The organism is Burkholderia lata (genome assembly GCF_902499025.1).
GTDB classification, from domain to species: domain Bacteria; phylum Pseudomonadota; class Gammaproteobacteria; order Burkholderiales; family Burkholderiaceae; genus Burkholderia; species Burkholderia lata_C.
Genome location: NZ_CABVPW010000010.1, coordinates 1 through 113,944, shown reverse-complemented (window position 1 = coordinate 113,944; position 113,944 = coordinate 1). Strand labels below are relative to the sequence as shown.

General features: G+C 66.7%; 102 protein-coding genes and 1 pseudogene. 40 read left to right on the top strand and 63 right to left on the bottom strand.

What is annotated here, in order from left to right; translation table 11 throughout:
- Positions 1-28: 28 nt before the first annotated feature.
- The 3 genes from BDI24065_RS12400 to BDI24065_RS12390 all read right to left on the bottom strand — a co-directional run bounded on the left by BDI24065_RS12400 (position 29) and on the right by BDI24065_RS12390 (position 2,837).
- Positions 29-394: a 5-carboxymethyl-2-hydroxymuconate Delta-isomerase gene (locus tag BDI24065_RS12400; protein WP_175031505.1), complete on the bottom strand. Its 366-nt coding sequence runs from the start codon at positions 392-394 to the stop codon at positions 29-31.
- Positions 395-468: 74 nt separating this feature from the next.
- Positions 469-2,064 (bottom strand): thioredoxin family protein, encoded by a 1,596-nt coding sequence (locus tag BDI24065_RS12395; RefSeq protein ID WP_175031504.1) that lies wholly within the window; start codon positions 2,062-2,064, stop codon positions 469-471.
- A 272-nt stretch (positions 2,065-2,336) separates the two neighbouring features.
- Positions 2,337-2,837, bottom strand: a complete 501-nt coding sequence (locus BDI24065_RS12390) for a GNAT family N-acetyltransferase (RefSeq protein WP_175031503.1) — start codon at positions 2,835-2,837, stop codon at positions 2,337-2,339.
- 582 nt (positions 2,838-3,419) lie between these two features.
- Between BDI24065_RS12390 and BDI24065_RS12385 the strand changes: the two genes are divergently transcribed.
- From BDI24065_RS12385 to BDI24065_RS12375, 3 genes are all read left to right on the top strand, one after another.
- Positions 3,420-5,771, top strand: coding sequence for a phosphocholine-specific phospholipase C (locus BDI24065_RS12385; RefSeq protein ID WP_175031502.1), 2,352 nt, complete (start codon positions 3,420-3,422; stop codon positions 5,769-5,771).
- A gap of 269 nt (positions 5,772-6,040) precedes the next feature.
- Positions 6,041-6,310 carry a hypothetical protein gene (locus BDI24065_RS12380; RefSeq protein WP_011353737.1) on the top strand — a complete coding sequence of 90 codons (270 nt, stop codon included), beginning with the start codon at positions 6,041-6,043 and terminating at the stop codon, positions 6,308-6,310.
- A gap of 154 nt (positions 6,311-6,464) precedes the next feature.
- Positions 6,465-7,460 carry a DedA family protein/thiosulfate sulfurtransferase GlpE gene (locus BDI24065_RS12375; protein WP_175031501.1) on the top strand — a complete coding sequence of 332 codons (996 nt, stop codon included), beginning with the start codon at positions 6,465-6,467 and terminating at the stop codon, positions 7,458-7,460.
- 54 nt (positions 7,461-7,514) lie between these two features.
- Here BDI24065_RS12375 and BDI24065_RS12370 read toward each other — a convergent pair whose 3' ends face one another.
- The 7 genes from BDI24065_RS12370 to BDI24065_RS12340 form a co-directional block, all read right to left on the bottom strand.
- On the bottom strand, positions 7,515-8,975 hold the full coding sequence (locus BDI24065_RS12370; RefSeq protein WP_175031500.1) for an OprD family porin: 1,461 nt from the start codon (positions 8,973-8,975) through the stop codon (positions 7,515-7,517).
- 165 nt (positions 8,976-9,140) lie between these two features.
- Entirely contained in the window at positions 9,141-10,160 is a 1,020-nt protein-coding gene (locus BDI24065_RS12365; RefSeq protein WP_175031499.1) for an ABC transporter ATP-binding protein, read from the bottom strand.
- The gene (locus BDI24065_RS12360; protein ID WP_175031498.1) at positions 10,157-11,149 is read right to left on the bottom strand and encodes an ABC transporter ATP-binding protein; all 993 of its coding nucleotides are present in this window, start codon (positions 11,147-11,149) and stop codon (positions 10,157-10,159) included. The genes BDI24065_RS12365 and BDI24065_RS12360 overlap by 4 nt, the downstream gene beginning before the upstream one ends.
- A gap of 1 nt (position 11,150) precedes the next feature.
- On the bottom strand, positions 11,151-12,053 hold the full coding sequence (locus BDI24065_RS12355; RefSeq protein ID WP_174940656.1) for an ABC transporter permease: 903 nt from the start codon (positions 12,051-12,053) through the stop codon (positions 11,151-11,153).
- 13 nt (positions 12,054-12,066) lie between these two features.
- Positions 12,067-13,005 (bottom strand): ABC transporter permease subunit, encoded by a 939-nt coding sequence (locus tag BDI24065_RS12350; protein ID WP_175016155.1) that lies wholly within the window; start codon positions 13,003-13,005, stop codon positions 12,067-12,069.
- Positions 13,006-13,016: 11 nt separating this feature from the next.
- Positions 13,017-14,627, bottom strand: a complete 1,611-nt coding sequence (locus BDI24065_RS12345) for a peptide ABC transporter substrate-binding protein (protein ID WP_175031497.1) — start codon at positions 14,625-14,627, stop codon at positions 13,017-13,019.
- A 179-nt stretch (positions 14,628-14,806) separates the two neighbouring features.
- Entirely contained in the window at positions 14,807-15,388 is a 582-nt protein-coding gene (locus BDI24065_RS12340; protein WP_011353729.1) for a cupin domain-containing protein, read from the bottom strand.
- Positions 15,389-15,888: 500 nt separating this feature from the next.
- On the opposite strand from BDI24065_RS12340, the gene BDI24065_RS12335 reads away from it, so the two are divergent.
- Together BDI24065_RS12335 and BDI24065_RS12330 are read left to right on the top strand one after the other, a co-directional pair.
- Positions 15,889-17,409: a peptide MFS transporter gene (locus BDI24065_RS12335; RefSeq protein WP_175031496.1), complete on the top strand. Its 1,521-nt coding sequence runs from the start codon at positions 15,889-15,891 to the stop codon at positions 17,407-17,409.
- Positions 17,410-17,525: 116 nt separating this feature from the next.
- A complete protein-coding gene (locus BDI24065_RS12330; RefSeq protein WP_175031495.1) occupies positions 17,526-17,732 on the top strand; it encodes a hypothetical protein in 207 nt (68 codons plus the stop codon).
- Between the two features lie 46 nt (positions 17,733-17,778).
- On the opposite strand, the gene BDI24065_RS12325 is transcribed toward BDI24065_RS12330, so the two are convergent.
- The 3 genes from BDI24065_RS12325 to BDI24065_RS12315 all read right to left on the bottom strand — a co-directional run bounded on the left by BDI24065_RS12325 (position 17,779) and on the right by BDI24065_RS12315 (position 20,509).
- The gene (locus BDI24065_RS12325; RefSeq protein WP_175031494.1) at positions 17,779-18,900 is read right to left on the bottom strand and encodes an OpgC domain-containing protein; all 1,122 of its coding nucleotides are present in this window, start codon (positions 18,898-18,900) and stop codon (positions 17,779-17,781) included.
- A 396-nt stretch (positions 18,901-19,296) separates the two neighbouring features.
- Positions 19,297-20,196: an EamA family transporter RarD gene (gene rarD / locus BDI24065_RS12320; RefSeq protein ID WP_175031493.1), complete on the bottom strand. Its 900-nt coding sequence runs from the start codon at positions 20,194-20,196 to the stop codon at positions 19,297-19,299.
- A 16-nt stretch (positions 20,197-20,212) separates the two neighbouring features.
- Positions 20,213-20,509, bottom strand: coding sequence for an acylphosphatase (locus BDI24065_RS12315; protein WP_174971501.1), 297 nt, complete (start codon positions 20,507-20,509; stop codon positions 20,213-20,215).
- Positions 20,510-20,685: 176 nt separating this feature from the next.
- Between BDI24065_RS12315 and hpnA the strand changes: the two genes are divergently transcribed.
- From hpnA to BDI24065_RS12300, 3 genes are all read left to right on the top strand, one after another.
- Positions 20,686-21,693, top strand: coding sequence for a hopanoid-associated sugar epimerase (gene hpnA, locus BDI24065_RS12310; protein WP_011353724.1), 1,008 nt, complete (start codon positions 20,686-20,688; stop codon positions 21,691-21,693).
- A gap of 108 nt (positions 21,694-21,801) precedes the next feature.
- A complete protein-coding gene (locus tag BDI24065_RS12305; protein WP_175031492.1) occupies positions 21,802-23,262 on the top strand; it encodes a phage tail protein in 1,461 nt (486 codons plus the stop codon).
- A gap of 390 nt (positions 23,263-23,652) precedes the next feature.
- Positions 23,653-24,714, top strand: coding sequence for a T6SS immunity protein Tli4 family protein (locus BDI24065_RS12300; protein ID WP_217481811.1), 1,062 nt, complete (start codon positions 23,653-23,655; stop codon positions 24,712-24,714).
- Between the two features lie 223 nt (positions 24,715-24,937).
- On the opposite strand, the gene BDI24065_RS12295 is transcribed toward BDI24065_RS12300, so the two are convergent.
- The gene (locus tag BDI24065_RS12295) at positions 24,938-26,125 is read right to left on the bottom strand and encodes a glycosyltransferase (protein WP_175031490.1); all 1,188 of its coding nucleotides are present in this window, start codon (positions 26,123-26,125) and stop codon (positions 24,938-24,940) included.
- 402 nt (positions 26,126-26,527) lie between these two features.
- On the opposite strand from BDI24065_RS12295, the gene ispH reads away from it, so the two are divergent.
- Together ispH and hpnH are read left to right on the top strand one after the other, a co-directional pair.
- Complete coding sequence (gene ispH / locus BDI24065_RS12290) at positions 26,528-27,469, top strand: 4-hydroxy-3-methylbut-2-enyl diphosphate reductase (protein WP_175031489.1); 942 nt, start codon at positions 26,528-26,530, stop codon at positions 27,467-27,469.
- Between the two features lie 12 nt (positions 27,470-27,481).
- The gene (gene hpnH, locus BDI24065_RS12285) at positions 27,482-28,642 is read left to right on the top strand and encodes an adenosyl-hopene transferase HpnH (RefSeq protein ID WP_175031488.1); all 1,161 of its coding nucleotides are present in this window, start codon (positions 27,482-27,484) and stop codon (positions 28,640-28,642) included.
- 230 nt (positions 28,643-28,872) lie between these two features.
- Here hpnH and BDI24065_RS12280 read toward each other — a convergent pair whose 3' ends face one another.
- Entirely contained in the window at positions 28,873-29,361 is a 489-nt protein-coding gene (locus tag BDI24065_RS12280) for a hypothetical protein (protein ID WP_175031487.1), read from the bottom strand.
- 223 nt (positions 29,362-29,584) lie between these two features.
- Positions 29,585-29,962: a hypothetical protein gene (locus BDI24065_RS12275; RefSeq protein ID WP_175031486.1), complete on the bottom strand. Its 378-nt coding sequence runs from the start codon at positions 29,960-29,962 to the stop codon at positions 29,585-29,587.
- Positions 29,963-30,023: 61 nt separating this feature from the next.
- Between BDI24065_RS12275 and BDI24065_RS12270 the strand changes: the two genes are divergently transcribed.
- The 4 genes from BDI24065_RS12270 (at position 30,024) to BDI24065_RS12255 (ending at position 32,763) form a co-directional block, all read left to right on the top strand.
- Positions 30,024-30,269 (top strand): hypothetical protein, encoded by a 246-nt coding sequence (locus BDI24065_RS12270; RefSeq protein ID WP_175031485.1) that lies wholly within the window; start codon positions 30,024-30,026, stop codon positions 30,267-30,269.
- A gap of 185 nt (positions 30,270-30,454) precedes the next feature.
- Positions 30,455-30,808 (top strand): DOPA 4,5-dioxygenase family protein, encoded by a 354-nt coding sequence (locus tag BDI24065_RS12265; protein ID WP_175031484.1) that lies wholly within the window; start codon positions 30,455-30,457, stop codon positions 30,806-30,808.
- A 117-nt stretch (positions 30,809-30,925) separates the two neighbouring features.
- Positions 30,926-31,357, top strand: a complete 432-nt coding sequence (locus BDI24065_RS12260) for a nuclear transport factor 2 family protein (protein WP_175031483.1) — start codon at positions 30,926-30,928, stop codon at positions 31,355-31,357.
- The gene (locus BDI24065_RS12255; RefSeq protein WP_175031482.1) at positions 31,354-32,763 is read left to right on the top strand and encodes an MFS transporter; all 1,410 of its coding nucleotides are present in this window, start codon (positions 31,354-31,356) and stop codon (positions 32,761-32,763) included. Before BDI24065_RS12260 ends, BDI24065_RS12255 begins: the two co-directional genes overlap by 4 nt.
- 68 nt (positions 32,764-32,831) lie before the next feature.
- Here the strand turns inward: BDI24065_RS12255 and trhA are convergent, their stop codons facing one another.
- From trhA to BDI24065_RS12240, 3 genes are all read right to left on the bottom strand, one after another.
- Positions 32,832-33,452 (bottom strand): PAQR family membrane homeostasis protein TrhA, encoded by a 621-nt coding sequence (gene trhA / locus BDI24065_RS12250; RefSeq protein WP_175031481.1) that lies wholly within the window; start codon positions 33,450-33,452, stop codon positions 32,832-32,834.
- A gap of 181 nt (positions 33,453-33,633) precedes the next feature.
- Complete coding sequence (locus BDI24065_RS12245; RefSeq protein ID WP_011353713.1) at positions 33,634-33,840, bottom strand: YbdD/YjiX family protein; 207 nt, start codon at positions 33,838-33,840, stop codon at positions 33,634-33,636.
- Between the two features lie 12 nt (positions 33,841-33,852).
- The gene (locus BDI24065_RS12240) at positions 33,853-35,931 is read right to left on the bottom strand and encodes a carbon starvation CstA family protein (protein WP_043181239.1); all 2,079 of its coding nucleotides are present in this window, start codon (positions 35,929-35,931) and stop codon (positions 33,853-33,855) included.
- A 271-nt stretch (positions 35,932-36,202) separates the two neighbouring features.
- Between BDI24065_RS12240 and dapF the strand changes: the two genes are divergently transcribed.
- Entirely contained in the window at positions 36,203-37,021 is an 819-nt protein-coding gene (dapF, locus tag BDI24065_RS12235; RefSeq protein ID WP_175031480.1) for a diaminopimelate epimerase, read from the top strand.
- A gap of 92 nt (positions 37,022-37,113) precedes the next feature.
- Here the strand turns inward: dapF and BDI24065_RS12230 are convergent, their stop codons facing one another.
- Entirely contained in the window at positions 37,114-37,542 is a 429-nt protein-coding gene (locus BDI24065_RS12230) for a PRC-barrel domain-containing protein (protein WP_175031479.1), read from the bottom strand.
- 305 nt (positions 37,543-37,847) lie between these two features.
- Positions 37,848-38,564 (bottom strand): cable pilus system response regulator transcription factor CblR, encoded by a 717-nt coding sequence (gene cblR, locus BDI24065_RS12225; protein ID WP_175031478.1) that lies wholly within the window; start codon positions 38,562-38,564, stop codon positions 37,848-37,850.
- A gap of 436 nt (positions 38,565-39,000) precedes the next feature.
- Between cblR and BDI24065_RS12220 the strand changes: the two genes are divergently transcribed.
- Entirely contained in the window at positions 39,001-41,397 is a 2,397-nt protein-coding gene (locus BDI24065_RS12220; protein ID WP_175031587.1) for an ATP-binding protein, read from the top strand.
- A 129-nt stretch (positions 41,398-41,526) separates the two neighbouring features.
- On the opposite strand, the gene BDI24065_RS12215 is transcribed toward BDI24065_RS12220, so the two are convergent.
- From BDI24065_RS12215 to cblB, 5 genes are all read right to left on the bottom strand, one after another.
- The gene (locus BDI24065_RS12215; RefSeq protein WP_175031477.1) at positions 41,527-43,686 is read right to left on the bottom strand and encodes an ATP-binding protein; all 2,160 of its coding nucleotides are present in this window, start codon (positions 43,684-43,686) and stop codon (positions 41,527-41,529) included.
- A 7-nt stretch (positions 43,687-43,693) separates the two neighbouring features.
- Positions 43,694-44,863 (bottom strand): CfaE/CblD family pilus tip adhesin, encoded by a 1,170-nt coding sequence (locus BDI24065_RS12210; protein WP_175031476.1) that lies wholly within the window; start codon positions 44,861-44,863, stop codon positions 43,694-43,696.
- A gap of 75 nt (positions 44,864-44,938) precedes the next feature.
- Positions 44,939-47,641 (bottom strand): cable pilus usher protein CblC, encoded by a 2,703-nt coding sequence (gene cblC, locus BDI24065_RS12205; RefSeq protein WP_175031475.1) that lies wholly within the window; start codon positions 47,639-47,641, stop codon positions 44,939-44,941.
- A gap of 83 nt (positions 47,642-47,724) precedes the next feature.
- Positions 47,725-48,225, bottom strand: a complete 501-nt coding sequence (gene cblA / locus BDI24065_RS12200) for a cable pilus major pilin CblA (protein WP_174957894.1) — start codon at positions 48,223-48,225, stop codon at positions 47,725-47,727.
- 3 nt (positions 48,226-48,228) lie between these two features.
- Positions 48,229-49,050, bottom strand: a complete 822-nt coding sequence (cblB, locus tag BDI24065_RS12195) for a cable pilus chaperone CblB (protein WP_175031474.1) — start codon at positions 49,048-49,050, stop codon at positions 48,229-48,231.
- Positions 49,051-49,128: 78 nt separating this feature from the next.
- On the opposite strand from cblB, the gene BDI24065_RS41370 reads away from it, so the two are divergent.
- Positions 49,129-49,254: a hypothetical protein gene (locus BDI24065_RS41370; RefSeq protein ID WP_302479458.1), complete on the top strand. Its 126-nt coding sequence runs from the start codon at positions 49,129-49,131 to the stop codon at positions 49,252-49,254.
- A gap of 367 nt (positions 49,255-49,621) precedes the next feature.
- On the opposite strand, the gene BDI24065_RS12190 is transcribed toward BDI24065_RS41370, so the two are convergent.
- Positions 49,622-50,752 carry a 3-deoxy-7-phosphoheptulonate synthase gene (locus BDI24065_RS12190; RefSeq protein ID WP_254609742.1) on the bottom strand — a complete coding sequence of 377 codons (1,131 nt, stop codon included), beginning with the start codon at positions 50,750-50,752 and terminating at the stop codon, positions 49,622-49,624.
- Between the two features lie 194 nt (positions 50,753-50,946).
- Complete coding sequence (locus tag BDI24065_RS12185; protein ID WP_175031473.1) at positions 50,947-52,263, bottom strand: lipase family protein; 1,317 nt, start codon at positions 52,261-52,263, stop codon at positions 50,947-50,949.
- A 403-nt stretch (positions 52,264-52,666) separates the two neighbouring features.
- Between BDI24065_RS12185 and BDI24065_RS12180 the strand changes: the two genes are divergently transcribed.
- From BDI24065_RS12180 to BDI24065_RS12170, 3 genes are read left to right on the top strand one after another with little or no spacing between them, the layout of a single operon-like run.
- The gene (locus BDI24065_RS12180; protein WP_175031472.1) at positions 52,667-53,221 is read left to right on the top strand and encodes a hypothetical protein; all 555 of its coding nucleotides are present in this window, start codon (positions 52,667-52,669) and stop codon (positions 53,219-53,221) included.
- Entirely contained in the window at positions 53,221-53,673 is a 453-nt protein-coding gene (locus tag BDI24065_RS12175) for a hypothetical protein (protein ID WP_254609741.1), read from the top strand. Before BDI24065_RS12180 ends, BDI24065_RS12175 begins: the two co-directional genes overlap by 1 nt.
- Positions 53,673-54,938, top strand: coding sequence for a hypothetical protein (locus tag BDI24065_RS12170; protein ID WP_175031471.1), 1,266 nt, complete (start codon positions 53,673-53,675; stop codon positions 54,936-54,938). The genes BDI24065_RS12175 and BDI24065_RS12170 overlap by 1 nt, the downstream gene beginning before the upstream one ends.
- A 90-nt stretch (positions 54,939-55,028) precedes the next feature.
- Here BDI24065_RS12170 and BDI24065_RS12165 read toward each other — a convergent pair whose 3' ends face one another.
- A complete protein-coding gene (locus tag BDI24065_RS12165; RefSeq protein ID WP_175031470.1) occupies positions 55,029-55,736 on the bottom strand; it encodes a YceH family protein in 708 nt (235 codons plus the stop codon).
- A gap of 382 nt (positions 55,737-56,118) precedes the next feature.
- Here BDI24065_RS12165 and BDI24065_RS12160 point away from each other — a divergent pair, with 382 nt between their 5' ends.
- Positions 56,119-56,883, top strand: a complete 765-nt coding sequence (locus BDI24065_RS12160; protein WP_175031469.1) for an SDR family oxidoreductase — start codon at positions 56,119-56,121, stop codon at positions 56,881-56,883.
- 29 nt (positions 56,884-56,912) lie between these two features.
- Here the strand turns inward: BDI24065_RS12160 and BDI24065_RS12155 are convergent, their stop codons facing one another.
- Genes BDI24065_RS12155 through BDI24065_RS12145 form a run of 3 tightly spaced genes read right to left on the bottom strand, consistent with a single transcriptional unit; the run spans position 56,913 to position 59,346 of the window.
- A complete protein-coding gene (locus BDI24065_RS12155) occupies positions 56,913-57,620 on the bottom strand; it encodes an MOSC domain-containing protein (protein ID WP_175031468.1) in 708 nt (235 codons plus the stop codon).
- A complete protein-coding gene (locus tag BDI24065_RS12150) occupies positions 57,617-58,513 on the bottom strand; it encodes a dihydrodipicolinate synthase family protein (RefSeq protein ID WP_175031467.1) in 897 nt (298 codons plus the stop codon). The genes BDI24065_RS12155 and BDI24065_RS12150 overlap by 4 nt, the downstream gene beginning before the upstream one ends.
- A gap of 50 nt (positions 58,514-58,563) precedes the next feature.
- Positions 58,564-59,346, bottom strand: coding sequence for an aldolase (locus BDI24065_RS12145; RefSeq protein WP_175031466.1), 783 nt, complete (start codon positions 59,344-59,346; stop codon positions 58,564-58,566).
- 134 nt (positions 59,347-59,480) lie between these two features.
- Between BDI24065_RS12145 and BDI24065_RS12140 the strand changes: the two genes are divergently transcribed.
- Together BDI24065_RS12140 and hutC are read left to right on the top strand one after the other, a co-directional pair.
- Entirely contained in the window at positions 59,481-60,023 is a 543-nt protein-coding gene (locus tag BDI24065_RS12140; RefSeq protein WP_175031465.1) for a helix-turn-helix domain-containing protein, read from the top strand.
- A 30-nt stretch (positions 60,024-60,053) separates the two neighbouring features.
- Complete coding sequence (gene hutC, locus BDI24065_RS12135) at positions 60,054-60,791, top strand: histidine utilization repressor (RefSeq protein WP_175031464.1); 738 nt, start codon at positions 60,054-60,056, stop codon at positions 60,789-60,791.
- An 82-nt stretch (positions 60,792-60,873) separates the two neighbouring features.
- Here hutC and BDI24065_RS12130 read toward each other — a convergent pair whose 3' ends face one another.
- Complete coding sequence (locus BDI24065_RS12130; protein WP_175031463.1) at positions 60,874-61,722, bottom strand: phytanoyl-CoA dioxygenase family protein; 849 nt, start codon at positions 61,720-61,722, stop codon at positions 60,874-60,876.
- A gap of 31 nt (positions 61,723-61,753) precedes the next feature.
- Positions 61,754-62,557 carry an ABC transporter substrate-binding protein gene (locus BDI24065_RS12125; RefSeq protein WP_122948314.1) on the bottom strand — a complete coding sequence of 268 codons (804 nt, stop codon included), beginning with the start codon at positions 62,555-62,557 and terminating at the stop codon, positions 61,754-61,756.
- Between the two features lie 463 nt (positions 62,558-63,020).
- On the opposite strand from BDI24065_RS12125, the gene BDI24065_RS12120 reads away from it, so the two are divergent.
- Together BDI24065_RS12120 and BDI24065_RS12115 are read left to right on the top strand one after the other, a co-directional pair.
- A complete protein-coding gene (locus BDI24065_RS12120) occupies positions 63,021-63,500 on the top strand; it encodes a helix-turn-helix domain-containing protein (RefSeq protein ID WP_175031462.1) in 480 nt (159 codons plus the stop codon).
- Positions 63,497-64,186 carry a nucleotidyl transferase AbiEii/AbiGii toxin family protein gene (locus BDI24065_RS12115; protein WP_175031461.1) on the top strand — a complete coding sequence of 230 codons (690 nt, stop codon included), beginning with the start codon at positions 63,497-63,499 and terminating at the stop codon, positions 64,184-64,186. The genes BDI24065_RS12120 and BDI24065_RS12115 overlap by 4 nt, the downstream gene beginning before the upstream one ends.
- 3 nt (positions 64,187-64,189) lie before the next feature.
- On the opposite strand, the gene BDI24065_RS12110 is transcribed toward BDI24065_RS12115, so the two are convergent.
- On the bottom strand, positions 64,190-64,861 hold the full coding sequence (locus BDI24065_RS12110) for an ankyrin repeat domain-containing protein (RefSeq protein WP_175031460.1): 672 nt from the start codon (positions 64,859-64,861) through the stop codon (positions 64,190-64,192).
- 185 nt (positions 64,862-65,046) lie between these two features.
- Here BDI24065_RS12110 and BDI24065_RS12105 point away from each other — a divergent pair, with 185 nt between their 5' ends.
- Positions 65,047-65,907: a LysR family transcriptional regulator gene (locus tag BDI24065_RS12105; protein ID WP_175014858.1), complete on the top strand. Its 861-nt coding sequence runs from the start codon at positions 65,047-65,049 to the stop codon at positions 65,905-65,907.
- Between the two features lie 107 nt (positions 65,908-66,014).
- Here the strand turns inward: BDI24065_RS12105 and BDI24065_RS12100 are convergent, their stop codons facing one another.
- The 3 genes from BDI24065_RS12100 to BDI24065_RS12090 form a co-directional block, all read right to left on the bottom strand.
- Entirely contained in the window at positions 66,015-66,488 is a 474-nt protein-coding gene (locus BDI24065_RS12100) for a nuclear transport factor 2 family protein (protein ID WP_175031459.1), read from the bottom strand.
- A gap of 67 nt (positions 66,489-66,555) precedes the next feature.
- Entirely contained in the window at positions 66,556-67,740 is a 1,185-nt protein-coding gene (locus BDI24065_RS12095) for an amidohydrolase family protein (protein ID WP_175031458.1), read from the bottom strand.
- Between the two features lie 85 nt (positions 67,741-67,825).
- The gene (locus BDI24065_RS12090) at positions 67,826-69,025 is read right to left on the bottom strand and encodes an amidohydrolase family protein (RefSeq protein WP_175031457.1); all 1,200 of its coding nucleotides are present in this window, start codon (positions 69,023-69,025) and stop codon (positions 67,826-67,828) included.
- 463 nt (positions 69,026-69,488) lie between these two features.
- Here BDI24065_RS12090 and BDI24065_RS12085 point away from each other — a divergent pair, with 463 nt between their 5' ends.
- Positions 69,489-70,136, top strand: a complete 648-nt coding sequence (locus tag BDI24065_RS12085) for a glycine zipper 2TM domain-containing protein (protein WP_046548769.1) — start codon at positions 69,489-69,491, stop codon at positions 70,134-70,136.
- 226 nt (positions 70,137-70,362) lie between these two features.
- On the opposite strand, the gene BDI24065_RS12080 is transcribed toward BDI24065_RS12085, so the two are convergent.
- The 3 genes from BDI24065_RS12080 to BDI24065_RS12070 form a co-directional block, all read right to left on the bottom strand.
- Entirely contained in the window at positions 70,363-71,754 is a 1,392-nt protein-coding gene (locus BDI24065_RS12080) for an amino acid permease (protein WP_175031456.1), read from the bottom strand.
- Positions 71,755-71,860: 106 nt separating this feature from the next.
- On the bottom strand, positions 71,861-73,111 hold the full coding sequence (locus BDI24065_RS12075) for an NAD(P)/FAD-dependent oxidoreductase (RefSeq protein ID WP_175031455.1): 1,251 nt from the start codon (positions 73,109-73,111) through the stop codon (positions 71,861-71,863).
- A gap of 30 nt (positions 73,112-73,141) precedes the next feature.
- Entirely contained in the window at positions 73,142-73,495 is a 354-nt protein-coding gene (locus tag BDI24065_RS12070) for a RidA family protein (RefSeq protein ID WP_011353678.1), read from the bottom strand.
- A 286-nt stretch (positions 73,496-73,781) separates the two neighbouring features.
- On the opposite strand from BDI24065_RS12070, the gene BDI24065_RS12065 reads away from it, so the two are divergent.
- The 4 genes from BDI24065_RS12065 (at position 73,782) to BDI24065_RS12050 (ending at position 79,131) form a co-directional block, all read left to right on the top strand.
- Complete coding sequence (locus BDI24065_RS12065) at positions 73,782-74,417, top strand: helix-turn-helix domain-containing protein (protein ID WP_175031454.1); 636 nt, start codon at positions 73,782-73,784, stop codon at positions 74,415-74,417.
- Positions 74,418-74,556: 139 nt separating this feature from the next.
- A complete protein-coding gene (locus BDI24065_RS12060; protein ID WP_175031453.1) occupies positions 74,557-75,066 on the top strand; it encodes a GNAT family N-acetyltransferase in 510 nt (169 codons plus the stop codon).
- 295 nt (positions 75,067-75,361) lie between these two features.
- Positions 75,362-76,720 (top strand): aspartate aminotransferase family protein, encoded by a 1,359-nt coding sequence (locus tag BDI24065_RS12055; RefSeq protein ID WP_175031452.1) that lies wholly within the window; start codon positions 75,362-75,364, stop codon positions 76,718-76,720.
- Between the two features lie 566 nt (positions 76,721-77,286).
- Positions 77,287-79,131: an amidohydrolase gene (locus BDI24065_RS12050; RefSeq protein WP_175031451.1), complete on the top strand. Its 1,845-nt coding sequence runs from the start codon at positions 77,287-77,289 to the stop codon at positions 79,129-79,131.
- A gap of 80 nt (positions 79,132-79,211) precedes the next feature.
- Here the strand turns inward: BDI24065_RS12050 and BDI24065_RS12045 are convergent, their stop codons facing one another.
- Both BDI24065_RS12045 and BDI24065_RS12040 read right to left on the bottom strand, forming a co-directional pair.
- On the bottom strand, positions 79,212-80,399 hold the full coding sequence (locus BDI24065_RS12045) for a M20 aminoacylase family protein (protein WP_175031450.1): 1,188 nt from the start codon (positions 80,397-80,399) through the stop codon (positions 79,212-79,214).
- 49 nt (positions 80,400-80,448) lie between these two features.
- Positions 80,449-81,681, bottom strand: coding sequence for a diaminopropionate ammonia-lyase (locus BDI24065_RS12040; protein WP_175031449.1), 1,233 nt, complete (start codon positions 81,679-81,681; stop codon positions 80,449-80,451).
- 163 nt (positions 81,682-81,844) lie between these two features.
- Here BDI24065_RS12040 and BDI24065_RS12035 point away from each other — a divergent pair, with 163 nt between their 5' ends.
- The gene (locus BDI24065_RS12035) at positions 81,845-82,321 is read left to right on the top strand and encodes an Lrp/AsnC family transcriptional regulator (protein ID WP_175031448.1); all 477 of its coding nucleotides are present in this window, start codon (positions 81,845-81,847) and stop codon (positions 82,319-82,321) included.
- Positions 82,322-82,392: 71 nt separating this feature from the next.
- Here BDI24065_RS12035 and BDI24065_RS12030 read toward each other — a convergent pair whose 3' ends face one another.
- The 14 genes from BDI24065_RS12030 to BDI24065_RS11965 form a co-directional block, all read right to left on the bottom strand.
- Positions 82,393-84,054: a tannase/feruloyl esterase family alpha/beta hydrolase gene (locus BDI24065_RS12030; protein WP_175031584.1), complete on the bottom strand. Its 1,662-nt coding sequence runs from the start codon at positions 84,052-84,054 to the stop codon at positions 82,393-82,395.
- A gap of 76 nt (positions 84,055-84,130) precedes the next feature.
- Entirely contained in the window at positions 84,131-85,279 is a 1,149-nt protein-coding gene (locus BDI24065_RS12025) for a porin (RefSeq protein ID WP_175031447.1), read from the bottom strand.
- A gap of 64 nt (positions 85,280-85,343) precedes the next feature.
- The gene (mhpT, locus tag BDI24065_RS12020; RefSeq protein WP_175031446.1) at positions 85,344-86,549 is read right to left on the bottom strand and encodes a 3-(3-hydroxy-phenyl)propionate transporter MhpT; all 1,206 of its coding nucleotides are present in this window, start codon (positions 86,547-86,549) and stop codon (positions 85,344-85,346) included.
- A 201-nt stretch (positions 86,550-86,750) separates the two neighbouring features.
- The gene (locus BDI24065_RS12015) at positions 86,751-88,652 is read right to left on the bottom strand and encodes a feruloyl-CoA synthase (protein ID WP_175031445.1); all 1,902 of its coding nucleotides are present in this window, start codon (positions 88,650-88,652) and stop codon (positions 86,751-86,753) included.
- The gene (locus tag BDI24065_RS12010) at positions 88,649-90,097 is read right to left on the bottom strand and encodes an aldehyde dehydrogenase (protein WP_175031444.1); all 1,449 of its coding nucleotides are present in this window, start codon (positions 90,095-90,097) and stop codon (positions 88,649-88,651) included. The genes BDI24065_RS12015 and BDI24065_RS12010 overlap by 4 nt, the downstream gene beginning before the upstream one ends.
- Positions 90,098-90,133: 36 nt before the next feature.
- A complete protein-coding gene (locus tag BDI24065_RS12005) occupies positions 90,134-90,964 on the bottom strand; it encodes a p-hydroxycinnamoyl CoA hydratase/lyase (RefSeq protein ID WP_174957923.1) in 831 nt (276 codons plus the stop codon).
- Between the two features lie 221 nt (positions 90,965-91,185).
- Positions 91,186-91,689, bottom strand: coding sequence for a MarR family winged helix-turn-helix transcriptional regulator (locus BDI24065_RS12000; RefSeq protein WP_175031443.1), 504 nt, complete (start codon positions 91,687-91,689; stop codon positions 91,186-91,188).
- 158 nt (positions 91,690-91,847) lie between these two features.
- On the bottom strand, positions 91,848-92,750 hold the full coding sequence (locus tag BDI24065_RS11995) for an SMP-30/gluconolactonase/LRE family protein (RefSeq protein WP_175031442.1): 903 nt from the start codon (positions 92,748-92,750) through the stop codon (positions 91,848-91,850).
- 45 nt (positions 92,751-92,795) lie between these two features.
- Positions 92,796-93,815 carry an L-arabinose ABC transporter permease AraH gene (gene araH / locus BDI24065_RS11990; protein WP_175031441.1) on the bottom strand — a complete coding sequence of 340 codons (1,020 nt, stop codon included), beginning with the start codon at positions 93,813-93,815 and terminating at the stop codon, positions 92,796-92,798.
- A 32-nt stretch (positions 93,816-93,847) separates the two neighbouring features.
- Complete coding sequence (araG, locus tag BDI24065_RS11985) at positions 93,848-95,410, bottom strand: L-arabinose ABC transporter ATP-binding protein AraG (protein ID WP_175031440.1); 1,563 nt, start codon at positions 95,408-95,410, stop codon at positions 93,848-93,850.
- A gap of 20 nt (positions 95,411-95,430) precedes the next feature.
- Complete coding sequence (locus tag BDI24065_RS11980) at positions 95,431-96,444, bottom strand: arabinose ABC transporter substrate-binding protein (protein WP_175031439.1); 1,014 nt, start codon at positions 96,442-96,444, stop codon at positions 95,431-95,433.
- A gap of 74 nt (positions 96,445-96,518) precedes the next feature.
- Complete coding sequence (locus BDI24065_RS11975) at positions 96,519-97,448, bottom strand: Gfo/Idh/MocA family protein (RefSeq protein WP_175031438.1); 930 nt, start codon at positions 97,446-97,448, stop codon at positions 96,519-96,521.
- Positions 97,449-97,484: 36 nt separating this feature from the next.
- Complete coding sequence (locus tag BDI24065_RS11970; protein WP_175031437.1) at positions 97,485-98,414, bottom strand: dihydrodipicolinate synthase family protein; 930 nt, start codon at positions 98,412-98,414, stop codon at positions 97,485-97,487.
- A gap of 103 nt (positions 98,415-98,517) precedes the next feature.
- A complete protein-coding gene (locus tag BDI24065_RS11965; RefSeq protein WP_175031436.1) occupies positions 98,518-100,269 on the bottom strand; it encodes an IlvD/Edd family dehydratase in 1,752 nt (583 codons plus the stop codon).
- Between the two features lie 114 nt (positions 100,270-100,383).
- Between BDI24065_RS11965 and BDI24065_RS11960 the strand changes: the two genes are divergently transcribed.
- The gene (locus BDI24065_RS11960) at positions 100,384-101,334 is read left to right on the top strand and encodes a LysR family transcriptional regulator (RefSeq protein WP_175031435.1); all 951 of its coding nucleotides are present in this window, start codon (positions 100,384-100,386) and stop codon (positions 101,332-101,334) included.
- Positions 101,335-101,437: 103 nt separating this feature from the next.
- Here BDI24065_RS11960 and BDI24065_RS11955 read toward each other — a convergent pair whose 3' ends face one another.
- Together BDI24065_RS11955 and BDI24065_RS11950 are read right to left on the bottom strand one after the other, a co-directional pair.
- A complete protein-coding gene (locus BDI24065_RS11955; protein ID WP_254609740.1) occupies positions 101,438-102,082 on the bottom strand; it encodes a glutathione S-transferase family protein in 645 nt (214 codons plus the stop codon).
- Between the two features lie 28 nt (positions 102,083-102,110).
- Entirely contained in the window at positions 102,111-102,587 is a 477-nt protein-coding gene (locus BDI24065_RS11950) for an OsmC family protein (RefSeq protein WP_175031433.1), read from the bottom strand.
- Between the two features lie 130 nt (positions 102,588-102,717).
- Between BDI24065_RS11950 and BDI24065_RS11945 the strand changes: the two genes are divergently transcribed.
- Positions 102,718-103,359: a GntR family transcriptional regulator gene (locus tag BDI24065_RS11945; protein ID WP_175031432.1), complete on the top strand. Its 642-nt coding sequence runs from the start codon at positions 102,718-102,720 to the stop codon at positions 103,357-103,359.
- A 126-nt stretch (positions 103,360-103,485) separates the two neighbouring features.
- Here BDI24065_RS11945 and BDI24065_RS11940 read toward each other — a convergent pair whose 3' ends face one another.
- Positions 103,486-104,526: a LacI family DNA-binding transcriptional regulator gene (locus tag BDI24065_RS11940; protein ID WP_175031431.1), complete on the bottom strand. Its 1,041-nt coding sequence runs from the start codon at positions 104,524-104,526 to the stop codon at positions 103,486-103,488.
- A gap of 189 nt (positions 104,527-104,715) precedes the next feature.
- Between BDI24065_RS11940 and BDI24065_RS11935 the strand changes: the two genes are divergently transcribed.
- The 6 genes from BDI24065_RS11935 to BDI24065_RS11910 all read left to right on the top strand — a co-directional run bounded on the left by BDI24065_RS11935 (position 104,716) and on the right by BDI24065_RS11910 (position 112,047).
- Positions 104,716-105,864, top strand: coding sequence for an ABC transporter ATP-binding protein (locus tag BDI24065_RS11935; protein ID WP_175031430.1), 1,149 nt, complete (start codon positions 104,716-104,718; stop codon positions 105,862-105,864).
- A 9-nt stretch (positions 105,865-105,873) separates the two neighbouring features.
- Entirely contained in the window at positions 105,874-107,859 is a 1,986-nt protein-coding gene (locus BDI24065_RS11930) for a beta-galactosidase (protein ID WP_175031429.1), read from the top strand.
- 63 nt (positions 107,860-107,922) lie between these two features.
- Positions 107,923-109,200: an ABC transporter substrate-binding protein gene (locus tag BDI24065_RS11925; RefSeq protein WP_175031428.1), complete on the top strand. Its 1,278-nt coding sequence runs from the start codon at positions 107,923-107,925 to the stop codon at positions 109,198-109,200.
- A gap of 54 nt (positions 109,201-109,254) precedes the next feature.
- Positions 109,255-110,208: a carbohydrate ABC transporter permease gene (locus tag BDI24065_RS11920; RefSeq protein ID WP_175031427.1), complete on the top strand. Its 954-nt coding sequence runs from the start codon at positions 109,255-109,257 to the stop codon at positions 110,206-110,208.
- A gap of 17 nt (positions 110,209-110,225) precedes the next feature.
- On the top strand, positions 110,226-111,077 hold the full coding sequence (locus BDI24065_RS11915) for a carbohydrate ABC transporter permease (RefSeq protein WP_046548796.1): 852 nt from the start codon (positions 110,226-110,228) through the stop codon (positions 111,075-111,077).
- 328 nt (positions 111,078-111,405) lie between these two features.
- Positions 111,406-112,047 (top strand): HNH endonuclease, encoded by a 642-nt coding sequence (locus tag BDI24065_RS11910; protein WP_175031426.1) that lies wholly within the window; start codon positions 111,406-111,408, stop codon positions 112,045-112,047.
- A gap of 36 nt (positions 112,048-112,083) precedes the next feature.
- Here BDI24065_RS11910 and BDI24065_RS11905 read toward each other — a convergent pair whose 3' ends face one another.
- The 3 genes and pseudogenes from BDI24065_RS11905 to BDI24065_RS11895 form a co-directional block, all read right to left on the bottom strand.
- Positions 112,084-112,464 (bottom strand): nucleotide pyrophosphohydrolase, encoded by a 381-nt coding sequence (locus BDI24065_RS11905; RefSeq protein ID WP_175031425.1) that lies wholly within the window; start codon positions 112,462-112,464, stop codon positions 112,084-112,086.
- A 341-nt stretch (positions 112,465-112,805) separates the two neighbouring features.
- A pseudogene (locus BDI24065_RS11900) lies at positions 112,806-113,285 on the bottom strand (DUF6306 domain-containing protein); the annotation flags it as partial.
- A gap of 243 nt (positions 113,286-113,528) precedes the next feature.
- Positions 113,529-113,944 (bottom strand): FCD domain-containing protein (locus BDI24065_RS11895; protein ID WP_254609739.1); only part of this gene is annotated, 416 nt, incomplete at its 5' end.

Below are 113,944 nucleotides of genomic sequence, written 5' to 3'. Positions count from 1 at the left end.
CCCGCACAGCACGCACGGCACCGCCCGGTCAGCGCGGCTCGATGCTCGCTTTCGCGTAGGACTCGCGTTCCAGTTCGAGTATTTCCGCGCACAGCTGCAGGTGCGTGCCGGGCGGCGCGACGACGTGCCGCTTCAGTTCCGCCAGCACCTGCTCCGAGAGTTCGCGCTTGACATCGATCGTCCGGCCGCTCAGCACGGCGAGCTTCGCGTGGACGAACGCGCGCGGCGACGGCGACGTGCCGACCGCGAACGTATCGAACCGCAGCGCGCGGCTCTTGATGTCGAGCTCGTCGAATTGGCCGGACGCGGCAAGCGCGGCGTTGAGCGCGCGCAGGGTCGCGCCGGCGTCGAACCCGTCGAGGTTCGCGGAATATTCGAGCGTCAGGTGGGGCATGGTGTCGGTGGTCTCGTGGGTATCGGGAAAAGCGCCGGCCGGCATCCCGAAAGCCCGCGCAGCGCCACCGGATGCTATGCCTTGACCGGCTGGATCAGGCGCGTGCAGGCGCTTGCCTGCGGATCGCCGGCGGGCAGTTTCCCACAGATGCCATCGAACTGCTTCACGACCGACCTGACCGATGCATCGTGTGCACCGCCGCCGCGCCAGCGGTTCAGCTGCGTCACGACCTTGGTCAGCGCGCGCAGGTTCGCGCCGTAGAACGCGTCGCGCGTCTTGTCGGCCTGTGCGAGCACGCTCGCGGCGATCCCTTCGATGCGCGCCGAATCGTCCGGCGCCAGTTCGACCGCATTCGCAAAATAAGTCGCGCCCCAGCGCAGCTTCGTCGCCGGCCCGCTCGCCGCGTCGTACGCCTTGCGGTACCAGTCGAGCGCCGCGGCCTTGTCACCGCGCGCCTTCGCATTCGCGGCCAGCCCGGACATGAAGTAGTACGGTGTGGACGAACGCGGCAACTCGGCCTTCAGCAACGCATCGGACTCGTCGTACAGACCCGCGTCGGTCAGCGTATCCGCGCCTTCACTGACGAGCGCCTGCCGCTCGTAGGCATTCGCGGCGCCCTGCACCGATGCGGCGATCTGTTTGCGCGCGGTATCGGCCAGCGCCGGCGCGGCAAGCGGCGCGCCCTTGCGCGCATCGCCGCGCGCGAGCAGCACGCGACCATGCAGCGCCATCAACCGGTCGATCGACGACAGCGTGGTATCGGTCGACAGGCGCGCCAGCGCCGCGTCATACGCGCCGCGCAATTTCGTGCGCTGCGCGTCGTCGCCGCCGAGATATGCGACCACACGTGCGGGCGCGGCGACCAGCACGTCCGAATCGGCACGCGACAACGCAGGATCCTGCAGCACCGTGCGCAGCGCATCGGCAAGCGCCGCCTTGTCGAGCGTGCCGGCCTGCGCCGGATCGTCGGACGCGGCGACCACGGCCGACTTCAGCGCAAAGCGCGCCGATTCAGCCTTCGCACCGGCCGCCCGCGCGCGTTGCGCGAGCGACTGCAGCGTCTCGGCGACGCGATCGGCCGCCACCGGCAGCGCACCGTCGGTATCCCACGAATAGTCGGCCAGCAGGCGCCATTCGTCCGGCGTCAACGATGCACCGTTCTTCAGCGCGGTCGCGAGCGTCTGCCGCACCGGATGCGCGGCCGTCATCCCGAGCGACAGCGCCTGCATGTAGCGATCGAGATCGGCCTCGCCCGGCAGCCGCGTCACTTCGGTGCCGTCGGGACGGAACAGGATCATCGTCGGATAGCCGTGCACCTTGAAACGCTCGCCGAGCTTCTGCGCGCTTTCGGTATCGCCGTCGAGATACACGGGCACGAAGAACGACGAGCGGGTCTTGAATGCCTGCTGGCTGAAGATCGTCGACTTCACCTGGTTGCACGACGGGCACCACACCGCGCCCCAGTAGAGCAGCAGCGGCTTGCCGGTGCGCTTCGCCAACGCGAACGCAGCGTCGACATCACCGTGCTGCCACGCGATGCCGGGCGGCAGGTGTGCGCCGTCGGGCGATGCGCTTGCCACCGGGGCGCCCGTGGGCGTGGCAGCGGCAAACGCCGCACCCGCGGCGGCGAGCAGGCAGGCGGCGGTCAGATTCCGGAGAGCGGTTTTCATCGAAGCGGGTCCGTTGAAAGAGACGGTTGCGGGAAGGTGCGGCGCGCGAAGCGATGGCTGTGAAGCGACAGCCATGAAGCGATGACGATGAAACCTGCCGACGTGCAACGCCGCGCATGATCGTTACGGAGAAGTGCACGCCGGCCGAGGCGACCGGCAAATCCTTCAACGATACGACGAGCACAGCCGGGTGAAAACGAACGAATTCTCGAATGAATATGACGCGCGGCATCGCGGCCGTGCGTGCTGCCGGAAACGCGTCGGCCGAGCCTTCACTGCCGTGCCTTGATCCGCGCCATGTGATACACGGACTCGTGCACGCCGTCGCGCAACGCATAGCCCGGCGATTCGCCCTCGATCCGGAAGCCGTGCTTCTCGTAGAGCGCGATCGCCGCGCGGTTGTCGGTGAACACGGTCAGCTCGAGACGCGTGACGTTCAGCCAGTTTTCCGCGAGATCGATCGCGGCCGCGAGCAACCGGCTGCCGACGCCGTGCCCGTGATGCGCCGCGTCGACCATCATGCCGAGCCCTGCCGCATGACGCCGCCGCGGATTCTGTTCGGGATGCAGGCCGAGGTGGCCGACCACCACGCCGTCGATTTCGGCGACGAGGCTCACGCCGCGCTCGGCCACGCCATCGAGCCGCTTCTGCCATTTCTCGAGCGACGGAAACGGATGCTGCAACGTATTCGCGTACACCGCGGGATGCGCGGCGATCTGCCGGATCGCGTCGACGTCGTGCGTCTCGCTGTGCCGGATCGTGATGTCGGTCATGGGTGGGCCGGTTCCGAAAATTTGCGCTGAAGGCGCGGACTGCGCGTACGCGCAGCAATGTGTCGAGCTTATCCGATTTCACGCATTTGAAACATGGTCGTCACGTCGTCGCACGTCATGTTGCATCCGCAACGAACTTCGCCACGCGATTCGAACGGAATCCGGAAAAATCTGACCGGTCACGCATGCGGCGACCGGTAATTCCTGACCTTTTTCAACCGCGCATTGCGCCTGAACGAATCGTTGCGCACGCAACGTCACACACGCGACATGCGATGTCATGCGTTCATCACGTCGACGTCACGCCGTCTCCCTAGACTGGGCGCCGCCCGACCCGGCATGCGCCGGGCCGGTGTGTGCCGACGTCCCGGCCCGCGCATCACGAGCGCGCGTCGCGCAGGGTCGCGGCGACGGCCAGCGTATCCGCGCGACACCATGCATCGCGCGCGATGCGCACCTCCGCCCCGCGCGGCCGACGCACTCGAATGCACACGCCGCGCGAATCGTCCCAAGGGGGGGGCGACGCATGGGCACCGCCAGACGAAGTCACGAACGCTCCCATCATCACAGGACCCGAACGCCATGACGTCACGCCGCAAATTCCTCCAGCAGACCGCCACTTCCGGCCTCGCCGCCGCCGCGCTGTCCGCGTTTCCGCCGAGCATCCGCCGCGCGCTCGCGATTCCCGCGTTTCACGAGACGGGGACCATCAAGGACGTGAAGCACGTCGTGCTGCTGATGATGGAGAACCGCGCATTCGACAGCTACTTCGGCACGTTCAAGGGCGTGCGCGGCTACGGCGACCGCTTTGCGGTGCCGTCGCCGAACGGCCGCAACGTGTTCTACCAGACGTACACGAAACCGACGCCCGCCACCACCGTCACGCCGTATCACCTCGACGCGAGCCAGGGCAACGCGCAGCGCGCGGGCGGCACGCCGCACACGTGGGCCGATGCGCAAGCCGCGTGGGACCACGGCCGGATGAACCGCTGGCCCGACGCGAAGACGCCGCTGTCGATGGGCTACTACGACGCGGCGGAAGTGCCGTTCCAGCGCGCGCTCGCCGATGCGTTCACGCTGTGCGACCACTACCACTGCGGGATGCACACGGGCACGATCGCGAACCGCCTGTTCTACTGGAGCGGCACCAACGGGCCGAACGGCATCAGCCCGGCCGACGGCAGCCGCGTGAAGATCGCCGCGCTGAACAACCAGTTCAACGGCGGCAACGACATCGGCCCGTCGAGCCAGGGCTGGACCTGGACCACCTACGCCGACCGGCTGCAGCAGGCCGGCGTGAACTGGAAGGTCTACCAGAGCCTGATCGACAACTTCGGCTGCAACGAGATGATGAGCTTCCGCCACTGGCGCGCGGCGATCGAGCAGATGCCGCCCGCGCGCCGGCCGGCGTACGTCGCGTCGACGGACATCACGCAGCCCGTGACGGCGGCCGGCGCGTTCTACGACCCGGCGATCGACGATCCGCTGAGCCCGCTCGCGAAGGGGTTCGGCAACACGATGCCGTACGGTTTCCTCGAATCGTTGCGCGACGACATCCGCAACGGCACGCTGCCCGAGGTGTCGTGGATCATCCCGCCGTCCGTGTACAGCGAACACCCGGGGCCGTCGAGCCCCGCACAGGGCGGCTGGTACGTGCAGGCCGTGCTCGATGCGCTGACGGCGAACCCGGAGGTATGGAGCAAGACCGTGCTGCTGGTCAACTACGACGAGAACGACGGCTTCTTCGACCACCTGCCGTCGCCGGCCGTGCCGTCGCGCAACGCCGACGGCACGCTCGCGGGCGGCCATACGCTGCCGGATGCCGACGTCGCCGCCGAGTACCACGACTTCACGCCGGCCACGTCGAGCCAGCCGGCAATCGACGGCCGTCCGTACGGCCCGGGCCCGCGCGTACCGATGTGGGTCGTGTCGCCGTGGAGCCGCGGCGGCTGGGTCAACTCGCAGGTGTTCGACCATACGTCGACGCTGCTCTTTCTCGAAAAGCGCTTCGGCGTCGCGGAGCCGCAGATCAGCGCGTACCGCCGCGCGGTGTGCGGCGACCTGACGAGCGCGTTCAACTTCCGCTCGCCGAACAACGAACCGCTGCCGACGCTCGCGGGCCACACGACGAAAAGCCAGGTCGACGCGCTGAGCGCCGCGCAGCAGGCCGCGCCGAAGATCGTGCCGCCGGCCGCGCCGTCGCTGCCCGCACAGGCCACCGGCGTGCGCCCGTCGCGCGCGCTGCCTTACGAACTGCATGCGAGCGCGCGTGCCGATGCCGGCAACGGCACGGTCACGCTGAAGTTCGCGAACACGGGCCGCGCCGCCGCCGTGTTTCACGTCTATGACAAGTTGCACCTCGACCGCCTGCCGCAGCGCTACGTCGTCGAACCGGGCAAGACGCTGCACGGCGACTGGGCCGCGCGCGCCGACAACGGCGGTAAATATGACCTGTGGGTGCTGGGCCCGAACGGTTATCACCGCCGCTTCACCGGCGACCTGAGCCGCCTGGCCGGCGCACGCGCACCCCATCCGGAAGTTCGCGTCGGCTATGCGGGGGCGAGCGGCAACCTCCACCTGAAGCTGCGCAACCACGGCGGCGGCACGGTGCGCTTCACCGTGAAGTCGAACCAGGTCTACGGGCCGCTGTCCGGCCGCGGCGCACACGACGATCGCGGTCGTGGCCAGGGCAACGAGGACGGCAACAGCCAGGGTCGCGGCCACGAGCACGGGACCGGTACCACGTGGACGGTCACGGTGCGCGCCGGCGACCAGGCCGAACTGCACTGGACGCTCGACTCGACCGGCCACTGGTACGACTTCATCGTCACCGCGGACAGCGACGCGAGTTTCTCGCGCCGCGTCGCCGGCCGCGTCGAAACCGGTCGCCACTCGGTCAGCGACCCGGCAATGGGGCTCGCCGACCGCTTCTGATGCCGCCGCGGCGACACGCGTTGCACCACGTGTCGCCGCTCGCGCGGGCCCGGCCGCGAACGGCGGTCAGGCGCCGGCCGCGGCCGCGCGCGATCCGGCTGAAACGCCCGCCCCGCGCGGCTCAAACATCAGAAGGATCGGTGGTTCATCCCTCATTTCACCCCACGAAAATGCTCCGAATTGCGGCCCGTTCGCGTTAAACTGCGTCAAGCTGTATTCAACAAAGACATCTTCGCCACTACGGCATCCACGATACGAGGATAGGTTCGATGCGCACTACCGGCTCATCCGGGGCAATGACCCTGCTCACCGAACACGACCCGGCCGACGGCCGCGAACTGCGCTCGCTCCGGCTCGAAGCAACCGGCGACGGCAAGAGCGTGCTGCTGATCGAGATCGACGAACGCAAGCCCGGCATCCATCGCGAAGTCCGCTACGAGATCACGCCGGCCGAACTGATCGCGGCGATCCGCTCGCACGGCGCCGAGCTCCCCGGCGAAAACCACGGCGCCGCGTCGCTCGCCCGCACCTCCTCCTGATTCCGAACAGTGAGCCGCGCGCAGCGCGCCGGCTCACCTACATCCCCCTGCCGCCGTCAGGCGCTTTGCGCAATTCCCTCCGCTGACTTGAAAAAGGCCGATAATCGGCCCATCTGCGTGCTTTCCGCACGCGTTTCCTTTTCGGTCAGCCGTCATGCTCCTCCGTGACCTCGTCGCCCAATACGGGCCGCTTCTCGTCTTCGCCAACGTGCTCGCGGCGGCCATCGGGCTGCCGGTACCCGCGATGCCGACGCTCGTGCTGTTCGGCGCGATGTCCGCGATGCATCCGGCGATGATCGGCTCGCAACTGGTCACGGTGGTCGCGCTGTCGGTGCTCGGCGCACTGATCGGCGACACCGTGTGGTACCTCGCCGGCCGGCGCTTCGGCGGCACGACGCTGAAGACGATCTGCCGGCTGTCGCTGTCGCGTGACAGCTGCGTGAAGAAAACCGAACGCTTCTTCGGCCGCTACGGCGTGCGCGTGCTCGCCGTCGCGCGCTTCATTCCGGGACTGTCGCTCGTGTCGGTGCCGATGGCCGGCGCGTTCGGCACGCGCTATCGCACGTTCGTCGGCTACGATGCGCTCGGCGCCGCGCTGTGGACGATCGTCGGGCTGATGGTCGGGCTGATGTTCGCTCGCCAGATCGACTGGCTGTTCGCCGGCGCGGGCCAGCTCGGCCGCGTGGCGCTGCTGGTGGCCGTCGCGGTGCTGGCGGTGTACGCGGCGATCCGCTGGATGCGCCGCCGCGCGCTGATCCGCCAGCTCGCGAGCGCGCGGATCGGCGTCGACGAGCTCGACGCGATGCTGCGCGATACGTCCGCGCCGGTGGTCCTCGACGTGCGCTCGCCCGAGCATCGCAAGCTCGACCCGTTCACGATTCCCGGCGCGCAGTTCGCGGACGAACGCCAGATCGGCGACATCCTCGCGCGCTATCCGTTCTCGCAGAAGTTCGTCGTGTACTGCTCGTGCCCGAACGAGTTCACGGCCGCGTTGATGGCGAAGCGCCTGCTCGACGCAGGCTTCACCGATGCGCTCGCGCTGCGCGGCGGCCTCGATGCATGGCGCGATACGGGCCGCCAGCTCACGTCGCTCGTGGAAGACATGCCCGCTGCGAACGATCCGGTCGCGGGGCTGCACAAGCCGGCCTGATCGTTTCGATCGAAGGCCGGCCGTGCGAGGCGGGGGCGCATGCGCCCCCTTCGATCAGAACGCGTGCAGCGGCAGGTTCACGACCAGACGGTACTCGGTGTTCGTCGCGTCCGAGTAGTGTGCCGAACCGGCGTGCCACATCGCGATGAACGTGACCTTCGTGTCCTTCAGCTTGCCGCTCTGGAACGTGTACGACGGGATGAAGCCGAACTCGTGGTGACGGCCCTGCACCGGCGCGCCGTTGCTCCAGTAGATGCTCGACTTGCTCGGGTCGTTCGCCGCACCCGCGCTGCCGTCCGCACCCCAGCCCGTCACGCCCCAGACCATCGCCTTGAAGCCAGGCAGGCCCGCTTCCTTGCCGTAGAACGTGTAACGCAGCTGCAGCGACTTTTCGTGCGGCGCGTTGTAGTCGACGTCCATCGAGTTGGTCAGGAAGATGCCGTTCGTTTCGTTCAGGTAATCGAAGAACTGGTCGCCGAGCACCTGCTGGAAGCCGAGCAGCAGCTCGTGCGGGCCATGCTGTGCGGCCAGCGACAGGCTGTATGCGTTGTTGTCGATCTTGCCTTGCAGTGCATCGCCCGTGTCATGCGTCGAGTAGACGTTGCCGAAGCCCGTCCACTTGATCGTCTGCGGGCTGCCGATGCTGTGCTTCACCGACGCGTAGTACTGGTGCCACACGTCATCGGCCTGGTTCGCGTACAGCGCGACTTCACCGTTCGGCGAGTAGTCCCACGTGCCGCCGACATACGACAGGCGATTGATGCGCGTGCCGCCGTACTGCGTCGTCAGGTTGGTGAGCGTCGTGTGACCGCGCGCGTCGGTCTTCGTGAAGCTGCCGGCCTCGAGCATCACGTTCTTGAATTCATTGCTGACGATCGTCGCGCCGAGGAACGTCGGCGGCAGCGCACGGTTGTCGTGCTGCTCCATGAACGGGTTGTCGACGGCCTGCAGACCGTACTTGACCACCGTGTTCGAGATGCGTGCCTTGATGTCGTAGATGCCCGGGTACGCCCACGCGAGCTGGTTGCCGCCACCGCCGCCCTTCGCGATGTGCACCATGCTGCCGGCGCCCTGGCCGCCGTCGAGCTTCAGCGCCGCATACAGCGATGCGTCGAAACCGATACCGATCAGGCCCGTCGTATAGCCCGACTCGAAGTTCGCCATCGCGCCCTGGACCCACGCGTGGCGATGCGGCCCGCCCTTGGCGTCAAGCACGTCCGCATAGTTACGGAACAGGAAGTTGAGGTGGCTGTCGGCAATGAAGCCCTTCGACTGCGACTGGGCCGACGGCTCGTCGGGCGGCGTGACGGCCTGGGTCGCTTCGGCGTTGACAATGGCGTTCGGGGTCGTTGCCTGCGCAACGGTTGCGCCCGGTGCGGCCTGGGCGACCGTCAGCGGTGCGGGGGCCGCGTCGTCGGCGTGCGCGACGCCCGTCAGCGAGACACCGGCGAGTGCCGGCAGCCCCCATGCGAGCAGCATTTTCGATGCCGTCCCGATCGTCTTCTGTTTTTTCATCGTAATTCTCGTCTTGTGTTGATATCGTCCACGCCGGTTGCGATCCGCTCCCGGCCCCCCGGCGCGCCCGGTTAAGGACGCGCCTGTACCCGCGGCGCGAAGATCGTTCGCGCCGCACCTACCCCTGTTGACCTGCCTTGGTTATGTTTGCTGCGTCACTTCAGCTCACGCCACACCCGCGCGGATGCACGCGACACGCGCGGCCGACCCCTGCCGAACTTCCGGCAGCGGCACGTCCTGCGCGCACGCTTCGATCGCAACCGGGCAGCGCGTGCGGAACGCGCAGCCGGACGGCGGGTTGAGCGGCGAGGGCATCTCGCCCGCCAGCAGCATCGGTCGGCGAGCACGCTCGCGCGCCGGCTCCGGCGTCGGCGCCGCATCGAGCAGCGCCTTCGTGTACGGGTGTTGGGGCACGCCGTACACGTCATGCCGCGTGCCGAACTCCATCACGCGGCCGAGATACATCACGAGCACACGCTGGCTGATGGCCTTCACCACCGCCAGATCGTGTGCAACGAACAGATAGGACAACGACAGTTCGCGTTGAAGGTCGCGCAGCAGGTTCACGATCTGCGCCTGGATCGACACGTCGAGCGCCGATACGGGTTCATCGCAGATCACGAGCTTCGGCTCGCCGATCAGTGCGCGTGCAATGCCGACACGCTGGCACTGCCCGCCGGAAAATTCGTGCGGATAGCGCAGCAGGTGATGCGCGTTCAGGCCGACGCGTTCGAGCATCGTGACCACGCGGCGGCGCACCTCGGTGCGGCCGAGGCCGCCCTGGTGCGTAACGAGCGGCTCCGCGACGACCTGTTCGATCGTCATGCGCGGATCGAGCGACGCGAGCGGATCCTGGAAGATCATCTGCACTTCGCGCCGCATCGTGGTGCCGCGCAGGTGATCGGGCGCCACGGCTTCGCCGCGCCATTTCACCGTGCCGGCCGTCATCGGCACGAGGCCGATCAGCGCGCGCGCGAGCGTCGACTTCCCGCAGCCCGATTCGCCGACGAGCCCGACCGTCTCGCCGCGCTTCACGTCGAACGACACGCCGTCGACAGCGCGCAGCGTCCCCTTCGGCGACCACGGATAGCCGCCGAGCGGCACGCGGAAATGCACTTTCAGACCGTCGACGGACAGCAGCGTGTCGTCCGTCGCGCCGGCATGGCGGCGTTCATTGACGCTCATCGCAGACCTCCCGTCAGATCGGCCACGGGACGGTGGCACGCGCGCACCGCGCCCACGGCGCCATAGGTTTCGAGCGCAGGGCGCGCCGCGCCGCAGCGTTCTTCCGCATACGTGCAGCGCTTCGCGAACGCGCAGCCGGCCGGCGCGGTGCCGGGCATCGGCGGATTGCCGGGAATCGCGACGAGCGGCGCATCGTCCGCGTCGGTCAGGCGCGGCAGCGCGTTGAGCAGGCCGATCGTGTACGGATGCGACGGCGCCGCGAAGATCGATTCGGCCGGCGCGTATTCGACGGTGCGGCCCGCATACATGACCATCACGTCGTCCGCGAGGCCCGCGACCACGCCCATGTCGTGCGTGATCAGCACGATCGCCGTGCCGCGCTCGCGATTCAGCTCGCGCAGCAGGTCGATGATCTGTGCCTGCACGGTCACGTCGAGCGCGGTGGTCGGTTCGTCGGCGATCAGGACTTCCGGCTCGGACAGCAGCGCCATCGCGATCATCACGCGCTGGCGCATGCCGCCCGAGAACTCGTGCGGATACATGCGGATGCGGCGTGCCGCGTCCGGAATGCGCACCGACTCGAGCGCCTCGATCGCGCGCTTCGTGGCTTCCTTGCGCGACAGCTTGCGATGCAGCTGCAGCGTCTCGGTCATCTGCCGCTCGATCGTCAGGAACGGATTGAGCGACGTCATCGGATCCTGGAAGATCATCGCGATGCGGTCGCCGCGCACCTTGTTCAGCGCGCGCGAATCCATCTCGAGCAGGTTGTCGCCGCGATAGCGCGCGGCGCCGCTCGTCGTGCCGTTGCCGGCCAGCAGGCCGAGCAGCGCCATCACGGTCTGGCTCTTGCCCGAGCCCGATTCGCCGACGATGCCGAGCGTCTTGCCGGCTTCGAGCGAGAACGACACGCCGCTCACGGCGTCGACCGGCGGCGCATCCTTGCGCGTGAAGCGCACGCCGAGGTTGTCTACTTCTAGCAGTGCACCCATTTCAGCGATCCTTCGGGTCGAGCGCGTCACGCAGGCCATCGCCGACGAAGTTCACGCAGTAGAGCGTCACGCACAGCATGACGGCCGGGGCCAGCAGCAGCCACGGCATCGATTCCAGTTTCTGCGCGCCGTCCTGGATCAGCACGCCCCAGCTCGTCATCGGTTCCTGCACGCCGAGGCCGAGGAACGACAGCACCGATTCGGTCAGCACGATGCCCGGCACCGAGACCGTCGCGTACACGACGACCACGCCGAGCAGGTTCGGCACGATGTGGCGGAGCACGATCGATGCCGGCGACACGCCGATCGCCCGTGCCGCATCGACGAACTCGCGGTTGCGCAGCGACAGCGTCTGGCCGCGCACCACACGCGCCATGTCGATCCACGAGAACGCGCTGATGGTCAGCACGACCAGCATGAACGAGCGGCCGAACAGGGTCATCATCAGGATCGCGATCAGCAGGTACGGGATCGCGTACATCATGTCGACGATGCGCATCATCACGGAGTCGACGCGGCCGCCCGCGAAGCCCGCGGTGGCGCCCCATGCGACGCCGAACAGGCCCGACACGAGCGTGCCGAGCAGGCCGACCTCGATCGATACGCGGCCGCCGATCAGCGTGCGCACCAGCAGGTCGCGGCCGAGCTCGTCGGTGCCGAACCAGTGCTGGTTCGCCCAGGTCGGCGGCAGGCTGATCGAGCCCCAGTCGCTCGCGGCGGGATCGGCCGCGAGCAGCCACGGGCCGACGAAACACGTGAGCGTGATCAGCACGAGCAGCACGAGGCTGAACACGGCTGCACGGTTGTGAAGGAAGCGCGCCATCGCAAGCGCGAGCGGCGAGCGCGAACGCGGCGGCGAGTCGGTCTGCACGGGCAGGCCGACGACAGGAGTAGTCGGAGTCATCGCTGTGCCTCGATCAATAACGGATGCGCGGATCGAGCCACGCGTACGCGAGGTCGACCAGCAGGTTGAACAGCACCGCGCAGACGGTCGTCAGCACGACGAGGCCGAGCACCAGCGTGTAGTCGCGGTTGATGGCGCCGTTCACGACGAGCTGCCCGAGCCCCGGCAGCGCGAACACCGATTCGGTGACGACGGCAGCCGTGATCGACGAGATGCAGACCGTGCCGAACAGCGACACGACCGGCATCAGCGCGGGCTTCAGCGCGTGGCGCAGCACGATCGTCGAGCCCGGCAGGCCCTTCGCCCGCGCGGTGCGGATGTAGTTGCTCGACAGCGTCTCGATCATCGAGCCGCGCATCACGCGCGCGAGCAGCGACATGTTGATGAAGGTCAGCAGCACGATCGGCAGCAGCCGGTACTGCCAGCCGCCGTCGCCCCAGCCGCCCGCCGGCAGCCAGCCGTTGCCGGACGACGTCTTCAGCAGGATCGCGAAGATCCACACGAGCACGGGGCCGAGCACGAACGGCGGGATGACGTTGCCGAAGTTGCCGATCAGCATCACGAAGCGGTCGATGAAGCTGTCGCGGCGCACGGCCGCGATGGTGCCGAGCAACACGCCGAACCCGATCGAGATCGGGATCGACACGCCGCCCACGCCGAGGCTCACGGGCAGCGCCTTCTTCACGAGATCGTTCACGGACCAGTCGACGTAGCGGAACGACGGGCCGAGATCGCCGTGCAGCAGCGCGTTCAGGTACATCAGGTACTGCTTCCACAGCGGCTCGTCGAGGTGATACTTCGCGTTCAGGTTCGCGAGCGTTGCCGCGGACAGCTGCTTCTCCGTATCGAACGGGCCGCCGGGCGTGAAGTGCAGGAGCAGGTAGCAGACGGTGACGACCGCGAGGATCGTCGGCACCGCCCACAACGTGCGCCTCAGTGCGTAGGCCAGCATGATCGCTCCGCTCAGTGCTTGATCAGGTACATGTCCTGCGAAGCACGCATGTCGATCACGTTCTTCAGCGAGTAGCCGCCCACATAGGGCTTCACGAGACGGTCGGCCGAGTACTGGAACAGCGGCACCATCGGCGTGTCGTTCATCGCCGTGTCGTGCGCCTGCGTGAGCAGCGCGGCGCGCGCCTTGTCGTCGAGCTTCTGGTTGCCGTCCTCGACGTACGTGTCGACCTGCTTGTTGCAGTAGCCGACGGTGTTCTGCGAGCTGCCGCAGCGGATCAGGTCGAAGAAGGTCATCGCGTCGTTGTAGTCGGCGAACCAGCCGTCGCGCGCGATCTGCACCTTGCCGTCATGCCGCTCCTTCATCAGCACCTTGAACTCGACGTTCTCGAGCTTGGTGTTGATGCCGAGCTTCGTGCGCCATTCCGACGCGGTAAACAGCGCGACCTTCTTGTGCAGGTCGTTGGTGTTGTACGTCAGCGTGAACGACAGCGGCTTCGCGTCCGAGTAGCCGGCCTGCTTGAGCAGGTTCTTCGCGGTATCGACGCGCTTGGCCATCGGCCACGACGCCCATTCCGGCGTGAACGGCTGCACGCCCTTCGTGCCGTTCGGCATCAGGCCGTACATCGGCTTCTCGCCGGCCTGCGTGAGCTTCGACGTCAGCACGTCGCGATCGATCACCATCGACAGCGCCTGGCGCACGCGCTTGTCCTTCAGTGCCGGGTCGCTGTTGTTCAGGTAGTAGTAGTAGGTCGCGAGCTGCAGGCCCGGGCGCAGTTCGCCGCCGAACTGCTTGCTGACCTGCTGGAAGATGCCCGACGGGATCGAGTAGCTGTAGTCGATCTGGCCGGCCTGGTACATGCGCATCGCGGTCTCGTCGCTTTCGATCGGCAGGAACGTGACCTTGTTGATCACGACCTTCGACGCGTTCCAGTACTTCGCGTCCTTCGTCACGACGATGCGGTTGTTCGGCTGCCAGTCGACGAGCTGGTATGCACCGTTGCTGACGATATTGCCCGGGCGCGTCCATGCGTCGCCGAACTTCGCGACGACGTCCTTGTTCACCGGCACGAGCGGCGCCATGGCGGTCAGCTCGGGGAAGAACGCGACGGGTACGTCGGTCGTCACCTCGAGCGTGTACGGATCGACGGCGCGCACGCCGAGCGTCGACGGCGCGGCCTTGCCCGCGATGATGTCCTTCGAGTTCTTCACGAACTCGACGAGGATCGTGTATTTCGAGCCGGTCTTCGGATCGACGAGGCGCTGCCACGAATAGACGAAATCGGCGGCCGTCACGGGCTGGCCGTTGCTCCACTTCGCGTCATGGCGAAGCTTGAAGACCCACGTCGTCGGCGTCTTGTGTTCCCACGACAGCGCGACACCCGGCACGACCTGGCCGGCTGCATCGATGCGGGCCAGCCCTTCGAACAGGTCGAGGCCGATCGTGTTGCCGGTCCACGACTCGATGTGCGCCGGGTCGAGCGACTCGACCTCGGCGGGCACCTGTCGCGTCAGGTCCTGTTGAGGAGCGAGCGCGACGTTCGACGGAACGGTAACGGCGTGGGCGACAGGCGTCAGGGCGAGCGCGGCCAGCACGGCCGACATGGCATGCAAGGATTTCATCGTGGCAGTCTTGAGAAGGGTTGTTCGGTGAGCGTCGCGCGGCGGATGCCGCGGATTACGCGTGAGACGCTGACGGGTGCAGCGATTGAGGAGGCCCGTGATTCTCGTATTGCATTTTAGTATTCCTTACGTTTCTTTCGACAGGTATTCCGTCTTCGAAACGAAGGAATACCTGTGCGTTAGAACAGCCTCGGTGTACCGACCCAGACCACCACCGACTCGATCTTCGCGGTGTTGACCCAGCTGTGCGGGACCGTCGACTGATAGTGCGAGCTGTCACCGGCCTGCAGGACGAACGTCTTGCCTTCCAGCGTCAGCGACACTTCCCCTTCAATCACATACAGGAACTCCTCTCCTGCATGTGTCGTCACCTCCGACCGCTTCTGCCCCGGCGGCATCCTCACGAGGATCGCCTCCAGCTGGCGCCCTTCGGACACGTTCGTCAGCCTCGCGAACAGGTTCGCCGAATCGGCAAACCCGAAGAAGCGCAGCTGCTCGCCTCGGCAAACCGAGCGTTCTTCGCTCGGCGTATCCACAAAGTACTGCACCGTCACACCGAGCGCGTGCGCGATACCGGCCAACGATGTCAGCGACGGCGACGCGAGCCCGCGTTCGACTTGAGACAGAAACGGCTTCGAAATCCCCGCGGCGGTAGCGGTGTCGTCGAGCGTGCGCTTGAGTCGTTGGCGCAACGCGCGAATCTTGCTGCCCAGTGCGGCGGTAGCGTTTGCAGACCGCGAGTTTTCAGTGGGGGGAACCATAGCAGGCCGAAAAGTGATCGTCAAAAAATGTTTGATGGAAAATAACTAAGTTAGAACGATATAGCTTAGTCTTCGGGTTCGCACACGTCTTCGGTGTTGAGCCCGGTGCACTAAACGGGACACGAAGCGAGCGAAATGACGCGCTATCTTGCCAGACTCGCCGGCTTCACAGGCAAGCTGCAAGCGGCTCTCCGGGAATATTCGGAGGGCCGGCACGAAAGCTTACAAATAGATGATGAGACGAATGTTCCTGAAAGCTACTGCCACATTGGGAGTTTCCCTAGGTGGCAGGACCCTGACGCACCGGACCGGCACCCGCTACCATGCGCGCGCCGGTCGGGGCCCCTCCCCGCCACACCCGGCGGAGTCAGACCCCGGCCCGGGCTAACCCGCCCGACTGCTCCATCGCCAGCACGAAGCCTACCCGGCCCATTGTGCACCGGCGCCAGTTCGACCCCTAGACGACGCGCGATCCGTGCCGTCCGTTTCAAACGAGATTGATGATGCAACCACCCGTTTCACAAACCCGATCGTTCACGACGGTCTTCCTCATCGAAATGTGGGAGCGCTTCGGCTACTACGGCATGGCCGCGCTCCTGGTCCTCTTCATGGTCGACCGGCTCGGTTTCACCGACAGCCATGCGAACCTGACCTGGGGTGCGTTCACCGCACTCGTCTATGCGGCACCGTCGATCGGCGGCTGGATCGGCGACAAGGTGCTCGGCGCCCGTCGCACGATGATCATCGGCGCGTCCGTGCTGTGCGCCGGCTACCTGATGCTGTCGGTACCGAACGATCACCTGACGTACATGTACGCGTCGCTCGGCGTGATCGTCGTCGGCAACGGCCTGTTCAAGGCCAACGCGGCCAACCTCGTGCGCCGCATCTATGAAGGCGACGACGCGCGCATCGACAGCGCGTTCACGATCTACTACATGGCGGTCAACATCGGCTCGACGGTGTCGATGCTCGCGACGCCGTGGATCAAGGATCACTGGGGCTGGCACGCCGCGTTCGCGGTCTGCTGCGGCGGCATGCTGCTCGCGATCCTCAACTTCATGCTGATGCATCGCACGCTCGCGCACGTCGGCTCGAAGCCGGACGACGAACCGATCCGCTGGAAGCGCCTCGGCGCGGTCGCACTGGGCGGCGTCGGACTCGCGCTGATCACGCTGTACGTGCTGCAGCACAAGCAGCTCGCCGTCGCCAGCGTGTGGACGGCAGCGTTCGCGATCCTCGCGATCTTCGCGTACATGATCGCGAAGTCGGAGCGCTCGGAGCGCGCGGGCCTGATCGCGGCGCTCGTGCTGATCGGCCAGGTGATCCTGTTCTTCATCTTCTACGTGCAGATGTCGACGTCGCTGACGCTGTTCGCGCTGCGCAACGTCGATCCGCGCTTCATGCTGTTCGGCACGACGCTGTTCACGTGGAGCGCCGCGCAGTTCCAGGCACTGAACCCGATCTGGATCATGCTGCTGAGCCCGGTGCTCGTGTGGGTCTACAACGCCGTCGCGAAGGGTGGCCGTGACCTGCCGGTCGCCGCGAAGTACGCGCTCGGCTTCGGCGCGGTGGCCGCCGGCTACCTGGTGTTCACGATCAGCGGCCGCTACGCGGTCGACGGCCGCGTGTCGTCGTGGTTCATGGTGTGGGGCTATGGCCTCTACTCGCTCGGCGAACTGCTGGTGAGCGGCCTCGGCCTCGCGATGATCGCCCGCTACGTGCCGGCGCGCATGAGCGGCTTCATGATGGGTGCGTACTTCGTCGCGACGGGTGTGTCGCAGTATCTGGGCAGCGTCGTCGCGAACTTCGCGCAGATGCCGTCGCACGAACTGCCGGCCACCGAATCGCTGCCGCTCTACCTGTCGCTGTTCGAGAAGCTCGGCTGGCTCGCCGCAATCGGCATGCTGCTCGCGCTGCTGCTGCTGCCGCTGATGAACCGCCTGTCGCGCCAGCACCAGCGCTGCACGGAAGAGCGTCGCGAAGAAGCGCTGCAGGCGCAGGCCGCCGCAGCGGCCCAGTAAGGGCTATCCCTCGGCGTGCGGCTAGCACGCCACATTCTCCCGCCGGTTGCGCGATTGCGTCCTACACTGGTTGCAAGCAGTGCATCCGCCGAGATGCGCACTGGCGGGAGAAGACCATGAAAAGCAAAACGACGCGGCTGCTGAGGATACTGTCGGACATCCGGCACGCTCAGCGCTGCACCGCGATACGCGCCGCGCGCGCCGCGGCCGAAGCCGACGCGGTACTCGCGGAGCGCGACGATCCGGCGCCCGACGAACGCGACGACGCCGAATCCGACGACGCCACCGTCGTCCCCCGCTCCCGTATCGGCTCACCTCACTGACGCCGCGCAGCACGCTCCGTGCCGCACGCGTCGTCTCCCGCGCCGCTCACGCGGCCGCGCCGCGCCACCGCGCGATCCACGTTCCCGAACCGGCCACGGCCATCATCAGCCCGAGCGCGCACGCGTCGGCCGCGAGCCCCACGCCGACATGCCGCAGATCCGCGCTGCGCACGACCGGATGCAGCAGCGAGTCGATGACGAGCGAAATCGCCGCGCCCGCGACGAAGCAGATCAGCCCGCGCTGGCCCACGGCCACGACGGGCCGCACGCCCTGCGCGATCCGCGCGATCCAGCCGAAACGCACGCAATCGGCCATCAGCCACGCAATGGCTGCGAAGCTCACGACGCGCGGCAGCGCGAGATCGCGCTTGAACACGCCTTCCGGCAGCGGCAGCCCCGAGAACAGCTTGTAGCTCGCGCAGCCGAGCACGACCGCGCACGCGACGCCCGTCGCCGCGGCGCTCCAGCGCCCGAGCGCGATGTGCCGGTAGAACGGCTGGCAGCGCGCGAGCACGCCGGCGACGAACATCAGTTGCCACGCGAACGGATTGAAACTCCAGCGGAATCCGTCGGTATCCAGCAGCTCGGGGCCGAGCCAGCCCGCCGTCAGCCACGACGCGATGCTGAGCGCGACCAGCAGCCACGGATGCCGGCGCGCGAACGGCACGAGTACCGGCGACGCGAGCGCGAACAGCACGTACATCGGCAGCACCGACGCGAGATAGGGCTGGCGCTGGAACGTCAGCAGTTCGGCGAGCCCCGTGAGCGGCGACGCGAGCATCACGCTGACGTCGTCGAGCGCGAGGTTCGGCGCATCGATCCCGTAGTGGTCGAGCACGACCGACACGACGAGCATCAGCGTCGAGGTCGCGAGAAACGCGCGGTAGATCTGCATCGCGCGGCGCACGAACCGCTTTTGCGCAGCGCGCGCGCCGTGCCGTTCGGCGATCGCGCCATAGGCGCTCGCGGTCGCGAAGCCGCCGAGAAAGACGAAAACTTCGGCCGCATCGCACAGCGCGAACGCGTGCAGCGTGACGCGCGACAGCACGCTCGCGCCGATGTGATCGACGACGATCATCAACAGCACGATGCCGCGGAAGAAATCGACTTCGATCAGGCGGCCGCTGCGCGACGGCGCAAACGTGGCGGCAGGCGGGCTCAACGACATGCGCGCACCTGCACGATGGCGGTGCAGCACGCACCAGGAAGTGAATCGGGAAGGAGAAGGCGAGCAGAATCAGCCGCGATACGCGTATGCTCGCATCGCGCCAACCCGGCCGGCCAGGCACGGAGATGACCGTTCATTGAAAGGCTGCATACGAAGGGAAGTCGGTGAGGCCAGTCTAATGGCCGATCCGGGGAGACCCTAAGTAACAAAGTGCAACCGAATCTTCTGTTCGATTACAGGCGCGAGCCGTGTCGTGCGAAGCGGGCAGCGTCGACAGACTCGCGTCAGCGCGACGCCAGCCCGCGGTCAGCATCGATGTGTTCGACCGCTGCGGTGTAGCTGTTTTCGATACACGACGCGGCACGCTGCATGCAGCCGCCGCATCGCGTTCGACGTTTATCCGCGCGTGGGCAGGCGCCGCATCAGCATCGCGCTGTGCCACGCGGTCAGCGCAACGGCGACCCAGATCGGCCCGTATGTCGCGAGCTTCGCGACGCTCAGCGTCTCGCCGAGCAGCAGCAGCGACACCGCGACGAGCAGCACGGGCTCGACGTAGCCGAGAATCCCGAACAGCGCCATCGGCAGCATCCGGCTCGCCTTCAGGTAGCTGGCGAGCGCGAGCGTGCTGAGCACGCCGAGGCCCGGCAGCAGTGCGGCCCACAGCACCGGATGGTCGGCCACCTGCGTCGCACTGGTCACGACCATCGCGAACGCGATCGGGCACAGCAGCGCGATCTCGACTGCGAATGCGGCGAGCGAATCGGCGTTGATCCGCCGGCGCAACACGAAATACGGCGGATAGCCGAGCGCGACGACGAGCGTCGGCCACGCGAACGCGCGCGTCGCCCACACTTCGTGCGCGACGCCGAGCGCGGCGCACGCGACCGCCGCCCATTGCAGCGGATCGAGCCGTTCGTGATAGTAGAAGCGGCCGACGAGCACCATCGTCAGCGGCAGCAGGAAATAGCCGAGCGACACTTCGAGCATGCGGCCGTGCAGCGGCGCCCACAGGAACAGCCACAACTGCACGCCGAGCAGCGCGGCGCTCACGGGCAGCGCAATCAGCAAGCGCCAGTCGCGCACGCTGCGCCGAAGGAGTTCGACGAGCGCGGGCAAGCGGCCGCGCAGCGCGATCAGCGCGAGCGCGCCCGGCGCGGTCCACAACACGCGCCACGCAAAGATGTCGAGCCCCGTGAGCGGCGCGAGCAGTTTCGCGTAGGCGGACATCAGCGCGAACAGCGTCGACGCCATCACCGACAGCATGAGGCCGCGCCCGGCCTCCGGATACCCCGTCATGATCGTTCTGCGCCTCTTACTGCTGCTGGAAGCGCTCGAAGCGCTTCTCGGTCTGGCGTTCCTCGAACGTCACCTCGGTCACGTGCGCGGCCGGCGGGCCGTGACGCAGCCACGCGAGCATCCGGTCGATCTGCGCGCCGGGGCCCTGGATCATCGCCTCGACGGTGCCGTCCTCGAGATTCGCGACCCAGCCGCGCAGCTTCAGCGCATGCGCCTCGCGCACCGTCGCATGACGGAAGCCGACGCCCTGCACGACGCCGCGCACCCGCACGTAGTAGGTCTCGATCCGTTCGTCCAGTTCATTGCGGCTCATCGCGTCGCCCTCCCGTTGCATTCAAGCCCGGCATTGTAGTCGCGTCGGCCGCTTCGCACACGGGCCGGGGCGCGTTCGCACCCGTCGCGGCCTTGCGTCGCCGCGCGCGCCGACCACGTACAATCTCGCCGACGCTCAACCGCCGCGCGGCCCGCGCGCGGCCCTGAAGGAAACGCATGACTGATACCTCCCGCGATCTCGTTCTCGTCACCGGTGCGTCCGGTTTCGTCGGCTCGGCCGTCGCGCGCATTGCGCAGCAGAAAGGCTATGCAGTGCGCGTGCTCGTGCGCCCGACCAGCCCGCGCACGAACGTGGCGGATCTCGACGCCGAGATCGTCACCGGTGACATGCGCGACGAGGCGTCGATGCGCGCCGCGCTGCGCGGCGTGCGCTACCTGCTGCACGTCGCGGCCGACTACCGGCTGTGGGCGCCCGATCCCGACGAGATCGAGCGTGCGAACCTCGAGGGCGCGGTCGCGACGATGCGCGCGGCACGCGCGGAAGGCGTCGAGCGGATCGTCTACACGAGCAGCGTCGCGACGCTGAAGGTGACGAGCGCCGGCGATCCGTCCGACGAAAACCGGCCGCTCACGGCCGAGCAGGCAATCGGCGTCTACAAGCGCAGCAAGGTGCTCGCGGAACGCGCGGTCGAGCGGATGATCGCCGACGAGGGGCTGCCCGCCGTGATCGTCAATCCGTCGACGCCGATCGGCCCGCGCGACGTGAAGCCGACGCCGACCGGCCGCATCATCGTCGAAGCCGCGCTCGGCAAGATTCCCGCGTTCGTCGACACGGGGCTGAACCTCGTGCATGTGGACGACGTCGCGCACGGCCACTTCCTCGCGCTCGAGCGCGGCCGGATCGGCGAGCGCTACATCCTCGGCGGCGAGAACCTGCCGTTGCAGCAGATGCTCGCCGACATCGCGCAGATGACGGGCCGCAAGGCGCCGACGATCGCGCTGCCGCGCTGGCCGCTCTACCCGCTCGCGGTCGGCGCCGAAGCGGTCGCGAAGTTCACGAAGAAGGAGCCGTTCGTCACCGTGGACGGGCTGCGGATGTCGAAGAACAAGATGTATTTCACGTCCGCGAAAGCCGAGCGCGAGCTCGGCTACCGTGCGCGCCCGTACCGCGAAGGGCTGCGCGATGCGCTCGACTGGTTCGGCTCCGCGGGCTACCTGAAGTAACACAAAGCGGCGTGCTTCACGCCGCTTTGCGCACTTTGTTACACGTCCCGCGCGGCCCGGCACCGGCGCAGCGGTTAAAATCGCGGGTCTTACGCAGAGAAGACACGCATGAACCTGAACGATCAGATCGCTTCGCTCACCATGGGCGTCGATCAGCTCCTCCACGATCACCACGCCGCGCAACAGGCGGCCCGCAGCGCGGAAGCCTTCGCGCGCGCCGCAGCAACTGAGGCCCAGGCCGCAGCAGAGCGTCACGCCGCCGCGGAAACCGAAGCGCAAGCCGCCGCGCAACGCCACACGGCGGCCGCCGCCGATGCCGAGGCCGCGCAGCAGCGCCACGCCAGCGCGACCGCCGCGGCCGAAGCCGCCGCCCAGCGTCATACCGATGCCACCGCGCAAGCCGAAGCCGCGTCGCAGCGCCATGCGGAAGCCACCGCGCTGACCGAAGCGCTCGCGCAGCGTCACGCGGATGCCGAAGCCGCGTCGCAACGCCACGCGGCAGCGATCGCCGAAGCCGAGGCCGCCGCGCAGCGTCATTACGCGGCAGCCACCGAAGCCGATGCAGCCGCGCAGCGCCATACGGCCGCGACCGTCGAAGCCGAGGCCGCTGCGAAGCGTCACACGGAAGCGACCGCCGACGCCGAAGCGGCGACGCAGCGTCAGGCAGCCGCCATCGCCGAAGCCGAAGCCGCCGCGCAACGCCACACGGCAGCGATCGCCGAAGCCGAAGCGCTCGCGCAGCAGCACACGCAGGCCATCGCGGAAACGCAGGCCGCCGCGCAGCGTCACGCCGACGCGACCGCCGAGGCCGAAGCCGTCACGCAACGCCATACCGAAGCGATCGCGCAGGCCGAGGCGGCCGCACAACGCCACGCCGACGCTACCGCTCAGGCCGAGGCCGTCACGCAGCGCCACACCGAAGCGATCGCCCAAGCCGAAGCGGCTGCGCAGCACCACGCGAAGGCCATCGCCGACGCGGAAGCGCTGGTCGAGGCCGTCGTCAAGGAAGCCGCGACGAACGCAGTTGCCGCCACCGCTGTTGCGGCGGAAGTCGTCGAACCTGCGCCGGCCGGCACGCCGGCGGCGGAACCGGCTGTGATCGCGCCTGCGCCGGCCGTGGCCGAAGCGGTGGAAGTCGCTACAACGACCGATGCCGAAACGGCCATCGTCGCGACGGCGCAAGCCGAAGCGCCGGTTGAAGGCGAAGTCGAAGCCGACGCCGTCACCACCGCGGCCCCGTCCGACAAATCGACGCTGCACGTGTCGCGCCCGACGCAGAACGAACTCACGCTGACCGTCAACGGCGAATCGATCACGCTGCAGCCGGAGCAACTGGGCCAGCTGATCGAGGAACTCGCGCACGTGCGCGCGTCGATGCAGCCCGAACCGCCGCCCGGCATCCCGGCCGGCTGGCGCTTCGTGACGACGAAGAACCCGATGATGGCCGTGCAGAAGCAGGCGAACGGCGACCGCCTGCTGGTCGCCCGCCATACCGGCTACGGCTGGGTGCCGTTCACGTTCTCGCCGGACGTCGTGGTCCAGATGTACATGATGCTGACCCAGCGGTAAGCACGCGCGCCCCGGCGCCAAAGAAACAGCCCGATCCGGCCACACCCCGAAAGTTGGATTTTTTAGTCCGGCTTTTGGGGTGTTTTGCATGACACGGAGCCGCGTGAAGATTCGGGTAATGGCCCACACCCCTCACGGACGCGAATCGCCCGACCTGGAGACGTTGCACTCGACCCGGGGCCACGGCTGATATCGACTGACAACAACCCGAAACAGTTCTGACGGATGTTTCGATATTCCGGCAAGCGCCAATTTGAATTTCAGCCCCCCAGCAGTCCCAAAGCCATTTCGATTGATTTGGAAAATCAAGGGTGTGCTATGGTGCATCGCGAATATGGTATAGCTTGCTCCGCCAGTTCAGCGGTCAGGCGCATCTGCCCTGGGAGGCGCATGAAGTTGCAGCGACTCATAGCATTGACCCTTGCATTTCTGTCGGCGACTTGCATGGCGGGCGAACCGAGCATCAACGACTCGAAAACATACTGTGTTGGCCGATATCTTGTCGATGTTCCGGCAGACATGACGCTATACGCACAGATGGGCGAATATATGTTCGGCCTCGTTCAAACCAATACAAAATATCCGAGCATTTCCGCTTTCCAACAGAGAATGAAGGCAAGAGAGAATGGACTGAAGAAGCTACAGCGCAAGAGTGATCTTGCTTTTGATCAAGCAATCGATTTGCGCGACAACGGAATGATATTCCTCAAATCTGCGGTCATGTACCGAGAAAAAATTCTCGGCCTTGAGGCATATAAGTGGATTAATGGCAGAACCTTTTTCATCGACACCGACGGATTCGATCCTGATAAATACACCCAAATTACTGAAAATCTAAAAAATAGATTTTTACCGAGCCTCCGGGCACGCCAGCCAAATCAGATTCCTCAGGATGCGGGGTTTTGCTTAAAAGATGGGTACTTTGCCGATGACGGGAAGACGCCGCAGCACGAAATTGCATCGATCACGTTCGATCTGCCAAATGCCCCGAGCCTACTCGTACACGTAACGACGATGACGGCCAAACCGGATGCGAAGTCGTTATTGCAGCGAATCGATAGCGGCGTCATTCCCGGAGCGCTGCAATCACTCGTGTTGGGTATTCGCACCTTGCAACGCGGCGAACATGACGTGAACGGGCGCAAAGGGGAGGAAGGCCTGTGGTCGCTACCGACGGATGGCGGCTTCCGCGCTTATCAGTTCCACTGGGAGGCGCAAGGAAGACACTTGTCCCCACTCGAACCTACGCTTTCCGTTGAATTGACGACGCGCGCCGACCAACCGCCCGGCTTGACCGAGGAGCAGGCAACCAGGCTGTTCGAATCGATTGTGAACTCGGTCCGGCTGCGCCCAGCGTCCGACGGCGATCAGGTAAGCAAAACGGCAACGCCGCCTGTTCCGTCGAATGCCGTCGTGCAGACGGAAGCAGCCGGTCTGCGTAGCGGCTGGTGAACGTGTTCCGAAGCGAATGGACTTCCGTCGTCGCCGATAGCCGTCAATCCGTCGAACTCGGGGCGGTCATGCCATCGATCGACATTCTGGATCGGCCCGGCATTCCGGACCGTATGCCACGGTCGGACGAATACAAACGCCCAAAACAAAACAGCCCGACCGGTTTCCACCGGTCGGGCTGTTTGCTTTCCGACAGCCGGGAGGCACGCCTCCCGGGCAATACTCAGCGATCCACCGGCGCCTGCACGCGCGCCTTCCACTGGCCGCCCTTGCCGCGCCAGTAGCGCCACGCGGACGCGAACGTCGCGCCCACGTAGAACAGCGCGACGAGCGGCAGCGCCGGCGCCCACAGCGGCGAGCGACGGTAGTAGCGCAGCATCGGCGCATACGCGGCGCACATCGACGCCCACGCGAGCCACGCCGGCCATGCGCGCGCGCCGTACGCGAGCGCCGCGACGGGCGGCACGAGGTAGATGATCGTCATCCCGAGCAGCGTGCCGGCCAGCAGCAGCGGCGAATAGTGCAGCTGCGTGAACGCGGTGCGCGCGATCATGTTCCAGATGTCGCGCCAGCTGTCGTACGGGCGCAGCGACACGCTGCGGTCGGCCAGGTCGAGCCGGATCGGATGGCGGCCTTCGCCGCGATGCTTGATCTGCGCGGCGAGGCTGCAGTCGTCGATCAGCGCGCCGCGGATCGACTCGATGCCGCCCGCTTCCTCGAGCGCCGTGCGCTTGACGAGCATGCAGCCGCCCGCGGCGCCGGCCGTCCGGTTGCGCGGGTTGTTGATCCACGAGAACGGGTAGAGCTTCGCGAAGAAGAACACGAACGCCGGGATCAGCGCCTTTTCCCACACCGAATCGCAACGCAGCCGCACCATCAGCGACACGAGATCGCGGTTCTCAGCCTGGGCGCGGGTGACGAGCTGCGCGACGGCGTCGGGCGGATGGCCGATGTCGGCATCCGTCAGCAGCAGGTAGTCGGCCGGCAGGCCGAGCGCCTGCACCGCCGCGATCCCCTGCGACTGCGCCCACACCTTGCCCGACCAGCCGGCCGGCAGCGGCTTCGCGGCCAGCACCGTCAGCCGGTCGGCGCGATTGATCGCGAGCGCGGCCGCGCGGGCTGCGTCGGCGGTGCCGTCGTCGCTGTGGTCGTCGACAATGATCAGATGAAAATCACCCGGGTAATCCTGCTCGAGCAGCGAAGTCGCCGCTCGGGCGATCACGTCGGCTTCGTTGCGCGCCGGCACGACCGCCACGACGGCCGGCCAGCCGGCCTCGGCCGCCGCGCCGCGCGCCTCGGGCGGCAGCGGCCGCGCGGGCACCGCGCGCCAGAACCCGCCACGCGCGACGAGCAGCACGATCCAGATCATCAGCGACAGGCCGGACACCAGGAAAGCAAGGACCAGCATCATCGGCACGCCTCCTGCCGGGTGCCGGCATCGGCGAAATCAATGGGGGTCAGGAACAAAACGCCCGAAACCGCACGGGCGGCCGGGCAATACGCGTAAGAATCGACGGTCATCGAATGGCCTTGAAATGAGCGCGACGCCGGGCAGCCGGAGCGGCTGCCCGCGAAACCGCATAGTTTACTGGGTTCCGCGCGCGCCAGCGCCGACGCGGCTCTCCCGCAAATGCAACACGCCAGATACAGCACCAGAGCAAGGACTTCCCGATAGAGTTAAAATGCGCGATTAATTCGGGGTTCCGGGGCCTGGCCGGCCGGTTCGTTCCTGCCTTCATAACATCAAGCCGGGGCGAGCGAGCGAGTGCCAGCTCCTCGAACCCCGGCGTCTGTCGTCGGAGTTCGCTCACTTATGCGAGTCATCCTTGCCCAGCCCCGCGGCTTTTGTGCGGGAGTTGTCCGTGCGATCGAGATCGTCGATCGCGCGCTGCAACAGCACGGTGCGCCGGTCTATGTGCGTCATGAGATCGTGCACAACCGGCATGTCGTCGAAAATCTGCGTAATAAAGGGGCGCGATTCGTTGAGGAACTCGACGAGGTGCCCCACGGCGCTGTCGCGATCTTCAGCGCGCACGGTGTCGCCCAGACGGTCGAGCGCGACGCGGAAACGCGCGGGCTCGACGTGCTCGACGCCACCTGCCCGCTCGTCACGAAAGTGCACGTGCAGGGCCGCCAGTATGTCGCGGCGGGCCGCCGGCTGATCCTGATCGGCCATGCGGGCCACCCGGAAGTCGAGGGTACGATCGGCCAGATTCCGGCCGAGGTGATCCTCGTGCAGAGCGAAGCCGAAGTCGATACGCTGACGGTGCCTGTCGATACGCCGGTCGCGTACATTACGCAGACCACGCTGTCGGTCGACGACACGCGCGGCATCATCGAAGCGCTGCAGCGCCGGTTCACCGACCTCGTCGGCCCGGACACGCGCGACATCTGCTACGCGACGCAAAATCGCCAGGCCGCCGTGCGCGAGCTGAGCGAACAGGTTGACGTACTGCTCGTCGTCGGTGCGACGAACAGCTCGAACTCGAACCGCCTGCGCGAGATCGGCACCGAAAGCGGTGTGCCGAGCTACCTCGTCGCCGACGGTTCAGAAGTAAAGGCCGAATGGTTCGCGAATGCGCAGACCGTGGGCCTGACCGCCGGGGCGTCCGCGCCCGAGGAGATGGTCGAAGATGTAATCGGCGCGTTGCGCGCACTGGGTCCCGTCGACGTCACGACGATGGCGGGCCGTGAGGAAAAAGTCGAATTCAAGCTGCCGGCGAAGCTCACGCAAGCTGTCGCCCGCGAAGTTTAAGGAGGACATCTCTTGTCTATTCCGCTGCTCCAGCAAGTCCGCGTCGGCGCGTACATCACGCGCCAACACCTGTCCGGCAACAAACGCTATCCGCTCGCGCTGATGCTCGAGCCGCTGTTCCGCTGCAACCTCGCTTGCAACGGCTGCGGCAAGATCGATTACCCGGACCCCATCCTCAACCAGCGTCTGTCCGTCCAGGAATGCCTGGAAGCGGTCGACGAGTGCGGCGCACCGATCGTGTCGATCGCAGGCGGCGAGCCGCTGCTGCACAAGGAAATGCCGGAAATCGTCCGCGGCATCATGAAGCGCAAGAAGTTCGTCTACCTCTGCACGAACGCGCTGCTGATGGAAAAGAAGATGGACGACTACCAGCCGAGCCCGTACTTCGTCTGGTCGGTCCACCTCGACGGCGACCAGCAGGCGCACGACCACTCGGTGTCGCAGGAAGGCGTGTACGACAAGGCGGTCGCGGCGATCAAGGAAGCGAAGCGCCGCGGCTTCCGCGTGAACATCAACTGCACGCTGTTCAACGATGCCGTGCCGGAGCGCGTCGCGAAGTTCTTCGACACGCTGAAGCCGATCGGCGTCGACGGCATCACCGTGTCGCCGGGCTACGCGTACGAGCGCGCGCCGGATCAGCAGCACTTCCTGAACCGCGACAAGACGAAGAACCTGTTCCGCGAAATCCTGAAGCGCGGCGAAGGCGGCAAGCGCTGGTCGTTCAGCCAGTCGTCGCTGTTCCTCGACTTCCTGGCCGGCAACCAGACCTACAAGTGCACGCCGTGGGGCAACCCGGCGCGTACCGTGTTCGGCTGGCAGAAGCCGTGCTACCTGGTCGGCGAAGGTTACGTGAAGACCTTCAAGGAACTGATGGAAGACACGAACTGGGACAACTACGGCGTCGGCAACTACGAGAAGTGCGCGGACTGCATGGTCCACTGCGGCTTCGAAGCGACCGCCGTGATGGACACGATGGCGCATCCGCTGAAGGCGTTCGCCGTGAGCCGCAAGGGCATCAAGACCGACGGCCCGTTCGCACCGGACATTCCGATCGACAAGCAGCGTCCGGCCGAGTACGTGTTCTCGCGTCACGTCGAGATCAAGCTCGAGGAAATCCAGCGCGCCGGCAAGGGCAAGCTGCAAAAGCCGGCGAAGCCGGCAGCAGCAGCCTAAGCGCGTTTCGCCACGCGGGGGCCATGCCTCCGCGCCGGCGGGAAAAAAGAAGCGCCACGGAGTCCGCTCCGTGGCGCTTTTGTTTTGGGCCGCGGTTTCGAGTCGCGCTCCGCCGTCACCGTATCGATTGCCGCGACAGCCACGCATGCGTTGAAACCACGCGATTGCGCTGGCTGCGCCGGTGCGGCCGGCCCTGTCTCCTCCATCCTCCCTGCGAAACCGGTGCGACGCTACGCGGCCAGCGATTCGGCCGCATGCATGCGCATCTTCTCCGCCGCGCTCGCGACGAGCGCCGGCTGGCCGCTCGACGCGAACGTGCAGACGTGCGCCCACAGCTCGGCCAGCCGATGCCGCGTGAGCGTCGTGACGCACGTGTCGTTCGCCGCGAGCACATGCTCGAGCACCGCGCATTCGTCGTCGCGCAGCGTCCATGCGCCGCTTTGCGCCGCACGCGCCACGCCCGCATCGAGCGCACGCTCCGCGTCGACGCACAGGTCGATGTCCGCGTCCGCGCACACCGCATCGTCGAGCGCCAGGAACACCAGGTAGACGCTCGTGCGCAAGCGCATCAGCAGCGCCTCGTTGCCATGCCCGCCACGCAGCGCGACGAGCGCCATGTGGCATTTCAGCGAGATGTCGCGCGCATGCACGGGCGGCAGCGGCAGCAGCCACTCGCGGGTCAGCGGCACGTGGCGACGGTGCTTTCGGTTGCCCTTCATGATGGGCTCCCGTCGGCGGGCGCGTCGCTCGCGTCGAAAGCCGGCCATCCGATGCGGCACACAACGACATCGCGGCGCGCATCGCGCAGGTGCTTCGCACGACGCCGCGCGCCGTGCCCGTCATTCCGCCGCTGCGTCGCTCGCGCGTCCGGCAGCCGGCTCGGCGCCGACGCGCGCACGACGCCGGCAAATCGGATCGTGCAAGGCATGCTCGTCTCCTGCATCAGAACGTGTTCTCGCCCTTCAGGTAGTACGCGGTCTTCACGAAGAACGCCTTGACCGGATGGCCGCCCTGCGCATCGCGCGCGGCGCGCGCTTCCATCTCGGCCCGCTCTTCGCGCGACCGGTCCGGCACCGGATTGTGGACACGTTCGAGCGCGCGCTGCATCGCGAGCGGATAGTTCTGGTTGCCGGCCGACGTCGCGCGATAACCGGCGCGCGTCATCTGCATCAGTTGCGCGTCGGTTTCGGCACGCGCCGCCGACCAGCTCGACAGCGAGGCATTCGATGCGCCGTCTGGAACGACCGACTGCGCAAAGCTGACGGCGGGCAGCGCAACGAGTGCACAGGAAAGTACAGCAACGGGAACGAGGGATCGCATCGTGGCCTCCAGTTGGTTGTCCCCGCATCGATCATGTTCGACGATGCGTTGAAACCATCGTATGACGCGCCGCATTCCGCTTGAATATCCGATTCCGCAATTGATATTTTCGGCTTCGAAATCCGGCGCGCAAACCGCGCCATGCGCGAATCCCGCCCAACAGGAATTTCTTTATTTCATTCAACGCCCTGCGCGCATGTGTTCAGACGATCCGAAGCAACGCATGCAGCGCTTTTTCAATTTCCGAAATGACGTGTTGCCGATGCGATCGCGGCCGGCGTACCTGCCGGCAAGGCTTCCGGCGTGATATCGCGCGTGCGGATACCTCAAGCCACGGACTTGTCGGATCGAACGGTTCTTGTGATTCAGGACAAGTCATCGCGTCCGGATTGCCGGATCGCGACACGACATGCACAGCAAGGACGCGCGATAATCATGCATCGGCCGTTTCGCACGGCATCTCATGCATTCCCATTTTTCTCGAGTCCTTCCATGGCTGCCCTCGACACCACCGCCATCCACAGTTGGCACGCGCACGTCTATTTCGATGCGGCCAGCCGCGACGCGGCCTGGGCGTTTCGCCAGGTCGTCGACGAACGGTTCGGCGCGGTCATCGAACTCGGCCGCTTTCACGAACGCCTCGTCGGCCCGCACCCGGCCTGGTCGTACCAGATCGCGTTCGACGCCGCGCGCTTCGACGACATCGTGCCGTGGCTCGTGCTGAACCACGGCGCGCTCGATATCTTCCTGCATCCGAACACGAACGACGAACTGCGCGACCATCGCGATTGCGCGGTGTGGATCGGGAAGTCGTATGGGCTGAATCTCGACGCACTGGCCGGATAACGGCCGGCACGCGGCCGCCTGCGCCGCGGCGACATCCACGTTTCGGGTTGACGTGAAACGTCCCGCGGCGGCGCGGCCATACAGTGGGTTCCGTTATCGATGCCTGCGGAACCCGCCATGACACACACCGACGCCGATGCCCGGCACATTTACGAAGGCTGGCACGCGGCCGTGGTCGCGCGCGACGTCGATGCGCTGATGGCGCTGTATGCCGACGACGCGGTGCTCGAAACCCCGCTGATCGTCGTCGCGCTGCCCGATCATGGCTCCGGCGTGCTGCACGGCAAGGCCGCGATCGGCGAATTCTTCGCGGCCGGCCTGCGCAACCCGGGCAACAAGCTCGGGCGCTGGTACCGTACCGGGCTGTTCTTCTCGAACGGCCGCCAGCTCACGTGGGAATATCCGCGCGCCACGCCGGACGGCGACCAGGTCGATCTCGTCGAGGTGATGGATCTGCGCGACGGGCTGATCGTGCATCATCGCGTGTACTGGGGATGGGTCGGCTTTCTCGCGTTGCGAGTCGCTACGCCGGCGCCCGACCGCGCATGACGGCCGCCGTGCCGAATCGCGCCGCGGCCCGCCGCGTGCTCGCCGCGACCTGCGTGAGCTACACGCTCGTGCTGCTCGACGCGTCCATCGTCAACGTCGCGCTCATCGACATCGCGCACACCTTCGGCAGCCACGTCGCCGGCCTGCAGTGGATCGTGAACGCGTACACGCTCGCGTTCGCGAGCCTGCTGATGACGGGCGGCACGCTCGGCGACCGGCTCGGCGATCGCACCGTCTATGTCGCGGGGCTCGCGGTATTCGTCGCCGCGTCGGCGCTGTGCGGCGTCGCACCGAACCTTCCGGCGCTCGCGATCGCCCGCGCGTTGCAAGGTGTCGGCAGCGCGATGCTGGTGCCCTGCTCGCTCGCGCTGCTCAACCGCGCATTCCCCGAACCGGCCGCGCGCGCGTCGGCGATCAGCCTGTGGATGGGCTGCGGCGGCATCGCGATGGCGTCGGGCCCGCTGATCGGCGGCCTGCTGATCCATCTGTTCGGGTGGCGCAGCCTCTTCTTCGTGAACCTGCCGCTCGGGCTTGCCGGCATCTGGCTCGGCCGCACGGTCGCGCGCGCTGCCGTCGTCGACGCCTCGCGGCATTTCGACTGGGGCGGCCAGGCCGCGGCCATCGTCGCGATCGCGGCGCTGATCGGCACGCTGATCGAAGGCCCGTCGCTCGGCTGGCACTCGGCGCCGATCGTCGGCGGTGCGGTGACGAGCGTCGTCGCGTGGATCGCGTTCATCTGGATCGAAGCGCGGCGCCGTGAACCGATGCTGCCGCTCGCGTTCTTCCGCAACCGGCTGTTCGCGGGATCGACGTTCGTGTCGATGGCGTCGGCGTTCGTGTTCTACGGCCTGCTGTTCGTGCTCAGCCTGTTCTATCGGCAGATCCGCGGCGCGAGCCCGCTCGACACGGGCCTCGCATTCCTGCCGATGACCGCGATGGTTGCGCTCGGCGGGCTGTGCTCGGGCCGGCTGGTTGCACGCTTCGGCTCGCGTGGCACGATGTGCGCGGCGTTTGGGCTCTATGCGGCCGGCGCGCTCGGCATGACGGGCATTGGTGCAACGACACCCGCATGGCTCGCCGTGGCGCCGATGCTCGCGATCGGTTTCGCATCGGGATTCATCTCGCCGGCCGCGACGTCGCCGGCGCTCGGGACGGTCGACCGGCGCCGCGCCGGCGTGGCGGCGGCCGCGCTGAACGCGGCACGGCAGAGCGGATCGGCGCTCGGTGTGGCAATTTTCGGTGCGTGCATTGCAACGCTGCAGCCGTTTCCGGCGGCGATGCGGGTAGCGCTCGGCATCGCGACCGGATTGTCGGCGCTCGCCGCCGCGACATGGTGGATCACGGCGCGGCCGACACCGGTATCCGGCGAACCGGCCGTGCAGTTGCGGACCGCCACGCGCCGGTAACGCCTGCTCCGGCAGGCGCGCCCGCGGCACGGCCGGCGCGCCTTCACCGGATCAACGCCGCCCTGCGCTCACGCAACGTACATCGCGACACTGACGAACTGGCACAGGCTCCCGGCCAGCACGAACAGATGCCAGATGCCGTGCCCGTGGCGGATGCGTTCATCGTTGACGAAGAAGTAGATGCCCGCGCTGTAGATCAACCCGCCGGCCACGAGCCACGCAGTACCGACCGGCGGCAGCGCATGGATCAACGGACGCACCGCGACGAGTGCGAGCCAGCCCATCGCCACGTACAGGATCATCGACAGCAGGCGCGTGCGCCGCCCGAGCGTCAGTTCCTGCACGATGCCGAACACGGCCAGCCCCCAGCTCACGCCGAACAGCGACCAGCCCCACGGGCCGCGCAGCGTGACCAGCGTGAACGGCGTGTAGCTGCCGGCGATCAGCAGGTAGATCGCCGAGTGGTCGCACTTCTGCAGGATCGCTTTCAGGCGCGGATTGCGCACGCTGTGGTACAGCGTCGAGATCGCGTAGAGCAGGATCAGCATCGCGCCGTATACGCTGAAGCTCACGACCTTGTACGGATCGCCCTCGAGCGCGCCCATCGTCACGAGCGCCACGAGACCGACCACCGACAGCACCGCGCCGACGAGATGGGAAATGCTGTTGAAACGCTCACCGACATGCACGACGTGTTCTCCTGCGGGTCCATCGGGAAAAGAGGGAACCCTATGATACCGGCCGGCGGATTTTGCCGTGCTGCGCTCGGGCAAACGGCGCAGCGCGCCGCCGGCCCGCCAATGAAAAAAGCGCCGCGACATGCATCGCGGCGCTTCCCTTTCGATTACCAAACTGCGTGGGCAGCCGAGCTCAACAGCACTTCCCCGCCCCCGACCCGTACCGCGCATTCTGACGTTCGCGGAAGAATTCCTCGTACGTCATCGGCTCGCGGTCCGGATGGGTTGCGCGCATGTGCGCGACGTAGGTGTCGTAGTCGGGCAGGCCGACCATCAGCCGCAACGCCTGCCCGAGGTAACGCCCCGCGCTGCGCAGGTCGCTGCCAAGATCGCTGAACATCGCGGCCTCCCCTTAACGTCCGCTGCCGAGCGCCTGCGCGGCCGGCATCGCTTCGTACGGCGTTTCGCGCACGGTCGGCTTCGACTCGCGGCGCGCGCGCAGCACGGCGATCACGCCGTACACCGCGATCGCCACGACGACGAAGATGAACAGCCCGGCCAGCGCCGCGTCGATGTAGTCGTTGAAGATGATCCGCTGCATCTGCGCGATCGACTTCGCCGGCGCGAGCACCTTGCCTTCGTCCACTGCGGCCTGCAGCTTCGCGGCGTGCGCGAGGAAGCTGACCTTCGGGTTCGCGTCGAAAATCTTCTGCCAGCCGGCGGTCAGCGTACAGATCAGCAGCCACACGGTCGGCACGATCGTCACCCACGCATAGCGCTCCCGCTTCATCTTGAACAGCACGACGGTGCCGAGCACCAGCGCGATCGCGGCAAGCATCTGGTTCGAGATGCCGAACAGCGGCCACAGCGTATTGATGCCGCCGAGCGGATCGACCACGCCCTGGTACAGGAAGTAGCCCCACGCGGCCACGCACAGCGCGGTGGCGACCAGGTTCGCGGGCAGCGACTCGGTGCGCTTGAGCGCCGGGTGGAACGTGCCGAGCAGGTCCTGCAGCATGAAGCGGCCCGCGCGCGTGCCGGCGTCGACGGCCGTCAGGATGAACAGCGCCTCGAACAGGATCGCGAAGTGATACCAGAACGCCATCATCGCTTCGCCGCCGATCACCTGGTGCAGGATGTGCGCCATGCCGACGGCCAGCGTCGGCGCGCCGCCCGCGCGCGCGATGATCGTCGTTTCGCCGACGGCCTTCGCGGTCTGCGTCAGCATGTCGGGCGTCAGCACGAAGCCCCATTGCGTGACCGTGTTGGCCACCGCTTCCGGCGTCGTGCCGAGCACGGCGGCCGGTGCGTTCATCGCGAAGTAGATGCCCGGCTCGATCACGCTCGCGGCGACCAGCGCCATGATCGCGACGAACGATTCCATCAGCATCGCGCCGTAACCGATGAAGCGCGCGTTGGTTTCGTTGTCGATCAGCTTCGGCGTCGTGCCCGACGAGATCAGCGCGTGGAAACCCGACACCGCGCCGCACGCGATCGTGATGAACAGGAACGGGAACAGGCCGCCCGACCACACCGGGCCCGTGCCGTCGACGAACTTCGTCAGCGCGGGCATCTTCAGTTCCGGCGCGACGACCAGGATGCCGATCGCGAGGCCGAGGATCGTGCCGATCTTCAGGAAGGTCGACAGGTAGTCGCGCGGCGCGAGCAGCAGCCACACCGGCAGCACCGATGCGACGAAGCCATAGCCGATCAGGATCCACGTGAGCTGCGTGCCCGTGAACGTGAACCACGCGGCGAGCGTCGGCGAATCGTGCACGTGCTGGCCGAACGCGATCGACGCCATCAGCAGCACGAAGCCGATGATCGACACTTCGCCGATGCGGCCCGGACGGATGTAGCGCGTGTAGACGCCCATGAACAGCGCGATCGGGATCGTCGCGGCGACGGTGAACGTGCCCCACGGCGAATTGGTCAGCGCCTTCACGACGATCAGCGCGAGCACCGCGAGGATGATCACCATGATCAGGAACGCGCCGAACAGCGCGATCACGCCGGGCACCGTGCCGAGCTCCATCTTGACGAGATCGCCGAGCGAGCGGCCGTCGCGGCGCGTCGAGATGAACAGCACGATGAAGTCCTGCACCGCACCGGCGAACACGACGCCGGCCAGGATCCACAGCATGCCGGGCATGTAGCCCATCTGCGCGGCGAGCACGGGCCCGACGAGCGGGCCGGCGCCGGCGATCGCGGCGAAGTGATGGCCGAACAGCACGTACTTGTTGGTCGGCACGTAGTCGAGGCCGTCGTTGTACTTGACGGCCGGCGTCATCCGCAGCCCGTCGAGCTGCATGACCTTGCTGGCGATGAAACGGCTGTAGAAGCGATACGCGATCAGATACACGCAGACTGCGGCGATCACGATCCAGAGGGCACTGACGCGCTCGCCGTGTGCGAGTGCGATCGTGCCGAACGCGAACGCGCCGAGCAGCGCGACCGCAATCCAGAGCAGGGTACTGGAAGCCCGATTCATGGCGTCTCCTGGTCTCCAATGTGGTTTTAGATGGCATGCGACGAGGGTGCCGCATACGCGTGACGTCGATGCGTCGTGCCACGGCCTCGCAACGGCCGCGACGATGGGCCGTAGTATTCCGTGCGACAGGGGCGGCTTACAAGCGGATAACTACGTATGCGGAGCTACGTAGAATTACGTAGACACCCGGCGCCTCCGCGACGTCGGGCGGCGATTGATCGCGACCGGCGAGCCACGTACAGTGTTCGCCTGCCTCCCTTCCGGAACCGCCATGCCGATCGGATTTCAGAAAATGCACGCGAACGGCGACGACTTCGCGATCGTCGACCTGCGCGGCACCCCGCATGCGGTCGACGGCCGCCTCGCCCGGCAAATGGGCGACCGGAAGCGCGGCATCGGCTTCAACCAGCTCGCGGTCGTGTCGGACTGCGACGACGCGGCGGCCCGCGTCGCGTTCTGGAACGCCGACGGCTCGCCGCTCGATACCTGCGGCAGCGCAACGCGCGGCGTCGCATGGCAACTGATGCGGGAAATGGGCATGGCGTCGCTCGTGCTGCGGACTCCCCGCGGGTATCTCGTGTGCTCGACGGACGCGCACGGCCTGATCACCGTCGAGATGGGCAGGCCGCTCACCGGCTGGCGGGACGTGCCGCTCGCGGAGGCACTCGACACCCTCGCGCTGCCGCTACCTGGCGCGCCGGCCGCCTGCAACATGGGCAATCCGCATTGCACGTTCTTCGTCGACGATCTCCGCACGATCGATGTCGCGGCGCGCGGCCCGGCCATCGAAACGCATCCGTTGTTTCCGCAGAAAACCAACGTGCATTTCGTTCAGGTCATCGATCGCACGCGTATTCGCCTGCGCATCTGGGAGCGCGGCGGCGGCGTGCCGCTCGGTTCGGGATCGTGTTCGTGCGGGGCGGTCGTCAACGGCATCCGGCGCGGGCTGCTGGATGAAACCGTGCGGGTCGAATGCGACGGCGGTGACGTGACGGTGCATTGGGATGGCGCCGGCAACGTGCTTCTGAGCGGGCCGGTCGCACCTGTATTCAGTGGAAGCTGGTCAGGCGAGCAGACGGCCGCGGCCTGAAGGTCCTGGCCGACGCGTGATCCTTGCAGGCGTGCGATGGGCCGGACCAAGCCCGGCGCATCGCGCGCCGGGCCGTGCAAGTCAGTGCTTGCTTACTGCTTTTCGTCGATCTTCTTCGGCTTCGGCGGCGACGGCACCTTCGCATACTGGAACGCGGGCGTCGCCTTCAGCGCATCCTTCGTCGCACCCGGCAGGTAGATGTTGCCTTTGCGCACGTCGAGCGACGCGATCGGTACCGCGACGTCGTGCGCGGCCACGCCGAGGAAGCCGCCGGCCGACACGATCGCCGCCGACACCGAGCCGTCCGGTGCGACGATCAGGTCGCGCACGGTGCCGACCTTCTGGTTCTCGTCGTTGTAGACGGCCTTGCCGAGCACGCTCTTCTTCACGCTCCAGCCTTCGAGCAGCGCCTGCGATTGCTCGACGGTCACGCTGATCGGCTGCGCACCCGCGATCTGCGCGTGTGCGCTGACGCTCGACGCGAGGACGGTTGCTGCGATGAGGGTCTTGTAGAAAGCCATGCTGTTATGTACTCCTTTTCGGTTGCTGTTGATTCCGGGAGCGAAGCGACGCAGGCGCAACGGCTGATCGGCGGGCGCCCCGCGCTTCGTCGTTGGCAGGGTGGCCGGCCGCGCCACCTCTGCGTGTGTGCGCGGCGAACCGGCATGGCCGAAGCTCGACGTGCAACACGGCTTTCATGGTAGCGACATTCGCCGGATCGTGCGTTCAACGTACGGCATCATCGACGCGGAGGATCGAACGAAGATCAACGACCGTGCGGATGGGCGGTGTGCGTGGCACGGAAGCCGACACCACAGCATCGGAATCAGGAGGTCCGGCCTTCGTCGATCATCTTGCGGGAAGCAAAGAGCTCGGCATCGCTGCGGATACCGAGCTTGCGAAATGCCGATTGCTTTTGCGCACTGATCGTCTTGCGGCTTCGAGAGAACTTCGAGGCGATGTCCGACACGGACATGCCCGCGAGAAAGCAGCGCAGAACCTCGTGCTCGCGCGGGCTGAGGCGCAGGTCACCGGACGAAACCGACTCGGGCGACAGCGTGCCGTCGCCGCTCGCCGCCTTCGTGTCGGCGATGCGCGGGTCGGGCGTTGCGCTCGACTCCATCCGCGCGGCCAGTTCGGCACTGATGTACGGACGACCGTTTGCCACGACACGGATGGCATGCGCAAGCTCGCCGAGATCTTCGCTCTTGCCGAAGAAGCCGAGCGCCCCCGCGCGCATCGTCATGTTCACGGTCGCCGGCGTATCGCTGCTCGACATCATCAGGATCCGGCATTCCGGGAAGCGTGTATTGATGAGCTTGACGAGATTGAGGCCGTCGATCTCGCCAGGACCGAGCGTGTAGTCGAGTAGCACGACATCGGCGTGATTCGCTTCGAGCCAGCGAATCAAATCGCGCGACTTGGCGAAACTCGCCGCCACTTCGATGCCTGTTTTCTCCGTCAGGTAACTGGCGATCCCGTGCTGGACGACGGCGTGGTCGTCCAGGATCACGATCTGGATCGGCTGGTGCTCAGGCCTCATTGTTACCCCTTTCCCTGTTGTAGTACCGCGGCGGACGGTCTAATCCGCTCTTGTCATGGTATGCCGTTCATGGCTATCTCGATTAGCTTACCGACTTTCCGGATAATTTTTAACCCTTTCAGCCAAGCCAGACGGATGTTGGCGGCCATGCTGCTGCGGTGCCGTCGGCAGCCCGGCATCGATGGGATGCTGCGCATGTCGCATAGGTCCGTCACGCGGCTTTGCGCGATTCGCCGATCATCGCGTTGCGTTGCGTTTCCACAACGCGCAACCTAAGATGACGGCCTTGCCGTCCGGCGTTGCCTGCGATCATCACGGCGTTCGGCATGAACTCGCGAGCCCTCCTGTAGCGGCCCGCCCAACAACCTGGTGAAACCACGTGAGCAAGGGGAATGTGAAACGACGCGCCGTCCTTGCGGGTCTGCTCGTCTGGCTGATGCCCACGTTTGGATGGGCGAGCAACGACCCGCAATTCACCGCCGAAGAGAAGGCGTGGATTGCCGCGCATCCGGTGGTGCGAACACGTATCGATTCGAATTGGCGCCCGTTCGAATTTCGTGAGCACGGCAAAATCGTCGGTGTCGTGCCGTCGTATCTCGACGCCGTTTCACGTGCCAGCGGGCTGCGCTTCGAATACGTCGATATCCCATGGGCCGGCTCGTACGACGCACTGATGTCCGGGAAGATCGACATGGTGCCCGACGTGTCGAAGACTTCCGATATATCGCGGTACCGCAACGGCGCCATCGTCGGTCAACCGTACTTCGTCGGCACGATGTTCGTCGTGGCATCGGAGCGCCTGAATCAGTTCGTCAATTTCCGAAACCTGGCTGGCCGACGAATCGCGATCAAGGGGAACGGTGGACTCGAATACGCGATTCGGCAAAGCGGCCTACCGGTGACCCTGCTGACGTATGACGACGAGCGCGACGCACTCGCGGCCGTCGCGAACGGCAGCGCCGACGTCGCCATCGGTCCTGACATGTCGATTCTGCCGCTGCTCCGCCGCCAGTTCGAGGGGGAACTGTTCGTCTCGGGCGGCCTGCCTGACCGCCCGTACGCGCTGGCCATGGCGACCCGCAGCGATACGCCGTTGCTCGCATCGATTCTCGACAAATCCCTGGCAGCAATTCCGGCACGCTCGAGCGAGCAGATTCCGCGCCAGTGGATCGAATCAGCCGATTACGGCAAGCCAACGCTCCAATCAATTCTCTACTATCACCGCTGGCAAGCCACCGCGGCCGGCGCGACCTTGCTTGCGCTGGCCGCGATCGCATTCGTTTCGTGGCGGGCGCGCGTCGCGGCGATCCGCAGCGAGCGGGACAAGGCGATGTTTCTCGCTTTCATCAGCCACGAGATTCGTACGCCCATGCATACGATCCTGTCGTCGCTGGAACTGCTGCAGCGCTCCAAACTGGCACCGAAACAGGCCGGCCGTGCCGATGCCGCCATCGCTGCATCGGAATCGCTGCTGACACTGCTCGACGACATACTCGAATACTCCCGGCTCGAATCGCGCAACGTCACACTCGCGCCAGAGCCCACGCATATCGCGCCATGGGCGCGGCGCAGCGTCGACATGGTGCGCTGGCGGATCGACGAAAAAGGCCTGAACCTCAAACTCGAGCTCGCTTGCCCCACCGATCTGCATCTGCCGATCGATCCGGTACGCACACGGCAGATCGTGCTGAATTTGCTCGTCAACGCGATCAAGTTCACGTCGGCAGGCTCGATCACGTTGCGCGTCGACTATCTCGACAACAAACCGAAGCAGGCGGGCTCGCTCGTGATCGAGGTCCGCGATACCGGTATCGGCATCCCGCCCGAGCGCCAGCGCCGCATTTTCGATCCCTACCAGCGCGTCGAACAGCCGGGAAGCCGCCGCGTAAGCGGCAGCGGACTGGGCTTGTCGATCTGCCGCGAGCTGGTCAGTCTGATGCGCGGCGCCATTACCGTCAGCAGCAGCCCCGACAAAGGCACGGTCTTCACGGTGATTCTGCCAGTACCACGTACCACGCCAACCGCAACGCCGGCCACGATTGCACACGTCCCCAGCCCCGCATTCGTGCCGCCAGCGGCCGAAACCGAACATGCAGGGAGCGACGCAACGCCACGCACCGACACGGGGCCGGTGATTCTCGTCGTAGACGACCACGAGGCCGTTCAGCACGCGGTCCAGCATCAGCTCGAGGCGCTCGCGTACCGCTCGACCGTTGCCGGCAACGGCGAGCAGGCGCTCGAGGCGTTCGAGCACACGTGTTACGGTATGGTGCTGCTCGACTGCGACCTGCCCGACCTCGACGGCTACACCGTCGCGCAGCGCATGCGCGCCAGCGAACAGCGGCGCCGGCAGCCGCGCACACCCATCATCGCCATCTCCGCCTCGACAGACGATGCGCATCGCGCCCGCTGCTTCGACAGCGGGATGGATGGCGTGCTCGGCAAGCCGCTGCGACTCGACGTGCTGTACCAGATGCTCGATCTGTGGTGTCCGACCGACGATACGAATGAGATCGTGCAGCCCGATCAGGCGCTGCCTGCGTCAACGCAGGACTTTCGCGCAATCTACCGACGAAGCGTCGATGCGGATCTGGCTGCGCTTGGCGCCGCCCTGTCGTCGGACGATGCGGCTGCGGCACGTCATGCGGCGCATCGGATCAAAGGCGCCGCGGCGATTGCCGGGCACGCCGAGACGAGTGTGCTGGCCGCGGAACTGGAACAGCAACTGCACGCCGTGTCCGACGGAATTTCGTCGGACGTCCATGCGCTCCATCGTGCGTTGTTGAACCGGCATCGCACCGACACGGACACGACAGGCAGCGCGAGCGAATAGACCGGATGACCTCCGGCACCGACAACGCCCTGGCCGACCGCTGTAGAAGCCTCGATGTTCGACCATGCACGCGCGTCCCTGCAGGAGACACCGGGTCGCCTCGTGCGTCGAAGCCGGCCCGCGACGGCCTTATGCCGCCGATGATTCGTCGGCGCCGACATCCGCGTACCCCGGACACCACATCGCGATCATCTGTCTCAGCGCCTCGAGCCGCAGCGGCTTGCCGAGCACACCGTCCATCCCGCTATCGAAGCAGCGCATCTTGTGTGCATCGCCGGTGACGGCCGAGATCGCGACGATCGGAACATGCCGGAGCTGCCGCGCGGCTTCGTCCTGCCGGATCATGCGTGCAAGCGCATAACCGTCGATGTCCGGCAGATTGCAATCGAGCAGCACCAAGTCCACGCATCCGTCCGCGAGCCGCCGCAGCGCCGCCTCGCCCGACCCCTCCGCCAGCCCGATGCAGCCCAGTTCCTCGCACTGATCCAGCAATGCGGCCCGAACCGCTTCATGGTCGTCGACGATCAGGATCCGCGACGCCTCTCGGCACGCCCGCGCGTCCGGTGCGGCCCCCCGCGCGGGAACCGGAGCGGGGACGGAAGGCAGCGGCACCAGCCCGACCTCCGCCGCAAAGACCGGCAACTGCACCGTGAAAACCGTCTCCACGTGCGGCACGCTGTCGACGGTGATCGTGCCGCGCATCAGCGTGACGAGCTCGCTGCAGATCGCGAGTCCGAGCCCGCTGCCTTCGACACTCTGTTGCGCGGACCGACCCGCCTGCCAGTACGCATCGAAAACATGTCCGACGCGATCCGGCGCGATACCGATGCCGCTATCGCGCACCTCGAAGCGCAGCACGCCGCTGCGCCCGTGGCGCGCGGCCACATAGCGGACACGCAGCGCGACGGCGCCGGCCGGCGTGAAATTGATCGCGTTGACGAGCAGATTCAGCACGATCTGGCGCACGCGCACTGGATCGATGACGACACATAACGACGGTGGACCCGAAACATCGAGTGTCAACGCAAGCGCCTTTCGCTCGGCACGCCAACGCACCATGTCGACGGCTTGTCTGGCCCACGACGCGAGTTCGACTGTCTGCAGCGACAGCGTGACCTTGCGCGACTCGAGGCGCGAGTATTCAAGGATATCGTCGAGCAGCGTCAACAGCGTTCCGGAAGCCGATACGGCCGCCTCCACGCGGCCGGCCTGCTGTACGGAAAGCCGCGAGCGCTGCAGGAATTCGAGCGACGACAGGACAGTCTGCATCGGCGTGCGAATCTCATGGCTGACGAACGCGAGGAACATCGCCTTGTCGCGCTTGCTGCGGATGGCGGCCGCGCGCGATTTCCACGACAGGTAGGCGAGCAGCGCGAACGCGAGCAGCGCCACGGCAATCGCGAACACCACCGGCGCACGATAATGCACGATCGAGCGGATCGTCGGTTTGCCGTAGTCACCCAGTTCGATCGCATCCCGCGTGATTCCGGCCGTCTCGCTGACGGGGATGGCTGCGAGCGACTTGTCGATGATCGATGCAAGAATCGGCAGGTCGGAGCGTGTGAGCATCGCGAGCGACACCGGGCGGTCGGCCAGCATGCCGGACATGTAAAGCTGGCCGGTGAATTGCCGGCGCATGATGGGCAGGATCGTAACGTCGACGCCGAGCGCGGCGTCGGCTTCGCCGTTGGCGACCGCACCGAGCGCGAGTTCTTCGGAGTCGAACGTCAGCACGTCGAGCGGCACGCCGCTGTGACGGACGAAGTACTCGACCGCGCCGCGCCCCTTGATTGCAACGCGGCGGCCCTTGAGCCGTTGCAGGCCGAAGATCATTGCGGAATTGTTGCGCGTCACGACGGTCAGCCGCCCGACCAGATACGGCGAACTGACGAGCGCGCCGGCGCCGATGCGGTCCGGAACCAGTTCGCGCCAGACGCCCGGCAGCAGATCGACCTTGCCGGCGGCGAGCGCATCGTATGCGTGCCCCCATTCCGTGCCCGGCACGGTCTGGAACGAAAGCGCGGTCATCTTCGAGATCGCGTTCAGGTAGCCGGCGACGAGCCCTGCATGCCGGCCGTGGCGCATGTACTCGATTGGATGCCAGTTCGCCTCGACCGCGATATGGACGACCGGGTGCGCGCGCATCCACCGAATCTCCTCATCGGTGAAGGCCGGCTTCTGGCAGGCGGTCGCGGCGCTTGCACCGACCGATGCGCAGAGCAGCGCGACGATCCATGCGCGAAGCAGCCTGTGCCAGATCAGGCGATACCCGAAGAACCTTGCTTCCATGATCGCCCTAGAGACTCGCCGACGACGGCGTGAAGGTGATCGTCAGCTTGTTGCTGTACTTGCCCGGTCGCTTCCAGACCGACTGGAATTCGGGTGTCTCGAGCGTCAGCGGCGTCGGCGTGCAGACGACCGGCACCGAGATGCCCGGCAGCGAGACCGAGCGGCCGGCGCTGTTGTTCACGCCCTGCAGCCGCACGGTTTCGTTGTTCGGCAGCACGATCTTCTTGCCTGCATACGTCAGGCTCGCGGTGTAGTCGACGCGCGACTCATAGGCGCCGCTCTTGTCCGAGGCGAGCAGGACAGAATACTGGCCCTTGTCGCGGCGGTCGATCGTGAGGCCGTCGCTCGCCGACACGTCGAACCACGTGCTCTGCGAGTTGTAGCCGTCGTACAGGCACATGTCGACGTTCGACGTGCCCGAAATCCGGCTGCCATTCGGCAGCGTGCGCAGCTTCAGGTCGACCACGGGTGTCGCGGTCGTGAATTCGGGCAGATAGATCTGGATGTTGTTCCTGTCGGTCGTATTCAGCTTGATCGCCGCCCGGAAGATGGCAATCGTCGACACATTGCTGGCGCCCCACAATCTCAGGTTCAGCCGGAGGTCGGCCTTCCAGGTTCCACCGGACGGGAGTTTCTTGAGCTCCTCCGCGGGAATCTTGACGAAGAGGCTGCGACCGTCCCACGTAGGGGCATTGGTCGGGCAAGTGCCCACGGTAGCCGACTGCGCCATATGAACAGGCGTTCGCCCGATCGATGTGACTTCCGGGCTCGCTTTGCCGTTGCAATCCACGTGCCTGAGGTACGCGCTCTCTCCTTGAAGCGTCAGCACGGCCTTTGCACCGGTCTTTTGCTCGGTGAACGAGAGCCGGATGTCACTCGAATTGCCCGCCGCAACCCATATCGGCTCCGTTGCGCACGCACCGTCCGCCGTGGCAGTGGCCGATTGGCAGGTCCACGAATTTCGCCCCCATTTTTCCGGGTCGGCCGTGTCGTAGCCTCCCGACGCATTGCTGAATACCATCACGTCCCCCTGCGGCGCGCCACGATCCAACGTGGCCTCCACCGTCTCGTTGCGGTCCGCAGGCAGTTTCATGGCTGCCGCCGCATCAAGCGAGAGCACGCCCAGCGCGGCTGCCAGGACAATTGCCCGGCAGCTAATTCGACTGATTTGAATCATTTGAATGGCTGTTCCCTTATGTTCTCGACATCGCCAACGGCAGCGTGCGGCAATGGCCGGCTACCGTCGTGCCTGCTACCGGGCCGTACCGGCCACGCCCTCCGTCCGCTCGCGCATCGACATCACGTACCGGTGCTGCAGCAGCTTCTGTACGCGGGCCTGCTTGCGCAGCGCATCCGGCAGCGCGTCGGGGCCGGCCACATCGCAGCGCACCTTGCCGACCATCATCAGCACGTCCTGCCGGCGCTTCACGTGCAGCGGGCAACGCATCAGCGTCGGGCCATCCACGACAAACAATTCGTTTTCCTTATGGTCAAGTTCGGCAATAAATCCACCCTGGCTGTCGATCGGCGACATCGCGCCGTTGAGAATCACGCTGTCCGACAGCGGCATGCCGCGCGCCGAGAATGCCTGGCCGACATAGGTGTACGTCACTTTCGCATCGACGTCGCGCAGCGCAAGCTGCCCCGGTACCATGAACAGCGTGCGCTTGCCGAGCCCCTCGGTCACGCTCGTCGCGCCGGCGGACGCCCGCGCACCCGCGTCGCTCACTTCGGTCGTCACGGGCGTGAACGCGGACACCGGCAGCAACGCGCGCTGCCCGAACCCGACCTTGATTTTCGTGCTCGACGCGCTGCTCACCTCGGCCGCCATGCCGCTCGCATCGGCACGCTTGCCGACCCTGACGGCGAAGCCCGCGAGCGGGTCCGACTGCGACGCGGACGCGCCCAGGAACACGCCCTGCCGGGCGACCGCGAACGACGACGCATAGCTCGCCGTCACCGAAGGCTGGTTGCCGCCGCTGTCGCGGCTGTAGCTGTTCGCGACGGCACCGGCGACATCGCCGTAGCGCCCCTTCCAGCGGCCCTGCACGGTGCCCGTCAGGCTGTCGGCGCCATAGCCCGACAGGCCGAGCGCGAGTTCCCGATAGGTATCGCCCTGCCAGTTCCAGTTGCGGTCGAGCGTGTAGTTCGTCGTCGTGCTGTTGCGATCCGTGCGCACATCGACGCCCGCCGACGTATAGGCAGACGCGCGCCCCGCCTGCATCGCGGGTTCGGCCATCGACAGCGTCACGCCGACGTAGCCGCCGTACTCGCCGCCGGCGCCCGTGTTGCGGTTCGCATACGCGCCGACGCGCAGGTTCGCGCTGACCTTGCGCCATGTCACGGACCGCGACAACGCAACCTGGAGCGCGCGCGACACCTGGTCGCCCTGACGGACCACGGGTGTTGCCCACGGACGGTCCGACGTATCGACCGACTGGTATAGCGACCGCCCGACGCTCTTGTTGTACGTGTAGCCGAGCATCGCCGACCAGTTTCCGAGCGGAAACGACACGCTCGCGTTCAGCATGTCGTAGCAGCCGACGTCGCGATAGGACACCGCCGGGCCGCTGCACGCCGCGCCGCGCATCTGGTAGCGATACACGCTCCACGACACGCCGTCCGCAAATGAAATCTGCTGCGTGTTGCCGCGCGAACCGTCGTTCCCGATGAAGAACGAACCGCCGGCGGAAAGCACACCCAGCGGGAACGCGTGGCGCCACTCGAGCGCCGTCTCGCTGTATACATGCCGGCCGACGGTCGCGACGCCGCTCGTCAGCGCCATCTCGCGCAACAGCGGAATCCGCACACCGGCCGCCGCGGCCACACCGTCCGGCGCGCCCTGGTCAGCCGCGCGGCCGGCCTGCGCGAACCATTGCCGCGTGCGTGAATTGATGCCGCCGCCGGTCTTCGTGAACGGCGTCGTCTGCGTGCGCACTTGCATGCCGTTCTCGAAAATGCGCAACGTCAGCGGATACGTGCCTTCGGGAAAGCGTGACGTATCGAGCGCATTGACGCCGGCCTTCATGTAGAACGTGCCCAGCAGCTCGTTCCCGCGGTACGCGTCGATGCGCGAATCGCGCGGCAACAGCAGCGTGACCGGCGTGCCTTGTTCGGCGACTTCGGGGTTCACATAAGCCAGCGTCGTGCCGACGCGCACGCCGTCGAGCGTGCCGACCGGCAGCATCGTGAACCCGAAGTTACCCCCGAGCGCGCTCGCGAGGTTGCGGTTGTCCATTCGACCGGCCTGCGCGTAATGCTGCGCGCCGATATCGCGGCGGTAGTACAGGTCCTGCAACTGGACGTGGCTGTCCGATGCGCTCGAATAGCTCGTATGGGTAAAGTTCCAGTTCCCGCCGATGAAACTCTTCGGCGTGATGCCGAGCGCGCCCGTGCCGGACACGGACAAGCTTTCGTATCCGCGCCCGCCCGACAGGTTGATCGTCTGCTGATGGATCAGCGCATTTTCCGTCATCGGCGACGGCTCGCGAAACCGCTGGTCGCGCTCCTCGGTGCTCACCCAGTCGCGCGACAGGAACAGTTCGATATTCCCGTCGCTTTCGTCGTAGATCACGGCCGCGCTGTCCGTGTCGACATACCCGCAGCCGTTCACGCCCGCCTGTCCGGCACACGCGAGGTTGCCGTTGCGCGCCATCGGCTTCGACAGCGCATCGCCGATCAGCGATACATTCGCCGTCGAATCGATTTGCGAGCCGAGCATCTGGACCAGGCGCTCGGGATCCTCGAAGCGTACGGTTTCCGGTGTCACGAATACCCGGATCAGGCCGAGCGGCTTGCCGAGGAAATTGACGTTGATGCGCTCTTCGTGTCCCGTCACGATGTCCTCGAATCCCGGCGGCACGGCCGAGGCGGCGTGTGCGGGGGACGCGAGGTCCATCACACACAAAGCGCTCAGGCACGCGACAACGGTCTTCTTGAGATCGAATGGAATCATGCGGGAATCTGGAAGAATTGCGAAGGACTACCAAAAAATACCGGGCGCGCCGGTCAGGCGCGCCCGTCGATACGGCGGAGGACTTAGCTGCCCGACGCCGCGCTCTGCGTAAGAATCACGCTGACGAGCCCCTGGTAGTTGCCGGAAGCCGTGACGGGTTCGACCTTCGTCTGTTCGATCGACAGCGGCAGCACGTTCGAGCCTTGCGCCAGTTCGCCCGGGAACAGCTCAGCCACCTTCAGCGTCGTCGCCGTGGTGGTCACCTCGGTGGCGCCCAGCTTGACCGCCAGCGGAATCTCCGCTGCGCCCGGATTCGTCTGGTTCTTCAGCGCCGGCGTGCTCGCGAGGCGAATCTGCAGATCCTTCGCCTTGTCGTTGGTGAAGATCTTCGTGTTCACCTGCGCGGCCTGAAGGCCCGAGCCCGGCAGATATTGCATCTGCATGGTGGTCGGCAGTGCCGAGCCGTCCGCCGACAGCATTTCGAGCGTCGTGTCGACGTTGGCGGTGACGGTGATGTCCTTCTGAACGGCGTGCGCCGACATCGACATCAGGGCGGCGGCAGCGATCGGAATGAATTTCAGCATGGGTTAGTCCTTCTGGTTGGTTGAAACAATGGTGTGACCCGCCTGGGTCTCGTTATTTGCGCTCGGCGCGTTCATCGCGTCGACGGAATGCGCACGCACAACCTTCTGCTGTACGTCTGCCATTCCCCCTACTCGATATCGGATTCGCACATAAGGTGCGGCACGCAGCCCCTTCAGCGTGAATTGCTGGTCCGGGTAAACGCTGCGATCAAATTTTTTCCACTCGCACGATGCTTCGTCCTGCTCGGACTGGCACGCGCCGGCTTCGAGCAAGCCGATCCGGACGTTGCCGGTATTGACCAGTGCGCCGTTCGACACGTTGAAATCAGGCACGACCGTCTTCGGCAGCACACGGATGAGCGGCGCCCAGACGAGGCTGAAGTTGACCTTGCCGGAGACATCACCCGGTGCGCCGGATTCGTCGTCTGACGGCGCCGCCGCGGGCTGCAGATAGACGCGATACAGCGCCTCCTTCTGCGGTACGCCCAGCGGGATCACCCGCACGAGCCGCGTGCCACCGGCCGGCAACGCGAACTTGGCCGGCGAGATCACGATCGCGTCGTCGCCGGAGTTCATGCCGGCTTCCTCGCGCTCGTGATCCGTCGCCGGATCGATCACGCGCTTCGCGATCGCCTTCACGTATTGAGTCGCATCGGATTTCGAATAGATGCGCAGCTCCGCAGCCGACTCCTTGCCAGCCCCGATCGACGCCGCCATCGGATAGACCAGCATGTTCGCGCTGGCGATCGACGAGGCAAGCGACATCGCGATTGCGGCCAGCGACATCCGGTGCGGGCGGTATTTCTTGTCAAAAATAATTTGCATAACTTATCGATATAGAATCCATTTCGCGCATTCGCGAGCAGTCAAACCTCGCTCGAGTCAGATTCCAGGCGACTTGTCATGAAGCCCTTCGTCGATGCGGGCTGCAAGCAGCCCGATCATTCAGGCGACCGCGGAATCTCCAGCGCTTTGCCTATCCGGCGCCGTGTCAGGCACACCGGCTATCGCAACGCATTGCTTGATTAGGATTCTGACTAAACAGATGGGCACGGAATATAGGAATTGTCCTAAAGTTGATGCTTCTGCACCAATCAGCAGGGCTATTTCGACTATAAAGGCCCCAATACCCGCGATCCGCATAGTGAAACGGAACGCGACGAGCGACAGGAAAACACGCTCGCGAAACGTTTCCGAACGGAGCGGCTCACGAAACACCGACCGGTACTACCGGGCAATCGAGATGGGAAGACGCGCGGGCAGGACGCCGGCGCGCGATGTGACGTTGAAAACGCGGGCGAGCGCGCATCCGACGGGATGAAACAACTGACTCGGCGCCAATCGTCGTTGGCGTACCGCATATGACGACGGCGGGCGCTAACCCGCCGCCGTTACCTCACGCGTTGCGCGACTGCGCGCGCCGTTGCCGCACCGCCTCCGCCAGCACGTCGAGCACGGGCTCCGTCTGCGTCCAGCTCAGGCACGCATCGGTGATCGACACGCCGTACTTCAGCGGCACGCCCGGCTTCAGGTCCTGGCGCCCGGCCTCGAGATGGCTCTCGACCATCACGCCGACGATCCGCTGCTCGCCCTGCGACAGTTGCCGCGCGAGATCCTGCGCGACGTCGATCTGGCGGTCGTGCGACTTGTTCGAATTCGCGTGCGAGCAATCGACCATCACCTGTTCGCGCAAGCCGGCCTTGCGCAGCACCGCGCAGCTCGCCTCGACATGCTCGGCGTCGTAGTTCGGCCCGTTCTTGCCGCCGCGCAGGATCACGTGCGCGTCGTCGTTGCCGCGCGTCTCGAAGATCGCGGCCATCCCCATCTTCGTCATCCCCATGAACGCATGGCTCGCGGCCGCAGCGACGATCGCGTCGGACGCGACCTGCACGCCGCCGTCGGTGCCGTTCTTGAAGCCGATCGGGCAGCTCAGGCCCGACGCGAGCTGGCGATGGCTCTGGCTCTCGGTCGTGCGCGCACCGATCGCGCCCCACGCGATCAGGTCGGCGATGTACTGCGGGCTCAGGAGGTCGAGGAATTCGGTCGACGCCGGCAGGCCCAGCGCATTGATGTCGAGCAGCAGTTGCCGCGCGGCGCGCAGCCCTTCGTTGATGCGGAAACTGCCGTCGAGACGCGGATCGTTGATGTAGCCCTTCCAGCCGACCGTCGTGCGCGGCTTCTCGAAGTAGACGCGCATCGTGATCAGCAGGTCGTCCTTCAGCGCATCGGCGGCCACCTTCAGGCGGTGCGCGTAATCGAGCGCCTGGTCGTGATCGTGGATCGAGCACGGGCCGACGACGAGCAGCAACCGGTCGTCGCGGCCGTGCAGGATGTCGCCGATCGCGCGGCGCGTGTCCTCGACGAGCGTCTGCGTGGCGGCCGGCACCGGCAGTTCGTCCAGCAGCAGTGCCGGCGAAATCAGCGGGCGCACAGCGCCGATGCGGACGTCGTCGATGCGCGTGGTGTCCTGCGTCGCGTCGGCGCTGCCTACCTCGCGATCATGGGAAGGATTGTCGAGGTTCTGCATGGTGATTCTCCGGGGGGACGTCTGGAATGATGGGCAGGCTCGATTATGGCACCCGGGCGGGACGGTGGCGGGTTGCGGCGGGGGAACGGGTGCGGCTGCAGGGCGGCAGCGCGACGGAGATCAGCAGACGAAAAGAAAAAGGCGACCCGTGGAGGGTCGCCCGGCGATGCGCCGCATCACGTGCGGCGTTGCGGCTAGTGCAGCGTCTCGGGCGCCAGCGAATTGCTCGGCAGCAGCGACGTCAGCCAGCAGTTGCTCGGTGCGGCTTTCCCGTTGAAACGGTCGTAGAGCCACGGCAGCATGCCGGCCACCCACGGCACGATCGCGCCCGCATGTTCGAGCGGATACTCGTTGTACGTGACCGGCGTGCCGCTGGCGCAGAACTTCTGCGCCAGCGCGCGCACGTCGTACGCCATCATCACGCCGTCGCCCACCTGGCTGCTGAAGGTACCGTCCAGCGCGCCGGCCGTGCCCTGGCCGATGAACATCGGGATCGTCGGCGATGCGGCAAGCCCGGCATTCACCTTGTTCGCATACGTCACGTACACGGGAATGCTGTTGATGTCGTTCGCGTATTGCGGCTTGAACAGCGTGCCCCAGTGCAGCCCCGTGTACTTCGGCAGGATGTACGCGAGCGACTGGCTCTGGATGTCCTTGAACACGGCGACGCCGGTATCGCTGAGATAGGGCGTCAGGTCGAAGCCGTAGCCGCGCGACAGCCCGGCCAGCGCAGCCGCGGCCACGCCGCCCCACACGATGCTGCCGTCCACATAGCGCAGGTTGTGCGCGGGGTCGACCAGCACGCCGCCTTCCGCCGCGCCGACGAGCTGCTTGTTGATCTCGGGCGCATAGCTCGGCGCGAGCTGCGCGGCCCAGTTCGTCGCGATCGCGCCGCCGGAATAGCCGATCATCGCGACCTTGCTCGACGGATTCAGGCCCGTCGACGGCGTATTGAGCGCCGCGCGGATCGAATCGAGCGTCGTCATCCCGTATTCGGGGCCGGCAGCGAAGTCGGCCGTCTGCCCTTCCGTATCGGGCACGATGACGTTGTAGCCCAGCAGCAGCAGCGTCGACAGCGGGATCGATTCCGCGCTGTAGAGCAACGTGCCGATGTTGATGACCTTGGTGACGTCGCGGTCGCCGGCGATCACCTGCGACGGCTCGTCGTACGGGTTCAGCGAATCGTAGGCCGACTGGTACGAGATCGCCTGGCCGTTGCTGACCTGGCTCCGGATCACGGACGTCACGTTGACGACCGGCTGGTTCAGCGCGTTCTGGGTGCGATACAGCAACTGCTGCGCGGTCAGCGCGGTGGGGATGCCGGCCACGTGGTAGGTGACGTTGCGCGTCTTGAGCACCGTGCCAGGTGGAATCGACGCCAATGGCGTGGTGCCGGTGTACGTGTAGAACGGGTCGGATACGGTCGGCGCGGCGGCGCTGGCCGGCAGTGCGGCGATGGCCAGCGTGGCGGATACGGCCGCCGCGGCCATCATGAAACCTCTGGAGGACATGGTTGGGGCCCCTGGGATAACCTGCTTTCATCGAAGGAAGTTCGCGGTGTTGCAGACCATCTTGTGTGCTGCTTCAAAACCGGTTCCAAGCCATCGACTGTCTCCTATGAATGAGTAATCCGGCTCGTTCTGAATCTGTAATTTTAGTAGGAGTACAAACCGGATTCATTGAAGCACAACGCGCACGCGATCGAAGGGCGTTTTCCATTGTTTGAAGGTAAACGTCTAAACCGGACGCCGCGCGATGTGGGGCGCACCGGCCGTTCGGCCGACTGTTCGCGTTTTGCCGAAGTGCCGTACGATCACGGCTGTCCGGTACCTGAACGGCCGCGTCGTGCGATGTCGCCGCGCCGCACACTGCCGGTTCGTAACCGATCGTTCCCTGCCCAACCGACACGCCACGATGACCGTCTCCGAACTTCTCCGCGCCATCCGCCAACCGTATGTCGACCTGCTCGCGAAAGCGGCTGCACAACCGGCCGTGATCGTCGAGCCGGCCTACCGCCGTGCCGACGGCACGCTCGCCACCGAAGGGCCGCTCGCGCTGCCGTGCCGGGCCGACCTCATCGCGACCGAAGGTGAATCGGCGGGCCAGCCGACGATGGTCGATTCCGCCACGCAGCTGGCGTTCGAGCCGTTGGCGTTCAACCTCGAAACGGCAGCCGTGTCGATCCGTCCGTTCGTGTGGGACTGGGCCACGATCGAGGCCGACGGTCTCGACGAAAGCGCGGCGGCCGATGCGTTCAAGACGTGGTTCTTCGCGTGGTTCGATGTGGACGACGAGAACACGCCGGCCGAAGACGGCCTGCACGGGATCGTTCACTACCTGTCGGAACCGGTTCGCACGGAACAGGGGTGGCGCGTCAATGCGGATCTCGGTTCCGCGCCCGAGACGGCCGTCGAGGATCTGCTGTTCCGGCTCGTCGATGCGGGCGCCACGCGCATCGTGCTCGGTTGATGCCGCACTTCATTCCTCACCGGCCCATCATGAAAATAGCCCTTGCCGCCCTGTTGCTCTGCGCGTCGCTGCCCGCGTTCGCCAAGGTCTCCACCGAGGTGTACTGCTTCAAATCGGACGGCGACAAACCCGTGCGCTTCGAGATGCGCACCTACTACGACGATGCCGTCGATTGGTCGTGCGGCATGGTCCGCTATGCGAAAGCGAAAACAGCCCTGCCGCTGGTGGTCGAGCACGTTGACGAAGAAGTGCTCGCCGAGGGCCGCCCGCACCAGTTCACGACGACCTGGGTCGAAATGGTCGACGGCAGGATCAACGGGCGGTACGAAATGATGTCGCAGGGCGCGATGATCTATTCGATGACCTATACCAGCGCGCGCACCGGCAAGCAGACCGCGTTCGGCAGAGTACTGGACGTCGACGCATCCGAATCAACCGGGTGCCGCTGGTGATGCGCCCGCTGATCCGGATTGTGCTGGCGCTGATCGCGCTACGCGCGGGCTTCGCGGATGCCGCACCGCGCACGGTCTACGAAGGAACGCTGCAAGGCGCCGGCGCCGTCGTGATGGAACTCGACAATCGCCCGGCTGCGGATGGCACGATCTCGGGCCGCTATTTCTATACGCAGTACGGCATCGATATTCCGCTGCACGGCAAGCCCGCGCAGCTCGTCGAGCCGCTCGATCGAAGCGCTTTGCCGGACGATGTACGCAACATGACGCGAGACAGCGGCGAGGCCGACTTCGACCATCCAGCGGCAACCTGGCGCGGCACGCAGGACAAGGACGGCTATCGCGGCCAGTGGACCGACGCGCGCACCGGCAAGACGCGCGGCTTCACGCTGCGACGCATCGCTGAATACGATCCCGACGCGGTTGCGCGCAGCTCCGTCGAAGCCATCACCGACCGCATCGCCGGCGGCGTCGGCAGCGGTATCGCAAGCGGCGTGGCCATCGACATGCGGCAGGCGCCTTATGCAACGCTGAAGCTCGCCGGGCACGCGCAGCCGGCCGGCCCCGAGATCGGAAGCGGCACCGTCGCGTACCGGATGTGGCGCGACCCGCGCACGAAGCTCATGTATCCGCGGCTGAGCCGCCATCCCGATCCGGTGGTCATGGCAGGGGTCAACCGCCTGCTCGAGCAGCAGCATTGGCGGATGAATCTCGCCGCGCTCGCATGCGCGTCGACCCGCTACACCGACGACGGGCCGGCCGCCGGTTCGCTCGGTGACTACGACGACGAACACGTGACGGTCACGTGGCTGTCGCCTGCGGCGCTCGGCATCGTCGAATCGGGCAGTACGTACTGTGGTGGCGCCCATCCGAACAATCACTACGAACCGGTCACGTTCGACCTGCTGCGTGGTACGTACCTCGACTGGAATCGCGTGATCGACGCGACTACGGCGGGCAAGGACGGTGACCCGGGAACGAGCCCCGCGCTGGAGAGTTTCATTACGCGATTGCGCGACAAGGCAACACAGAGTGAACAAGTGACGAACGGCGAAGGCAATTCGCTGTCGTGCGCCGACGTGTTCCCCGAGTATCTGGCGTTCGAACTCGATGCACCCGGCAAGCTGTCATTCGTCGTATCCGGAATCGGTCATGCGGCGGGCGCTTGTCTCGGGCCGCAACTCGATGTGCCGTTTGCGGCGCTCGCGCCGATCCTGAAGCCCGACGGCGCGCGTTATCTCGTACCGGGTGTCAAGCTGAAGTAACGCGGCGGTGCGGGCGGTATCGGCACCGCGCGCCGGACCGGCCACGTGGCGACGGGGCCGGGCGATGCACATGCGCCGCCGCTATTGACGTCAGGACGCGTCGCCTTGCGTGTCGACGTCGATGCCCAGCTCGCCGGCCATCCGCAGAACCAGCGCATTCAGCCGCGCGACCTCATCCGCGAGGCGCTTCTGTTCGGCCTTCAGCGCTTCGAACTCGGAAGGCGGCACGGAATCCGCGCCGCCGGCATCCGCGCTCGCGTAGTCGGCCAGGTTCACTTCGCCGCACATCAGGTGCATCCAGCGGTTCTCGCGCGCACCCGGTGCACGCGGCAGCCGGACGACGAGCGGCTGCGTGCGCGCCGCCAGTTCGTCGAGGAACGCCTCGACCGACGAGATGTCCGCGAAGCCGTGCAGGCGTGCGCTGTTCAGGCGCAGCTCGGCGGCCGTCTGCGGGCCGCGCAGCAGCAGGATCGTCAGCAGCGCGATCGCCTGGCTCGGGATGCCGAGCACGCGGTTCGCGTTGTGTTCGAAACGCGGCACGCGACTGCTGCTGCCTTCCATCACGAGGCTCAGATGCTTCAGCCCGTCGAGCGCGGTCGTGACTTCGTCCTCGCTGACACTCATCACCGGCGAGCGCGCGGTTTTCTGGTTGCAGCCCGCGGTCAGCGCATTCAGCGACAGCGGATAGGTGTCCGGCACCGTGTGCTGTTTCTCGACGAGCACACCGAGAATGCGGGCCTCGAGGGGCGTGAGTTCGCGAAGGGCGCGTGGCGTGGGCGTATCCGGCGTGGTGTTCATGAGTGGTGTCGCAGCGTGCAGCAGGTGAAGGGAAACCGTCGCGGCCCGTCCGGCATCGCGCACGGGCGAGCCATATGATAGCTCGCGTCGCGTGGCCGGGCGCCGCACCGCGTGCCGACGCGCGCACTTGCCGCAGCCGGCTTTCGTCCAACGTATCGGCCGGCCGGTGCCGCGCGGCGGATTCCGCCTCCTTACTCCCGGCCGCGTTTGCGCGACGCGCATGCGGGCGCTACGATATGCGTCACCCCGACGTCCGCGGCGCCGCGCGACCGCCTTCGCACGCAACACCACGCATCGCCCGTCCCGCACGCCATGCCGCCACGCATGCGCACCGCTCGTCGACGCCGCTCATCCCGTTCACCCCTTCGACCCGTTCACCGCCATGACCGCATCCTCTTCCGCACCGCACGTGCGCGCCATCGTCACCGGACACACGCGCGGCCTCGGCGCGTCGCTCGCCGAACAACTGCTGCTGGAAGGCGTCGCCGTACTCGGCGTGTCGCGCAGCCGTCATCCGTCGCTCGCGTCGCAAGCCGGCGACCGTTTCGCCGAAGTCGAACTCGACCTGTCGGACCCGTCGGCCGTCGCGGCCTGGCTGGCCGGCGACACGCTGCGCCGCTTCGTCGACGGCGCATCGATCGTGCTGCTGTTCAACAACGCGGGCATCGTCGATCCGATCGGCCCGCTCGCCGCGCAGGATCCGGCGATCGTCGCGCGCGCGGTCGGCGTGAACGTCGCGGCGCCGCTGATGCTGTCGGCCGCGCTCGCGCAGGCGGTATCCGCCACGACCGAATGCCGAATCCTGCACGTGTCGAGCGGCGCCGCGCGCAATGCTTATGCAGGCTGGAGCATCTACTGCGCGACCAAGGCCGCGCTCGATCATCATGCACGTGCGGTCGCGCTCGACGCGAACCGCGCAATGCGGATCTGCAGCGTCGCGCCGGGCGTCGTCGATACGGGCATGCAGGCGACGATCCGCTCGACCAGCGAAGACAACTTCCCGATGCGCGAGAAATTCGACCAGCTGAAGTCGAGCGGCGCGCTCGCGACGCCCGAAGCGGCCGCGCGACAGCTGATCGGCTATGCGTTGAGCGACGCGTTCGGCTCGGCGCCGACCGCCGACGTGCGGGAACTGCCGAGCCACTAGGTCACGCGGTCACGCGGTCACGCGGCTCGTCATCGTCCTTCGAGCCGCTTCGTCCAGTCTTCTACCTGCCGCTCCGTCCGGCGCTTCTCGAGCATCGTGCGCCAGCCGGGCGGCAGTATCGGGACGTCGCACAGCGCATCGAGCGCGGTCATGTCGAGCGTGCGCCGGTACAGCACGTCGAGCACGGTCGACAGCGGCCATTGCGGATAGCCGCGCCGATCCAGCACCAGCACGTCGCCCGGCGCCACCCAGCCTTCCCGCAGCACACGGTAGTACCAGCCCGTCCGGCCGCTTTGCTGCACGAGCGCGGCCATCCGCGGATGCTCGAAACGCGCGTTGAGCTTCCAGCACGGCTGCCGTGACTGCGACACCTGCAGCACGGCACCGCCCAGCGTGAACACGTCGCCGAGGCACACGTCGTGCTCGGTCACGCCATGCGTCGACAGGTTCTCGCCGAATGCACCCGGTTGCGCGAGCACGTCGCGCGCACCGATCTGCGCGGACCACCACGCATAGTGATCGTGCGCATAGTGGTGGACCGCCTTGTCGGGGCCGCCGTGATGTCGCGGATCGGCCTGCTCGTCGCCGGCAAAGCCGAGCGTGCCCAGCCACAGACGCGCGTCGACCGCCTGCTTGTCGATCGCGCTGGCGTGCGGCGTGCCGGCCAGCGGCCGGCTCCTGCCGACCCGCACCGCGCCGATGGCGGCCGACATCGCCGGCCGTGCTGCGTCGCTCATGTCGTCACACCGTCCGGCAGCGCCGCGAGCAGGCGTTCGAGTTCACGCGTGCGCGCGTCGCCGAGCGGCATCAGCGGCTTCCTCGGTTCGCCCGCATCGAAGCCGCGCAAGCGCAACCCGGCCTTCACGGTCACCGGCAACCCGCCGCTGACGATGAACTGCAGCAGCGGCAGCTGCGCATGAAAGACCGTCCTGGCGTGCGCGAGGTCGCCCGCGCGCATCGCGTCGAACAGCGCGAGCGGCAACGCCGCATTCAGGTTCGGCGCGGCCGTGCACCATCCAGCCGCACCCGCCGCGAGCGCGGCAAGCGCCATCGGATTGCTGCCGTTGTAGAACGGAATCGCGCCGTCGCTCAGTTGCGCGAGCCGGTGCATCCGCCCGATGTCGCCCGTGCTCTCCTTCACCATCGTCACGTTGTCGACGGTCCGGCAGATCGTCGCGATCAGGTCGGGCGACATGTCGACGCCGCTCGTCGCGGGGTTGTTGTACAGCATGATCGGAATGCCGATCGCAGCGCCGATCGCGCGATAGTGCGCGACGATCTCGTCGTTGGCGAGCTTCCAGTACGACACCGGCAGCACCATCACCGCATCGGCGCCGGCCTGTTCGGCGAAGCGTGCGCGGCGCACCGCGCCCGCCGTGGTGAGATCGGAAATGCCGACGACGGTCGGCACGCGCCGGCGCACCGCGCGAATCGACGCGGTGGCAACGGCCTCCCATTCGGCGTCGGACAGGTACGCGCTTTCGCCGGTACTCCCCAGCGGCGCGATCGCGTGGACGCCGTCGGCAATCAGGCGCTCGATCAGCGCTTCAAGCGCTTTCAGGTCGACGCTGCCGTCAGCAGAGAACGGCGTAACCGGATAGGCAATGATGCCTTTCAACAGGATGGACACGATAGGTATTCCTCAATGATGATCGAACAACGCGAAAACGAAGAGCACATTCACGCGACGCAGTCCTGATGCGCACGCAATGCGCGGCGAGCGTAGTAGTCGAACGTCACCGCATCGCGCTTCGGCTTCGAGATCCAGTCGTGCGCTTCGCGCGCCAGCGCCGGCGGCACCGGCTTGATCTCGCCGGCCGACATCGCGAGCAGCTGCAGCTTCGCGGCCCGTTCGATCAGCAGCGCGAGGATGCACGCTTCCTCGATCGTCTTGCCGACCACGAGCTGGCCGTGATGCGACAGCAGGATCGCGCGCTTGCTGCCGAGCGCCTTCGAGATGATCTCGCCTTCCTCGTTGCCGACCGGCACGCCGGGCCAGTCCTTCAGGAACGCGCAATCGTCGTACAGCGGGCAGGTATCCATGTGCGACACGACGAGCGGCTGCTCGAGCATCGACAGCGCCGCGACATGCGCCGGATGCGTATGGATGATGCAGTTCACGTCCGGGCGCTCGCGGTAGATCCACGTATGGAACCGGTTGGCCGGATTCGGGATGCCCTCGCCATCGACGACATCGAGATCCTCGTTGACGCGCAGCAGGTTCGCGGCCGAGATCTCGTCGAAACCGAGCCCGAGCCGCTGCGTGTAGTACGTGCCGGCGTCGCCCGCGCGGCAGGTGATCTGCCCGGCCAGGCCCGAGTCGTGACCGGCATCGAACAGGATCCGGCACGTGAGCGCGAGCTTCTGCCGCGCGGACCAGCCGCTGTCGCCCACCGCGTGGTCCAGACGCCGCTCCGCCAGCGCGACCAGCGCCTCCTTCGTCAGATTCAGCGTTTCCGCCATGTTCACCTCCTGAATGGATCGGGTCGGTCGCGCCGTCCGCGGCCGCTTTCCCGGAGAAACATGACACACAATACACCACAGGACACTTTGTGTCATGCGTTACAATCGGTTTTTCGAAGGACACTTGGCGCCCCATGACGATTCGCCTGAAGCTGCTCAGAAAACAGAAGGGCTGGACGCTCGACGTGCTGGCCGACGAGACGGGCCTCACCAAGAGCTACCTGTCGAAAGTCGAGCGCGGCCTGAGCGTGCCGTCGATCGCGGTCGCGCTGAAGCTGTCGAAGGCCCTGAGTGTCGATGTCGAGCAGTTGTTCTCGGAAAGCCACAACCGCGAGCTGATCACGGTCACGCGCGCCGGCGAGCGCACGGCGATGGGCGCGGCGGCCGACAGCCAAGCGCACCGCTTCGAAAGCATCGCGGCCGGCGTCGCGCCGAAGAAGATGCTGCCGTTCGTCGTGCATCCGCCGCACGAATTCGTCGCATCGACGTTCCGCGAGCACGAAGGCGAGGAATTCCTGTTCGTGCACAAGGGGCGCGTCGAAATCGAATTTCCGAACGAAACGGTGCAACTCAAGGCCGGCGATTCAGTCTATTTCAACGCACTCATCCCGCACCGCACGCGCAGCCTCGGCACCGCGCAGGCGGAGATCCTGGTCATCGTCAGTCACGACGACTAGCATCGTCACCTCTTCGCGCAAGGATCCCCGATGGTCACGAAGGCCACCGCACCGTTCCAGCAGATCAAGACGCTCGTTCGCCAGAACGTCGAATCGGGCGACTGGCGCCCCGGGGACCGCATTCCGTCCGAGCTCGACCTCGCCGCGCAGTTCGGCGTCGCGCGCATGACGGTCAACCGCGCGCTGCGCGAGCTGACCGAGGAAGGCGTACTGAAGCGCATCGCGGGCGTCGGCACCTTTGTCGCCGAGGTGAAGCCTCAATCGAACCTGCTGATGATCGCGCACATCCGCGATGAAATCCGCGCGCGCGGGCACGAATACCGCTGCCGCGTGCTGAGCCAGTCGAGCGAACCCGCGTCGTTCGACGTCGCGGCCGCGTTCGGCCTGCCGGTCAACACGCCGGTGTTTCATGTGGTGTGCGTGCACGAGGAAAACGGCCGCCCGATCCAGCTCGAGGATCGTTACGTGAACCCGGCGGCCGCGCCCGGCTTCATCGACCAGGATTTCCAGGTCGAACCGCCGTCCGAGTACCTGTACAACAACGTGTCGCACTACGAACTGGAAATCGAGCACGTGGTCGATGCGTCGCTGCCGACCGGCGAACAGGCGCGGTTGCTCGACATGCACGCCGACGAGCCGTGCCTCACGCTCACGCGCCGCACCTGGACGAACGGGCAGCCCGTCACGTTCGTGCACTTTCTGCATCCGGGCAATCGCTACCGGCTTGGCTCGCGCTTCAAGCCGGGCGCCGGACGCCACCCGACCTGATCCTTTTCCCCCAGTACAAAAACGCACGGCGGCCGTTTCGTCAGGAAACGGCCGCCGCGTCCGTCATGCACGCCCGCCGGCGTCAGATCGCGCCGGCCTGCCCCGCGCCACGCGACCACACGACCGGAAACAGCGGGTGATCGAGCGGCGCGCCGTCGGGCAGCTGCTCGGCGAGCCCGGGGAAATCGGGCGACGTCTTCCAGCGGCGCGGCGCGTGACGGATATCGTCGCCGACGAACCGGATCGAGAACGCGCGGCGGCGATTCTGCGTACCGCCCGACGCATGCAGCGTGAGCATTCGGAAGCACACCATGTCGCCAGGCTCCAGCGCCCAGTGGCGGATCGGAAACGCCGCGCGATCGCCCTCGATGTCGGGCAGGTCAGCCAGGCTGCCTTCCGGGAACCACTTCGCTTCCTTGTCCATGAACGTGCGCGGCATCAGCCACGGCCCGAGATGCGAGCCCGCGACGAATTCCAGCGTCGATTCGAGCGGCACCGGATCGACCGGAATCCACATGCTGACGTTGTCGTCGCCTTCGATGTTGTAGTACGGCTGGTCCTGGTGCCACGGCGTGCGCTGCCGCGTGCCGGGCTCCTTCACGAGCAGGTGGTCGTGATGCAGCCGCACGTTGTCGGTGCCCATCAGCGCGGCCGCGACGGACGGCGCCGGCGAGCGCACGATGAAGTCGCGATACGCATCGTTGTGCTGCCAGTTGCAGAAATCCTCGAAGAACCAGCCCGGATCGTCGGGCCGGCTCGCGACTTTCGCGCGCTCGCTCGGCTGTGCGAGATTCGTATCGATGCCGGCGCGCAGCGCGGCGACTTCGTCGGGCGAAAAGATGCCCTTGATGCAGACCGCGCCTTCCTCGCGGAACGCGGCGATCAGTTCGGGCGTCACGGCTTGCGCGACGCGATCCTGGAGACTCGTCATGATGTGCCTGTCGATGGAGTGAATCACGGAATCACGGTGCCGAAGTCAGCTGCTGCTTCGCGCCGTAGATGTCAAAGTCGAAATATTTGGCGGCGATCTTCTGGTACGTGCCGTTCGCGCGAATCGCGACGATCGCGTCGTTCAGCCGCTTCTTCATCGCTTCGTCGCCCTTGCGCACGCCCATTGCGACGCCGTAGCCGGTGATCCGCACGTCGGTCACGTCGGGGCCCGCGAACGCGTAGCCCTTGCCGCGCGGCGTCTTCAGGAACGAGTAGCCGGCCTGCGTCTTGTCCTGGAAGGTCGCGTCGAGGCGGCCGTTGACGAGATCCTGGTACACCTGGTCCTGGTTCTGGTACGAGACGATCGTCACGCCCTTGGTCGCCCATTCGGCCTTCGCGTACGCCTCCTGCGTCGTGCCCTGGTCGATCCCGATGCGCTTGCCCGCGAGCGATGCGGCGGTCGGCAGCAGCTTCGAACCGGCCGGCGCGACGAGCGCACCCGGCGACGCATACAGCTTGTTCGAGAAGTCGATCTGCTTGAGCCGCTCGTCGGTGGCCGTCATCGCGGACATGATCACGTCGAACTTGCGCGCGCGCAGCGCCGGAATCATCCCGTCGAAGCCCTGCTCGACCCACACGCACTTCGCATGCAGTTGCTCGCAGATCGCATTGCGCAGGTCGATGTCGAAGCCGGCGAGCGAGCCGTCGGGCTGCTTCGCCTCGAACGGCGGATACGTGGGGTCGATGCCCCAGCGGATCGTCGACGCGTCCTGCGCGAACGACACGAGCGGCGCGAACGCCAGCGCGGTAACGAGGAGCTTTGCAGTGCGGTTCATGGCATGTCCTTGAGAGTCTCGACGCGGCGGGCGAACGCCGGCGTCCGGTGGGGAGCGTTGCGCGAAAGACAGGGACTTCGATGAAACTGCGTTGCAGTCTAGACCGCTCAATTTTTGAGCGCAAGCGGGAGAAACGGGGGTGGGTGGAGGGCGGGCGAGGGCTCGAATCAGGGAGGAGAAATGGGGTGGTGCTTGTTGTATGGCTGTATGACTGGATTCCTCCCGTTCTTTGGAGGTGTTTCACCCTGCGCGACGCACGCCCGCCACAGGACGTGTTTTTCCGGATATCTGTAGGGTGACGATGTCTATACCGGTGATCTCATCACGGTCTTGACCAAGCGTGTCCAGCGGTGAGGGCGATGCGCCCTAGACCACGACGGAATTCTCCGACGACGAAAACCCATTCAAAGATGTAAGATATACCTTACATCGAAGATCGCCGTACCCACGCCAGGAGGTCGCCATGCAACTCTTTGAAATTGGTCAGGCTGTCGCAAAACGGCGGGCGGAACTCGACCTCACGCAGGCCCAACTTGCAAAGCTCGCCGGCTTGTCTCGCCTCACCGTGAACCAACTCGAATCGGGCAAGGTCAAGGATCTCGGCGTCAACAAGCTGATTCCGCTGCTCAGCGTGCTCGGCATCGAGCTCCTGGCACTACCGCGGCAGCCGCAAAACGGTCTCTACAAGGCCGTTGTGAGTTCCAACGTCAGTTACAAGGGTGAATTGACCGAACGACTGCTGGCCGACGCGTTGGCTACCGGACGGATTCCGACGGGATATGAATCGCAGTTTTCCGTCATCCTCGACGAAGTGCCTCTGCCGGTGGTGGTGAAAGCCGCCGAGGAAGCCGCCGAGCGCTCAGGCACGCCCCTTCGGACCATCTGGAAAAACCTCGCCGCATGGTCGAAGGATCTTCATCTGTACCGGGAGGTATGGGCATGACGGCACCATCCACCTTGCCCGACGGCCCATGGCAAGGTCTTTTCCGTCACGCGCTAACGCTGGTCGAAGAGATACGGAAGCACGGCACGTCGAATCCATTCTGGACTTTTGGTGGTGGCACGGTCCTCATGCTGCGTCACGGCCATCGCGTCAGCAAGGATGTCGACATCTTCGTACCCGATCCACAGTATCTCGGGTACGTGAATCCACGCATCAGCGACGCGGCAGCCGATATCGCGACGAACTACGAGGAACACGCCGGGTTCGTGAAGCTCGTGCTGCCCGACGGCGAAATCGACTTCGTGGTCTCCCGGAATCTGACGTCTCCCGGCTATGACGAGTGGATGCTGATGGATCACGTCGTCAAGGTCGAGACTTCCGCGGAGATCGTCGCCAAGAAAATGTGGCACCGTGGCGATCGACCGACCGCGCGGGACCTGTTCGATCTGTGCCTGGTCATCGAGCGGGAACCAGAGAGCCTGATGGCAGCCGGCGCATTCCTCGTCCGGCATCGCGATACGTTTCTGCGTCTGCTCAAGGAGCATCGTGGGTTCGTACAGCCACGCTTCGACGACATCCAGACACTCGGCTACACACCGTCGTTTGACTATTGCGTCGAACTGGCTGAAGCATTCCTGCGGAAACTTCCCGGCGGCACACCCGCACCAAAGTCACGCCGCCGATGAACCTTATCGCGCCCCCGCCGCCAGCACCCGCTCGATCGCCCCATACCCGCGCTGCCGCGCATGCTGCAGCGGCGTCTCGCCGTTGGAATAGGCGAGATTGACGTTCGCGCGCCCGTCCACGAGCAGTTGAACGATCCGCACATACCGCTCGTCGCCGTCGCCGAGCATGATCGCCTCCAGCAGCGCAGTCCAGCCGAGCCGGTTTACATGGTCGACGTCCACGCCCGCATCGATCAGCGTGCGCACCGTGTCGACATGACCGCGTTCCGCCGCCGGAATCAGCGCGGTGCCGCGATACCGGTTCGTGCTGCGCAGGTCGGCGCCGTGCGCAAGCGTCATCTGCAGGATGTCGAGATGGCCGCGCGCACCGGCATACAGGTACGGGCTGTCCTGGATCGCATCCTTCGCGTTGACGTCCGCGCCCGCGTCGATCAGCACGCGCGCCGCGTCGACGTGATTGCCGTGCGTCGCAATCAAGAGCGCCGTGCGGCCCTGCCCGTCGCGTGAATCGATCTGTGCGCCGCGCTCGAGCAGCGTGCGCACCTCGCCCGCATCGCCGCGATCGGCCGCGCTGCGCAGCCGGCCTTCGAGCGCGCCGCCGTCGGCGGCGGCCACCGCCGACGTGAGCGGGGTCAACGCAAACGAGCCGATGATCGTGATCCGTTTGAACAACATCCCGTTTCCTCCTTGCGTGCCGCGCACGCCGAAGCGCGGCCGGTGCCCTGCATCAGGCGCCCCCGTGGCGCCGCGCGACGCCCCGCCGCGTCCGGCGAAACCGCGATTGCCCGCGGCGTCCGGCCATGTTAAAAGTCGTCGCACGCATTTGGAAATGAAATGTTCGAATCCGCAAAAGTGCAGAAATGAATAGACCCCTGTTCGACCTCGACCTGCTGCGCGCGCTCGTGATGGTCGCCGACTGCGGCAGCTTCACGACGGCGTCCGCGCGCCTGCATTCGACGCAGTCGACGGTCAGCCAGAAGGTGCGCCGGCTCGAGGAAATCGCCGGGCACCGCCTGCTCGACCGCGGCACGCGCGACGTGCGGCCGACCGACGCGGGCGTGACCGTGCTCAGCTATGCGCGGCGCATGATCGCGCTGAACGACGAGATGCTCGAAGTGCTGTCGGGCGCCACGGTCGCGCTGACGATCCGGCTCGGCGTGCCGGACGATTTCGCGGCGGGCCGCACGACGCATGCGCTCGCGGCGTTCAAGCGCGCGCATCCGCAGGTGAAGCTCGAAGTGATGTGCGGGCTGAGCCGCGACATCAGCGCCGCGTACGATCGTGGCGAGCTCGACCTCGTGCTGATCAAGCAGCGGCGCGACAGCCGCGAAGCCGTCGTGCGCTGGCCCGAGAAGCTGCGCTGGATCGACAGCGCGAAGCATCCGTCGATCGATCTCGACCCGGTGCCGATCGTCGTATTCCCGCCGCGCGGGCTCTATCGCGACGACATGATCAAGGCGATCGAGGAGCGCGGCCGCCGCTGGCGGATCAGCTTCACGACGTCGAGCCTGAGCGGCATCCAGGCCGCCGTCGCGGACGGGCTCGGCATCAGCGTGCTGCCGGCGCGCGTGGTGACGGACGAGCACGTCGTGCTGACCGCGAAGCAGGGTTTCGCGCCGATCGAGCACATGGACATCGCGATCCTGCATCGGCCGACGGCCGACCCGATGGTCAGCGAGCTGACGAAGGCGCTCGCGACGATGCTGGAGCTCGAGGAGTAGCAGGAAAACCGGATGCGGCGGCAGTGTGAAGGACGCCGCGGCGGCGCCGGCACGGCCGATGCGACGAGATCGCGGGTGCGTCGACACGCCCGCGCACCCGGTACCCGTCAGAACATCGTGTTCCCGTTCGCGGCCTGCTCGGGCACCGGCTGGTTCACATCCCAGTGCTCGACGATCTTGCCGTTCTCGAGCTTGAAGATGTCCATGATCGCGCTGCCGCGCGTGCCGGGTTCGCGCACCGCGTGCACGTGCAGGATCACGTAGTCGCCGTCGACGAACGAGCGCTTGATCTCGCTGTGCGACTGCGGATACTTGTCGCGCAGGAACGCGACGAACTTGCGGAAACCGTCGCGGCCGTCGGCCGCGTTCGGGTTGTGCTGCACATAGCGATCGCCGACATACGCGAGTGCGGCGTCCGCATCCTTCTCGTTCAGGCCTTTTTCGTAGAACGCGAGCACCGTCTGCCGGTTGGCTTCCTGTTGCGCGTCGGTCGGCCCTGCCGCCACCGCGTGCGCGGCCGTCACGGCGAACAGGGCCGCCGCCATCCATCGTGCGGCCCGTGCCGCTGTCGTGCGTCGCATCGTCGTCTCCCGCGAGATCCGGCTGAAAACCGGATCATACCGGGGCGACGCAGCGCTCAGTCTGTACTCAGACCAGCGCGCCGTTGCGCGCGACGATCTTCCCCGACGACACGACGAGCCGCCGCACCGGCCGCGCGACGACGGCCTCGGCGAACGTCAGCGCGTCGACGAGCACGACGTCCGCGCGGCTGCCCGGCTGCAGCCCGTAACCGTCGAAGCCGCAACCGCGCGCCGCACCGTGCGTCACGCAGTCGAGCGCGACTTCGAGCGCATCGTCGCGGCGGAAATCGTTGCGCATGCCGATCAGCATCGCGCGTTCGAGCATGTCGGGCGAGCCATACGGCGTCCACGTATCGCGCACGCCGTCGTTGCCGCCGATGACCGTCACGCCCGCCGCGCGGCACGCGGCCACCGGCGGTACGGGCACCGCGGCCGGCGCGGTCGTGACGAGCCCGACGCCGAGTTCGGCCATCCGTGCGAGCAGCGCATCGCGCTCGCGTTCGGCGATATCGCCGAGACAGAACCCGTGGCTGATCGTCACCTTGCCCTGCATGCCGTGCGTAGCCGTGCGCTGCAGGATCAGGTCGAGCGAGTACGCGCCCATCGATCCGCGCTCGTGCAGGTGAAGGTCGAGCCCGCGGCCATGGCGCTCGGCGATCGCGAACAGCACGTCCACCGCCTCGACCGGATCGCCTTCGATCGCGCACGGGTCGAGCCCGCCGAGCAGATCGGCGCCGGCAGCAAGCGCGTCGGACAGCAATGCATCGGTGCCCGGCCGCTTGAGCACGCCCGATTGCGGAAATGCGACGATCTGGATCTCGACCTGCCCGCGCAGCGTCTCGCGGGTCGCGAGCACGCCGTGCAGATGCCGCAGCCCGGCTTCGGTATCGATGTCGACGTGCGTGCGGATGCGCGTCGTGCCGGCCGCGAGGAACGCGCGCGCCAGCGCGAGCGACGCGACGCCGGCGTCATGGCCGCTCGTCGCGTGATAGTGGCGTTCGTTCTCGATCCGGTCGACGAGGCGCGGCCCGACCTGGTTGCGATACCACGGCATCCCCCAGTGCGTCTTGTCGAGATGCGTGTGGCCTTCGACAAGGCCAGGCAGTGCGAGCGCGCCCGCGCCGTCCTCGATCGCGCAGCCGGCGGGCGCGTCGAGCGACGGGCCGATGCGCGCGATGCGATCGCCTTCGATCAGGATGTCGAGCGCGGCGTCGGCGCTCGGGCGGACGTTGCGGATCAGCAGGTTCGTCATGTCGGTTCCGGTGGGGTCGGTCAGTGCGATCGGTGCAGTCAATGCGAAGGGGGCACGGCGCATGCCGTGCCGCCGGTCGGGTCGGTCAGCGCGTGAAACGCAACGCGGGAGCGAACGGCGCACCCGTGTCGCTCTCGCCGCGACGGAACACCCAGCGCTCGGCCGGCACGCCCGCGACGGCCGCCGCCGCATTCGGCGCACGCACCGCGACGAATGTCGCGTCGCAGCCGACTGCAATTCCGTAGTTATCCTTGCCGATCACGCGCGCGCCGGCGTGCGTCGCCATGTCCAGCGCGACACCGAGCGCTTCGTCGGTGTAGAAGCCCGACCGGTAGCCGACCATCATCGCGCGCTGCAGCATGTCGCCGTTGCCGTAGGGCCACCATGCGTCGCGGATGTTGTCGTTGCCCGCGAACACGTGCACGCCTGCATCGCGCAGCGCCTGCACCGGCGGAAACGCGCAGTCGCCCGGCGCATTCGTCAGGATCGACACGCCGGCTTCGGCCAGTGCCGCCGCGGTGCGCTGCACGTCGTCATCGCTCACCTGGCCGAGCGCGTACGCATGGCTCACGTTCACGCGGCCGCCGAGCCCCGCCGCGCGCGTGCGCGCCGCGATCCGCAGCAATTGCGCGATGCCCGTGTCGCCCGGCTCGTGCAGGTGAATGTCGATCTTCGCGCCGCGCTTCTCGGCGATGCCGAACACGATGTCGAGCTGGCCGTCCGCGTCGCCGTCGAGCGTCGTCGGGTCGATCCCGCCGACCACGTCCGCGCCTTCGCGCACGGCTGCGTCGAGAATCTCGGCGGTGCCGGGGCACGACACGACGCCCGCTTGCGGAAACGCGACGAGTTCGATATCGACGATCCCGCGCCATTGCTCGCGCGCGGCCATCACGGCCTGCAGGTTCGACAGGCCGGTGGTTGCATCGACGTCGACGTGGCTGCGCATCGCGACCGTGCCGAATGCGGCGGCCTGCGCGATCAGCGCATTCGCGCGCTCGACGATCGGCGGCGCGGCCGCGAGCTGGCGCTTCTCGACCGCGAGCCGCTCGCGCAGCGTGCCGACCGGTTCGTGCGGCACCCAGCGATCGCCGACGAAACTCTTGTCGAGGTGGATGTGGCCGTCGACGAAGCCGGGCAGCACGACGCGGCCGTCGAGGTCGATCGTTTCCGCGCCGGGCGCGGCTGCGCAATCGGCGCCGATCGCGGTAAAGCGGCCGTCACGGACGACGAGGTGGATGGGCTGGCCGCCGGCGTCGACGGCGTTGATGAAGAAGCGTTCGGTCATGGCTCGGAATGTGGGGCGGTCGCGGCACGTCACCGGCGCGGACAGCGGAAGTAACCGCAGCCGGCACGGCGCGACCGTTGGCAGGGAATCCGGCCACGATATCGGACGCCGCCGCCCGAGACCAATTAAATGTCGCGATGCCGCGCATTCGATTTCGCGATGCACGGCGCGCGCGGCCGCCGGGCATGGCACGGCGATGGGGCGGGATCGCAGGGAAAACGGGGGGAAACCGAGGGCCGAGCCGCGTCGACATCACCGGAAAGCAGGCGTCCGGAGGCTGCCTCGCGTCCATGCCGGGCGCCGCTTCAGCGCGCCGCCCGCGCGGCGATTTACGCGGCAACAGACTTTACACGTTGTTACCCGGCCGCACCGGACGCGCCACCGGCCATTCCTTATACTCACGCCGAGTTCGCCACCCGTCCCGGAATTCGTCGGCGAACCCGTTGCCGATGCAGGAAACATCATGATGCGCATGCCTTCCACGAAGACCGTTCTGTTCGCCTCGCTCGTCGCCGTCGCGGCGCTTCCGCTGACCGCCTGCGTCGCGCCGGGTTACTACGGCGCGCAGCCGGGGTATCCGCAGCAGCAGCAATACGCAACGCCCGGCTACGCGCAGCCCGCGTATTCGCAGCCGGGCTACGTGCAGCAGCAACAGCCGTATCCGAACCAGGCGCCGCAGCCGTACGACCAGTACGGCAACCAGCAGCAATACGGGTCGCAGCCGTATGACCAGTACGGCAATCAGCAGCAATACGGCAACGGCTACGGCACGCAGTACGGCACGGTCTCGAACATCCAGCCGGTCAACGGCTCGGTCGGCCCGTCGGGCGTCGCCGGCACCGTCGTCGGTGCGCTGGTCGGCGGCCTGGTGGGCAACCAGTTCGGTCGCGGCCACGGCCGCGATGCGGCGACCGTGATCGGTGCGCTCGGCGGCGCGGTGGCCGGCAACCAGATCGGCCAGCAAATGGGCGCCGCGCAAGGCCCGAGCAGTTACCGGATCGACGTGCAGGTCAGCGACGGCTCGATGCGCTCGTTCGACGTGCAGTCGCCGGGCAACCTGCGTCCGGGTGATCGCGTGCAGATCAACGGCAATCAGCTGGCACGGTATTGATTCGGATACGGTGCGCCTGACCCGGTCGGGCGCATCGTCGCGCCTTTGACGTCGGGCGCCGGTTCGGCGCGACGGCGCGCCTGTCTCACCTCATCCTCGTTCTTCGTGCCGGCGCGGCGCGCATGACGCGCCGCCGACATTTCCGCGGCGCGCTCGCCCTCAACGCCCCTGTCGCGCGATCGCTCCACCGCACCCGCACCAACACCCGCGCCCCGGCGCATCGCCGTCACACGCGCTCGACGCCGAGCCCGACCCGCGTCGATCGCGCGGCCGCCTGCAGGTGCCGCGAACGCCGGTAGATGATCGCCATCAGCGCCATCACCGCCGCACCGGCATACAGCGACCCGCGCGTCGACGGATCGACGCCGAGCATCACGAACACGAACGCGACGAACACGAGACAGATCCACGACGTAACCGACGCGTACGGCATGCGGAACGCCACCGTCTCGCCGCGCGCGGCCAGCGCGCGCCGGAACCGCATGTGGGTCAGCACGATCATCGCCCAGATCACGGCCACGTCGAACGACAGGAACGACATCAGCCAGCCGAACACGCGCGCGGGAATCACGTAGTTCAGCACCACGCCGACCGACATGAACAGCACGGTCGCCCGCACCGCGCGCGACGGCGACCCGCTTGCGCTCAGCGTCGCGAACGACGCGGGCGCGAGGCCGTTGCCGGCCATGCTCGACAGCATGCGCGCGCCGCTGAACACGATGCAGTTGAAGCTCGACAGCGCGGCCGTCACGACCACGAAGTTGACGATGCCGGCCGCCTGCCGCAACCCGAGCGACTCGAACGTCGTCACGAACGGGCTGCCATGCTCGCCGAGCTCATGCCACGGATACAGCGCCATGATGATGAACAGCGCGCCGACGTAGAAAATCAGGATGCGCCACAGCACCGAGTTGATCGCGCGCGGGATCATCTTCTGCGGCTCGCGCGCCTCGCCGGCCGTGAGGCCGATCATCTCGACGCCCGCGAACGAATACGCGACGATCGGCAGCGCGCTCACGACCCCGAGCACGCCGTGCGGAAACACGCCGCCGTGGCGCCACAGGTTCGACAGCCCGACCGGCACGCCGCCATGGCCGATCCCCGTGAACACGATCAGCGCGCCGCCCGCGATCATCAGCACGATCGTCACGACCTTCACGATCGCGAACCAGAACTCCAGCTCGCCATACACCTTCACGTTGAGCAGGTTGAACGCCGAGATCGCGGCGATCGCCGACACGACCCACAGCCACTGCGGAACCGCCGGAAACCAGAAGCCCATGTAGATGCCGATGGCGGTCGTCTCCGCGACGCCCACGCCGACCATCAGCAGCCAGTAGCTCCAGCCGACCACGTAGCCGGCGAACGGCCCGACGTATTCGAACGCATACGCACCGAACGAGCCGGACACCGGCCGGTGCACGGCCATCTCGCCGAGCGCGCGCATGATCAGGAAGATCATCGCGCCGCCGATCAGGTACGCGACCAGCGCGCCGGGCCCGGCCGCCTTGATCGCGGACGCCGAGCCGAGGAACAGGCCGACGCCGATGGCCATGCCGAGGGCCATGAACGAAATCTGGCGCGCGCCGAGCTCGCGCCGCATCGTGTGCTGTTGCATGTTGTCTCCAGTCGTTGATCGTCGCGGCGAGCCGGATCGGCCGGCCGCTGGATGGAGCGGCCGGCGTCGTGTGCCGGCCGCCCTGCTGCAGCGCACGGTCGCCGGTTCAGCGGCCGTGCAGAAAGCGTTCGACGCGAAACGGCGTCGGGTCGACGAACGGCTGCGTGCCGGTCATCAGGTCGGCGACCAGCCGGCCGGTCACGGGGCCGAGCGTGAAGCCGTGATGCGCATGCCCGAACGCGAACCACAGATCGCGGTGGCGCGGCGCCGCGCCGATCACGGGCAACATGTCGGGCGTGCATGGCCGGCGGCCGAGCCACGGCGTGCCGTCGACGCGTGCGCCGAGCGGAAACAGCTCGCGCGCGACCGGTTCGACGGCGGCGAGCTGGGTCGGCGTCGGCGGCGTATCGCGATAGCCGAGTTCAACGCCGGTCGTCAGGCGGATGCCGCGCGTCATCGGCGTGATCAGGAAGCCGCTGTCGGCATCGAGCACGGGCCCGTTCAGCCGCGCGCCCGGCTGCGCCGCGTAGTGCATGTGATAGCCGCGCTTGACCGCGAGCGGCAGCGTGTAGCCGAGCCGTTCGCACAGCAGGTCCGACCAGGGCCCGAGCGCGACGACCGCGGCGCGCGCTTCAACCGGGCCTTGCGCGGTGTCGACACGCCAGCCGTTCGCGGCCGACAGCGTCAGCGCGTCGCCGGTCAGGATGCGGCCGCCGAGCTGCTCGAAGTGGCGCGCATACGCGGTAACGAGCGCATTCGGATCGCTGATCGAATCGGAGCCCGTATAACGCAGCGCGCCGACCAGCGCGCGGCTCAGGTTCGGCTCGGCGTTGCGCAGCGCGACCGCGTCGAGCGCGTCGAAGGTCACGCCGTATTCAGTGCGCCAGCGCTCGGCGTCGCGCGTCTCGGCATCGCGCGTCGCGGCCGTGCGGAACACCTTCAGCCAGCCGCCTTCGCGCAGCAATGCGCCGGCGCCGGCCGCTTCGATCAGCGCGCGATGCTCGGTCACGCAGTGTTCGATCAGCGGCGCATACGCACGCGCGATCTCGGCATGGCGCGCCGGATGCGAGTTGCGCCAGTAGCGGTACAGGAACGGAATCAGTTTCGGCAGCGCGCCGACGTGATAGCGCACGTCGGGCGAGCGGTTGCACGCGTATTTCAGCAGCGTGCCGAAGCCGCGCGGAAACGCATACGGATACACGCCTTCGCGCTGGATCAGCCCGGCATTGCCGAGCGACGTCTCGTTGCCGGGCGCCTTGCGGTCGACGAGCGCGACCGACAGGCCGCGCTGCTGCAGGTGAACGGCAACGGACACGCCGATCATGCCGCCGCCCAGGACGAGCGTGTCGAATGTCATCGGGAATTCCTCGGGCGGGCGGCGCCGATGTCAGGCGAGCGCGGTCACGGCAATCTCGACGTCGAGACCGGGCTTCATCAGCAACGCCTGCACGCACGCGCGGGTCGGCGCGTGGCCGGCCGGCACCCAGGCGTCCCACACCGCATTGAACGCGTCGAAGTGCGCGGCATCGCTGAGCCACACGTTGGCGGTCAGCACGCGGGTCTTGTCGACGCCGGCCGATGCGAGCAGCGCGTCGATGCGCGTGAGGATTTCGGTCGCCTGCACGGCGATCGGCGCGCCGGCCGTATCGGGTACCTGGCCGGCCAGATGGACGAAGCCGTTCGCGATCACGACCTGGCTCATGCGCGTGCCGGTCTGCAGACGTTTGATTTCACTGGACATGGATTGCACCTTCGCGAGCCCGGCCGCGAACGGCCGGAAAATGACTGGGAAAGACCGCTGCCGCGCGCCGGATCGGGCAACCGCCGCACGGGCGAGCTGCGCCGATACGCACACGTGTCGTTCACGCCGGCCGCACCGGCCGCGCGAGTTTCGCGTCGTCCGATGCTAGAGTGGCCGTCACGCCCACCATCGGCGATTTCGACGAAAATTATCATATACGAGAAAATTTATTCTCGTATACGACAAAACCCGTATTCACGTCACGCACGTCGCGCCCCGTATCCGCATGCCCAAATCCACCGTCCCCGTTCCGCCGCCCACCGACGCCGCGCCGCAGCTCGACCACCAGACGGTCGGCGCGCGGCTGCGCGACGCGCGCAAGTCGCGCGGCCTGACGCTCGCGCAACTGTCCGAGCACTCCGGTATCGCGGTGTCGACGATTTCGAAGGCCGAGCGCGGCGACATCGCGCTCACCTACGACAAGTTCGCGGCGCTCACGCATGCGCTCGCGCTCGACTTCGACACGATGTTCGGCCGCCCCGCGCCCACCGGTGCGATGACGCCGTCGTTCACGCCGGCGGGCCAGCAGATGGTCTACGACACGCCGAACTATGCGTACGGGATGCTCGCGAACGACCTGACCGGCAAGCGGATGGTGCCCGTGCGCGGACGGATCCATGCGCGCAAGCTGTCGGACTTCGCGGACTACATCCGGCACAGCGGCGAGGAGTTCGTGTTCGTGCTGAGCGGCGAGCTGGAGCTGCGCTTCGAGAACGGCCATGCGTACCGGCTCGGCGCCGGCGACAGCCTGTATTTCGACAGCGCGGTCGGGCACGTGTACCTGAGCCTCGGCGACACCGATGCCGAGGTGCTCGCGTGCTGCGTCGACGGCGATGCAAAGCGACCGCGCGACGCGATCTGAACCTCCGGATTCGGGCACGCGGCTGTGCCGAATGAATGCCGCCGCGCGACGACCGGATTCCTATTACGATAACGACGATGCATCCCGCGGCCGCAACGGCCCGCGCCGGCATGCACGACCCTCAACCGGAATGCCCCCGATGACGATCACGACCCGCCTGCTCGACGCGGCCGACGCCGCCCGCTTCCAGACTGTTCGCCTGCGTGCAGTCGACACCGCCCCCACCTCCTTCCTGCCGACGCTCGACGAAGAATCGCAGGTGCCGGTCGACGAATTTGCAACGCGCATCACGCCGACCCGTGAACGTGCCGTGTTCGGCGCGTTCGACGGCGATACGCTCGTCGGCATCACCGGCGTGCGCCGCGATGCGCGCGTGAAGATCGCGCACAAGGCGACGATCTGGGGCGTGTTCGTCGATCCCGCGTATCGCGGGCAAGGCATCGCACAAACGCTGCTCGAAAGCGCGACCGAGCATGCGGCGCAGGCGTGGCAATGCAAGCAGCTGATGCTGTGCGTGAACGAGGTCAATGCCACCGCGGAGCGGCTGTATGCGTCGCAGGGGTTCGTGCGGTTCGGCACGGAACCGCGCTCGATGTTCTTCGATGGCCGCTTCTATGACGAGCACCACATGGTCAAGACGCTGGCGTAACGCGATACGGCGGCGAACGGGCATCGTGGACGCCACCGGACGCGTCCCCGTGCCCGCTTCGTCTGCACCGGATTCGATGCCGGGGATGTGAGCACCCACCAACATTCCATGCAATAAAACAGGCCGGGGCAACCCGCGCCGGTTTATGCGCAAAAACTTTTAGAAAAAATAGCTGCACCTCGGCCCCGCCCCACGCTGCGTCGCCCAAGCCAACCCGCCTCCGTAATTCCGCCCCTGTTCATCCCCCCGGCGCCCGCGCTATCGTCTCCGTACCTTCACAGCCCAGGAGCTGCCTTTGCCTTCCCGCCACGGAGTCGACCTCATCCGCGCCCGCGCGCTGTTCGATCGCGAGCGCCACGCATTCACCGAAGCCATGCCGGTCTCCCGCGCACTGTCCGCGGAAGCATCCGAGCACTTGCTGTTCGGCGTGCCGTTGCACTGGATGCAGGACTGGTCGACGCCGTTCTCGCTGTACGTGAAGGAGGCGCGCGGCGCGACGTTCACCGACGTCGACGGCCATCGCTACGTGGACTTCTGCCTCGGCGACACCGGCGCGATGTTCGGCCATGCGCCCGAACCCGTCGCACGCGCGCTCGTCGAGCAGGCCACGCGCGGCTACACGACGATGCTGCCGAGCGAGGACGCCGCGTGGGTCGCACGCGAACTCGCGCGCCGCTTCAAGCTGCCGGTCTGGCAGTTCGCATTGAGCGCGAGCGACGCGAACCGTTTCGTGCTGCGCTGGGCACGCGCGGCCACCGGCCGCAACACGATCGTGGTGTTCAACGGCTGCTATCACGGCACGGTCGACGACGTGTTCGTCGATCTCGTCGACGGCCGCCCCGTGCAGCGCGACAGCCTGCTCGGGCAGTCGTACGACCTGCTCGCGAACACGCGCGTCGTCGAGTTCAACGACCTGGCCGCACTCGAAGCGGCGCTGAAAGGCGGCGATGTCGCCTGCGTGCTCGCCGAGCCCGCGATGACGAACATCGGGATGGTGCTGCCCGATCCGGGCTTCTGGGAGGCGGCGCGCGAACTGACGCGCCGCTACGGCACGCTGCTCGTGATCGACGAAACGCACACGATCAGCAGCGGCCCGGGCGGCTATGCGGTCGCGCACGATCTCGAGCCGGACATGCTGGTGGTCGGCAAGCCGATCGCGGGCGGCGTGCCGTGCGCGGTGTACGGGTTCAGCGCGGAATTTGCCGAACGCGCGAAGCAGGCGAAGCTGAACGCGCCGCCCGGCCATTCGGGGATCGGCACGACGCTCACCGCGAACATGCTCGCGATGCGAGCGACACGCGCGACGCTGGCCGAAGTCGCGACCGACACGGCCTATGCGCACATGTTCGAACTCGCCGCGCGGCTGGCGACCGGGCTCGAACAGGCGATCGCGAAACACAAACTGCCGTGGTGCGTGACGCGCATCGGCGCGCGCACCGAGTTTCAATTCGCGCCGGTGCCGCCGCGCAACGGCACGCTCGCCGGCGCGCAGCTCGACAGTGAACTCGAGCACATCGTGCACCTGTACCTGCTGAATCGCGGCGTGCTGATCACGCCGTTCCACAACATGATGCTCGTGTGTCCGCAGACGACGGCCGACGATGTCGACCGGCTCGTCGCGCAGTTCGACGCGTGTCTCGGCGAGCTGGTGTGATGGGGTGACACAACGGGCGCATGCGCGCGTCGGCTCGCGCCATGCGTCGCCCGCGGGCCATCCGGTTCGCGGGCCCGCTTACCGCCCGATCTGCTTGCCATCGCCCGCCGCCGCGGCGGGCTTGAACAGCAACACGAGAACGCCGGCATGGCGCCCGTTTCGGGCCGGCGCGTCCCTGCTGCGCTTCAGGGCATTGATCTCGCCGAAGCCGCTGCTCCACGGCCTGACCCGGGTGATCTTCCAAACGTAGCCGCCGTGCGACCGGCGCGACCTTGGGGTTGACCATTGCGAATCCCGCAGGTCGTCAGAACGTGTCAGGATTTTGATCTTGATCCGTATGCAAGCCGTGTTTATACATACGATTCAGCATTGACGCTTCATGGTCTCGGCACCATCGCGTCGATGCTGTGTCCGCGTCATGCTCGGGCGGGGTTCCCGAAACAAGTCACGCCGATGCCGTATGGCGATACCCGGTGTCTTGTTCTTCAAAATGTTTCGAATTCCGAAATGATAGGCGGCGGACAATCGATCAATCCAACGCATCAGAAACCAAAAAGGATTCAATCATGTTCCATCGACACCAGCTCGGATGTGCATGCTGCAGCCCTCATTTGGTCGCAACCGCCCTTGGCCAGGGCGAACACGAATGGCAGGATCTGCTCAAGGAATTGAACCTGCTGGAAGCGCATCGAGCGCCCGAAGCCGTGATCTTTCACGGTGGGCACATCTATCCGGACCCGGAAGACACCAGCAGGCAGGTCGGCGCGCTGGGTATCGCCGACCACAAGGTCATCGCCACCGGGACGCTGGATGACGTGCGTCGACGCGTCCGCGAAAAATTTCCCGAAGCGCGCGAGCAGGGGCTCAAGGACAATCAGACCTTGCTTCCCGGCCTGATCGACCCGCACATGCATGTCCTGCCCAGCGCGGTGTTCGAAACCAAACCCTGGATCGACCTGTCACCTTTCGAAAATCAACGGCTGCGCCGCGATTATGGCGAAACCTATATCACCGCCCGGCTGAACGATGCCGTCCGGAATGCAAGGAATCTGAATGAACAATGGGTGAGCGGAATCGGCGTCGATCCATCGCTGATGAGCGAATGGCTGGATATCGACAGTGATTGGCTGAACAAAATCAGCACGGACATCTGCCTGTTCCTGGTGAATGCGTCCGGGCATCTCGGCTACGCCAACAGCGCCGCGTTGAAAGCCGCCGGGCTTGAGGACAACAAGACCAAGGGCGTGCTGACCGAATCGCAAGTCGTCCAGGTGATGAAGTGCATGCCGCAGCCGAAGCCGGTCGACCTGTTGAGCAAGATCCGCGACATTCTGCATGACGCGAACAAGCGTGGCATCACCACCCTGTTCGATGCCGGCCTGGGAATGGGGATAGGGTTTTACGAAGTCGTCCTGATGCAGGCGCTGGCGAAAACCGGATTGATGACGGTTCGTGTGGGCGCGGCATTGTTCGGCAATAGCTACCTCCGGCAATTGTGGCTGAATCAATTCAAACCTCAACTGGACAGCCAGCCCGAGGAGTTGTTCACCATCCGGGCCATGAAACTGATTGCCGACGGCTCCAACCAGGGGTTGACCGGCCTGCAACGCCAGCCCTACACGTGTTGCGAACAACACAGCGTTCCCGGCGTGGGACCGAATGGTCTGTTCAACTTCAACCCGATCGAAACACTGGGTCAAATCATGCAGGAGGTCGTTGCAGCCGAATGGCCGGTCCTGACCCATGCCAATGGCGACGAAGCCATCGCCAATGTACTGGCTGCCTACCAGCTGGCGCTGAGCAAGGTCCCGCCCCCGCTGCCGGTCCCGCCGTCAGTCCCGCCCCACCCCACCAAGGCACCGGTCGAGTTGCGCCACCGGATCGAGCATGCGTCGCTGCTCAGCGACGACGACCTGCGCACGATGAAGCGGCTGTCCGTGTCGCCCAGTTTCCTGATCGGCCATGTCGGCTACTGGGGGCGCGCATTCCAGAAGACCATTCTCGGTGAAGAGCGCGCGCAGAAGCTCGATCGATGCAAGTCGGCGCTGCGCGAAGGGCTTCGCATCAGCCTGCACAGCGATCGCTTCGTCTCTCCGCTGGGGCCATTGCGCTATATGGACCAGGCAATCGGGCGGGTGATGGAAGCCGACCCGGAGCATGCGGTGTTGAATGAAGCCGAATGCCTGAGTCCGGCCGAAGCGCTGCGTGCGGTGACCATCGACGCGGCCTGGCAATGCCACCTCGATGATCAGATCGGCTCCCTGAAAGAAGGGAAGCAGGCTGACCTCGTGATCCTGGAACAGGATCCGCTGCAGGCCACGCCGGGGGGGAGCCCTTATCAACTGCGCGAGATCCCGGTGCTGGAGACCTGGGTCAGCGGGCGCAAGGTTTACGAACGGTCAACCCGGTAAACCGTCACGATCCGGCACTGAGCGGCTCCGATCGCCGATCACGCGTTCCGCTTCGGAAACCGGCGATCGGCTATCGTCCTTCAGCCCGCGCGGCGCGGCTCGCTTAGCGCGAGCCGCGCCACCGCCTCGAAATACCGCGCGCCGATCGGCAGGATGTCGTCGTTGAAGTCGTAGCCCGCGTTATGCAGCGGCACGCCGCCGCGCCCGGCGGCCTCTCCGTTGCCGATGAAGACGAAGTTGCCGGGCACCGCCTGCAAGAACGCGCCGAAGTCTTCCGAGATCATCATCGGCGGGACGTTCGCGTCCACGTTCTCTGCGCCCGCAACTTGCGCCGCGGCCCGCACGGCCGTGTCGACCCACTCCGGCGAATTCACCGTCGGCGCGAACTCGTGCGTGTACTCGAACGTGCAGGTCGCGCCGTGCGTGCGGCAGATCCCTTCGCTGATCTCGCGCATCCGCGTGGCCAGCAGCGCCTGCACGTCGCGCGAATAGCTGCGCGTGTCACCCTTGATCGTCACGGTAGACGGCAGCACGTTGCGCAGCCCGTCGGTGATGAACTCCGTGCACGAGATCACGGCCTGCTGGCCCGGATCGAGATTTCGCGACACGATCGTCTGCAGCGCGAGCACGACCTGCGCGCCGATCACGATCGGATCGATGCCCATGTGCGGGCGCGCCGCATGCGTGCCGCGTCCGTCGATCCGGATCACGAAATTGTCTTCGCTCGCCATGATGCCGCCGGCGCGCGTCGAGAACGTGCCCGCGCGCATCCCCGGCATGTTGTGCGCACCGAAGATCGCGTCGACCGGGAAGCGCTCGAACAGCCCGTCGGCCATCATCGCCTTCGCGCCGCGGCCATGCTCCTCGGCCGGCTGGAAAATGAAACGCACGGTGCCGTCGAAATCCTTGCGCTCGGCCAGCAGCCGCGCGGCGCCGAGCACCATCGACATGTGGCCGTCGTGCCCGCACGCATGCATCTTGCCGGGCGTGCGCGACGCATGTTCGCGGCCTGGCGCATGCTCGGCGATGTTCAGCGCGTCCATGTCGGCGCGGATACCGATCGCGCGCTTGCCGGTGCCCACCGTCAGGTTCGCGACGAGCCCCGTGCCGCCGATCCCGCGATGCACGTCGAGCCCGAGCGTCGTCAGGATGCGCGCGACGTAGTCCGACGTGTTCACCTCTTCGAAACCCGTCTCCGGATGCTGGTGCAGATGGCGGCGCCAGGTCTTCAACTGCCCCTGCAGCGTGCTTTCTTCGGTTGCGTCCATGGCGTTTGCCTCGTCAGTCGTAGTCGGTCGGGATCGGTCGGGATGTCGTTCAGGCCGCGAGCGCGGCGCGGTCCAGCCAGGCGCGCTGCCGTGCAAGCACCGCGTCGGCCGTCTCGCCGACGCACTGCCGGTACACGGACGGGGCCGTCGCGCCCTCCGTATTGATCGCCAGCACGCGCGAATGCGCATCGAGCCCCACCTGGCGCGCGAGCACCGGGTCGCGCATCAGCACTTCCAGCCCCGCGACGCCGGCCGCGCCCGATTCGCCGGCCACGAGCGGCACGTCGCGTTCGCTGCCGGCCGCGAGGCCGCGCATCGCCTGCACCGCGTCTTCGTCGTCGATCAGCATGAAGTAGTCGATGCACATCTCGAGGAAATCCCACGCAAGCGGCGACGCCTCGCCGCACGCAAGCCCGGCCATCACGGAATCGACGCTGCCCGTCGCCCTGGACGCGCGCCCCGCCAGCGCGCTCTGGTACAGGCAGTCGGCCTGGCGCGGCTCGACCACGATGAAATGCGGCCGCTGCACGCCGTCGCGCTCCCACAGGTAACTCGCGACGCCCGCGGCGAGGCCGCCCACGCCGCCCTGCAACAGCACATGCGTGAACGGCCGCCCGTCGTCCTGCGCCGCCTGCACGGCGGCCTCGGCGGCGATCACGCCATAGCCCTGCATCACGTCGCGCGGAATCGCTTCGTAGCCGTCGTACGACGTATCCGACACGACATACCAGCCGTTCGCCTGCGCGAGCTGCGCCGCGCAGATGACCGACTCGTCGTAGTTCCCCTCGATGCGCACGATCCGCGCGCCGTACGCCGAGATCGCGCGTTCGCGCTCGGCCTCGACGTTCGCGTGCAGCACGATCACGCATCCGCAGCCGATCGCACGCGCGGCGGCGGCGAGCGCCCGGCCGTGATTGCCGTCGGTCGCGCTGATCACCGTCAGGTCGGCCAGCTCCGCCGCGTAGCGGCCGGTGACGAGCCCTTGCGGATCGAGATCCTGCGTGCGTCGCAGGCGCTTCACGAGCCGCACCAGCGCGATCGGTGCGCCGAGCGCCTTGAAGCTGCCGAGCGGCGAGCGGCACGACTCGTCCTTCACGCTGACGCTCGCGACGCCGAGCCGCGCGGCGAGATCCGGCAGCGCGCGCAGCGGCGTGCGCGCGTTGCCGACGAGCGGCCAGTGCGACAGCCACGCGCCGCTTTCGTCGGCCGAAGCGATGTTCATCACGCGCCGCAGCGCGTGGGGATAGGCGGCGCGCGATGCGCGGGGGTTGGCGATCAGCATGGCGGGCTGCACTCCGTGAGTCGGTTCAGGTCGGGTCGGGCGCGCACGGGTTGCACGCGCCGCCGGTTAGAAAAATAATATTGCGCATGGCGGTCAATAAAATCGCCAATTCGGCGGCCACCACGCAAAAATTTCTCATTCTTTCGAGGCTTCACGCGCCATCATGACCACCCCACTCGATGCGTTCGATCGCAAGCTGTTGATGGAAATCCAGCGCGACGCGCAAACGCCGCAAAGCGAACTCGGCACGCGCGTCAACCTGTCGACCGCGGCCGTGAACCGGCGCCTGAAGCGTCTCGCGGACGACGGCGTGATCGAGCGCTACACGGCCGTCGTCGCGCCGGACAAGGTCGATCATCCGCTGACGATCGTCGTCAACGTCGAGGTCGAAAGCGAGCAGATCGACCAGCTCGACGCGATGAAGCGGACCTTCGAGCGCTGCCCGCAGATCCAGCAGTGCTACTACGTGACGGGGGAATGGGATTTCGTGCTGATCCTCGCCGTGCGCAACATGGATCAGTACAACGCGCTCACGAGGGAGCTGTTCTTCGCGAACAACAACGTGAAGCGGTTCAAGACGCTGGTGAGCATGAGCCGCGTGAAGGTCGGGCTCGAGGTGCCGGTCGAACCGGGCGAGTGAGTGAGCGTTTGCAAACATGAGGCGACCGGCGCGCGAATGCATGCGCCGGCCGCCTCCCATCGACGGCTACGTCAGCGACAACTGAAGCTCGCCGCCGAATTCACGTCGCCCGACCCGTTGTAGCGCGCCACCTGCGGATACGGGCACAGCGGCCGCGTGCGCCCCGCGCCCCACGAGGTGGGCACATCCGCGTTCGTCGCATCGCGCGCGGTGGCCACCACCGCACCGGGCGCCTGCCCCTGCTCGACCCACGCGACGAGCGGCGTCAGCAGGTCGAACTGGTCGGCCGCCGGCCCGCCCGAGCAGTGGTTCATCCCCGGCACCGGGTAGAAGCGCGCGAAATCCGACGCATCGCCGCCATTCGCCTGCGCGACCCGTGCGTACCAGTCGCGCGTGTCGTCGAACGAGAACACCGGGTCGCCGGTGCCGTGATAGACGAGCAGCTTCGCGCCGCGCGCCTTCAGCGCGGACAGGTTGGTCTCGTCGGGCGGCGTCATGAACGACCACGCGGATTCCGTGTACACGCCGTTGGTCGCGAAGATCGCCGGCGCGTCGTTGTCCATGTCGAAGCCGAGCGCGAAACCAGGCAGGTTCGCGAGCGTCGCGGCGGTCTTCGGCGGCGTCATGAACGTGAACGCCATCGCGGCCGGGTCGAGCGTGATCGAATTCGACTGCTTCCACGCGGCCCAGCCGCTGCCGGCGATGCCCGGATCGTACGGAAAGCCCGCGTAGAGCGCCGTGCCCGTGCTGTTGCGTGCACCCGTGAACACGTTCTCGAGCGCGGTCTTTTGCGCGGTCGTCAGGCAGGCACCCGTGCGCGTGCCGTTCGCGCAGGTCGGGATGTCCGCATCGACGCTGAAATGCGCCTGGCACGCGGCGACGTCCTGCACCATCCCGTCGACCGCGCCGTCGAGCGCATCGCATTTCTCGAGGATCTTCGCGCCGACGAACTGCCGCTCCGCATCGGTGAAGCCGCTGCGGATATCCGGCAGCCCGTTCGATCCGGTCGCCGATGCGATCTTCGCGAACTGCTGCGCGCCGTACATCTCGCCGATCGCCGCCTTCGGCAGATGAAAGCCCGGATCGCCCGCGATGATGCCGTCGTAGTCGGCCGGGTTGCGCACCGCCGTGACCATCGCGTGACGGCCGCCGTTCGAGCAGCCGTCGAAATAGCTGCGGTCGGGCGCCTTGCCGTACGCGAGCCGGATCACCTGCTTCGCCATCGGCGTGAGCGCATCGACCGCGCCGTAGCCGTAGTCGATGCGCGCCTGCGGATCGATGCCGAACAGCGGGTTCTGCGCGGCGCTGTGCCCGGAATCCGAGCTGATCACCGCGAAGCCCTGGTTCAGCGCGTCGGTCAACGGCCCGCCGCCGCCGATCTCGCCGGTGGCGGTCACGACGTTGCCGTCGAGCCCGCCGTTCGCCTGGTAGAAGAAGCGGCCGTTCCACGCCTTCGGCAAGCGCATTTCGAAGCCGATCGCATAGGTCTTGCCATCGACCGTGCTCACGCGTTCGTTCATCTTCCCTTCGATCACGCAGTGCTCGGCGATCGGCTTGCCGGCTACCGTGAGTGCGCCGGCGGCCGCGGTCGTCACCGACGTGAACGACGTGTTCGCATACGCGAGCTTCGCGGCGAGTGCGTCGCAGGTCTGCGCCATCGCGGCCGGTGTCGCGGCGCTCAGGTGCGTCGGGTCGGCGCTCACCGAATCGTCGCCGCCGCAACCGGCGAGCATCGCGGCGGCAAGTGGCGCAATGTAGAGGAATCCATAGTGTCCGTTCAAGGTATCTCCCGTTCGTCAGGCTGCCGGATCAGAACATGTGCCGCACGCCGACCATCGCGCCGAGCTGCCCCATCCCTTCGCCGGGTGTCGTACCGGCCCCGCCGCCGCTGACCGCGTAGCGCGCATGCGCGCTGTTCCACAGATACGACGATTGCGCGTAGACCGCCGTGCGCTTCGTCAGCAGATAGGTCGCGCGCAGCGTGGCCATCGTCGCGCGCGTGTCGTGCGCGCTGTTGACGATCCGGTAGCCCTCGCCGTCGACGACGAAATCCGGCTTCACCGCATACGATGCGCCGACGAAGAACAAGTCCGAATGCGCGCCGGCTGCGGCCGGCGAACCGGTCGACACGCGCCGCCCGATCCAGCCCGCGCCGATCCGCGCGCCGGCCGCCTGCGCGTACGCGCTCACGTGCGTGCGCGCGTCCTTGCCGCCGCTGCTGGTGAAAGCGACCGGCGCGATGCCGTCGAAGAAGTTCGCGGCCGCGCCGGTGCCGCCGCGCTGTTCCTCGTACGAGGCCGCCGCACCGAAATACGCGCTGTCGTACTTGAGCATCACCGACCAGTTGCGACACTGGACGGCGTCGCCCGGCACTTGCCCCGCGCACGTGCCCTGCCCGGGCGAGTTGCCGGTGCCCGCGCCGTCGCGGCCGAACGAATAAGCGGCGCCGAGCGTCACGCCGCGGTACGTGCCGAGGTAGGTCACCGCGTTGTCGGCGCGCCCGTTCGGTACGTACGCGTCGAACGAGCCGAGCCCGTAGATGTCGGGGCCGATGATGTCCGCGCCCTGCAGCGCGAGATAGGTCATCGTGTACTGGCGGCCGAACGCGAGCGTGCCGAAGCCGCCCTTCAGCCCGACGAACGCCTGCCGCCCGAACAGCCGGCCGCCCTGGCCGAGATCGCCGCCGCGCACGTTGAAGCCGCTTTCGAGCGTGAACACCGCCTGGTAGCCGCCGCCAAGATCCTCGGCGCCGCGCAGCCCCCAGCGCGACGGCAACTCGCCCGTCACGCCCGGCATGCGCACGACGTGGTCGCCGGCCGCGTTCGCGTGCGACACGAATTCGACGCCCGTGTCGATGATGCCGTACAGCGTCACGCTCGACTGCGCGTGCGCGACCGGCGCGGCGAGTGCGCAGCACGCGCCGGCGGCCAGCAGGCCGTTCCTTGTCTTCGTTTTCATTTCGTTGTGTCTCCAGACCTTGAGTAAGCGCGCTCTGACGGCGTGCATGGATAAAAACGAACCCTCAGTCGCCGGCTTGCGGGCGGCGAATCAGCAGCAGCGCGGCGACGGCCGCGACGAGCGTGACGGGAATGCTCGCGCCGATCACGACGGGTGCGCTGCGGCCGGCGGCCAGCAGCGTCGCGGCCGCGAGCGGCCCGACGACGGAACCGAGCCGGCCGACGGCCACCGCCGCGCCGACACCCGTGCCGCGCATCGCGGTCGGGTAGTAGATCGCCGCGAGCGCATACAGCACCGACTGGCCGCCGACCACGAACATCCCGGCCGCGAACGCGGCGGCCGCGAGCGACGCGAAGCCGGGCGCCGCCGCCAGTGCGGCGAGCGACAGCACGATCCCGACGTACATGCCGCCGACCACGCGCGACGCGCGCATCCGGTCGAGCGCCGCGCCGATGCCGAGCGCGCCGAGCCCCGCGCCGACGTTGAACGCGATCTGCACGAGGCCGACGTGCTCGCGATCGAGCCCGCGCGCGGCCATCAGCGACGGCAGCCAGTTCAGCAGGAAGTACAGGACGATCAGCGTGCAGAAGTAGCTGACCCACAGCGCGACGGTCGACGTCGTGCGGCCGTCGCCGAACAGCGTGCGCGCGACGCTGGTGCGCGCGGCCGGCGTGCCGGCGACGTCGAGATACGCGCGCGACTCCGGCAGGAACCACGCCAGCAGCGGCACGAGCAGCAGCGGCCCCACGCCGCCGACGTAGAAGATGTGCCGCCATTCGGTGTCGCCGGCCAGCAGCACGCCGATCAGCGACGCGATCACGCCGCCGAACGGGATGCCGCAGTACATCGTCGCCACCGCGCTGCTGCGCGAGCGCGGCTCGACCGCTTCGGACGACAGCGCGATCAGGTTCGGCATCGCGCCGCCGAGGCCGATGCCGGTCAGCACGCGCACGACGACGAGCATCGCGAAGGTCGACACCTGCGCGGTGGCGATCGACAGCAGCCCGAACAGCGCGGCCGACACGATCAGCACGCGCTTGCGCCCGATCCGGTCGGCGAGCCGCCCGCCCAGCATCGCGCCCGGCAGCAGCCCGAAGGTGCCCGCGCTGAACGCGATACCCATCTGCGACACGCTCAGCCCGAATTCGCGCGCCATGCGCGGCGCGGCGACGCCGACCGACTGCAGATCGAGCCCCTCGAGAAGGGCGATCGCGAAACACAGCGCGAGCGTGGTCGCGACCGTGGGTTTTTCGGCAACGTAAGTGTTCATCCTGTCTCCAGTCCCATGTCTTGTAGTCGGTCGGCCCGGTAACGGCCGCCGCGCGCCGTCGCCGGCCAGTGGCGAAGCGGCGCGCAAGGTGTCGTCTGAACGGCTGCCTTTATCAGGCAGCCTGATTCACTGGCCGCAAGAATGCCTGCCGGTGTCGTGGCCGGCCGGTCGTTGTGCCTGCTTGCTTCGGTATGCTTCCGGTTACGCGTACATCACGTCGGGATCGCGCCGCGCCGGGTCGTACAGCGCGTCGATCGTCGCCGCGCGATGCTGCTGCACGGCCGCCTGGTTCAGCGAACCCTTGTCGGTCACTTCACCGCGATCGAGCGACGGCGGCGTGTCGATCAACCGGATGCGCGCGACGAACGTCGAACCGCCGCTCGCATGCCGGTTCAACTCGATGAGCCATTGCTCGAACACCGCGCGCACGGCAGGCGCGCGCAGCACGTCGGTCACGGCGGCATCGGCGGCGAGTCCCGCCAACGCACGGCACGCATCGACGCGCGGAAACACCAGCAGCCCGATGTCGTCGCGATTGATCCCGGTGACGACCACGTCCTGCACGTACGGCGCGCCGCTCGACACCGCGTTCGCGCGCAGCGGCCCGACGCTGACGAAGGTGCCGCTGCTCAGCTTGAAATCCTCGGTCAGCCGCCCGTCGAACAACAGCCCGAGCTCCGGCCGCTCCGGATCGACAAAGACCCCCGCGTCGCCGCTGCGGTAATACCCTTCGTCGTCGAACACGTCGCGCGGATCGACGTCCGCGTGCCAGTAGCCGCGCATCACGTTCGGCCCCTTGAAACGCAGTTCGAGCTTGCCGCCGCACGGCACGAGCTTCGCGTCGCAGCCGGGCGCGGGCAGCCCGATATAGCCGGCCCGCATCAGCGGCCCCGTCGTGAACAGGCACGACGGCGACGCCTCCGTCATCCCGAGGCCGGCCATGATCCGGATCCGCTCGCCGCAATGCGCATGGGTCACGCGGTCGAGCCGGTCCCACGCGGCCTGCGACAGGCCCGCGCCGCCGAAGAAATACAGCTTCACGCGCGAGAGGAACGTGTCGCGCAGCACGGCATCGCGTTCGAGCGCGGCCGTCAGCTCTTCCCAGCCTTTCGGCACGTTGAAGTAGATCGTCGGCGCGATCTCGCGCAGGTTGCGCACGGTTTCGTCGAAGCGGCCCGGCACCGGACGGCCGTCGTCGATATAAAGCGTGCCGCCGTTGTACAGCGCGATGCCGAGGTTGTGACTGCCGCCGAACGTGTGATTCCACGGCAGCCAGTCGACCAGCACCGGCGGTTCGCGCGTCAGTTCGGGCATCGTCTGGCGCAGCATCTGCTGGTTGCTGCACAGCATCCGGTGCGTGGTCGGCACGGCCTTCGGCTGCTTCGTCGAGCCGGACGTGAACAGGATCTTCGCGAGATGATCGGGGCCGACCGCCGCGTGGATCGCGTCGATCGTGCGCGGGGCTGTGGCGAGCAAGTGCGAGAGCGGCACCACCCGGCCCTCGGCATCGATATCGGCATCGCTTGTGACGATCAACGCCGCATCGGCCGGCAACGTCGCGTCGAGCGCACGTGCAAACGGCGCGCGCTCGGCGACGAATACGGCGCCCGGCCGCAGCACGCCGAGCGTGTGACGCAGCTTGCCGTAGTCGGTCGACACCAGCGAATACGCGGGCGAGATCGGCGAGTACGGCACGCCGGCCAGCATCGCTGCGAACATCAACTGCAGATGCTCGAGATCGTTGCCGGACAGCACCGCGAGCGGACGCTCGACCGACAGCCCGAGATCGACGAGGCCCTGGCCGAGCGCGCGGGCGCGTTCGAGCATCTGCGCGTAGGTGATCTCGATCCAGCGGCCGTCGGCACCGCGCTTCGCGGCCAGCACGCGATCGGGATGCGCTTGCGCGCCGCGCACGAGGCAGTCGGTCAGGCGCGTCGGGTAGTCGCCGAGCGGTTCGCGCGAACTCAGGTACCACGCGCCGCTTTCCGCGCGGCGAATCTCGGCCGCGCCCACGGCGACGGCCGCCGCGCGATAGCGCACGCCGCCCGTGTCGTTCACCGGCCCGCCGGCGAGCGTCGCATCATTCATCGTCGGGTCGCTCATATCGGGTAGTGACGCGGCGTGGTCTGCACCGTGATCCAGCGCAGCTCGGTGAATTCGGCGATCGACGCACGGCTGCCGAAGCGGCCATAGCCGCTCGCCTTCGTGCCGCCGAACGGCATCTGCGCCTCGTCGTGCACGGTCGGCCCGTTGATGTGGCAGATCCCCGATTCGATCCGACGCGCGACCGCCATCGCACGCGCGACGTCGCGGCTGAACACGCTCGACGACAGCCCGAACTCGCTGTCGTTCGCAAGCGCGACCGCTTCGTCGTCGCTGTCCGCGCGCAGGATCGCGACGACCGGCGCGAACGATTCCTCTCGATACAGGCGCATGTCGCGCGTCACGCCATCGACGATCGCCGGCTGCATCGTCGCGCCTTCGACGCGGCAGCCGAGCGGCAGATTCGCGCCATGCGCACGTGCGTCCTCGACGAGCGATGCTGCACGCGCGGCGGCCGCCGCGTCGACCATCGTGCCGAGCGGATGGCCGGCCAGCGGATCGCCCGCGACCAGCGTGCGGGCCTTCGCGGCGAGGCGTTCGACGAGCGCATCGGCGATCGGCCGCGCGGCGATCACACGCTCGGTCGACATGCAGATCTGCCCCTGGTTGAAGAACGCGCCGAACGCGATCGCGTCGACGGCCGCGTCGAGATCGGCATCGTCCAGCACGAGCACGGGCGCCTTGCCGCCGAGTTCGAGGAGCACCGGTTTCAGGTGAGCCGCCGCGTGGCGCGCGATGATGCGCCCGACATGCGTCGACCCGGTGAAGTTGATGCGCTTCACGTGCGGATGCGCGATCAGCCGCTCGACGAGTTCGGGAGCGTCGGCCGCCGCATGCGTGATCACGTTGACCACGCCCGCGCCGAGCCCCGCTTCGTCCAGCACCGCGCCGATCAGCGCGTGCACGCCGGGACACGCCTCGGACGCCTTCAGCACGACCGTGTTGCCGCACGCGAGCGGCATCGCCAGCGCTCGCGTGCCGAGGATCACCGGCGCATTCCACGGCGCGATGCCGAGCACGACGCCGCACGGCACGCGCATCGCGAGCGCGAGATTGCCGGGCACGTCGGACGGGATCACGTCGCCGGCGATCTGCGTCGTCATCGACGCGGCCTCGCGCAGCATGTTCGCCGCAAGCGTCACGTTGAAGCCGATCCAGCCAGGCGTCGCGCCGGTTTCGGCCACGCCGGTCGCGACGAACGCGTCGATGCGCGTGTCCATCAGGTCGGCCGCCTTCAGCAGCAGCCGGCGGCGCTCGGTCGGCGCAAGCGCCGACCATGCCGGAAACGCGCGGTGCGCGGCGTCGATCGCCGCGTCGGCGTCGGCCAGGCCGGCCGCCGGCGCGCGTGACGCCAGCGCGCCCGTCGCGGGATTGAATCGGTCGAAGGTGCGCCCGTCGCGGGCGACGCACCACTCGCCGGCGATCAGCATCCGTCTGTCGGTCATGTTGTCTCCTGCCATGCGTGTTTCTCGTCGGTTGCGTCAGCGCTTGTAGGCCTGCAGGCCCGGCTTGATCGTCTTGTCGTCGAGGAACTGCTTCAAGCCCTGTTCGCGGCCATGTTCCGGATCGCGCAGCTGCGCCTGGTCGAGCTTCGCGTACAGGTAGTCTTCGCACTGCTCCCACGTGAGCTCGCGCGAGCGCTTGAAGCCGTGCTTCGCCGCGCGCAGCACGACCGGGTTCTTGTCCATCAGCCGCGCGGCGAGCGCGATCGTTGCGTCGCGCAGCCCGGCGAGCGGCACGCTGCTGTTCACGAGGCCCATCTCGGCGGCTTCCACGCCGGTGAACGTGTCGCCGGTCATGATGTAGTGCAGCGCACGGCGGTGCCCGACCGTATCGGCCATCGCCTTGCTGACGAGGTTGCCGGGCGGGATGCCCCAGTTGATCTCCGACAGGCCGAACACGGCTTCGTCGGCCGCGATCGCGAGGTCGCACGCGACGAGCGGCGAGAACCCGCCGCCGAAGCACCAGCCGTTCACCATCGCGATCGTCGGCTTGTTGTACATCCGCAGGCGGCGCCACTGCCATTCCGATGCGTCGCGGCGCACTTTTTCCTGCATCGCGTCGGAGCCGCCGTCGATCTCGCGGAAGTATTCCTTCAAGTCCATGCCGGCCGTCCACGCGGCGCCCGCGCCGGTGAGGACGAGCACCTTCGCTTCGTCGTCGAATTCGACTGCGTCGAGTACCTGCAGCATCTCCTGGTTGAGCGTCGGGCTCATCGCATTGCGCTTGTCCGGGCGGTTCAGCGTGACCCACGCGATGCCGGCCTCCACCTTCACTTCAACGGTCTGCCAGCGGTTGTCGTACTTGCTCATATCGTTTCCTGTCGTTCGTTCCTGTGCGATTCGGTGCGCAGCATTCCTGCTGCGGACGGCTTCATTTAATATCAGGCTACCTGATATTGCAAGCGGCACGAGCGCCGGTGTAAACCCGGATCGGAAAGCGACAGGAAGCGGCGGAATCGGGGAACGGTCAGGCGACCGGCAACGCAAACGCGGGCCGCACGGGCCCGCGCGATGAAGGTTCCGGAAGGCGGTCAGCCGCGCAGGTTGCGCGAGAACAGTTCGAGTGCGCGCTGCACGTCCGCGGCTGTGTCGGCGGAGATGTCACCGAGCATGCGCGTCTCGAGCGGGCGCAGGACGGCTTCGCATTCACGCAGCATCGCCGCGCCTTCGTCGGTCAGCGTCAGCAGGATGATGCGGCCGTGCGACGGGTCGGCTTCACGCGTGACGAAACCGCGGGCGGCCATCACGCTCATCACTTCGTTCGCCGATTGCGGCGTGATCCACGAGCGCTCGGCCAGTTGCGCGTTCGACGACGCGCCGCGCGCCTCGAGCACCGACAGCGCCGTGTATTGCGCGAGCGTGATGCCAAGCGGGGCGAGCGCGTCGGTCATGTGGCGGCGCAGCAGCCGGTCGAGACCGCCGATCACGTAGGTCAGGCGCTGCTGCACGCGCGCCTTCGGCTTGTCGCCCGTCGCGCGGGCGGTGTTCTTCGTGGCGTTCTTCGGGTGCGCGGGTTTGGTCGGTGCGGAACTCATGGTGCGGGCGGGATGGGATTGCGGGCCATCTTACCAGCACGTCGGGAGGCGAACGGGGCGTTCCAGTCATGCCGGACAGCCGCTGCGCGCTCACACGCGCGTGGCGGACTGCTGGCCTCGCCGCGAAACCCGCTGCGTCAGCGGCATCCCGTACGCAATCAGCTACGCGGCGTCCCCGCAAACCGCGCCGTAGGCAGCCCCGCATGGCTCGTCTGCGCAACGAACACGCCACCCGCATGCGGGTCGCCGGCCAGCGCATCGTCGCTCAACCCGATGCGCGCGCTCGTCACGTACAGGCGGCCTTCGCCGTCGAGCGCCGTGCAGCTCGGCTGCGCGGTCGGTACGGCGACGCGTTCCGTCTCGACACCGTCCGGCCCGTAGCGCACGACACGCCGGCCGCCCCACTGCGCGTTCCACAGGCCGCCATCGCGATCGATCATCGAGCCGTCCGGGTCACCGTCGGGATCGGTCAGGCGCGCGAACGGCCGCACGTTCGCGACGTCGCCGCCCGCGCGGTAATCGCAAACGAAGATCTCGCGCACGAGCGAATCGCAGAAATACATCTTCGACCCGTCCGGCGAAAACGCGATGCTGTTCGCGATCGCGGCCGGCGGCAACGCGAGCCGCTCCAGCGTGAGGTCGGCATTGAGCCGGTAGAACCCGCCGATCGCCTGCGGCGGCTCGCTGCCTTCGTCCTTCATCCCGAACACGAGCGCGCCGAACGGATCGCAGCGCCCGTCGTTCAGCCGCGTCGGCAGCTCGGGCTCGACGTCGACGATCCGCGTGAACGCGCCGCTGCGCAGGTCGAAGAACGCGAGATGCGTCGCAAGCCCGACGAGCAGCACGTCCGGGTCGTGCGTCAGCGCGAAGCATGCGAGCCGTTCGGGCATCGCCCACGGCGTGAGGTCGGCGCCATCCGCGCGACAGCGCCACAGTTGTGCGCCTTCGATGTCCACCCAATACAGCGCGTGCGTCCTGTCGCACCACGTCGCGCCTTCGCCGAGCGTGTTGCGGGTGTCCGCCAGCAGCGTCGCCGACGCGGCCGGATGAGTCTGTTGCATGCCGTCTCCCGATATCTGTCGCGTTCGCGGGCAGCCGCGCTTTCGTCAGATCTTCATCGCGCGCCGCTGGTTGCGACGATACTGGTCGAACAGCACCGCGAGCAACAGAATTCCGCCGCGTATCAGATATTGGTAAAACGTCGGCACGTTCAGCAGGCTCATCGCGTCCTGGACGGAGCCCATGATCAGCACACCGACCAGCACGCCGGAGATCGTCGCGACGCCGCCCGTCAGCGACACACCGCCGAGCACGCACGCGGAGATCACGCCGAGCTCGAGCCCGACCGACGTCTTCGGATCGCCGAGGCTCATCCGCGACGCGAGCATCACGCCGGCAAAACCCGTCACCAGCCCCTGCAGCACGAACACGGTGATCTTGATGCGCATCACCGGCAGCCCCGCGAGCAGCGCGGCCTCGCCGTTGCCGCCGACGGCCAGCACGTTCTTGCCGAACACCGTCTTGCGCAGCAGGAAGCCGAACACGACGAAGCCGACGATGTTGCTCCAGATCGGATACGAAATGCCGAGGAACGACCCGCCGCCGAGATCGAAGAAACGCTCCTCGGAGATCATCACCGCGTCGCCGTTGGACGTGATGAACGCGAGCCCGCGCACGACTTCCATCATCGCGAGCGTGACGATCAGCGAGTTGATCCGCCAGCGCGCGATCAGCATGCCGTTGACGAGCCCGACCGCACCGCCCGCGAGCACGCCGGCCGCGATGCCGAGCACGACGCTGTGCGTCGCGGTGATCAGCGTCGACGCGACGACGCCCGAGAACGCGACGATCGATGCGACCGACAGGTCGACCTCGCCGAGCGCGAGCACGAACATCATCGTCACCGCGATCGAGCCGATCAGCGTGACCGACAGCAGCAGGCCCTGGATGTTGCGCGACGTGAGGAAGTCCGGCACCGTCAGCGACAGCGTCGCGAACAGCACGAGAAACACCATCACGATGCCGGAGCGGTTGATCAGCTGCCACACGCCGCCGCGCGCTCGCGCGGGTGCGACGGCGGCATCGGGGGACGGGGAAGTGCGTTGGGGTTGCATTGCCTGGCTCATTTCGTTTGCATCCGGTTGATCGTTGCGGGGCGCTAGCGCGGCAGCGCGAGCTTGATCAGCGCGTCGGGCGTCGCCTGCGCCTTCGCGACCTCGCCCGCGATCCGTCCTTCCTTCATCACGATGATCCGGTCCGACACGCCGATCACCTCGGCCAGGTCGCTCGACACGAGGATCACCGTGCGGCCCGCTTCCGCGAGTTCGTAGAACAGGTTGTAGATTTCCGCGCGCGCGCCGACGTCGATGCCGCGCGTCGGCTCGTCCATCAGGAACACGTCGATGCGTTCGGCCAGCCAGCGCGCGAGCACGACCTTCTGCTGGTTGCCGCCGGACAGTGCGCCGATCGGCGTATCGCCGTCGCGGGTCTTGATCGCGAGCCGCTCGATGTAGCGTTGCGCGAGTTCGCGTTCGCGCCGCCCGTCGAGCAGCATCCGCGCCGGGCTGAAATGCCGGCGCGCGCTGATGTTCAGGTTGTCGGCCACCGACGCGATCGCGACGATGCCTTCCTGCTTGCGGTCTTCCGGGCACAGCGCGAGGCCGGCGCGCACCGCGTCGCGCGGGCTGCCGGATGCAACCCGCTTCCCGTTCAGCTCGACATGCCCCGCGCTCGGGCGCGCGGCGCCGTACAGCAGCTTCATCAGCTCCGAGCGGCCCGCGCCGACGAGCCCGAAGAAGCCGACGATCTCGCCGCGCCGCGCGGAAAACGACACGGGCTCGGACAACCCGGGCCCCGCCAGCCCCTTCGCCTCGATCAGCACGTCGCCGGCCGTGCGCGGCCGGTAGCCGTACACGTCCTCGATCGAGCGGCCGACCATGCAGCCGATCAACCGGTCGCGGTCAAGATCGGTCACGGAATCGAACGTGTCGATACGGCAGCCGTCGCGGAACACCGTCACGCGGTCGCACAGTTCGTACACTTCCTCCATCCGGTGCGTGACGTAGATGATCGCGCGGCCTTCCGCGCGCAGCGCGCGGATGATCCGGAACAGTTGCGTCGTTTCGCGCGCGGACAGCGAGCTCGTCGGCTCGTCGAACGCGATCACGCGCGCGTCGCGCATCAGCGCCTTGCCGATCTCGATCATCTGGCGCTGCCCGATCGACAGATACTTCACCGGGATGCCCGGATCGATGTGCTCGCCGAGCCGCTCCAGCGCATCGAGTGCGCGCGCGGCGAGCGTGCGTTCGTCGACCACGCCGAGCCGGCTCGGCAGTTGCCCGAGCATCAGGTTCTCCGCGACCGTCAGCTCGGGCACCAGATGCAGCTCCTGGTAGATGATCGCGATGCCGGCCTCCAGCGCCGCGCGGGTCGACGCAAAGCGCTGCGCGGTGCCGTTCAGCGTCAGCGTGCCGGCCTGCGGCTGGTTCACGCCCGACAGCACCTTCAGCAACGTCGACTTCCCCGCGCCGTTCTCGCCCATCAGCCCGTGCACTTCGCCCGCGCGCACCGACAGCGACACAGCGTCCAGCGCGCGCACGCCCGGGAACGTCACCGTGATGCCGTCGAGCGCGAGCAGCGGGCCGCCCGGCGTCGACGCGCCGGCATCGGCACCGGTGTCGCCGTCGTTACCGGATACGGCCGTCATCGTCTGCATCGTCATCGCGTTCTCGCCTCGTGCGCTCAGATGCCGAGCTCGGTGCGCACGGCCTGCCAGTTCGCGCGCGTCATCAGCTTGCCGCTCGTCTGCGTGTCGGCGGGCGGCGCCTTGCCGTTGCGGATCCAGTCGACGAGGTTCTGCGTGCTGTCCTTGCCGTGGTTCGTCGAGCTGACGGCGATCGTCCCGTAGAAGCCGGTCGGCTCCTTCTTCTGGAACTCGGCGAACGCCTCGCCCGCGCCGTTGATGCCGACGCCGATCACGTCGGCCGCCGGGATGTGCAGCTGTTCGGTCGCGCGCACCGCGCCGAGCACGGTTTCCTCGTTCAGCGCGTAGACCACCCACTTCTTGATGTTCGGATGCCGCGCGAGCACGGGAGCCGCCGCGCTGAAGCCGCCTTCGTCGTCGGTCGTCTTCTGCGGCGCGTCGAAGATGTTCTCCTTGCGGAAGCCGTTCGCGAGCAGCGCCTCGGTCGCGCCGTCGGTGCGCAGCTTCGCGGTCGGCAGCTCGTAGTTGGTGATCCGCAGCGCGCCGACTTCCTCCGGCTTCCAGCCACGGCGCTTCATCTCGTCGGAAATGGCCTGGCCGACCTGGTTGCCGATCTTGGTCGCCGACATCCCGAGGTGCGGCACGTTCGGCAGCGGCTTGCCGGTCGAATCGACGAGCTGGTCGTCGACGGTCACGAACTTCATGTTGTAGCGCTTCGCGCGCGCGGCGATCGCCGGGCCGAGGCGCACGTCCGGCGCGCAGATCACGAAGCCCTGTGCACCCTGCGAGCCGAGGTTGTCGATCGCGGCGAGCACCTTCTCGCCGTCGGGCGTGCCGATCTTCACGACCGAGAAATTCTCCTTCTGGCCGAGCGCGGATGCCGCGTTCTGCTCGTTGATGAACCAGGCCTGTTCGGGCATCTTCACCAGGAAGCCGATCTTCAGCGGAGCGTCGGCGCGCGCAGCGCCCTGCATGCCGAGCGGCGCGATGCAAAGCGCGGCCAGCAGCGCGCGTAACGTATGGCGGCGAATCGTGTGAATCGGGCGGTTCATGTGGTGTCTCCTAGATGTCGGCTTTTGCCGTAATGATTCGTCGTGCGTGATCGCGCCGCAGCGCGCCCGCGTGATTAGCGGCCGAACGCGTCCGTCTGCACGCGCCGGCCGAACAGGAATGCATCGGCGACGAGCCGCAGCGGCCGCACGTCGACGTCGCTTTCGCCACGCGCGATCAGCGCATGGAAGTGCGCATACAGCGCCGGATACTCGCGCTCGGGCCCGATCTCGACCGGCTCGCCCGCGATCGACAATTGCGCGCCGCCGCGGCTGATCGCGAGCACGCCGTCGGCCGTGTCGACCGCGATCTCCCACTGCTCGACCGGGCCGTGCCGCCAGTCGAACTCCGCGCGCACCGGCACGCCGTCGGTATCCGCGCAATCGAGCTCGGCGGCGATCGGCGTCTGCACGTCGCTCGGCACGATGAGCGTCGCCTCGCGCAGCACGAGCTCGCGCGGCAGGATCCGCGTGACGATCGACAGCGCGTTGATGCCCGGGTCGAACACGCCGAGGCCGCCCGGCTCCCAGATCCATTGCTGCCCCGGATGCCAGCGCCGCACGTCTTCCTTCCAGCGCACCTGCACCGCGCGGATCGCGCGCGTCGCGAGCCAGGCGCGGGCAGGCTCCACCGCACTCGCGCAGCGCGAATGCCAGGTCGCGAACAGCGTGAGGCCGCGCTCGCGCGCAAGCGCGTCCAGCACCGCCACTTCGCCGAGCGTCGCGCCCGGCGGTTTTTCGAGCATCACGTGCTTGCCGGCTTCGAGCACGGCGCGCGCCTGCGCATAGCGCACCTGTGGCGGCGCGCACAGCGACACGGCATCGAGCTCGCGCTCGGCGGCCAGCAGCGCACGCAGATCGCGATAGTTGCGCACCCCGGCGACTTCCGCGTGACGGCTCGCGCACGCAGTCAACTTGAAACCCGGTTCAGCGTCGATCGCCGGCAGATGCTGGTCGCGCGCGATCTTGCCGATGCCGACGACACCCAGCGAAACCTGATTACTCATCGTGCATGCCTCCTTCGCGAATCGTTCGGTGATCGTTCAGTGCGCCCAGCGCAGCACGAGCGGATCGAGCCGGCGCGCGATCGCGAGCAGCTCCGCGCGCGTGTCCGGATGCAGTTCCGGCATCGGATGCCGCGGCCGCTCGCACGCGATCACGCCGCCTTCGCGCATCAGCGCCTTCGCGGTGAGGATCCCGGACTGGCGGTTCTCGTGATTGATCAGCGGCAGCCACGCCTGGTAGCGCGCGTACGCGTCGTCGTGGCGCCCTTCGCGCCAGGCTTCGAGGATCGGCCGGATGCCGTCCGGAAACCCGCCGCCCGTCATCGCGCCGGTCGCGCCCGCGTGGAGATCGGCGAGCAGCGTGATCGCCTCCTCGCCGTCCCACGGCCCCTCGATCGCGTCGCCGCCGAGCCGGATCAGCTCGCGCAGCTTGTTCGCGGCGCCCGGCGTCTCGATCTTGAAGTACGCGACCTGCTCGATCTCGCGCGCCATCCGCGCGAGGAACGGCGCCGACAGCGCGGTGCCGCTCGCGGGCGCGTCCTGGATCATGATCGGGATGTCGATCGCATCCGACACGCGCGCAAAGAAATCGAAGATCTGCGCTTCGGGCACGCGGAACGTCGCGCCGTGATACGGCGGCATCGCCATCACCATCGCCGCGCCGAGCTGCTGCGCACGCAGGCTGCGCGCCGCGCACACCTGCGTGCTGTAGTGCGACGTCGTGACGATCACCGGCACGCGGCCCGCGACGTGCTCGAGGATCGTGCGCGTGAGCACGTCGCGTTCGTCGTCGGTGATCGCGAACTGCTCGGAGAAGTTCGCAAGGATGCACAGCCCGTCCGAGCCCGCGTCGATCATGAAATCGACCGCGCGCCTCTGGCTCGCGAGGTCGAGTTCGCCGGTGTCGGCAAACGTCGTCGGGACGACGGGGAAAATGCCGCGATAGCGCGGCGTGCTGCTCGATGTCATGGTTCGCATCCTGCTTCGGCCTCGGTGACGACCGGCCGTCATGCGTTTACGGTTTCACGAAGCGCGGACCGGGAAAGCCCGCAACCGGCTGCGGCGCAGCCGCTCAATGCGAATGACTCGGCACCTCCGCGCCGCGCGTGCCGACCAGGAAGTCGAGGTCGCACCCCTCGTCGGCCTGCAGCACGTGATCGATGTACAGCCGTGCGTAGCCGCCCTTGCCGAGCTGGCCGGCCACACCCGGCGCCGCGGTCGGATCGACGTCCGACAGGCGGCGCTGCAGTTCGTCATCCGTAATGTCGAGATGCAGCGTGCCGGCCTCGCAGTCGAGCTCGATCCAGTCGCCGTTGTGCACGGCCGCGAGCGGGCCACCGGCGGCGGCCTCCGGCGCGACGTGCAGCACGACCGTGCCGTAAGCGGTGCCGCTCATCCGCGCGTCGGAAATCCGCACCATATCCTTCACGCCCTGGCGCAGCAGCTTCGGCGGCAGCCCCATGTTGCCGACCTCGGCCATCCCCGGATAACCGCGCGGCCCGCAGTTCTTCAGCACGAGCACCGAGCTTGCGTCGACGTCGAGCGCCTCGTCGTTGATCGTCGCCTTGTAGTGTTCGAGGTTCTCGAACACTACCGCGCGGCCGCGATGCTTGAGCAGCTCGGGGCTCGCGGCCGACGGCTTCAGCACCGCGCCGCGCGGCGCGAGATTGCCGCGCAGGATGCGGATGCCGCCGTCCGCGATCAGCGGCCGGTCGAGCGGGCGGATCACCTCGTCGTCGTAGTTCGGCGCTTCGCGCACGTTGTCCCACAGCGACTTGCCGTTCACCGTCAGCGCGTCCGGGTTCGGCAGCAACCCGCCTTCACCGAGCCGGCGCAGCACGGCCGGCAGCCCGCCCGCGTAATAGAACTCTTCCATCAGGAAACGCCCCGACGGCATCAGGTCGACGATCGTCGGCGTGTCGCGGCCGATGCGCATCCAGTCTTCCAGTTCGAGCGGCACGCCGATACGGCCCGCGATCGCCTTCAGGTGGATCACCGCATTCGTCGAGCCGCCGATCGCCGCATTCGCACGGATCGCGTTCTCGAACGCCGCGCGCGTGAGGATCTTCGACAGCACGAGCCCTTCCAGCGCCATCTCGACGATGCGGATGCCGGACATGTGCGCGAGCACGTAGCGGCGCGAATCGACGGCCGGAATCGCCGCGTTGTGCGGCAGCGCGACGCCGAGCGCCTCGGCCATGCACGCCATCGTCGACGCGGTGCCCATCGTGTTGCAGGTGCCGGCCGAGCGCGACATCCCGGCTTCGGCCGACAGGAAGTGATGCAGGTCGATCTCGCCGGCCTTCAGCGCTTCGTGCAGTTGCCATACGGCCGTGCCCGAGCCGATATTCTTGCCCTCGAGCTTGCCGTTCAGCATCGGGCCGCCGGACACGACGATCGCCGGCACGTCGCAGCTCGCCGCGCCCATCAGCAGCGCGGGCGTGGTCTTGTCGCAGCCGGCGAGCAGCACGACCGCGTCGATCGGGTTGCCGCGGATCGCTTCCTCGACGTCCATCGACGCGAGGTTGCGCGTGAGCATCGCCGACGGGCGCAGGTTCGACTCACCGTTCGAGAACACCGGGAACTCGACCGGGAAGCCGCCCGCCTCGGAGATCCCGCGCTTCACGTGCTCGGCGAGCTTGCGGAAGTGCGCGTTGCATGGCGTCAGTTCGGACCACGTATTGCAGATGCCGATGATCGGCCGGCCATCGAACTCGTGATCGGGGATGCCCTGGTTCTTCATCCAGCTCCGGTACATGAAGCCGTTCTTGTCGTTCGTGCCGAACCATTGGGCGGAGCGCAGCCTGGGTTTTGTTGCCGACATCGTCAGTCCTGTGGTGACGGGATACCGGCGCAGTCTAGGCAGAATTTTGATAACTGGCTAATGACGTTTTTGGCGATTACGATATCGATTCCGATATCGATATAAACCCGTACGATGCCCGAAGCCAGCCCGTGGGGAAACCGTGGCCGCCTGAAGACGCGCCAGCTTCTGCTGGTCGTCGCGCTTGCCGACGAAGGCAGCATTCATCGCGCGGCGGCCGCGCTGAACATGACGCAGCCCGCCGCGTCGAAGCTGCTGCGCGAGCTCGAGGAATCGATCGGCGCGGTGCTGTTCGAGCGCCTGCCGCGCGGGATGCGGCCGACGCTGTACGGCGACGCGCTGATCCGCCATGCGCGCGCGGCGCTCGGCAGCCTCGACCAGGCGCACGAGGAACTGGCCGCGCTGAAGGCCGGCCATCTCGGGCACGTGGCGGTGGGCGCGATCACGTCGCCGGGCCTGCGGCTCGTGCCGCCGGCCGTCGCCGCCGTGAAGGGCACCCACGCCGGCCTGCACGTGTCGGTCGAGATCGACACCAGCAACGTGCTGCTCGAACATCTCGCGCAGGAAAAAATCGACATCGTGCTCGGCCGGCTCTCCGCCGAACACGACAAGCTGCGGCTGCGCTATGAACCGCTGACCGGCGAGCCGGTGGCCGCCGTCGTGCGGCCGGGCCATCCGCTGCTCGCGCAGGCGCCGCTGTCGCTCGCGGACGTGCAGCGCGCCGCGTGGGTCGTGCCGCCGGCCGGCAGCGTGCTGCGGCACCGCTTCGAACTCGTGTTCCAGCGCGCGAGCCTCGCGCCGCCGTCGAACCTCGTCGAGACGTCCGCGCTGCTGTTCATCACGCAGCTGCTCGAACAGAGCGACATGATCGCGGTGCTGGCCGAGGACGTCGCGCGCTACTACGCGCGGCACGGGATCGTCACGGTGCTGCCGCTGGAGATGGATTGCCGGATGGACGATTTCGGGATCATCACGCGCACCGACCGGCTGCATTCGCCGGCCGTCGCGATGATGGCCGATGCGATTCGCGCGGCCGCGCGAGACGTGTATGGCGTCGTGCTGTGACGCTGACGCCAACGCTGGGTTCGCGACGTCGTGGCCGCTGCCGTTTTCGGATCGCCCGGCACGCATGCGCATCGAGTGACGCGCATGCTGCTGCCATGACGCGTTACACCCAGGGCTGCGCGAGCCCTTCGGTCTGCAACGCCCGCTGGATCGCCGGGCGCGCAAGCACCCGCTGCAGGTAGCCGCCGAGTACCGGCCGCTGCCGCGCCGGCTCGGCAAAGCCGCGCGTCCAGCGGCACAGCATCAGCGCGTACGGATCGAGTACCGTGTAATGCGCACCGAGCAGCCACGGGCCGCCGCTCGTTTCCAGCTGACGGTCGAGCTGATCCAGCAGCGCCGCGATTTTCGTCTCCGCGTGCGCCTTCACCTGGGCGGCGCCTGCCGCATTGCCCACATCGACCCAGCGCTCCGGATAGAAATACGCGAGCAGCGTCGCCTGCAGCGTGTTGGTGAACCACATCAGCCATTTGTAGCACTGCGCGCGTTCCGGTGTGCCGAGTTCGGGCGCGAGCCGCTGCTCGGGATGCGTATCCGCAAGATGCAGGCAAATGGCGGCGGCTTCGTACAGCACCTGGTCGCCATCGATCAGCACCGGGATGAGCCCGTTCGGATTGAGCGCGAGGTAGTCCGGTGTCTTGTGCTGGTCGTGCGTGCGGTCGACGAATTCGAGGTCGAACGGCTTGCCGATTTCTTCCAGCACGAAATGCGGCGCCATGCTGGCATTGCCGGGGTAGTAGAAAAGCTTCATCGTCGATGTCATCCGGCTGGTGTCGGTATTACGCTGCGGCGAATTCGATCACGGGTTCGCAGCGGATCGGAAAATTGACCGAGTTCGCGATATAGCACTTCGCGTGCGCATCATGATGCAGATGCTCCGCCCGTTCGCGATCGTCGCCGGCCTGGATCGTCACGTGCGGGCGCAGCACGATTTCCGTGAAGCGGCCCGGCTCGGCACTGTCGACCATCGTGCCTTCCGCGTTGTCGACATAGGCGAGCACGCGAATGCCCGCTTCAGAGCACAGATGCAGGTACCAGAGCTTGTGACACGCCGATGCCGACGCCAGCAGCAGGTCTTCCGGATTCCAGCGCGCCGCATCGCCGCGAAACGCCGCGTCAGACGAACCGGGAATATCCGGCTTGGAACCGGCCCGGATCAGATGATCCCGCCCGTACTCGCGATACCCCGACGTGCCGGTGCCGCGATTGCCCGTCCACTCTACTGCGACGCGATATTTGTGTTCGCCAGATGCCATCTCGCTCTCCATTGATGTGGGTTGCTTCGACCGGGCCGGATGTCGTTGTACGAGCCCGCCTGCGATCGCCATTTTGGCACCGGATTCCCATTTGGTATACCATTATTCCAAATTGACGGAACATGCAGGCATGGAAGCCAAACTCGATTCCACCGCGGACGCGGTCGCCGCGTCGTTGCGGGACATGATCATCAACGGCGAGCTGGAAGCCGGCGAGCGGCTCGTCGAGCGCGACCTGGCCGACCGGTTCGGCATCAGCCGGATTCCGATGCGCGAGGCGATCCAGCGCCTGGAGCGCGAAGGCTTGCTGGACATCTTCAGGAATCGCGGCGCCGTCGTGCGCATGCTGAGTGCATCGGACGTGCAGGAAATCTACGATATGCGCGCGCTGCTCGAAGGCGACGCGATCTACCGCAGCGTGAAGCGGCTCGACGACGAGACGCTCGCGCGCGCCGAACTCGTCCATCGTTTGCTCGGCGATGCGGCCGTGCCGCGCCGGCAGGGCGAACTGAACCGCGAATTCCACGCGCTGCTGTATTCATGCTGCGGCAATGAGCGACTGTTGAAGACGATCGCGGAGCTGCGCAGCCAGGTCGAACGGTACGAGCGTCTGCAGGCCACGCTGCTTGCCGATACGCCGTCGTTCCAGGTCGAGCACGAGGAGATCCTGCAGGCGTGCCGCGAACGCAATGCACGTGCGGCACGCTCGATGACGGTCGCGCATCTTGAATCGGCCAGAAGGATCGTTATGCGGCTCGTCGAAGGCGTTTGAAGCCGGCGGTGCGTTTGCCGTTTGCCGTTTGCCGTTTTCGGCTTGCCACTTGCCGCACCGCGCGCGGCCCATGCCGGGTCGCACTGATCACGCCGGCTACTTCAACGTACTCGCTCCCATCACACATCAAGCCGACAGCGTCGCGCCCCCACCCGGTACGCGGCCGGTCGTACCGCGCACCACCAGCCTAGGCAGTGACGCAGTACGCACGCGTGATGCCGAGTCGCTCTGACCACCCGCCTCGCGCACCGCATTGAGCAGCTCGACCGCGAGCCCGGCGGCCTCGGCGGTCGGGATCGCCACGGTCGTCAGCGTGGGCCGCGTGTCGCTGGCCAGGTGAATGTCGGTAATTCCGACGATCGACAGATCGTCGGGCACGCGCCGGCCGCGATCGGCCGCCGCATGCATCGCGCCGATCGCCGGGAGGTCATTGGTCGCAACCATCGCGGTCAACTTCGGATGCGCATCGAGCAACCGCCCCGCCGCGCGCACGCCGCCTTCGATCGAATCGGGTTCGGCCGCGACGATCGACGCATCGAGCCCCGCTTCGCGCATCACGTCGACGAAGCCGTCGTAGCGCGCCGCCTGCACGCCGCTCGCCGACCCGCCGACGATCACGCCGATCCGCTCGTGGCCCAGCTCGAGCAAGTGTCGCGTCGCAATCCGCCCCGCCTCGCGGAAATCGATCGCCACGCACGGCAGCCCGTCGGGCGGCGCCTCGGGCCGCTCCCACAGGCACAGCACGACCGGTACGCCGCGTGCCGCCACGTCGACCAGATCCGGCAGATGCAGGTTCGCGTTCGTCACGAGAATCCCTTCGGAGATCGTGCCGGCGATCTGGTCGAGATAAGCACGCCCCTGCAACGGATCTTCGTTCGTATTGCAGACGATCAGGAACTGCCCGTTGCGACGCACCGCGCGCTCGACCGCCAGCGCGAACTCCGGATAGAACGGGTTCGCGATACTCGACACCATCAGCGCGACCGTCGGCGCGCGCCCTTCCGCCAGCGCCCGCGCGGCGAGATGCGGCCGATACCCGAGCGCCTCCACGGCGTCCAGCACCCGCGCCCGCGTCGCCTCGCCCACCCGGCCGCGGTCGCGCAGCACGTTCGACACGGTCGCGGCCGTCACGCCGGCGCGGCGCGCCACTTCATCCAGGGTTGCCATCATTTGCTCACTATATGAGACGTCTATCCAGTATTTGCTTCGCTCACCGAAGCGGCGCACTATCGGCGCACACCCTGCCGCCCGACCGACGGGCGCGACTCGGCCGCGATCGCATCGCCTCTTTTTTTGATCGCGATGATTAAGCGCTTAATCAACGATGAAAGCGCATTAGAACATGGAGCGGAGACAATGGCGAGCATCTCGATGCGACGCGTGCAGAAAGCCTATGGCGATCACGCGCCGGTCATTCGCGACGTCGATCTGGAGATCGGCGCGCACGAGTTCTGCGTGTTTCTCGGGCCGTCCGGATGCGGCAAATCGACGTTGCTGCGCATGATCGCCGGGCTCGAGGATCTGAGCGCGGGCGAGCTGTCGATCGACGGCCGCCGCGTCGACGACGTGCCCGCTGCCGAGCGCGGCGTCGCGATGGTGTTCCAGAGCTACGCGCTGTTTCCGCACATGACGGTCTACGAGAACATGGCGTTCGGGCTGAAGCTCGCGCGCGTGCCGAAGGCCGAGATCGACCGGAAGGTGCGCGATGCCGCGCGCATCCTGCAGCTCGATACGCTGCTCGATCGCAAGCCGAAGGCGCTGTCGGGCGGGCAGCGCCAGCGCGTCGCGATCGGCCGCGCGATCGTGCGCGAACCCGGCGTGTTCCTGTTCGACGAGCCGCTGTCGAATCTCGACGCCGCGCTGCGCGGCCAGACCCGCATCGAGATCGCGCGGCTGCACCGGCAGTTCGAACGCGCGAGCGTCGTCTACGTGACGCACGACCAGACCGAAGCGATGACGCTCGCCGACAAGATCGTGCTGCTGCACGCCGGCGCGGACACTGAGCAGCACGGCAGCATCGCGCAGGTCGGTGCGCCGCTCGACCTCTACCACCACCCGGCCAGCCGCTTCGTCGCGGGCTTCATCGGGTCGCCGCGGATGAATTTCCTGCCGGCCGTCGTGACCGCTTGCGATGCGCATCGCACGACCGTCACGCTCGCGCCGTCCGGCGAATCCTTCGTGCTGCCGCGTGATGGCTCGTCGCTCGGTACGGGCGCCACCGTGACGCTCGGCATTCGCCCCGAACACCTGACGCTCGGCGCCGCGCACGATGCCACGGCGCTTGCTCGCGACGTCGCGCTCGTCGAGCGCCTGGGTGAGCAGACCTACGTGCACCTCGACCAGCCCGGCGGCAACTCGATCATCGCGAAGGTGCCCGGCGACGCGCAGGTGCGCAGCGGCGAACGCGTGCTCGTGCACGCGCCGGCCGCGGCCTGCCATCTCTTCACCGAAGACGGCCGCGCGGTGCCCGCGTGTGCCGACGTCCACGTTCACCACTACGCATAAGGATCGGGCATGCGCCTCGGAGTCTGTTACTACCCGGAACACTGGCCGGAATCGATGTGGGCCGACGATGCCCGCCGGATGAAAGCACTCGGTATCGAGCAGGTGCGGATCGCCGAATTCGCGTGGAGCCGTATCGAGCCGTCGCCCGGCGAATACGACTGGGGCTGGCTCGATCGCGCGATCGACGTGCTCGGTGCGGCCGGCCTCGAAATCGTGATGTGCACGCCGACCGCGACGCCACCGAAATGGCTGGTCGATCGCCATCCCGACATCCTCGCGATCGGCGCGGACGGCCGGCCGCGCGCGTTCGGCTCGCGCCGCCATTACGACTTCTCGTCGCCGACCTATCTCGAGGCGTCGCGCCAGATCTGCACGGCGGTCGCCGAACGCTACGGCCGCCACCCGGCCGTACGCTACTGGCAGACCGACAACGAGCTGGGTTGCCACCAGACCGTCGTCAGCTACTCGCCGGCCGCGCTCGTGCGCTTCCGTGCGTGGCTGAAGGCGCGCTACGGCACGATCGACGCGCTGAACCGCGCGTGGGGCACCGTGTTCTGGAGCATGGAGTATCGCCATTTCGACGAAGTCGACGCGCCCGTCGGCACCGTGACCGAGGCCCACCCGTCGCACCGCCTCGACTACCGGCGCTTCGCGTCGGACGAAGTCGCGCGCTATCACCGGATGCAGGTCGACGTGATCCGCGCGCACTCGCCGGGCCGCCCCGTCGCGCACAACTTCATGCAGCTGTTCACCGAGTTCGATCATTACGCGGTGGCGCGCGACCTCGACATCGCGACGTGGGACAGCTATCCGCTCGGCGCGCTCGAGGAGCAATGGTTCGCACCCGACGTGAAGGCGCGCTGGCTGCGCACCGGCCATCCCGATTTCGCGTCGTTCAATCACGACCTCTATCGCGGCATGTCGAAGCTGCCGTTCTGGGTGATGGAGCAGCAGCCGGGGCCCGTGAACTGGGCGCAATGGAACCCCGCGCCGCTGCCCGGCATGGTGCGCCTGTGGAGCTGGGAAGCGTTCGCGCACGGCGCCGGCTGCGTGTCGTACTTCCGCTGGCGGCAGGCGCCGTTCGCGCAGGAGCAGATGCATGCGGGCCTGCACACACCCGATGACCAACTCGACGAAGGCGGCCGCGAGGCGCAGCGCGTCGCGCGCGAGATCGCGGCCGTGCACGACGCCGGCGCGGATGCGGACGGTGCCGTGCGCGCCCCCGTCGCACTGGTCTTCGATTACGAGGCGAAGTGGCTGTTCGAAGTGCAGCCGCAGGGCGCCGATTTCCATTACCCGCGCTTCGCGTTCGAGTACTACTCGGCGCTGCGCTCGCTCGGCCTCGACGTCGACATCGTTTCCGCGCACGCGCCGCTCGACGGCTACCGCGTCGTCGTCGTGCCGCCGCTGCCGGTCGTCCCGGACGATTTCGCCACGCGACTCGCGGCATCCGGCGCGCATGTCGTGCTCGGCCCGCGCACCGGCTCGAAAACCGTCGACCTGCAGATCCCGCCGACGCTGCCGCCCGGCCCGCTCGCATCGATCCTGCCGGTGCGCGTGTGGCGCGTCGAATCGCTGCGGCCGAACGTCACCGAGCGGATCGACGGCACGCTGCGCGACGGCGCGCCGCTCGCGGGCGATGCGCGCCACTGGCGCGACTTCGTCGAGCTGCACGACGACACGCACAGCGTCGTGCATGCGCGCTTCGCCGACGGTCACCCGGCGTGCGTATCGCACGGCACGCTGCACTACTGGGCCGCGCTGTTCGACGACGCGACCACCGCCCGGCTGTTCGCCGATGTCGCCACCGAAGCCGGCCTCGCGCCGACGCCGCTCGGCGACGGCGTACGTGTGAGCCGGCGCGGCGGCCTGACCTACGTTTTCAACTATGGCGACGCGCCGCACACGATCGACGCGGTGCCGCCGTCGGCGTTCGTGCTCGGCACGGCGCAAGTCGGGCCGCAAGACGTGGCCGTGTATCGAAGCCGTTCGTAGCACCCGCCACCGGCGCCACGACGCGCCGGTCACGCACAACGACACCCAGGACTGGAGACATTCATGACCCATCGCCCCCTTCGCGTCGCCGCCCGGCTCGCCACGGTCGCCGCTGTCGCATTTGCATCGCTCGGCATGACGGCACCCGCCGACGCCGGCACGCTGACGATCAACATCGCGTTCAAGGGCGCCAGCCAGCGCGCGGTCTGGCAGTCGACGCTCGACGCGTTCCGCAAAGCGCATCCCGACATCGACGTGAAGGCGACCTTCGTCGACGAGGAAGCGTACAAGGTGCAGCTCCCCGCATGGCTCACGACCGTCGCACCGGACGTCGTCAACTGGCACGCGGGCGAACGAATGGCGTACTACGCGAAGCGCGGGCTGTTCGAGGACCTGAGCGGCGATTGGGCGAAGAACGGCTGGGGCACGATGTACGCGTCGACGCGCGACGCATCGTCGTACAACGGCAAGCAATACGCGGCGCCGACCGTCTACTACTCGTGGGGGCTGTTCTACCGCAAGGGGCTGTTCTACCGCAAGGACCTGTTCAGCAAGGTCGGCATCGCCGACGAGCCGAAGACGTGGGACCAGTTTCTCGACGCGTGCAAGAAGCTGAAGGCGGCCGGCATCACGCCGATCGCGATCGGCGGCCGCGACGCATGGACGCTCGCCGGCTGGTTCGACTATCTCGACCTGCGCCTGAACGGCAACGTGTTCCACCAGCAGTTGATGGCCGGCAACGTGCCGTACACCGACCCGCGCGTGAAGAAGGTCTACACGACGTGGAAATCGCTGATCGACGCGGGCTACTTCATCGACAACGCGCTGTCCTACGATCTCGACGGCGCGCAGCCGTTCCTGTTCCAGGGCAAGGCCGCGATGATGCTGATGGGCACGTTCATCGCGGCGGGCTTTCCGCCGAACGTGAAGCAGGAAATGGGCTACTACCGCTTCCCGATCATCGACCCGAAGGTGCCGACCGCCGAGGACGGCCCGGTCGAATCGCTGCACATCCCGACGAAGGCGAAGAACAAGGCCGACGCGCACACGTTCCTCGCGTTCGTCGAAACGCCCGAAATGGGCGCGAAGCTCGCGGAAGGGCTCGGCTCGCTGTCGGCCAACAGCAAGTCGCCCGAGCCGGCCGATCCGATCTCGCGCATCGGCTTCCGGATCCTCGCCGACACGAAGGGCGGCGTCGCGCAGTTCTACGACCGCGACATGACGAAGGAAATGGCCGACGAGGGGATGAAGGGCATGCAGCAGTTCCTCGCGAATCCCGCGCAGCTCGATACGGTGCTCGCGCAACTCGAACAGACCCGCAAGCGCATCTACAAGAAGTGACCGCGTGACCCAACCGGCGGCCCCGTGCCGCCGTGCCCGTTCAGGAGGCTTGCCGTGTCCAGTCCGATCACGTCCACCCCGCCCGCCGGCGCGGGCGCCGCGCCGCCGCCACGCGGCGCATCCGCCGCCACCGCCCTGCCCGCACGCCGCCCGTCGCCTGCCGTGCGGCGGCAACAGCGCGCCGCGTGGCTCTTTCTCGCGCCGGCTTGCGCGATGGTTGCCGTCTATGTGATCTGGCCGATCCTGTCGACGCTGTGGCTGAGCCTGTACAACTGGGACGGGATGACCGAGCGCACCTTCGTCGGCCTCGCGAACTACGTCGAACTGCTGCATGCGCCGACGTTCTACACGGCGCTGCGCAACAACGTGATCTGGCTCGCGCTGTTCATGCTCGCGCCGCCGCTCGGCCTCGCGCTCGCGTTGTACCTGAACCAGGCGGTTGCCGGCATCCGGCTCGTGAAGTCGCTGTTCTTCGCGCCGTTCGTGCTGTCCGGCGTGGTCGTCGGGCTGATCTTCTCGTGGTTCTACGATCCGACGTTCGGGCTGCTCGCGCTGATCGCCGGGCACGGCATCCCGGTGCTCGGCGATGCGCGCTACGCGACGTTCGGCATCGTGTTTGCCGCGCTGTGGCCGCAGACCGCGTACTGCATGATCCTGTACCTCACCGGCCTCACGTCGCTCAACCCGGAACAGATCGAAGCCGCACGGATGGAAGGCGCGCGCGGCTCCGCGCTGCTGTGGCACGTGGTGCTGCCGCAGCTGCGGCCGACTACTTTCATGGCGATCGTCGTCACGGTGATCGGCGCGCTGCGCAGCTTCGACCTGATCTCGGTGATGACGAGCGGCGGGCCGTTCGAGAGCTCGACCGTGCTCGCGTATTACATGTACGACCAGGCGATCAAGTACTACCGGCTCGGCTATTCCGCGTCGATTGCGGTCGTGCTGTTCGCGATCATGCTCGTCTACATCGTGTTCCAGTTGCGCCGCCTGCTGCGCAACGAGCAATAACCTGACCGGTGGCCATCATGTTTCCGACTCCCGTTGCTCAATGGAAGCCTGTTTCGCGCAGGCTGTACAAGCTGTCGTTGCCTGTTGCGCTGCTGATCTGGCTGTTGCCGATGATCGCCGTGTTCGTCACGTCGGTACGCTCGACCGAGGAACTGGTCGAAGGCCATTACTGGGGCTGGCCGCGGCACTTCTCGATGATCGAGAACTATCGCGACGCGCTGACGACGTCGCCGATGCTGCATTACTTCTGGAACAGCGTGCAGATCACGGTACCTTCCGTGGTCGGGTCGATTGCGCTGGCGGCGATGGCGGGCTTTGCGCTGGCGACTTACAAGTTTCGCGGGAGTACCGCGCTGTTCGGGACGTTCGTTGCCGGTAACTTCGTGCCCGTGCAGGTGCTGATGATTCCGGTGCGGGACTTGTCGCTCAGGCTCGGGGTGTTCAATACCGTCGAGGCGCTGATCCTGTTTCATGTCGCGTTTCAGACGGGGTTCTGTACGCTGTTTCTGCGCAACTTCATCAAGCAACTGCCGTTCGAGTTGATCGAGGCGGCGCGGATCGAAGGCGCGGGAGAGTGGACGGTGTTTTACCGGATCGTGCTGCCGTTGATTCGGCCTGCGTTGGCTGCGCTGGCGATTCTCGTTTTTACGTTCGTGTGGAATGACTACTTCTGGGCGCTGTGTCTGACGCAAGGGGATGAGGCTGCGCCGATTACTGCGGGCGTTGCTGCGTTGAAGGGGCAGTGGACGACGTCATGGAATCTTGTGTCGGCGGGGTCGATTCTGGCGGCGTTGCCGTCCGTCGCGATGTTCTTCGCGATGCAGAAGCATTTTGTGGCGGGGTTGACGTTTGGTGCGACCAAAGGCTGAACGCGCAGCTTCGCGTATTCGTATCTCCCCCTCCGCATCGTGAGGTTGCCCGCTTCGGCGGGCTTTTTTTTTGAGGGCTGTCGAGTTCGGATAAGCAAAGCAGTTCTGAACGATTCCCATGACCTGCGTTAGCGGCTCACGCCGGGGCGGTCGTGACCGACGACGATAGACAAGAAGACGGTCAAGTGCGCACATACTCGGACTAGATTGACATCACAATTCTCAAGAAACGTAGCTGGACGTGAGCAACGGAGATAAAACGACAGATAGTGGGTGTTATGTTAAATTGCAGTCCACCCATAACGAATTAACAGGTTTAAAAAATTAAATGGCAACATGGCCCGAGGACATAGCACTCGCACTGAAACAGCTTGGCGGCATTGCCCCCCTAGCCGAGATCTACGAGAAGGTTGCGACTATACGACCCAAGCCACATCCGACGAATCTCGGGGCCTCCGTTCGAGGGGCTATTGAGCGAAACTCCTCTGATTCAACAGTTTTTTCTGGGAATGATTTATTCTTTTCTGTTCACGGAATCGGTGGCGGGGTGTGGGGACTACGATCTTTTGAAAAACCCACGCCGCTAGCGTCCGACATCGACTCACCCGGGAACGAGACACCTCAAAGAAAGCACCAAAAAACATATCGCATCCTTCGAGATACCGCACTAGCTCGCCAGATAAAGATTCTGCACAAAAACAAATGCCAGATATGCGGAGATTCCATAAAACTACCCAATGGTGAATTTTACTCCGAGGCTCATCACATACAACCCCTCGGAAATCCGCACAAGGGGCCAGACACATCAGAAAATATTCTCGTCCTTTGCCCAAATCACCATGTAATGCTTGATTATGGCGTCATCGCAATTGATTTATCAAAATTAAATCTTCATCACAAACATAAAATTGGAGCAACTTACATCACCTACCACAATGAAGTAATCATGAAGCCTGAAAATACAGCATAAAAATAGATATCCAGGCGACTCGATCCGCATACAACGTCATTTTCCGCAGTCTTTATATTCAGAGTGTTTTCGCGAGTCGCCGCGTACTTTTTCAGCAGGATATTTTTCTCGATTGAGCTTCATCTTCTCGAGCACGGCCTGAAAAAGATCGACATCCATCTTGTCCGCGAGGCGAACCAGATATACCAATACGTCAGCCATCTCGTGACGAATTGCTGTCAGGCTAGTCTCACTGAGTTCGGTTTTTTCGCCCGAAACCAGCCACTGAAATGGTTCTAGCAACTCACTTGCCTCTATGCTAAGAGCCGTCGCCAGATTCTTGGGAGTGTGGAACTTGTCCCAATCACGTTCATCGACAAACTGGCGAACGAGTTCACGCAACTCGACCAGATCACTCCGCAACTCAGAATTTTCCATATAACTGATTCCTCCCGCATACCCAGAATTACTGATGCCGTCGATGGTATATAGATACAAAATATTCGAATTGCGCCAATCCCCCTTGGAGTATGAAGGCGCAAATTAACCAAAATGATATAGGAATTTAATACCTTTACCGGAGGTCAACTCAGTCAACGAAAATCCAATCTTGTCCAGGCACCCCGAATCGTACAAATGTTTCCCCGTCAGGAAGGTGATCGCAACTACAGTTGCTCGATCCGAAGCTGTCGCTACCGGCAAATCTGGCGAGATGGTAGCGTGCAGGCAAAAGGCGACATCGACGGATCCACGATGAACGTTTCTCGACATCACCGTCACTACGCCGCGCCCGACTCGGCACCCCCGCCCTTGAGCCGCAGCAATGCATCAACCGACCCGATATTCTTCTCATGCGCCACGAGCATCTGCGTGAGCGCATGATGCATATCCGGCTGCGCAAGCGTCGGCAGCAACGCCTGCAACTTCCGCACGACCCACCGCTGTCCACGATTCAAAAACGCCAGCCGCTCCGCCAGATCATCGATCGCCATCGCCTTCTCATAGAACGCACCTGTGGCATGCGTCGGCGTCGCATCAAGTGACCGAATCGCATCAACCAGCACCGCACACCAGTGCGCCTCATCCTGCCGAATCGCAGCCACGAGCCGATGAAGTTCGGGATCGTCGATTTCGGCCGCCGTCTCCGACGCAACACGCGCACCTGCGCGCTCGGCTTCCAGCAGTTCATTCAGCAACGCGAGCAACGCGTCGCGCTGTGTATCAGCGGATTCGTCCGCTGCTTTGGCGGGGCGGGCGTCGTGCCCGTCGTCGTGGGTCCGGTTCGACATGCGATGTCCTCCGTTCAGGAAGCGTGGCGCACCGGTTCGTCCGGCGTGGTTCCGTCAGGCACTGCTCACACGACGGCGTCCACGCATCACGGCAGGCGACAGCGGGGCCACACGAAGAATGGCTCACAGTCTGACATAGCCCTGTGACACGCGTCTCCAGACGACCCACTGTGCGTGATGCGCATCAAGACACACCGCAGCGCGCAACCGACTTCACGTCCACCCTTCAAGCCGCAACGTCGACCGCACCAGCCGCTGCTCCTCCTGCTCGATCTCCCTCAGATACTCGACACACTGGCGAATATGCTCGCTCGCCGCCTTGCGCGCCTGATCCGGCAACCGCCCCGTCACCGCGTTATAGAGCCGCGCATGTTGACGATCGATCTGCTTCTTCAACGGCTCGCGGTGATAGAGATTGTTCACCGACGCAAACACCGAACTCAGCAGCAGATCCGTCAAAGATTGCAGCGTATTCACGAGCACCGGGTTATGCGACGCCTCGCAAATCGCCAGATGAAACGCATGATCGAGCTTCGCGCGCGCGGCAGGATCTAGCAGGCTGTTGAAAAGCGCCGCGGTTTGATGGCCGGGGCACTGATTAAATGGATTTGGTATGCGATTGGCCGCCG

Excerpts from the sequence above, each read along its gene's own strand:
- BDI24065_RS12015 (WP_175031445.1), bottom strand. The coding sequence starts at position 88,652 with ATGAGCGACCCGACGATGAATGATGCGACGCTCGCCGGCGGGCCGGTG.
- BDI24065_RS12330 (WP_175031495.1), top strand. The coding sequence starts at position 17,526 with ATGAAAAGCAAAACGACGCGGCTGCTGAGGATACTGTCGGACATCCGG.
- BDI24065_RS11940 (WP_175031431.1), bottom strand. The coding sequence starts at position 104,526 with ATGGCAACCCTGGATGAAGTGGCGCGCCGCGCCGGCGTGACGGCCGCG.
- BDI24065_RS12040 (WP_175031449.1), bottom strand. The coding sequence starts at position 81,681 with ATGCTGATCGCCAACCCCCGCGCATCGCGCGCCGCCTATCCCCACGCG.
- BDI24065_RS12375 (WP_175031501.1), top strand. The coding sequence starts at position 6,465 with ATGCTCCTCCGTGACCTCGTCGCCCAATACGGGCCGCTTCTCGTCTTC.
- BDI24065_RS12185 (WP_175031473.1), bottom strand. The coding sequence starts at position 52,263 with ATGTCCTCCAGAGGTTTCATGATGGCCGCGGCGGCCGTATCCGCCACG.
- araG (WP_175031440.1), bottom strand. The coding sequence starts at position 95,410 with ATGACGATGCAGACGATGACGGCCGTATCCGGTAACGACGGCGACACC.
- BDI24065_RS12260 (WP_175031483.1), top strand. The coding sequence starts at position 30,926 with ATGACACACACCGACGCCGATGCCCGGCACATTTACGAAGGCTGGCAC.
- BDI24065_RS12305 (WP_175031492.1), top strand. The coding sequence starts at position 21,802 with ATGAACCTGAACGATCAGATCGCTTCGCTCACCATGGGCGTCGATCAG.
- BDI24065_RS12265 (WP_175031484.1), top strand. The coding sequence starts at position 30,455 with ATGGCTGCCCTCGACACCACCGCCATCCACAGTTGGCACGCGCACGTC.
- BDI24065_RS12270 (WP_175031485.1), top strand. The coding sequence starts at position 30,024 with ATGACGCGCCGCATTCCGCTTGAATATCCGATTCCGCAATTGATATTT.
- BDI24065_RS12300 (WP_217481811.1), top strand. The coding sequence starts at position 23,653 with ATGAAGTTGCAGCGACTCATAGCATTGACCCTTGCATTTCTGTCGGCG.
- BDI24065_RS11910 (WP_175031426.1), top strand. The coding sequence starts at position 111,406 with ATGGCAACATGGCCCGAGGACATAGCACTCGCACTGAAACAGCTTGGC.
- BDI24065_RS12355 (WP_174940656.1), bottom strand. The coding sequence starts at position 12,053 with ATGACTCCGACTACTCCTGTCGTCGGCCTGCCCGTGCAGACCGACTCG.
- BDI24065_RS12215 (WP_175031477.1), bottom strand. The coding sequence starts at position 43,686 with ATGGAAGCAAGGTTCTTCGGGTATCGCCTGATCTGGCACAGGCTGCTT.
- mhpT (WP_175031446.1), bottom strand. The coding sequence starts at position 86,549 with ATGAACACTTACGTTGCCGAAAAACCCACGGTCGCGACCACGCTCGCG.
- BDI24065_RS11950 (WP_175031433.1), bottom strand. The coding sequence starts at position 102,587 with ATGGCATCTGGCGAACACAAATATCGCGTCGCAGTAGAGTGGACGGGC.
- BDI24065_RS12380 (WP_011353737.1), top strand. The coding sequence starts at position 6,041 with ATGCGCACTACCGGCTCATCCGGGGCAATGACCCTGCTCACCGAACAC.
- BDI24065_RS12165 (WP_175031470.1), bottom strand. The coding sequence starts at position 55,736 with ATGAACACCACGCCGGATACGCCCACGCCACGCGCCCTTCGCGAACTC.
- BDI24065_RS12295 (WP_175031490.1), bottom strand. The coding sequence starts at position 26,125 with ATGATGCTGGTCCTTGCTTTCCTGGTGTCCGGCCTGTCGCTGATGATC.
- BDI24065_RS12000 (WP_175031443.1), bottom strand. The coding sequence starts at position 91,689 with ATGAGTTCCGCACCGACCAAACCCGCGCACCCGAAGAACGCCACGAAG.
- BDI24065_RS12340 (WP_011353729.1), bottom strand. The coding sequence starts at position 15,388 with ATGGTTCCCCCCACTGAAAACTCGCGGTCTGCAAACGCTACCGCCGCA.
- ispH (WP_175031489.1), top strand. The coding sequence starts at position 26,528 with ATGCGAGTCATCCTTGCCCAGCCCCGCGGCTTTTGTGCGGGAGTTGTC.
- BDI24065_RS12315 (WP_174971501.1), bottom strand. The coding sequence starts at position 20,509 with ATGAGCCGCAATGAACTGGACGAACGGATCGAGACCTACTACGTGCGG.
- dapF (WP_175031480.1), top strand. The coding sequence starts at position 36,203 with ATGCCGATCGGATTTCAGAAAATGCACGCGAACGGCGACGACTTCGCG.
- BDI24065_RS11955 (WP_254609740.1), bottom strand. The coding sequence starts at position 102,082 with ATGAAGCTTTTCTACTACCCCGGCAATGCCAGCATGGCGCCGCATTTC.
- BDI24065_RS12160 (WP_175031469.1), top strand. The coding sequence starts at position 56,119 with ATGACCGCATCCTCTTCCGCACCGCACGTGCGCGCCATCGTCACCGGA.
- BDI24065_RS12120 (WP_175031462.1), top strand. The coding sequence starts at position 63,021 with ATGCAACTCTTTGAAATTGGTCAGGCTGTCGCAAAACGGCGGGCGGAA.
- BDI24065_RS12140 (WP_175031465.1), top strand. The coding sequence starts at position 59,481 with ATGACGATTCGCCTGAAGCTGCTCAGAAAACAGAAGGGCTGGACGCTC.
- cblC (WP_175031475.1), bottom strand. The coding sequence starts at position 47,641 with ATGATTCCATTCGATCTCAAGAAGACCGTTGTCGCGTGCCTGAGCGCT.
- BDI24065_RS12125 (WP_122948314.1), bottom strand. The coding sequence starts at position 62,557 with ATGAACCGCACTGCAAAGCTCCTCGTTACCGCGCTGGCGTTCGCGCCG.
- BDI24065_RS12080 (WP_175031456.1), bottom strand. The coding sequence starts at position 71,754 with ATGCAACAGCACACGATGCGGCGCGAGCTCGGCGCGCGCCAGATTTCG.
- BDI24065_RS11915 (WP_046548796.1), top strand. The coding sequence starts at position 110,226 with ATGTTTCCGACTCCCGTTGCTCAATGGAAGCCTGTTTCGCGCAGGCTG.
- BDI24065_RS12085 (WP_046548769.1), top strand. The coding sequence starts at position 69,489 with ATGATGCGCATGCCTTCCACGAAGACCGTTCTGTTCGCCTCGCTCGTC.
- BDI24065_RS12365 (WP_175031499.1), bottom strand. The coding sequence starts at position 10,160 with ATGAGCGTCAATGAACGCCGCCATGCCGGCGCGACGGACGACACGCTG.
- BDI24065_RS12345 (WP_175031497.1), bottom strand. The coding sequence starts at position 14,627 with ATGAAATCCTTGCATGCCATGTCGGCCGTGCTGGCCGCGCTCGCCCTG.
- BDI24065_RS12190 (WP_254609742.1), bottom strand. The coding sequence starts at position 50,752 with ATGCAGAACCTCGACAATCCTTCCCATGATCGCGAGGTAGGCAGCGCC.
- BDI24065_RS12045 (WP_175031450.1), bottom strand. The coding sequence starts at position 80,399 with ATGGACGCAACCGAAGAAAGCACGCTGCAGGGGCAGTTGAAGACCTGG.
- BDI24065_RS12175 (WP_254609741.1), top strand. The coding sequence starts at position 53,221 with ATGCCGCACTTCATTCCTCACCGGCCCATCATGAAAATAGCCCTTGCC.
- BDI24065_RS11975 (WP_175031438.1), bottom strand. The coding sequence starts at position 97,448 with ATGAGTAATCAGGTTTCGCTGGGTGTCGTCGGCATCGGCAAGATCGCG.
- BDI24065_RS11965 (WP_175031436.1), bottom strand. The coding sequence starts at position 100,269 with ATGTCGGCAACAAAACCCAGGCTGCGCTCCGCCCAATGGTTCGGCACG.
- BDI24065_RS12400 (WP_175031505.1), bottom strand. The coding sequence starts at position 394 with ATGCCCCACCTGACGCTCGAATATTCCGCGAACCTCGACGGGTTCGAC.
- BDI24065_RS12230 (WP_175031479.1), bottom strand. The coding sequence starts at position 37,542 with ATGGCTTTCTACAAGACCCTCATCGCAGCAACCGTCCTCGCGTCGAGC.
- BDI24065_RS12025 (WP_175031447.1), bottom strand. The coding sequence starts at position 85,279 with ATGAAAACGAAGACAAGGAACGGCCTGCTGGCCGCCGGCGCGTGCTGC.
- BDI24065_RS11925 (WP_175031428.1), top strand. The coding sequence starts at position 107,923 with ATGACCCATCGCCCCCTTCGCGTCGCCGCCCGGCTCGCCACGGTCGCC.
- BDI24065_RS12105 (WP_175014858.1), top strand. The coding sequence starts at position 65,047 with ATGAATAGACCCCTGTTCGACCTCGACCTGCTGCGCGCGCTCGTGATG.
- BDI24065_RS12100 (WP_175031459.1), bottom strand. The coding sequence starts at position 66,488 with ATGCGACGCACGACAGCGGCACGGGCCGCACGATGGATGGCGGCGGCC.
- BDI24065_RS41370 (WP_302479458.1), top strand. The coding sequence starts at position 49,129 with ATGAAGCCCTTCGTCGATGCGGGCTGCAAGCAGCCCGATCATTCAGGC.
- BDI24065_RS12095 (WP_175031458.1), bottom strand. The coding sequence starts at position 67,740 with ATGACGAACCTGCTGATCCGCAACGTCCGCCCGAGCGCCGACGCCGCG.
- BDI24065_RS12145 (WP_175031466.1), bottom strand. The coding sequence starts at position 59,346 with ATGGCGGAAACGCTGAATCTGACGAAGGAGGCGCTGGTCGCGCTGGCG.
- BDI24065_RS12390 (WP_175031503.1), bottom strand. The coding sequence starts at position 2,837 with ATGACCGACATCACGATCCGGCACAGCGAGACGCACGACGTCGACGCG.
- cblB (WP_175031474.1), bottom strand. The coding sequence starts at position 49,050 with ATGCAAATTATTTTTGACAAGAAATACCGCCCGCACCGGATGTCGCTG.
- BDI24065_RS12075 (WP_175031455.1), bottom strand. The coding sequence starts at position 73,111 with ATGACATTCGACACGCTCGTCCTGGGCGGCGGCATGATCGGCGTGTCC.
- BDI24065_RS12155 (WP_175031468.1), bottom strand. The coding sequence starts at position 57,620 with ATGAGCGACGCAGCACGGCCGGCGATGTCGGCCGCCATCGGCGCGGTG.
- BDI24065_RS11995 (WP_175031442.1), bottom strand. The coding sequence starts at position 92,750 with ATGCAACAGACTCATCCGGCCGCGTCGGCGACGCTGCTGGCGGACACC.
- BDI24065_RS12220 (WP_175031587.1), top strand. The coding sequence starts at position 39,001 with ATGCCCACGTTTGGATGGGCGAGCAACGACCCGCAATTCACCGCCGAA.
- BDI24065_RS12385 (WP_175031502.1), top strand. The coding sequence starts at position 3,420 with ATGACGTCACGCCGCAAATTCCTCCAGCAGACCGCCACTTCCGGCCTC.
- BDI24065_RS12275 (WP_175031486.1), bottom strand. The coding sequence starts at position 29,962 with ATGCGATCCCTCGTTCCCGTTGCTGTACTTTCCTGTGCACTCGTTGCG.
- BDI24065_RS12070 (WP_011353678.1), bottom strand. The coding sequence starts at position 73,495 with ATGTCCAGTGAAATCAAACGTCTGCAGACCGGCACGCGCATGAGCCAG.
- BDI24065_RS12090 (WP_175031457.1), bottom strand. The coding sequence starts at position 69,025 with ATGACCGAACGCTTCTTCATCAACGCCGTCGACGCCGGCGGCCAGCCC.
- BDI24065_RS12170 (WP_175031471.1), top strand. The coding sequence starts at position 53,673 with ATGCGCCCGCTGATCCGGATTGTGCTGGCGCTGATCGCGCTACGCGCG.
- BDI24065_RS11930 (WP_175031429.1), top strand. The coding sequence starts at position 105,874 with ATGCGCCTCGGAGTCTGTTACTACCCGGAACACTGGCCGGAATCGATG.
- BDI24065_RS12180 (WP_175031472.1), top strand. The coding sequence starts at position 52,667 with ATGACCGTCTCCGAACTTCTCCGCGCCATCCGCCAACCGTATGTCGAC.
- BDI24065_RS12325 (WP_175031494.1), bottom strand. The coding sequence starts at position 18,900 with ATGTCGTTGAGCCCGCCTGCCGCCACGTTTGCGCCGTCGCGCAGCGGC.
- BDI24065_RS12395 (WP_175031504.1), bottom strand. The coding sequence starts at position 2,064 with ATGAAAACCGCTCTCCGGAATCTGACCGCCGCCTGCCTGCTCGCCGCC.
- BDI24065_RS12050 (WP_175031451.1), top strand. The coding sequence starts at position 77,287 with ATGTTCCATCGACACCAGCTCGGATGTGCATGCTGCAGCCCTCATTTG.
- araH (WP_175031441.1), bottom strand. The coding sequence starts at position 93,815 with ATGAGCCAGGCAATGCAACCCCAACGCACTTCCCCGTCCCCCGATGCC.
- BDI24065_RS12210 (WP_175031476.1), bottom strand. The coding sequence starts at position 44,863 with ATGATTCAAATCAGTCGAATTAGCTGCCGGGCAATTGTCCTGGCAGCC.
- rarD (WP_175031493.1), bottom strand. The coding sequence starts at position 20,196 with ATGACGGGGTATCCGGAGGCCGGGCGCGGCCTCATGCTGTCGGTGATG.
- hpnA (WP_011353724.1), top strand. The coding sequence starts at position 20,686 with ATGACTGATACCTCCCGCGATCTCGTTCTCGTCACCGGTGCGTCCGGT.
- BDI24065_RS12115 (WP_175031461.1), top strand. The coding sequence starts at position 63,497 with ATGACGGCACCATCCACCTTGCCCGACGGCCCATGGCAAGGTCTTTTC.
- BDI24065_RS12350 (WP_175016155.1), bottom strand. The coding sequence starts at position 13,005 with ATGCTGGCCTACGCACTGAGGCGCACGTTGTGGGCGGTGCCGACGATC.
- cblR (WP_175031478.1), bottom strand. The coding sequence starts at position 38,564 with ATGAGGCCTGAGCACCAGCCGATCCAGATCGTGATCCTGGACGACCAC.
- BDI24065_RS12035 (WP_175031448.1), top strand. The coding sequence starts at position 81,845 with ATGACCACCCCACTCGATGCGTTCGATCGCAAGCTGTTGATGGAAATC.
- BDI24065_RS12370 (WP_175031500.1), bottom strand. The coding sequence starts at position 8,975 with ATGAAAAAACAGAAGACGATCGGGACGGCATCGAAAATGCTGCTCGCA.
- BDI24065_RS12065 (WP_175031454.1), top strand. The coding sequence starts at position 73,782 with ATGCCCAAATCCACCGTCCCCGTTCCGCCGCCCACCGACGCCGCGCCG.
- BDI24065_RS11980 (WP_175031439.1), bottom strand. The coding sequence starts at position 96,444 with ATGAACCGCCCGATTCACACGATTCGCCGCCATACGTTACGCGCGCTG.
- BDI24065_RS12130 (WP_175031463.1), bottom strand. The coding sequence starts at position 61,722 with ATGACGAGTCTCCAGGATCGCGTCGCGCAAGCCGTGACGCCCGAACTG.
- BDI24065_RS11905 (WP_175031425.1), bottom strand. The coding sequence starts at position 112,464 with ATGGAAAATTCTGAGTTGCGGAGTGATCTGGTCGAGTTGCGTGAACTC.
- BDI24065_RS12280 (WP_175031487.1), bottom strand. The coding sequence starts at position 29,361 with ATGAAGGGCAACCGAAAGCACCGTCGCCACGTGCCGCTGACCCGCGAG.
- BDI24065_RS11945 (WP_175031432.1), top strand. The coding sequence starts at position 102,718 with ATGGAAGCCAAACTCGATTCCACCGCGGACGCGGTCGCCGCGTCGTTG.
- BDI24065_RS12360 (WP_175031498.1), bottom strand. The coding sequence starts at position 11,149 with ATGGGTGCACTGCTAGAAGTAGACAACCTCGGCGTGCGCTTCACGCGC.
- cblA (WP_174957894.1), bottom strand. The coding sequence starts at position 48,225 with ATGCTGAAATTCATTCCGATCGCTGCCGCCGCCCTGATGTCGATGTCG.
- BDI24065_RS12005 (WP_174957923.1), bottom strand. The coding sequence starts at position 90,964 with ATGAGCAAGTACGACAACCGCTGGCAGACCGTTGAAGTGAAGGTGGAG.
- BDI24065_RS11935 (WP_175031430.1), top strand. The coding sequence starts at position 104,716 with ATGGCGAGCATCTCGATGCGACGCGTGCAGAAAGCCTATGGCGATCAC.
- BDI24065_RS12335 (WP_175031496.1), top strand. The coding sequence starts at position 15,889 with ATGATGCAACCACCCGTTTCACAAACCCGATCGTTCACGACGGTCTTC.
- BDI24065_RS11970 (WP_175031437.1), bottom strand. The coding sequence starts at position 98,414 with ATGACATCGAGCAGCACGCCGCGCTATCGCGGCATTTTCCCCGTCGTC.
- hutC (WP_175031464.1), top strand. The coding sequence starts at position 60,054 with ATGGTCACGAAGGCCACCGCACCGTTCCAGCAGATCAAGACGCTCGTT.
- BDI24065_RS11960 (WP_175031435.1), top strand. The coding sequence starts at position 100,384 with ATGCCCGAAGCCAGCCCGTGGGGAAACCGTGGCCGCCTGAAGACGCGC.
- BDI24065_RS12240 (WP_043181239.1), bottom strand. The coding sequence starts at position 35,931 with ATGAATCGGGCTTCCAGTACCCTGCTCTGGATTGCGGTCGCGCTGCTC.
- BDI24065_RS12110 (WP_175031460.1), bottom strand. The coding sequence starts at position 64,861 with ATGTTGTTCAAACGGATCACGATCATCGGCTCGTTTGCGTTGACCCCG.
- BDI24065_RS12030 (WP_175031584.1), bottom strand. The coding sequence starts at position 84,054 with ATGCTCGCCGGTTGCGGCGGCGACGATTCGGTGAGCGCCGACCCGACG.
- BDI24065_RS12060 (WP_175031453.1), top strand. The coding sequence starts at position 74,557 with ATGACGATCACGACCCGCCTGCTCGACGCGGCCGACGCCGCCCGCTTC.
- BDI24065_RS12255 (WP_175031482.1), top strand. The coding sequence starts at position 31,354 with ATGACGGCCGCCGTGCCGAATCGCGCCGCGGCCCGCCGCGTGCTCGCC.
- BDI24065_RS12245 (WP_011353713.1), bottom strand. The coding sequence starts at position 33,840 with ATGTTCAGCGATCTTGGCAGCGACCTGCGCAGCGCGGGGCGTTACCTC.
- BDI24065_RS12010 (WP_175031444.1), bottom strand. The coding sequence starts at position 90,097 with ATGACCGACAGACGGATGCTGATCGCCGGCGAGTGGTGCGTCGCCCGC.